This window comes from Rhodococcus sp. AB351, assembly GCF_049538275.1.
Taxonomy (GTDB): domain Bacteria; phylum Actinomycetota; class Actinomycetes; order Mycobacteriales; family Mycobacteriaceae; genus Rhodococcus.
Map to the genome: position 1 here is coordinate 113,395 of NZ_JBMVFW010000003.1, position 113,441 is coordinate 226,835.

Here is a 113,441-nt window from a genome sequence, read left to right on the forward strand (position 1 = left end):
GTGGTGGGGACGAAGGAGCGTTCTATTCCTACGTCTATCCGGGGCTCGACGGTTTCGACGATTCCCCGGTGCGGCCGGACGCCGCCCACTATTCCGCCGAGCTGGGGGAGTTCGTGTTGCCCTACGAGGCGGTGCGGACCGCGGCCGATCCCGATGCGGAACTGATGGACTTCCTGCACAGCACCTACGAGGCCGCTGCCCGCCTCGGTGCGTGGGATCGGGACGCTCTCGAGCGTCGGCCCGGCGACCGGTGACAGGTACCGTCACGAAACTTGTTGCAGCAGAGTTTAATTCGAGACCTTTTGAACTCCGGGATTGCTGAACGGGAGAGGGCAGGGATGACGCAGTACGAGTCGATCCGCGTCGAGACACGCGACCGGGTGACGACCGTGATCATGGCCCGTCCCGAGCGCCGGAACGCGGTCGACGGTCCGATGGCCGCCGAACTCGCCGACGCGTTCCGGACCTTCGACACCGACCCCGACGCCGATGTCGCAGTCCTCTTCGGAGAGGGCGGGAACTTCTGTGCGGGTGCGAATCTCGAGGCCATCGGCACCGAGGAGCAGAATGTCCTCGATGAGGGCGGCGACGGACCGATGGGACCGACACGCATGGCGCTGTCGAAACCGGTGATCGCGGCGGTGGAGGGCTACGCGGTGGCCGGCGGACTCGAACTGGCGATCTGGTGCGATCTGCGGGTGGCGTCCGCCGATGCGGTGTTCGGTGTCTTCTGCCGACGATGGGGCGTGCCGTTGATCGACGGCGGGACCGTTCGGCTGCCCCGCCTCATCGGCGAGAGCCGGGCCATGGACATGATCCTGACCGGCCGCCCGGTCGATGCCGCGGAAGCACTCGACTTCGGTCTGGCCAACCGCGTGGTCGAACCGGGAACCGCGCGCGAGGCCGCCGAAGACATGGCGCGGGAGATCGCCGGCTTCCCTCAGACGTGTATGCGCAACGATCGCCGGTCGGTCCGCGCCCAGTCCGGCCGTTCCGAATCGGAGGCGATCGCATTCGAGTTCACGGTCGGCATGGAGTCCCTCGAGAGCGATGCGGCCGGTGGGGCCGCCCGCTTCGCGTCCGGAGAGGGTCGGCACGGGTCGTTCTCCTGATCCCGATTTCCCGAGCGGAACGTCCCGCCGGCTACTTCGCTACCGGAAGCGTTACGAAACTCGGTGCGGCAGGGTTCAGTTCGAGGTGCTGTGGCCGCAGTCCGCTCTCGACCAGCATCGGGCCGAGCGGCAACGAGCGCGGGACGCTCGCGGCGTAGACGTCCACCCGGATGCGGTGGCCCGGTTGCAGCACCGCCTCGGTCGGCAGCGTGCTGATGTCGAGGGCCGTCGGTTGCCCCGGGACGATCGGCTGCCGGGACTCGAGGGTCAGCACCGGATGTGCCTGTGCGTAGTCGCCGTCGGCGGTGAACGTGCTCTTCGAATCCTCGATCGCCCGCAGCGACGAGACGAGGGAACCGGTGGTGAGCACGGTGGACCGTCCGTCCGGAGCCACGTCGTTCACGGAAACCGACCAGAATCCGTCGGTGGCGTCGAGGACGGTCTCGAGGTGCACGTTGACCGGTCCCGAGAGCACGGTCGGTTCGGTGACCGGCCCGCTGGTGAAGGTGAGGCCCTCGGCCTCGTTGAACCGGGCGTCCTTCGTGCATCCCGCGCCCAACAGCACCGCGATGCCGGCGGTGCCCTGTGCGGCCTCACGGGAACAGAAGCCGCGCAGTCCCGGGGCGACGGTGAGTCGTTGCGCGGTTTCGGGCGCCGACGTCGCGAGTGTGCCGTCGTGGAGAGCGTGCCCGGCCGTGCCGCTCGGAGCCGCCGACAGGAAGAGCTTCTCGTGGTCGACGGGGCTGCGTGGGAACTCGTCGTTCGTGACCCAACCGCCGCCCTGCTGCAGCAGGGTGACCGGGCCGTACTCGTCGATGCCGTTGTCGATGTCCTTGAGCCAGCGGTCGAACCAGGCGTGCTGGAGCGCCGTGATGTTCGGCGGATGTCCCGGGGTGCCGAATCCGGTACCGAGGATCGCGTGGTAGCCGTCGCCCATCACCAGTTGCTTGCGGCCGGGTTCGACGGGAATCCGGTTGTAGATGTCGGGCTCGCTGTTGGCGAAGATGTCGTGCCAGTTCCCGAACACGAAGGTGGGCACCTCGATCGACTCGAGTCGGGCCTGCCGTTCCTGGTAGAACGGGCCGTCCTGAGCGACCGCGAGGGCATCGGGGGAGACACCGTCGATGCTCGGCGCGGTGAGGACCTCGAAGAGTTCGGGGATCTTCGTGGCGGGGTCGGCGAGCCTGTCGCGCAACCACTGCGCGTCGAACCGGCCCTGGAGGAGGGCTTGCATATCGGGAACCCACTTGAGCCCGTTGACGAGCCCGAGCCAGGCGGGCATGAAGCCCACGCCCACGGCGCCGCCGGTGCCCACGATGTCGCGCAGCAGGTCGTTGCCGGGTTCGACGGCGAAGACCGCGTCGAGTGCCTCAGGTCGTAGGCCGGCGGCCTGGATCTGGTTGATCGCCGAATAGGACACGCCGGTCGTTCCGACGCGTCCGTTCGACCACGGTTGCTTCGCCGCCCAGTCGATGACCTCGACGGTGTCCTGCTGCTCGCGCGGACCGAGAACGTCCCACTGTCCGTGGGAGAAACCGGTGCCCCGCACGTCGACGATCACCTGCGTGTACCCGTTCTGCACGAGATCGCGGTTGAGTCCGAAGGCGCGGCCGAGTTGGGATGCCGGGGCGGCGAGTTCGGTGATGCCGTCGAAGGGGGCACCGAAGTTCAGGACGGATCCGAGTTCGTCCACGAGTGGGGCGAACTGCGGGTCCTCCATCGCCACCGACGCCAGCGTCGACAACAGTTTCGTGTACGGCGTGAGACCGAGGACGACCGGTGTGGGTTCGTCGATCGGCGTGCCGTCGGCGTGTGCGGGACGGAAGACGTTGGCGCGGAGCACCGTCCCGTCGCTCAGTGTGATGGGTACGTCCCACTCGACGGCGGTGTTCGGATAGGCGTCGGGGGCATCGACGAGGCTCTGCCAGGAGGCACCGGAGGCGCCACCGGTGGGATCGGCGGTCGCCGGTCCTGCGGATGTGATGGTGCAGGCGGCCAGTGCCGCCACGACGAATGCGACCGTACGTGATCTCACCGGGCCCCCATGCCTGCGGTAAACAGTTCCGCGCACGGTAACGCGAGCTCGGCGGATCCGTCAACGACCGTAGTCAGTCGGATCGGAACCGATGTTGTTGTCGTTGATCCCGGGAAGGATCGACAACAACATCGGTTCCGATCGTGGGAACTATCCGGACTCGGCCATCCAGAGTTCCTCGGGCAGGGGCGACCCCAGCGCGTACATCCGGACTCCGTGGATATCGGAACTGTGGATCACCGACGGTGCCGCCCGCACGTACCAGATGCCGACGTCGAGATCGGCGAGTCGTTGCTGGACAGTCGTGTAGGCCCCGACCCGCTCGTCCGGTGAGGTCGCCAGTCGGCCCGCCTCGAGGGCGGCATCCAGTTCGGGGTCGGCGATACCTGCGACATTTCCCGACGACCCCGAGTGGAACTGATGCCACAGCGTGGTGTGCGGCTCCTGCACGTCGGCCGACCAGATGGTCGCATCGAAATCACGCGCTGCATACCGCGGCATGAAGGCCGCGTAGTCGAGTACTTCGACGTCGACCTCGACGTTGTCATAGGCGGCGAGTTGCGCCTGAACCGTCTCCGCGACCGTTCGGATCTCGACGAGGGAGGTGGCCAGGAAGGTGAACTCCACCGGCTTGCCCTCGGCCGCGAGTTCGTCGAAGAGACGCTGCGCCTCCTCGGGATCGTGCTGCTGCAACGGTATGTCCGCGAAGAACGGCGACGACTCCTGGAACAGGGTGCCCGGCACTTCGCCGTTGCCTTCGAAGACCGCGCTGTTGATGCCGTCGAGTTGCACCGCGGCGGCCACGGCCTTTCGCGCTCGGACGTCGTCGAACGGTGCCCGTCGGGCGTTGAGGGCGATGTACTGCCCACCGCCTTCCGGGACGATCTGCGTCGGAAACCCGGCCTGCTCCGCCCGTGTCAACGCCGACCAGCTCGACTCCGCGACCAGATCCACTGCGCCACTGGCGAGCACGTTCGTGCGCTGGTTGACGTCGCTGACGGTGGTCAACGTGATGTTGTCCAGGTACGGCCGCGGTGCATCCCAGTAATCCGGATTCCGTTCGAGTTCCATACGATCCTGGCGTGTCCACTCGGTCAGGACGAAGGGACCGGCGCCGACAGGTTCGGCATTGAACGTCTCCGGACCCTTCGCGAGGGCGGTGGGGGAGGCGATCCAATTCAGGGAACTCGACGTGACCGCGTGCGCGAAGTGGGGATTCGGTGAGCGCATGGTGATCGTCAGGGTGGTCTCGTCCACGACTTCGGTCGACGCGATCTGTGATGCCTGTGCAAGCGCATTCGACGCGACGGTCGGGTCCCGGTGCCGGTTCCAGTTGAATGCCACCGCCTCCGAGTCGAGCGGAGTTCCGTCCGAGAAGACGAGATCCGGCCGGAGCGTCAACGTGAACGTGGCGCCGCCGTCGGGGGTCGAGAAGTCGGTGGCGAGTTTGTGTTCCACCTCGAGTGTCGCCGGGTCGTCGACCATCAGTGTTCCGAACAGCGCGTTGCCCAGCATCGACTGCCCGACCCAGTTGTTGGCGAGGACCGCCGGGTCGAGGCTGACCGGCTCGCGAACCTGGACGAGCCGCGCGGATCCGCCGACGACGGGGTCTCCGACGGGCTCGGCGGCGGCGGAGCCGGAGCCCGCACCGGAGCTGCCGCAGGCAGTGATGAGGAACAGCGCCGAGCACAAGGCGACAAGCGTGAGGTACGACGATCTCCGTCGATTCATAGGGGTCCTTCCTGTGATCCGAGAACCGAACAGCTCGCCGACGCCCATAGGGCCTCGCCGGGACAGATTTCCTCTCGGAATTACTACTCTCTTATTAAGAGAGTACTGTTCTCGTTATCGATTGGGAATGCGATCACGGAGGTGTCGATGCGAATCGGGCTCACGGGCGGAGCGTCGTCCACGGACAGGATCGTGAAGCAGGCACAGAAGGCGGAGGCCGAGGGATTCACGTCCCTGTGGTTCGCGAGCACCGTCGCGGGCGACCCGCTGGCGGCTCTCGCGGTGGCCGGTCGGGAGACCGGATCGATCGAGCTCGGCACCGCCGTGCTCCAGACCTACCCGTGCCACCCGCTGCTGCAAGCGAACCGCGCCGCGGCCGTCGCCGAGGCCATGGGCCGGCCGGGATTCACGCTCGGGCTGGGACCGTCGCACGAGCGACTGGTCCGGGACGTCTACGGACTGTCGTACGACACCCCGGGACAGAACACCGAGGAGTATATCCGGATCATCACTGCACTCCTGCGCGGTGAGGAGGTGGACTTCCGGGGCGAGGCATGGTCCACCCGCAGCGCGGGACGGATGGTCGCCGTCGCGCACGAGGTGCCCGTCCTGCTGTCCGCCATGTCGCCGCGGATGCTGCGGGTCGCGGGGGAGTACGCCGACGGGACGGTCCTGTGGATGGCGGCGCCGAAGGTGATCGAATCGCGGATCGCCCCTGCGATCCACGCGGCCGCCGCGCGGGCCGGCCGACCGGAGCCGCGCATCGTGGCGGGACTGCCCGTCGCAGTCCACGACGACGCGGACGCCGCGCGGGATGCGGTCGCCGCGACCGCCACGTCCTACGCGGGAATGCCCAGCTACCGGCGGGTCCTGGAGGAGGCGGGCGCGAGTACCCCGGCGGACATCGCCGTAGTCGGCGACGAGGAGTCGGTGCGCCGGCAGCTGCAGGGACTGCTCGATGCGGGTGTCACCGACGTCTGGGCGGCGATCGTCCCCGTCGGCGACGACCAGCGAGCCTCGCTCCGTCGCACCAGGGCTCTGCTGAGTGCGCTCACCACCGAACAGCAGCGACCCCGCCCATCCGCTCGCATTCCGGCCATCCGCTACGGAAATTCGCTGTAGCGGATGATGAATCGGCGAGCGGATGGGCGGGGTCGAAGGGAGAGCTCGGAATCAGGCGGCGGGACGCCCCTGATCGCGCAGGGCCGAGAGGGCGTCGATGCGCTCGACGGCCTCGGCGACGATGCGATCGATCAGCTCCTGGCAGCTCGGCAGGTCGTCGAGCATGCCGACGACCTGGCCCGAGGCGAGCACACCGGCTTCGGTGTTGCCCTCCACCAGGCCGGCCTTGAGGAGCATGGGGGTGTTGGCGGCCATGATGATCTGCTGCCAGGTGCGGTCGCTCGCCTTCTTCATGGCGAGGCCGTCCTTGACGATGGTCGACCACTTCATGCCCGTCATCGATTTGAACTTCGTCGCGTTCCGCGCGGCCGCGACCAGTCCCTTCGCGTAGCTCGACTTCTCGAGGCTGTTCACCAGGTCGGTGTTCAGGACGCGGTGCGGCATGCCGTCGACCTTGAGTGACACGGTGGTGTCCTGCAGGCCCCGCGAAAGGTACTGCTGCTTCACCGAATCCGGAACGGCGCTGTCGCTGGTGAGCAGGAATCGCGTACCCATCGCGATGCCGGCCGCGCCGTAGGACAGTGCGGCGGCCAGGCCGCGGCCGTCGAAGAAACCACCGGCGGCGACGACGGGGATGTCGACGGCGTCGAGGACGCTCGGCAGCAGCAGGGTCGTCGCGACGGGACCGGTGTGGCCACCGCCCTCGCCACCTTGCACGATCACCGCGTCGGCACCCCACGAGGCGACCTTCACGGCATGCTTGGCGGCACCGATCGACGGGATCACGACGATGCCGTGATCCTTCAGCTTGGCGATCAGCTCCTTCTTCGGTGCGAGCGCGAACGACGCGACCTTGACCTTCTCGCGGATCAGCAGGTCGATGCGCTCGCCGGCGTCCGAAGCGTCGGCGCGCATGTTCACACCGAACGGCTTGTCGGTGAGCGACTTCGTCTTTGCCACGGCCGCTTCGAGCTCGGGATAGGTCATCGTCGCCGACGCGAGGATGCCGAGGCCACCGGCGTTCGACGTCGCGGCGGTCAGCCGCGGGCCGGACACCCAGCCCATGCCCGTCTGAACGATGGGGTGCTCGATGCCCACGAGCTCCGTCAGTGCTGTGCGCAGGGTGCTCACAGCGCAACCTCACGGTCGCGGAGTCCCTTGGGGTCGATCACCTCTCGGATCAGACGCAGTTCCTCGGCGGTGGGTTCGCGGGTCACACCGGCCTCGTCGAGACCGGCGACCTCGAAGGACGTGTTCTCGGCGACGGTCTCGGCCTCGACACCCGGGTGCAACGAGAGCGCCCGGAAGCTGTGGCCGGGGCCGCCGAAGTCGAAGACACCGAGGTTGGTGACGACCCGCGCGATGTCCAGGAAGCGGTACGCCGGGTTCTCGGGATCGACCTTGTCGTATCCGACACCCGAGACGATGTCGACCGTGTCGACGAAGACACGCGAGGAATGCTTGCCGACCCAGTAGCTGGTCGCATGGTTGATCGTGTTGCCGGGAGCGCCGCGCACACCGAACATCTGACGCGTCGGCTGCTGGAGCGGACCGAAGGCCGACAGGTTCTGGTTGCCGTACCGGTCGATCTGGTTGGCGCCCATCACGACGTGGCGGCGACCCGACGCGACGACGTCGAACACCTTGCGGAACGGCATCCAGCCTTCGATCGGTGCCTTCGCGCCGAGGGCCGGGACGTCGGCGAGGATGAGTGCTTCACCGTCGGTGATCAACAGGTCGGGCTCGGTGGTGAGCTTGGCCAGGCGTGCGCCGATCTGCGGCAGTGTCGCCATCGGGCTCGCCATGATCTCGCCGGCACCCGAGAAGATGTCGGCGCATGCGATCGCGCAGTACTCGGCGCGGGTCACGGTCTCGGTGGTGGTCATGCCTGCTCCTGTGCGAACTTCTGGACTGCGGCCTGGTAGTCGTCCTCGCTGCCCGAGAGGAAGCGGTCGACGAATGCCTGCCACGCCTCGGGGTCCTTGGCGGACTCGGCGTAGTGGCGCTGGAACTTCTCGTCGCGGCCGTAGCTGTCGCCCGCGAGGGTGAAGTGCGCCCCGTTCGGCGCTTCGACGATCCCGTCGACCATCATGCGGTTGAGCAGGAGTTGCTGGAGCGGAACCTCTTTCACGAGCTGCTCGGTCTCGACGATCTTCTCGACCGAGACGTAGCGCCGCTCGGCGGCCATGCAGTAGAGGTCGTCGAAGTACGGGTCGACACCCTGGTAGCCGGCGTTGCCGTGCTTGTCGCCGATGTTGAGGTGCACGAACGCCGCGTCGAGGTTCAGCGCCGGCATGGCGATGAGGGTCTCGGTGCCGTCCGGGCCGGGATACGGCGAGGTGACGGTCTTCAGTTCGCCTTCCCAGAAGTCGACGACGGCCGAGCCCAGGCCTGCGCGGATGGGCAGGAACGGCAGGCGTGCCGCGGCGGCCTCCAGGCCGCACTTGATCATGCCCTCGTCCATCTCGCGGGCGACGATCTCGCCGCCCGTGCGGGCCTTGGCGAACCACGGATCGTAGAACGGTGCCGAGTCGAGCGAGACGAATCCGTAGTAGGCCTTCTTCACCTTGCCCGCCGAGCACAGCAGGCCCAGATCGGGGCCGCCGTAGGTGACGACGGTCAGATCCTTCACGTCCGAGCGGAGGATCGCCCGCACGAGGGCCATGGGCTTGCGGCGCGACCCCCAGCCACCGAGGCCGATGGTCATTCCGCTGCGCAGCTCGCCGACCACGTCGTCGAGCGACATTCTCTTGTCACGCATGGTGTTCCGAACTCCTGGTGGTGTGAGGCGTCAGCTGTTGCTGCGCGGCTTTCCTGTTGCGACGAACTCGTCGCGGTGCTCGTCGGCGATGCCGGCGAGATTCAGCTCGAAGGTGAAACCCTGCTCGAGGCGGTAGCTCGTCTTCACGTCGACGGGGTCGATGCGGTTGATGGCTTCCTTCGCACGGCGGATGACGCGGGTGTCCTTCGCGGCGATCATCTCGGCGACCTCGCGTGCGGTGGCGTCGAGTTCGCTGCGCGGCACGACCTTGTACGCCGAGCCGAAGTGCTCGAGCTGCTGCGCGGTGACGTTCTGCGCCGTGTAGTAGAGGGTGCGCATCATGTGCTGGGGGACGAGGCGCGCGAGATGTGTTGCGGCGCCGAGTGCACCGCGGTCGACCTCGGGCAGGCCGAAGACGGCGTCGTCGGAGGCGACGATGACGTCCGCGTTGCCGACGAGACCGATGCCGCCTCCGACACAGAAGCCGTTGACGGCGACGATCACAGGTACCTCGCAGTCGTAGACGGCGGCGAATGCGGCGGCGCACCCGTGGTTGGCGGCGATCAGGGCGTCGAACCCTTCGGTGGCCTGCATTTCCTTGATGTCCACACCCGCGTTGAAGCCTCTGCCCTCGGCGCGCAGGATCACCGCGTGGGTGTCGAGACTGCGCCCGGCCGTGGTCACGGCCTCGGCCAGGTCGAACCAGGCCTGTGAGGGGAGAGCGTTCACGGGCGGGAAGTCGACGGTGACCGTGGTGATACCGGCGCTGTCGGAGGTCGAGGTGATGCCCATGGCATGTTCCTAACGTCTGTACCGAACCAAGCGATTGCTTGGTAAGTTAGCACAGGATAGCCGCTTGACCCAGAGGGTCGTAAGGTCGCAGTACGACCGGAACATCGAGGAGAGAAGATGCCCGAAGCAGTAATCGTGTCCGCAGTACGGTCGCCGATCGGGCGAGCGCGCAAGGGCTCGCTCGCATCGATCCGCCCGGACGACCTGGCGACCCAGATGGTCGCCGCGGCGCTCGCCCAGGTCCCCGACCTCGATCCCACCGAGATCGACGACCTGATGCTCGGCTGCGGACAGCCCGCAGGACAGTCCGGCTTCAACATCGCCCGCGTGGTCGCGGTGCAGCTCGGCTACGACTTCCTGCCCGGGGTGACCGTCAACCGGTACTGCTCGTCGTCGCTGCAGACCACCCGCATGGCGCTGCACGCCATCAAGGCCGGTGAAGGCGACGTGTTCGTCTCTGCCGGTGTCGAGTCGGTGTCGAGTTTCGTGACCGGCAACGCCGACGGCCTGCCCGACACCAAGAACCCGCTGTTCGACGAGGCGCAGGCGCGCAGCGCGAAGCTCGCCGAGGGGGGCGTGGCGTGGACCGACCCGCGTAGCGAGGGATTGCTGCCGGATGTCTACGTCGCGATGGGACAGACCGCCGAGAACGTCGCCTCCCACACCGGGATCTCCCGGGAGGACCAGGATCGCTGGGGCGTGCGCTCGCACAACCTGGCGGAAGAGGCCATCAAGAGTGGCTTCTTCGAGCGGGAGATCACCCCGGTGACCCTCGCCGACGGCACGGTCGTCAGCACCGACGACGGTCCGCGCCCGGGCACCACCTACGAGGCGGTCAGTCAGCTCAAGCCGGTCTTCCGCCCGGACGGCACGGTGACCGCCGGCAACGCGTGCCCGCTCAACGACGGTGCGGCCGCTCTGGTGATCATGTCCGACACGAAGGCGAAGGAACTCGGGCTCACCCCGCTCGCGCGCATCGTCTCCACCGGTGTCTCGGGCCTGTCGCCGGAGATCATGGGCCTCGGACCGATCGACGCGACCCGCAAGGCGCTCGCCAACGCGAACATGGGCATCGACGACATCGACCTGTTCGAGATCAACGAGGCGTTCGCCGTGCAGGTGCTCGGCTCGGCGCGCGAGCTGAAGATCGACGAGGACAAGCTCAACGTCTCCGGTGGCGCAATCGCCCTCGGTCACCCCTTCGGCATGACCGGTGCCCGGATCACCACGACGCTCCTCAACAACCTGCGCACCCACGACAAGCAGTTCGGCGTCGAGACGATGTGCGTCGGCGGCGGTCAGGGCATGGCGATGGTGCTCGAACGCCTCAGCTGATGAAACCTACCCGGTGGGCCGGGCTCCGGCCCGGTCCACTCGGTGGCGGTCGCAAGAAGATGGGGCTACCAGTGGCCGTGGGTGTCGCGCCAGCCTTTGCGGATGATCTTCCCGGTGGCGTTGCGCGGCAACAGGGTGGACGTCAGCGTCCACTGCGTCGGCACCTTGAAGTAGGCGAGATGCTCGGAAGCGAAGGTGGTCAATTCCTCGACGGTGACCGTGGAGCCTTCGACGAGCACAACCACCGCCGCGACCTCCTGACCCCATTCCGGGTGGGGCACGCCGGTCACCATGCATTCGCGCACCGCGGGGTGCAGGGCGAGGACGCGTTCGACCTCCGACGGATAGACGTTCTCACCGTTCTGGTGGATGAGGTCGGCGCGCCGGCCCACCAGACGCAGACGGCCGTTCTCGACCACACCGAAATCGCCTGTGCGCAACCAGCGGTCGGGGGTGAGCGCCTCGGCGGTCGCCGCTTCGTCGTCCCAGTAGCCGAGCATGACGAAGGGGCTGCGTACACACACCTCGCCCACGCGGCCGTCGGGCAGCCACGCACCCGTCTGATCCCGGATCTCGAGGCTCACCGTGATGATCGGCGCACCCACCGTGCCGGGGAACTCCTCGAGTTCGGCGGCGGAGGCCACCGCGATCGACGTGCTGCACTCGGTGATGGTGTAGCTGTCGACCATGGCGTGCTTCCCGAACGGAAGCTCCTCGCGCAGGCGCTGTTTGAACTCCGGAGTCGACGGTTCCGACGACAGGGTGAACCGGCTCAGGGAGGTGAGGTCGTATCTGTCGAGATCCTCGTCCTCGAGCATCCGCGCCGCCATCGACGGCACGGCCATCCAGTGGGTGACCTGCTCCGCTTCGATGAGTTCGAGCACGGGCCGTACTCCGTACCATCCTTGATTCATCACCACGGCGCTGCCGGTCGCCAGCCGCGGCACGATCGTGTTGTTCAAGCTCGTGATGTGGAACAGAGACGACGTCAGCAGATACCGGGCGTCCGACGGCGCGGACCGGTCGTATGTGCCGCCGGTCCAGATCGTCGCGATCGCGTCGAGATACCGGTTGTAGTCGACGACCGCCAGCAGATTCCGCTGGGAGTGCAACGCCCCTTTGGGATCGCCACTCGTGCCGGAGGTGTACAGGAGAACGGCGGGATCGTCCTCGGCGACCCGCGGCGGCGGCGGCTGCGCGCCGTCGAATTCCGCGACCAGTCGAGGTAGATCCTCCTCGATCGACAACACCACGGTCTGCGCACGATCGATGCCGGCCACGGCCGCGGTACGCGGACCGTCGACGAACACCACCCGCGGACGCGCATGGCGGATACCGAACTCCAGCTCCGGTTGGACCCACCAGGCGTTCAATCCGACCGAGATCGCGCCGAGGGCCTGTGTCGCCCAGAACGCGGTGACCCCTTCGGGTCTGTTCGCCGACAGGATCGCCACGCGGTCGCCCGACCGTACCCCGTACCGCTCGTGCAAGGCTGCGGCGAGGGCATAGGACATGCGCGCGTTCTGGGCAAAGGTGATCCGGCGATCGGCGGTGACCAGGTACTCGCGGTCGCCCCAGACGAGGGACTGCGAGAGCAGATCCGCCACGGCGACGTCGCGTTTGCGCATGACGGGCATCTCGGTGCCCAGGACATCCTGCACGACGATCTCGAACTCGCCGCCCGGACCGGTGAGGCGCGATACCAGCTGATCGAGGAAATGGGAGGGATCGGACGGGATGGTCATCGCCTGTATCCCGCCGGTGTCCCTGCACGCTTCACGAACGTCCCCTCCTCCATCGAGTGCGTACCGCCAGAATCTCACGACGGGTCACCCCGACTTCGAATGTACCGGTGAGTGGGACGGGCGGTGACGGTCACCACCGCTCTCCTTAGCCTGTGACCTGGGCGTCTGTGAAAAGCGAGGTCCTGTCTCCGTCGGGCCGCCGCCCAGCGCCCCCATGAGAAAGGACCGAAGACGAATGACCGTAACGACGTCGACGCCCGCGCAGTGGCGAGGCCACGACCTGGGTGCCCGCACGATCGGCTACGACGAGCGGGACGCGATCCTGTACGCGCTCGCGGTGGGCGCCGGCGCGACGGACCTCGATCTCGTGTTCGAGGACCGACTGCGGGTGTTGCCGACGTTCGCCCTGACGCTGGCCCAGTGGGCACCGGATGCGCTCGGTGAGCTCGGTGCCTTCGACACGGCTACAGCGCTCCACGGTTCCCAGAGCCTCGAGGTGCTCGCACCGTTGCCGCGCTCCGGGGAGATCGCGATGTCGGCGCGCGTGGGTGAGGTCTGGGACAAGGGTCGGGCAGCGGTGTTCGAGGTCGTCGTCGAGAGCGAGTTCTTCGTCGCGACGTGGTCGTTGTTCGCACCGGGAGCGGGAGGTTTCGGCGGCGAGCGCGGACCGTCGGCGCCGGCTGCGCCGGAGGGGGAGGCCGACCTGGTCGGCACGCTCACCACCCACGCCGACCAGGCCGCGCTCTACCGGCTGACCGGCGACCGGCACCACATCCACATCGATCCCGAAGCCGCAGCGCGAATCGGACAGCCCCGCCCGATCCTGCACGGACTGTGCACGCTCGCCGCCGCGACGCTGCCCCTGGCCGACATGCTCGGAGCGCACCCGGCCGATCTGACGATGCTGTTCGGGCGGTTCGCGGCCCCCGTCTTCCCCGGCGATGCGGCACAGGTCCGCGCCTGGGGTGACGCAGCGGATGCCCGCTTCGACGTCGTCACGGAGACCGGCGCCGTTCTGTCCGGCGGTCGCGCCGCTTTCGCTTGATCGCCACAACCGTCTGGAGGAAAGACTTGGACACGTTCGCAGAAGTAGTGCGCGCTCGTCACGGTGACCCGAAGGTAGGGTTGCGTTTCGAGGACCAGCAGTGGACCTGGGGCGAGGTGGTCCAGGAAAGTGCCGATCGTGCCGCCGCGATCGTGGCGACCGTGCCCGCCCCGGCAGATCGGCAGCGTCATATCGGGATACTTCTCGAGAACGTCCCGGATTTCGTGTTCTGGATCGGTGCGGGCGCTCTGGCCGGGGCGGCCGTGGTGGGTATCAACGCCAGCCGTAGCGGTCCGGAGATCGCCCGGGACATCCGGCACGCGGATATCGACCTCGTGGTCACCGAGTCCCGCCTCGCCCATCTCCTCGAGGGCACCGACCACGGGTTGCCCGCCGACAGGATCTACGACATCGACGACGCGCGGTACGGGCAGTTCCTCGAGCCGTTCCGCGGCGCGGACCTGCCGGGGACCATCCCGTCCGCCGACGACATCGCGCTGCTGCTGTTCAGTTCCGGGTCCACCGGTGCCCCGAAGGCCGTCATCGTCGGTCAGGGACGATTCGCCCGACTCCTCGGGCCGCTGACCGAGCGTGTGCGCATGCGCGAGGATTCGGTGGCCTATCTGTGCATGCCGCTCTTCCACGGAAACGCGCTCATGCTCAACCTCGGCACGGCCATGCATGCCGGCGCGACCGTCTGTCTGATCCGGAAGTTCTCGGCGAGCAGATTCGCCCCCGACGTCCACCGTTACGGCGCCACCTTCGTCAATTATGTCGGACGCGCCCTGTCGTACATTCTGAGCCGGCCGGAGGACCCCCGTGACCGCGCGAGCACCCTCGAACTCGCGTTCGGCACCGAGGCGTCCGAAGCCGACGTGGCCCGCTTCTCCGAACGCTTCGGCTGCACGGTCGTCGAGGGTTACGGCATGAGCGAAGGTGTCTTCCGCATCAACCGCACCCCCGACACTCCGACCGGATCGCTCGGCGTCGCCGTCGGAGGCGTCGACGTCCGGATCCTCGACGAGGACACGGGGCAGGAGTGCCCTCGCGCCCGTTTCGACGAGACCGGTCGTCTCCTCAACAGTGACGCCGTCGGTCAGATCGTCGCGCGTGGTGCCGCTCATACCTTCGAGGGCTACTACAAGAATCCCGAGGCGATGGCCGACCGGGTCAAGGGCGACGATTTCTGGTCGGGGGACCTCGGGTACCGCGACGAGAACGGTTTCTTCTACTTCGCCGGAAGATCCTCCGACTGGCTTCGCGTAGACAGTGAGAACTTCTCCGCCACCCCGGTCGAGCGCATCATCCTGCGGGTGCCGGGCGTTCTGTCCGCCCCGGTCTTCGCCGTGCCCGATCCCACGACCGGGGATCAGGTCATGTGCGCCGTCGAACTCGAGCCCGGTGCGGAGTTCGATCCGGTGGTCTTCGGGGCGACCCTCGCCGAGCAGCCCGACATGGGTGACAAGTGGTGGCCGCGATTCGTGCGCGTCACCGACCGGATCCCGCTGACGGGGAGCAACAAGGTGAACAAGGCTCCGTTGCGGGCGGTCGCGTGGAACACCTCCGACACGGTCTACGTGCGTGTCGGACGGACCTCCGAGTACGTGCTGCTCGACGACGCGGAACGCGCACGCATCGAGAAGGAGTTCGTCGCCAACGGCCGGGCGGCCCTGATGCCGACCGCCGAGCCTGCCCCGGTTGCGTGATCGCGGCCCGGCGCGGTCTCAGGACGGCGGAAGGTCTCGACCAGTGAGATGTCCTCATCAGGGGTGATACCGATCACCTAGCGTTTCGGTCGTATCGCGACGGAATGCTCCAGCGGACTCCGCCGCCTGACCTCCTCAACGCTTCCCTCCCGAAAGGACGGACGACCGTGAGCATCGGCACTTCCGAACAATCCGAGATCCGCGAGATCGTCGCCGGGTCGGCTCCCGCTCGCTTCGCCCGAGGCTGGCACTGCCTCGGTCTGTCGAAGGATTTCAAGGACGGCAAGCCGCACTCGATCGAGGCCTTCGGGACCAAGCTCGTGGTGTGGGCCGACAGCAACGACGAGATCAAGATCCTCGACGCGTACTGCCGGCACATGGGTGGGGATCTCAGCCAGGGCACGGTCAAGGGCGACGAGATCGCTTGTCCGTTCCACGATTGGCGCTGGGGTGGAAACGGGCGCTGCAAGAACATCCCGTACGCGCGGCGCGTTCCTCCCATCGCCAAGACCCGTGCGTGGCATACCCTCGATCAGGACGGCATGCTCTTCGTGTGGCACGACCCTCAGGGGAACCCGCCGCCCGCCGACGTGACCATCCCGCGCATCGAAGGCGCGACGAGCGACGAGTGGACCGACTGGGTCTGGTACACCACCGAGGTCGACACCAACTGCCGGGAGATCATCGACAACATCGTCGACATGGCGCACTTCTTCTACGTGCACTACTCCTTCCCGGTCTACTTCAAGAACGTCTTCGAAGGCCAGGTGGCCAGCCAGTTCATGCGGGGCCAGGCCCGTGAGGACACCCGTCCGCACGCGGCAGGACAACCGAAGATGCTCGGAAGCCGCTCCGACGCAAGCTACTTCGGACCGTCCTTCATGATCGACGATCTCGTCTACCAGTACGAGGGTTACGACGTCGAGTCGGTCCTCATCAACTGCCACTACCCGGTCTCCCAGGACAAGTTCGTCCTGATGTACGGCATGATCGTCAAGAAGTCCGATCGCCTCGAAGGCGAGCAGGCCCTGCAGACCGCCCAGCAGTTCGGGAACTTCATCGCGAAGGGCTTCGAGCAGGACATCGAGATCTGGCGGAACAAGACCCGTATCGACAACCCGCTCCTGTGCGAGGAGGACGGCCCCGTCTACCAGCTGCGACGCTGGTACGAGCAGTTCTACGTCGACGTCGAGGACGTCGAGCCGGCGATGACCGACCGCTTCGAGTTCGAGATGGACACCACCCGCCCGGTGGCCGCCTGGATGAAGGAAGTCGAGGAGAACATCGCCCGCAAAGCCCTCGAAGAGCAGTCCACCCCTGCGGGCTAGGAGCGGAGAACATGCAGAACCGGATGGCGCCGTTGCGGTGCGGTGAATGCGCCGCGCAGGTGCTCGTGCAGAAGAACAGCTGGGAGCACACGTCCATCCAGTGGAACACCGACGCGCGCCGTCGTTGCCCCGTCGTCCGGGACGACGACGGGCGCGAGGGCCGCCCCGGTGCGCCCCGGATGTCGTGCTCGAACCTCGACGCCGCGATCGCGAAGGCGGCCGCCTCGGGTGTCATCGAGGTCTTCGACGACACCCCGATCCGAGCCCCCATCGTGCAGTGACCGTTCCCTCCCGACCTTCCGCTCCCGACTACTTCTCGAAGGACCGACGATGCCAGAATCCCTCGACCTCGATCGCTCGTACTACGGCCCGTGGGCTGTCATCGCCGGCGGCTCCGAAGGCGTCGGCGCCGCGTTCGCCGACGAATTGAGCCGCGCGGGTTTCGATCTCGTGCTCATCGCGCGTAAACCGGAACCACTGGAAGAGACGGCGGACAAGGCGCGGAGCAACGGCGTGCAGGTGCGCACTCTCGCGCTGGATCTGCTCGACGACGACGCCGTCGAGCAGATCCGCACGGCCACCCAGGACATCGAGGTCGGCCTGTTCATCTTCAACGCGGGCGCGAACAGTTACGGCCACGAGTTCGTCACCGGCGACCTCGACGGGTTCCGCGGCGTGATCGACCTCAACGTCCACCGGCAGATCGAGTTGTCGCACCTGTTCGGTGGGCCGATGAAGGAGCGTGGCCGCGGCGGCATCATGCTGCTCGGGTCGCTCTCCGGATACATGGGTGCCGAACACCAGAGCATCTACGCGGCATCGAAGGCGTTCAGCCGCGTCTTCGCCGAGAGCCTCTGGCTCGAACTCGCACCGCACGGTGTGCATGTGGTCGAACTCGTCCTCGGTGTCACCCGCACCCCGGCGATGGTGCGTGCGGGCCTCAACTTCGACATTCCGGGGATGCTCGTCGCCGAGCCGGAGGATGTCGCACGTGAAGGTCTCGAGCACCTGACCGACGGCCCCGTATGGGTCGCCGGCGGCAACTACGAGGCCGCGGTCAAGCGCAGCGGGTTCCCGAGGAACAAGCTCGTCGAGGGTGCAGCAGCAGCGATGCGGGCCCTGCTGAACCGCTGATCCGCGCGATCCCCACCTACTCGTCCCCGGGTGCCGTACGGCGCCCGGGGACGCCCCATTTCACGACGCTGCGTTGTACGCGGAGTGCATCCGTTCCCGCACGATCTCACCCGGACGGACGAAGGCCCCGCACCGCAAGAGGCGGTACGGGGCCTTCGGTTCGCTACGGCCGGTTCAGAAGTCGATGCGTACGTTCTTGCTCTTGGGCCTGGCCTGGCATGCGAGGACGTATCCGTTGGCGATGTCCTCCTCGTCGAGGATCGCCGACGGCGGGGTGTCCACCTCTCCTTCGACGACGGTGCACGCGCACGAGCCGCACTCGCCCTCTCGGCAGGAGTAGGGCACGTCCAGGCCCTTCGACAGCATGATGTCGACCAGGGTGGCGCTGCGCGGCCACACGAGGTCGTGTTCCTCGCCGTCGAGCTGCACGGTCACGGAGGCGGCGTCGGTGTCCGACTCGTCGATCTCCACGGCGGGTACGTCGGCGAACGGATCACCGGACAGAGAGGTGAAGACCTCGGCGTGGATCCGGTCCTTCGGGACGCCGGCCAGCAGCAGGCCTTCGCGGACGGTGTCCATGAACGGTCCGGGTCCGCACATGTATGCGCGGTGATCGGCGAAGGAGGAGATCAGGGTCGCGAGCTGCTGCGGGGACGGCAGGCCCTGCACGCTCTCGAGCCAGTGGACGACGGTGAGGGCGTCGGAGTGTCGTGCGGCGAGCTCACGGAGTTCTTCGGCGAAGATGACGGATTTCTCGTCGCGATTGCCGTAGACCACCACCACATTGCGGTTTCCGCTGTGCAGTGCCGACTTGAGGATCGACATCACGGGGGTGATCCCGCTTCCGCCGGCGAACAGGACGAGCTTCTCGGTGAGGTCGACCGGGGTGAAGACTCCTGCGGGAGGCAGCACCTCGATGCTCTGACCGGCGGCGACGTTGTCGCACAGCCAGTTCGAACCGTATCCGGCCGCGGTGCGCTTGACCGTGACCTTGAGGGGTTCGTCGGCGTGCGGTGAGCTCGCCAGGGAGTAGCACCGCGCAACGGAACCCGTCATGTCGCTCGGAATGCGCAGGGTGAGGAACTGTCCCGGTTTGTAGGTGAAGTCCGCTCGGCGGTCCTCGGGTACGTCGAACACCAGTGAAACGGCGTCGGCGGTTTCCTGGACGACTGCACTGACGGTCAGCACGATGGAGCGTGAACCGACCGGTGTCTCAACGGCTGTCATCACAGTGGGTTCCCTTCGATACGAAAACTTCTCGATCGGACCACGGTAGAACGACGCCGACGCCGACGCCCGTCTCCTCCCGGTAATCGGGACAGCCGGAGGAGACGGGCGTTCGGATCAGGCGGTGCGCGCGGTGCGCGGGATCAGCACGGTGATCCCGATGGTCACCACGGAAAGCGCGATGAGCATGCCGCCGACCATGTTGATCCCTGCGAGGGGGGTCGCAGCGAAGGCGAGCAGCATGGTCGCGATCGACGTTCCGACACCCTGGCCCGCGGTGCGCAGCACGGCGTTCGTGCCGGTCGTCTCGCTGGTGTTGTGCTCGGGCACGGACTCGACGATCAGGTTCGGAATCGCCGTGTAGGCGAAGGCGGTCGCGACCGACACCACGACGACCATGGCGGTCATGGCCACCACGGAGTGGTGAGCGGTGAGCATGACGACGACGCCGACGATGAACAGGGCGGTGCCGAGCAGCATCGAGGCGCGTGAACCCACTGCGGCGGAGATCCGGCCGCTCAGCGGGGTGCAGACGAATCCGAACAAAGAACCGATGAACGAGAGCCAACCCGCGTGTGTCGCGCTCAGGCCCAGGCCGAAGTCGCCGGTGGACGGCGTCTGCATGATGATCGGGATGATCATGGTGACCACGCCCAGCGGACCCGCCGCGATCGCGACGGTCGCCAGCATCGTGAGCGAGAACTTGCGGTCGGCGAACAGTCGCACGTTGATGATGGGGGAGGGGGTGCGCAGTTCCCACCGCACGAGCAGGACGAGGGCGGCGGCGCCACCCAGGATGAGACCGAGGGTGCGCGGGTCCGACCAGCCCCATGCCTGGGACTTGTTGACACCGAGCAGGATCGCGGCGACCGCACCGGCGAAGGTGACCGCGCCGATGTAATCGATCTTCTCGGAGGTCCCGGTGGGCCGACGCCACGGCAGGACGAACCAGACGAGCAGCAGAGCGAAGATCGCATATGCGGCTGCGACGACGAAGATCATGTGCCAGCTGGCGTTGTCGATCAGCAGACCGGCGACGAGCAGCGACGCGGAACCTGCTGCGACTGCGGAGCCGGAGATCAATGCGACGGCAACGGGGACGCGGGAGGCGGGAAGGTGCTCACGGGCCAGCCCGATGCACAGCGGCAGGATCGCGCCGGCCACACCTTGGATCGCGCGGCCGATGATGATGCTGGTGAGACTGTCGCCGACGGCGCTGACGATCGAGCCGAGCGCCGCGACGGCGAGCAGGACCATCAGGATGCGTTCCCGGCCGTACATGTCGCCGAGTCGTCCGCACACGGCGGCCGAGGCAGCCGAGACGAGGAGGAAGGCCGTCACCGCCCATCCGACCGTCGATGCGTCGCTGTCGAATTCGGTGATCAACGTCGGGATCGCGGCGAACATCATCGATGTTTCGAACGCGCTGATGATCTCGACGGCGATCAGGACCGACACGATCACCCATACCGGTTGCTGCCGGTCGAACCGGCTCCGCCCCTTCGGGGTTGCGGCTTCCGGCTGGGAGAGTTCATTGGCGTAGGAAGTCAAAGCACATTCCAGACTCTCGGCGGCCCGAGCGCGGGCCGTGTTTCCCTGCCCCACGAATGGGAGTGGCTCGGATCACTTGGTATCGCAGGTGAGAGCTGTCACGCTGTGCTATCTCGCTGAGCGAGAACGCCTTCGGGATGTCAGATCAGCGCGGCCTCGTGTACCGAGCGGTCGAACTCGGGGAGTTCCGCGCCGTTGCGGAGGGTTGTCGCGAGAGAGGGGTCGGCGAGATGCAGACGTCCGATGGCGATCAGATCGAACTCGTCGTCGCCCAGCCGTCGTTCGAGTTCGGGAACGTTGTTGCGCGCGGGCGCGCTGCCCTGGAGGCGGCTCTCCCGCAACGTCGTCGCGATTCCGACACTGCCCACGGCCATCGAATGTGCGCCGGTGACCTTCTTGGCCCAGCCCGCGAGGGTCAGGTCGCTGCCTTCGAATGCCGGAAGGTCGAAGCGGCGGATGCTCGCGTCGAACACGTCGACGCCGGCTTCCTTCAAGGGGGTGAGGACGGCCTTCAGTTCGTCGGGGGTGTGGGCGATCCGGGCCTCGTAGTTCTGCTGCTTGTGCTGCGAGAAACGGTAGAAGATCGGCAGGTCGTCGCCGATGCGCGAGCGGATGGCGGCGACCACCGTCGCGGGGAAGCGGGTGCGGCGCTCGAGGTCGCCGCCCCATTCGTCGTCGCGGAGGTTGGTGCCTTCCCAGAGGAACGCGTCGAGCAGGTAGCCGTGCCCTCCGTGGAGTGCGATGCCGTCGAACCCGGCTTCGGCGGCAGCGGCGGCTGCGTCGGCGTAGGCATCGACGACCTGTTCGATGTCCTCGGCGGTCATGGCTCGCGTGGGTGCGGAGGCTCGGGCGATGTAGTCCTCGCCGTAGGACGTCACGCCGAGCTCGCCCCAGATCCCGGACGGTCGCATGGGGACGAGGTCGGGGTCGACATCCGCGCTCATCGCGCCCCAGAGGGGGCCGACGTGCCAGAGCTGGGGAACGATGCGTCCGCCCTCGGCGTGGACCGCATCGACGACGCGACGCCAGCCTTCGAGAGCTGCTTCGCCGTACATGTGGGGCACGCGGGGGTTGTCGACTGCCGTCGGGTGCTCGATGGCGACGCCCTCGGTGACGATCAGGGCGGTGCCGCCCGCGGCGCGTCGCCGGTAGTACTCGACCACGTCCGGTCCGGGTACGCCACCCGGGGAGTGGGAGCGGGTCATCGGGGACATCACGATGCGGTTGCGGAGCTCGAGGGAGCGCACCGTCAGGGGGCGGAAGAGGGGGGACTCGGTTTCTGACATCTCGGTCTCGACTCTTTCGGCTCGGCGGGCGACGGGTGCAGGCAGATTCCGCCCACATCCGAGGTTGTACCCATCGCTCGGCCCGGGGGACAGGGACCTCCTGCTCAGTGAGACGTGTCGGCGGACGGTCGGTGAGGAAGACGCGGATCGCGCAATCGGCCCGGTCCGCTGATCGGGAATTGTGCAACAGGTCACTCGCCGAGTACTCTGGCATCCGCTCACAAGAATCAATTTCAGTTTTTCTCTCGTGGGTGATCGGATTCCGGAGAAAGGGTGGCGATGTCCGAGGCACAACGTACGCAGGTCTCCCAGGCACCGAAGCGCGAATTGCCTGCATCGATGGTCGAGAGAATGACCCTCATCCTCGATGCCTTCGACGATCTCTCATCGCGGCTCACCCTCGAGGAAGTCGCGTGCCGCACCCAGCTTCCGCGTTCGACGGTCCACCGCATCCTCGACCAGATGGTGCGACTCGACTGGATCGACCATGCGTCGTTCGGCTACTGCCTCGGTCGCCGCGCAAAGGCCATGGGAGAGGGCGACAACGGACACATCCGTGTCCGCGAGGCCGCGGCACCGCTCCTCCACGAACTGCACATGACCACCGGGATGGTCGCGCACCTGTCCGTGCTCGACGGGCCCGACTGTGTCTACCTCGACAAGATCGGCGGCCAGCTCGCCGCGACGCTGCCGTCGCGGGTCGGTGGACGTGTACCCGCCTACTCCACGGCGGGCGGGAAGGCGCTGCTCGCCGGACTCGAGCCGGAACAGGTCGATGCTCTCTACCCCGGCCCGCACCTGCCGCGTCGCACCGAGCGGACCATCGCCGACCTGTCGACCCTGCACCTCGAACTCAATCGCATCCGCCGTCGTCACGGCCTGGCGTTCGAGACCGGCGAGGCCACCACCGGTATGTCCTGTGTGGGCGCCGCGATCCGCAGCCCGGCATCGCCGGTCGCCGCGATCTCCCTGTGCGGCCCCACCCGTCCCGGCCACCTCGAGCGCATCGCACCCCTGGTCGCCGGCGCGGTTCGCGACATCTCGCACACGCTGTACCCGGAGCTGAGCGCACCTCGTCGCATTCGTGCCGCGCGGAACACTGCAGACTCGTGGTCTCCGCAGGTCATGGAGCAGATGCTCGCCACGCAGTCGGACGGCTGGATGTAACCTGCATACGCTCACCGGCCGCCGGCACGTCCGGAACATCCCGGTGATCGGGAGCGTCCGCGCGACGTGAGGGGAATCACTGGAAGCCTCGTCGGTATGACGACGGAATTCACTTTCGAGAACACGGCGCGGGAACTCGCGACCGACCGCGGCACCCTTCGCTACCACGAAGCCGGCACGGGCGAGCCGCTTCTGCTGCTCCACGGCTCCGGACCGGGCGTCACCGGCTGGCGGAACTACCGCGGTGTGCTCGCCGACCTCGCCGAGCACTTCCGGTGCCTCGTTCTGGAGTTTCCCGGCTTCGGAGTGAGCGACCCGTGCGAAGGACACCCGATGGCCATGGCGTCGGTGGCGGTCACCGATTTCCTCGACGGTCTCGGACTCGACCGCGTCTCGATCATCGGTAACTCGATGGGCGGCATCGTCGGAACGCAGTTCGCGATCGCGCACCCCGATCGGGTCGAAAAGCTCGTCACCATCGGGGGCGCGGGACGATCGGTCTTCGCGCCGTCGCCCGGCGAGGGCATCCGGCTGCTCATGGAGTTCACGGACGACCCCACCCGCGACAAACTCGTCCGCTGGTTGCGCTCCATGGTGTACGACCCGGCGATCGTCACCGAGGAGCTCATCGAGGAGAGGTGGGCACTGGCCACCGAACCGAAGACCCTCGAGATCGCTCGGCGCATGTACAGCACCGCAGCCTTCGCTGCCGGCGCGAAGGCCGCTGCCGCCTCCGACGCCACCCCGTACTGGGCTCAGCTTCACAAGATCACCGCACCGGTGCTGCTGACCTGGGGTCGCGACGATCGTGTCAGCCCCGTCGACATGGCGATGCTTCCCATGCGCGAGCTGCGCCGCGGCGAGCTGCATGTCTTCCCCAACTGCGGACACTGGACGATGATCGAGGCCCGCGAGGCATGGCTGTCGGCCGTCCTCGCCTTCCTCACCAGAGACGACTCGTAGACACCGGTCCGGGGACGGCCGACCGGTCGTCCCCGCCACAGCGGAAGGCTGTTCCCGCTCAGTGGAAGTGCTGCGATATCAGAGCCGTTCTCCTGAGACCGTAGGCGTCAACGGAAGCGACGCTCACCACGCCGTATCGCGGGCGTCACCCCTCACAGAGCTGGAGAGATCATGGGACAGGTGCTCGACTCCGTTTCGGAGTTCGCAGACGAGATCCGCGCGGACGGCGCCGAAGGCGACACGCTCATGCGTCTGACCGACCGCAGCGCCAAGAGACTTCGTGACGCCGGCGTCATCCGCCTCCTGCAGCCGAAGGAATTCGGGGGCCTCGAGGCACACCCACGCGAATTCGCGGAGACCGCCATGGCCATCGGTGCCATGGACGGCGCGACCGGCTGGGTCAGCGGCATCGTCGGTGTCCACCCCTGGGAGATGGCCTTCTTCGATCCGAAGGCCCAGGAGGAGGTGTGGGGTGAGAATCCCGACACCTGGATCGCTTCGCCCTACGCCCCGATGGGTGTCGCAACGCCCGTCGACGGCGGATACATCCTCAACGGTCGCTGGTCGTTCTCCTCGGGCACGGATCACTGCGATTGGGTCATGATCGGCGCCGCCGTCGGCGACAAGGACGGCAACCGGCTGAGCCCCCCGCAGAGCCTGCACGTGCTGCTGCCGCGATCGGACTACCGCATCGACCACGAGAGCTGGAACGTGGTCGGTCTGCGCGGCACCGGCTCGAAGGATCTGATCGTCGAGAACGCATTCCTTCCCGAGTACCGCACCCTGCGCGCCGAGCGCGTCATGGGTGGCGTGGCGTGGCAGGACGCCGGACGTGACGAGACGCTCTACAAGTTCCCGTTCTCGTGCATCTTCCCGCTGGGTATCACCTCGTCGCTCATCGGTATCGCCGAGGGTGCGCTGAACTGCTACATCGAGTCGCAGCGTGAGCGGGTCACGGTCTCCGGCACCGCGATCAAACAGGATCCGTACGTGCTCTCGGCTCTCGGTGGGGCCGCTGCGGAGATCGCTGCTTCGCGCGCCGCGATCCTCGACACCGTCGATCGGTTCTGGGACATGACGGAGAAGGGCATCGAGGTCACCTTCGAGCAGCGCGCGATCGGTCGGCGCACGCAGACCGCCGCCGCCTGGCGGGCCGTGGCAGCGGTCGACGAGATCTTCTCGCGTGCCGGTGGTGGCGCACTGCAGTTGAGCAACCCGCTGCAACGCTTCTGGCGCGACGCGCACGCCGGTCTGAGCCACGCCATCCACGTGCCCGGTTCGATCTTCCATGCCGCGACGCTCACCCAGCTCGGCGAAGAACCGCAGGGCATGATGCGGTCGATGATCTGACATCACATCCATTACGGCGAAGGAACATTCGGATATGACGGACATCCGGGGACTGGGTTATCTCAGGATCCAGACCACAGACATCGCACGGTGGCGCGAACTCGTCGTCGACGGACTCGGGATGGCGATCGGCGCCGGCCCCGAGGCCGACGGCCTGTACCTGCGCGTCGACGAGCGGCGGGCACGGGTGATCGTGCTGCCCGGTGAGGTCGACAAGGCACTCGCCGTCGGCTGGGAGGTGCGCGACGAGTTCGCGCTGCGTCGCGTGCGCGAAGCGGTCGAGAAGGCCGGCATCACCGTCGAGGTCCTCTCCGAGGAGGAGTCGACCTATCGCGACGCCGAGCAGGTCATCGCATTCGACGATCCGGGCGGCACCCGCACCGAGGTGTTCTTCGGTCCGGTGCTCGACCACAGCCCGGTCGTGACGCCCTTCGCCGGTGTCTTCCACACCGGCGAGGAGGGGCTCGGCCACGTCGTCCTACCCACCGCCGCGTTCGCGGAGTCCTACGAGTTCTACACTGAGGTACTCGGTTTCCTGCCGCGCGGAGCGACGCGGCTCGGTGGCCTGTCGGCACCGCCGCCTGTGCGACGCGTGCGGTTCCTAGGCGTCAACCGCCGTCACCACAGCCTCGCGTTGTGCCCGGCGCCGCCCACCGCCGAACCCGGTCTCGTGCACCTGATGCTCGAGGTCGACACCCTCGACGCGGTCGGTCAGGCCCTGGACCGGGTGAACAAGCTCGGGTTCTCGATTTCGTCGACGCTGGGCCGCCACACCAACGACAAGATGGTCTCGTTCTATGTCCGAGCTCCGGGCGGATGGGACATCGAGTTCGGCACGGAGGGGATGCTCGTCGACGAGACCTTCTACACCGCAGAGGAAATCACCGCGGACAGTTACTGGGGTCACGACTGGTCGGGTTCCGAACCGCTCGCGGCGTTCTCGCCTCCGGTGGGCTGATCGAGTTCGTTCACCCGGGTACTTTCCGGCGATGCCACGGCGTACGACGCCGTGGCATCGCCGCGTCGGCGGCCTGTTCGCTCGCCTGTCACTGTCGGCTACGACATGACCGCGCGGCTCGATCTCGAACCGGCATTCTTCGAGGCTCGAGGATTCCGTTCGGTGCGACGTGAGGCGATCACCGAGGAATCGGAGACCACTGGTGGATACGCGACAGCGCCGTGAAGTACAACCCTGCCTGCCACTACACGGGTACCCCATCGATGCGTTGTGCGCGCTCGTCCGTCAACACGGCCGGCGGCCGGGCGATATCGTGAACATCGAGGTCCGGCTCGATCCCGGCGCCTACAGTCGGCAGGTGTCACACACGCCGGCAAAGCGTATCGAACCCGACCGTCGTGCCACGATCCACGGAGCCTTCAACATCCCCGTGACTGGGGAGACGCTTTGGTTGCACACGGAGGCACAGGGGTCGGCGCGTGAACCCGGATATGCTGCGGGGGAGACGCACACACGACACGAGGAGTCCGATGACCGCCGACGACGTTCTGGGCGCGGTCCGCGAATTGACCCCGGGGATCGCCGATCGGGCCGCACGTGTCGACCAGTTCGGCCGCATTCCCGACGAGGCGATCCGCGATCTCGTCTCGGCCGGAGTGTTCCGCATGTTGCAGCCCCGCCGGTACGGCGGATGGGAGACCGAACCCGCACGCTTCTACGAAGTGGTGCGGACGATTTCGGAGGCGTGCGGTTCGACGGGGTGGATCGCCTCCATCGTCGGTGTCCACCCCTGGCATCTCGCTCTGTTCGACGATCGGGCGCAACGCGACGTGTGGGGGGAGGACGATTCCGTGCTCATCTCCTCGGCGTACGCCCCGGTCGGAAGACTCGTCCCCGTCGACGGTGGTGGTTACCGCCTGTCCGGAACGTGGATGTTCTCCTCCGGCTGCGGGTTCGCGTCGTGGGCGCTGCTGGGTGCGGTGATCGTCGGGTCGGAGGGGCGGCCCGTCGATTTCGTCACTGTTCTCGTTCCGAAGTGCGACTACGTGATTCGCGACGTGTGGAACGTCGTGGGATTACGGGGAACGAGCAGCAACGAGATCGTCGTCGACGACGTGTTCGTCCCCGACTACCGGGTCAAGAGCAACTACGAGACCTCGCAGCTGCGGGGTCCGGGCCGGAAGGTCAACACCGGTCCGCTCTATAGGCTTCCGTTCGCCGCCATGTTCACCACCACCGTCGCCGTGCCCATCGTGGGAGTGGTCGCCGGATGTTACGACGAGTATCTGTCGGCGATGCGCGAACGCGTGCGGCTGAGCCTGGGCGGGGGACGTTTCGTGGACGATCCGTTCGCGCAGGTCGCCGTGGGACGGGCAGCATCGGATATCGACGCGGCGACGCTCCAGCTCGACCGTAATATGCGTGAGCTGTGGAAGCTGGCGCGGGCGGGCGCGGAGATCCCGCTGCAACTGCGCTTGCGTACCCGGCGGGATCAGGTGCGGGCCACCGAGCGAGCGGTCGAGGCGATCGACCTGTTGTTCAAGACGGCCGGGGGGACGTCGTTGTTCCTCGGCGGTGTCATCGAACGTGCCTGGCGCGACGCACATGCCGGAAGCGTCCACGTCGCGAACGAACCCGAGCGGGCCTATGCCTTGTACGGACGGGACGCATTCGGGTTGCCGGTCGAGGACAATCTCATCTGATCTCCGTGCTCCCGGTGGGGACGCCGCGAGTGTTTCTGCCCGTTCTCCCGGCCACCGGGAATTCTTCACCGCCGAGGGGGAACGGCCTCTACGGTCCGAGGGGATCACTCCACCCTCTGCGGGATCGTGTGCCGCTCTCCGTTTTCGGAAGGACCTTCCATGAGCACTTCTCCGGTTCGCCCTGTCCCCGCCGGCGAGATCGAACGCTGGGATCTCGAAGCCGACGTCGTGGTCGCCGGTTTCGGTATCGCCGGTGTCTCCGCAGCGATCGGTGCGGCCGAGAGTGGCGCCGACGTACTGGTGCTCGAACGAACCGGTGGCGGTGGGGGAGCGGCGGCGCTGTCGGGCGGCATCGTCTACCTCGGCGGTGGCACACGACTGCAGAAGGCGTGCGGATTCGACGACACCCCCGAGCAGATGAAGACCTTTCTCGCCGCGGCCCTCGGTCCGGGTGTGGACGAGGACAAACTCGACGTCTACTGCGAGGGCAGCGTCGACCACTTCGAGTGGCTCGAAGCATGCGGCGTGCCCTACAAGGAAAGCTTCTGGTCCCAGCCCGGGTGGGAGTGCCCCGTGGACGACTCGCTCATGTACAGCGGTGGTGAGAACGCCGCGCCGTTCGCCACACTCGTCGACCCCGCTCCCCGTGGGCATCTCGCGCAGGTGCCGATGCCGCGCAACGGTGATCAGGCTGCCGGTCACGTGCTCATGACCACCCTGATCGCGAAGGCCGCCGATCTCGGCGTGCGTGTCGAATCCGATGTCCGGGTCCAGTGTCTCGTCGTCGACGAGACCGGACGCGTCGTAGGGATCGTCGCCACGAGGTTCGGTGCTCCGCTCACGGTACGTGCGCGCGGCGGTGTCGTACTCGCCACCGGGTCGTTCGCCTACAACGACGAGATGATGCAGGCGCACGCCCCACGGCTGTACAAGCGGCCTGCCGCGACCGTGGAGGAGCACGACGGTCGTGGAATCGCGATGGCTCAGGCACTCGGAGCGCGACTGGCGCATATGGACGCCTGTGAGGTCGCGTTCTTCTGCGACCCGCAACTGATCGCGCGAGGCATCCTGGTCAACGGCCGGGGGCAGCGTTACGTCACCGAGGACACCTATCCCGGGCGGATCGGCCAGCTCACCATGTACCAGAACGACAATCAGGCGTTCCTGGTCATCGACGAACAGGCCTACGAGGAAGGAATGGCCACACCGACCTCGAGTCCGCAACTCCGTCACCGGCCGACCTGGGTGTGTGAGACGGTGTCGGAACTCGAGTCCGAAATGGGTCTTCCCGCAGAAACTCTCGTCTCGACGGTGGAGCTCTACAATCGGCACGCCGAATCGGGGACGGATCCGGTCCTCGGAAAGAAGGCGGAGTGGGTGCGGCCCCTCCGATCGCCGATCGCCGCGATCGATCTGCGCGGCATGACCGGAGGTTTCACCCTGGGGGGACTGCAGACCTCGGTGGACTCGGAAGTTCTTCATGTGGACGGAGATCCGATTCCCGGTCTGTATGCGGCGGGCCGTTGTACGTCCGGTCTCTCGGCGTGGGGCTACTGCAGTGGCATCTCCCTCGGTGACGGTAGCTTCTTCGGCCGGCGCGCCGGAATGCGTGCGGCGGCGAAGTGAGTGGCACCGGAATGTCCCCTCGGATGCGATGAGCGGGGCATTCCGGATCCGAGTCCGGGAGGGCTCCGCATCTCGTGTCGTGCGAGCCTGCTGCGGGGGAATGCCGGGTTCGGCGACCCCAGCCGTGCGCCGGCTCTGCAATTCGCGCCGGAGGCCGGCGACCGGACCTCGGTGCCGGGTGGGCGGCCTGATCGGGTAGTCGAACACGCGAGGAGCGTTGTCGCCGTACACGGAAAGGGCGGACCTCCTCACTGCCCTCCGCACGCATTGTGTATGTTCGACGCCGCGAACAGGGGGGTATCGATGAACGAACACAGGGCTGGGCACGGTTGCCGGGGGCCGGCGGGGGCGGGCTGCCGCCGGGATTCCTCATCGTCTCCGGTGCGGACGTGTCCGGTCCGGCCCTCGACGACGGTGCTCGTCCTTCGGCGATCGACGGTTCGGCCGACCGGTTCGTAGGGGGCCGGTCCTCGGGCGAGGCCGACCGGCACGGAATTCGTCTCCGTGCCCGGGACGAAATATGTACCCGAACGAGGATCTGGTGTAGAACATTTCGGAAAGATGTAACTTATGTTCGAAAAGCACGTTCTCTTCATCGTGAAAGGGAGATCCGAGAAGTGGATCCGAGCCGAATACGTGCCCTGCAGATCGGCCGCTGGCGTCTCAAATACAGACTCGCGGCCGTGCTGTCGATTCCCCTCGTCGTCGCTGTCGCTCTCGGTGCCGTACGCGTCACGACTCAGCTCGACGAAGCGCAGCGGTCGGCCGCATTGTCCGAACAGACCGTTGTCGCCCCGGCACTGCTCGACTTCTCCACCGCTCTGATCAGCGTCGCTACCGCCACGAGCCTCGGATTCACCCCCAAGAACGCAACTTCGGACGATGTGACGCAGTCCATGGCCACGCTCAGGGAACTCGCCGCAGGAGCCGATCTCAACTCCGATGTCGCCGTAGAACTCGATGCGCTGCTCGCCGACGGCGACCAGCTCTACGCCGCGGTCATGAACTCCTCCCTCGGCGTCGACGAGCTCGGTCGCCGGACCACCGACTTCCTGGTGCGGTGCAAGAATCTCTTCCGGGACCTGTTCGACCTGTTCGAGAACCACGACGCTCTCGTCGACGCCACGAACCTGCTCGTGATGTGGGACGCGCAGCTCAACCTCCTCGACCAGATGGAGTCCTTCCGGCTGCTGTCCACCAACCCCGAGGCCGCCCGGCTCCTGGCGACCAACGCCATGAACACCGAAGAGTCGACGCTGCGACTCCTTCGAGGATCGGGGCTCGATACCGGGCAGATCGACGGGATGCTCGGCGATATCGAATCGCGCCGTAGACTGATCGAGAACTTCACGCCGAGCAGGCAATTCGGGGAAGACCTCCGCAACGCCATGATTTCGGCGTCCCAGCCTTATGCGGAGGGGATCGACAGCGCCAGCGCGCACATCATCGGGACGCTCGAAGAACTGGCGGACGAGACACGTACCGCGGCCACCCGCGACGCGCTCCTCGTCACGGCAGCACTCGTACTCGCCCTGCTCCTCGCGATAGCAGTCATCCGTTCCCTGTCGGTGCCCCTGGGGCGTCTACGGGACAACACTCTCGCAGCGGCGAACACCGAGCTTCCCGCCGCCATCGCGGCGGTCAAGGACGGGGCCGACATCGACTCCGTCCGTCTCGCTCCCGTCGGCACCGATACGGACGAGGAGATCGGCGAACTCTCCCGAGCGGTGGATTCGATGAACACGCAGGCGCTGCGTCTCGCCGGCGAGCAGGCCCACCTGAGGAAACAGGTGAACGTGATGCTCGAGACGCTGGCACGTCGCAACAAGACCCTCGTCGAACAGCAGCTCTCGCTGATCGAATCTCTCGAATACGAGGAGAAGGATCCCGCGCGGTTGCAGAGCATGTTCGCTCTCGATCATCTGGCGACGCGCATGCGGCGTACCGGCGAATCCCTGTTGGTTCTCGCGGGCACGCGCCCGCGTACTCGCAGCGGGCCCGCACCGCTCGGCGACGTGCTCCGCGGTGCGGTGTCCCAGGTGGAGAACTACCAGCGGGTGCAGATCGGGAACACCCCGCACGGATATCTCGTCGGTAAGGCGGTGAACGACGTGGTGCATCTGGTGGCCGAACTCGTCGACAACGCGCTGCGGGCTTCCCCGCCCAGCACTCCCGTCAGGTTCGAGTTCTCCTCCGCCGTGGAGGGTGGCCTGCTTCTCGATATCGCCGATCGCGGAATCGGTATTCCCCGAGATGCCATGGAGGAGATCAATATCCGTCTCGCGGCGGGTGAGAATGCCGATGTCGACGCCCCGCGGCAACTGGGATTGTTCGTGATCGGGCGTCTGGCGGCCCGCAACGGCATGAGCGTGCGTCTGAGGCCGACCTTCGACACCGAGACGAACGCCGGTGTCACGGCGTCGGTCTACTTCCCGGCCGCCCTCCTCAGCGAGGTGCACACGGTCCAGCCCACCGTGATGACGGAACGTCCCCGCCGGCTCAGGACCGAGGAACTTCCGTCCTTGGTGCCGTCGACGACGCCCGCCGGAGGTATTGCCCACGGAAAGCATCGTGGTTGACGTGTGACCGGAAGTGATGCCACCGCCGTCTCGACGGCGGTGGCATCACTCGTACCGCAGGTGTTCCGGTCTGCCGGTGGTCTCGGCCGGTCACCGAACCGTGCTCGCGCGGTACCCCCGGCTCACATCCCCCCGACGGACCCGTCGGGAAGATGCACTGCGGACCCGGTGGGCCGCGGCCACGGATGCCCCGTCAAGCGTTCGATGTCGTTGTTGAAGCGTTCGAGCCACCCTGCGAAGGTGGCGACCTCGTCCTCGGACCAATCGGTCAGCACGCGCTCGAGCGCGGCGACTCCGTGGGCGCGCTCGGCGGCGAGCTTCTCCTCGCCCGAGGAGGTGATCCGGAATTTGCGGGCCATCCCGCCGTCCGGGTCGGGGATACGTTCGACCAGCCCGGCGGCGGTCATCGCCGAGGTCTGCCGGTTGAGTGTCGAACTGTCCAGATCGAGTGCGTCGCTGAGTTGGCCGATCGACATCGGGCCCTGCATGCTGATGCGGCTGAGAACCGTATAGGCGCTGCGGTCGAGCGAATGCCTGCCGCGTTTGCGGCTGTTGATGTTCGCCAGGTGCCGGCCGAGCAGCATCGCTTCGAACTCGATCAAGTGGGTCGGCTTGGTCATCGAAAGTCTTTCGTGAAGAACGTCACCCGAGTAGGTCGCCACGTTGCGGCGTCATCAGTATGTACTGTACACATCGAATGCATGATGCGTCGAATATGCATCATGCATATTTCTTTTCTTTCAGGAGTTCTATGACAGACATATCCGAAAATACCCCGGTCCGTTCCGGGGCTCTCGTCGGTGTCCTCGCCTTCACCGGCATCATCGCGGCGCTCATGCAGACCCTGGTCGTGCCCTTGATCGTGGACCTGCCGACCATGGTGAACACCTCTGCCGCGAACGCGTCATGGGTGATCACCGTGACCTTGCTCGCCGGTGCCGTGGCGACTCCGGTCACCGGACGACTGGGCGACATGTACGGCAAACGCCGCATGATGCTCGTCTGCCTCGTGCCGGTGATCGCCGGTTCGATCGTGTGTGCGCTCTCGTCCACACTCGTGCCGATGGTGATCGGTCGCGGTCTGCAGGGAATCGGCGTAGGTCTGATCCCGTTGGGAATCAGCCTCCTTCGGGACGTACTGCCGTACGACCGTCTGCATTCGGCCGTGGCACTGATGAGTGCGTCCATGGGCGTCGGCGGCGCTCTCGGACTGCCTGCATCTGCCGCCGTTGCACAGTACGTGCATTGGCGGTTCCTGTTCTGGGGCGTGGCGGTGCTCGGTGCGGTGGCGCTGGGTGCGTTGTGGTGGGTTCTCCGCGATGTTCCCGTCCTGCAGTCCGGCGGACGCTTCGACGCGGTGGGAGCGGTCGGTCTGAGTGCGGCCCTCGTCTGTCTGTTGCTGGCGATCTCCAAGGGCGCCGACTGGGGCTGGTCGAGCACCCTCACGATCGGTTTCCTCGCCGCTGCCGTCCTGCTGCTCGTAGTGTGGGGATGGTGGGAGCTGCGGGTCCGCGATCCGTTGGTGGATCTGCGCGTCACCGCCCGCCGGCCCGTGCTGCTCACCAACAGTGCTTCGATCGTGGTGGGTTTCGCGATGTACGCCCAGTCGCTGATTCTCCCGCAGATCCTGCAGCTGCCGGAAGAGACCGGTCACGGACTGGGCCAGTCCATGATCATGATGGGTCTGTGCATGGCACCGGGTGGTCTGATGATGATGGCGGTCTCTCCCATCGGAGGAAAGCTCTCGGCTCACCGCGGTCCGAAGACCACGCTGCTGGTGGGCTGCCTGATCATCGCTCTGGGGTACACGGTGGGGCTGCTGTTGATGGGATCGGTCCTGGGCCTGGCGGTCGTCGCCGCGATCTGCAGCACGGGAGTCGGGTTCGCATACGGTGCGATGCCCGCCCTGATCATGGGGGAGGTCCCTGCCACGGATACGGCATCCGCCAACAGCGTGAACAGTCTCATGCGGTCGGTCGGCACGTCCTCCGCTTCCGCCGTCATCGGTGTCGTCCTCGCGCAGATGAGTGCGCCGTTCGCCGGTCATACCATTCCCACGGAGTCCGGCTTCCGGGTCGTCCTGCTGACGGGCGCAGGCGTCGCGCTTCTCGCGGCCGTCCTCACCGCCGCCGTTCCGCAGTCGCGCCGGGCCCGTCTCGCGAAGGTCGACGCCGATGCGACGTCCTCCGTGAGGGTGTGACGACGACTTCCTCCGCCCGCCGGTAGCGGCGGGCGGAGGAAGTATCGGCGGAGTTACCGCGCGTCGAGCCCGAACGCCCCGCGGTAGAACACCATCGGACTCTGGTCGCCGACGCACTCCAGTTCGGCGACACGTCCGATGACGACATCGTGGTCACCTGCCACGTGCACATCCTCGACCGAGGCGTGCACCCGCATGAGAACGCCGGGTAGCGACGGAGTGCCCCAGCGGGACAGATCCCAGTCGAGACCGTCGAACTTGAGGCCGCGGCCGGACCCGAAGCGAGCGCACAGATCGGTCTGGTTCTCGCCGAGGACGTTGACGGTGAACCAGCCGGTACGGCGCAACCGCGGCCATGCACGCCCACGGTGGTCGGCGCAGAACAGCACGAGGGGCGGCTCGAGCGAGACCGACGCGAACGACTGGCACGCGAAACCGGTGGGGCCGTCCTCGTCGAGACCGGTCACGACGGTGACTCCGCTGGCGAAACGTCCCATGGCACGTCGCATCTCGTCCGGGCCGGGAACGCCGAGTTCGAACGTCGCGTCCTGGGTCTGAATTCCGGTCTGCATGTGCCTCACTCCGATTCGCTCTGGTCGCGGCCTCCGGCGACGTCCTACGAATCGAGCGTATGGGTGACGCGCGCCACCCCGGAACGGCTTCTCGCTGAGTGGACATCCGGTCGCCGTGCCGTGTGCACGGGACGTGTGGGCCCTTCCATCCCACCGTTCGGGACCGCGAAAGATCCGCAATGCGACAATCTGGCCGGTGATGCGGTGCGGAAACGACGGGCCGTGATCGTGGAGAGGGGAACCGGTGCCCAGAATCGGCAAGGCGCGCGACGGGGCGGAGCCGACCTCCGCCGAGCAGCGGCGACGGCAGGTGCGGATCCTGGAGGCCGCGGCACGGCTGGGCTCCGAGCACGAACTCGCTCGCGTCCAGATGACGGAGATCGCACGGAACGCCGGGGTGGCGATCGGCACGCTGTACAGGTATTTCCCGTCGAAGACGCATCTGTTCGTGGCGTTGCTCCTCGATCGCCTCGAACTCGGCGCGGATCGGCTTCCCGCGCGGAAACCGGGGATGAACGCCCGGGATGCGATCACCGAGGTGCTGATCGAGATGACCCGGCGGTTCGTCGACCGGCCTCGCCTGGCGTCCGCGATGCTGTTGTCCAACAGCACCGCGCCGGCGAACGTGGTGCCCGACTCCGTGGAAGTGCGGCGAACGTTCCTCCGGATCCTGTTCGACAAGGCAGGACTCGACGACCCCACCGACGAGGATCGCAACACGCTGCGACTGTTGTCGATGTTGTGGTCCGGGCTGCTGGTGACATATCTCAACGGCGGAGCGACTCTCGCGGAGACCGAGGCGGATGTGCGGAGCAGTTGCGAGCTGCTGCTCGCCCATCTCGGGGATTAGGGAAGGGCTCCGGAAACGACACGAGTCCCGTTCCACCGTCGTGCGGGGAACGGGACTCGTGTGATCACGACCGGCCGGTTACCCGGCCGCCCCGATCGGGGGCGCGGTGTCGAGGGCGTCCCCGAGGGCCGCTGCGGTAGCTTCCGCTCCGCCGAAGGTGAACGCCAACTGCCGTCCCCACAGGAAGTAGCGGTGGATGGGGTAGTCGATGTCGGCGCCGATACCGCCGTGCAGGTGCTGGCCGGTCAGGCCGACTCGCACACCACCGCGCGATGCCCACCACTTGGCGACGAGCGCCGCGGACTCGGCTTCGTCCTCGCGCCCGACGTCGAGCAGCCATGCGGCCCGGCGCATCGTGAGCCGGATCGCTTCGGTGTCGAGGTAGGCATCGGCCGCGCGCAACGCAACGGCCTGATTCGTCGACAACGGCCGGCCGAACTGCACGCGCTCCGAGGTGTACACCGCCGTGGCCCGAAGCGTTTCCTCGCATACCCCGAGCTGAACGGCAGCCAGAGCGATGCGGATGCGGCGCCGCGTCCAGGCCGCGATCTCCGCACCGTCGCCGGGCAGGACATCCTCGGCTCCGATGTGTACGTCCGTGAACTGCACGGCTGCCTCGGCGCCGCGGCCGGTCACGGCCGCCGGGACGGCCTCGACGCCGGGCGCATCCACCGGTGCGATCACCACGGCGACCGAATCGTCGTCGCACCGAACGGGTACGACGACACCGGCGATGATGGGTGCCCACGGAACCGACGGGATCTGCCCGCTGATGACGAGGTCGTCACCCTTGCGGATTGCGGTCACGGTGGGGCTCGCCCCGGGAGTGTCGTCGAAGGCGCCGGTCAGTACGACGGAACCGTCGACGAGTCCCGGAAGGTAACGCCCCACCTGCGTTTCCGTGCCGAACTGCGCGAGCGGAAGAGCCGCGCCCGCCACGGTGGACCACACGGGGACGGGGGCGACGCGCCGGCCCTGCTGCTGCAGGATCGTCGTCAGTCCGAGCATGCCCATGCCGGCGCCACCCGAGGATTCGGGAAGAGCCAGTCCCAGAAGCCCGGAGTCGGCGAGTGCCTGCCACAGGGGAGCGTCGAAGCCGCCCTCCTTGCGCTCCACCTCGACCACACGCTCGACCTTGGCCAGGGAACCGAAGACCTGCGATGCCAGGTCCTCGACCGCGATCAGGTCGTCATCGAGCTCGAATTCCATGTCAGCTCCTCGTCTCGGCCGGCGTCTTCACGTCCGCCTGGGCCGTCCTGTCGGATTGCGTGCGGGTGGCCGCTGCATCGGGACGCCTGCGGGCGCCCAGGGTCATTCCGAGGTTCTTCGCGGCCACGATCTCGCGCATCACCTCGTTGCTGCCGCCGCCGAAGGTGTTGTTCTGGGCGCGTCGGCCCAGAGCTTCGACCCGGCCCTCGATCACCGCACCGGGGCTGCCGGGGCGCAGCAGTCCGCGGGCTCCGAGCACTTCCTGCAACATGCCGTAGGCCGCGACGACACCTTCGGTGCCGAAGACCTTCGCGGCAGCGGAATCACCGCCGCTGAGGGTGTTGGCGGCGATGTCGGACACCAGGCGCAGGTTGACGAGATCGGTCGCCGACAGCAGTGCGTAGACCTCGGCGAGGGTCGAGCGGACCCACGGCACGTCGAACAGCACACCGGGACCGAAAGGTTCCTGCTTGGCCCACGCGAGGACCTCGTCGTACATCTCGTTGGCGATGCCGCCGCGGGCTGCGAGTGCCACACGCTCGTGGTTGAGCTGACTGGTGATCAGGGTCCAGCCCTGATTCAGCTCACCGACCACATTGCTCAGCGGGACGCGGATGTTCTCGTAGTAGGTCACCGCCGTGCTGATACCACCGACGGTCTGGATCTCGGTGGCCGAGAAGCCCGGCGAGGAGGTCGGCACGAGCACGACCGAAATGCCCTTGTGGCGGGGAGCGTCCGGATCGGTACGCACGGCCAGCCAGACCCAGTCGGCGAAGATCGCGGAACTCGTGTACAGCTTGTTGCCGTCGATGACGAGTTCGTCGCCCTCGACGCGCGCCCGTGTCTGGAGTGCGGCGAGGTCGGTGCCGGCGCCGGGCTCGGTGTAGCCGATCGCGAACTTCAGTTCACCGGTCAGGATCTTGGGGAGGAAGAAATCCTTCTGTTCCTGGGTGCCGTACTTCATCAGCGCGGGGGCGACGGTGTTGAGCGTCACCAGCGATACCGGTGCGCCGGCGCGGATCGTCTCGTCGTAGAAGACGTAGAGCGCTTCGGGGTCCTCGCCGCGTCCGCCGTACTCTTCCGGCCATCCCAGGCCGAGCCAGCCGTCGGCGCCCATCTGCCGGTAGATCTTGTCGAAGACCGGCCCACCCTCGGTCTGGTCGACCAGGGCACGCCGATCCTCATCGTTGATGATGCGGGCGAAGTACTCTCGCAGTTCGGTGCGCAGCCGCCGTGACTTGTCGGACAGCTCGGGATGCATATGGTCTCCTGAGAAGTGTTCGGGGCCCGGGGTTACGGGCTTAACGGTCGGCCGAGAGGACGAGCGCGCTGTGCGGCACCGGTGATCCGCCCGTGACCAGCACGTTGTCGAGAGTCTTGGTGGGCTGGTTCACGGAGGTGCCGCGGATGAGCCGGACACCCTCGGCGATGCCGTTCACGCCGTGGATGTAGCCTTCGCCGAGCTGCCCGCCATGGGTGTTGATCGGCAGGCGGCCGTCGACCTCGAGGTTGCCTTCGGCGATGAAGTCCTTGGCCTCGCCGCGGCCGCAGAAGCCGTACTCCTCGAGTTGGAGCAGCACCATCGGGGTGAAGGCGTCGTACAGGATCGCGGCGTCTATACCTTCGGGACCGAAGCCGGCCTGTGCCCACATCTGCCGGGCGACGAGTTCGACCTCGGGCATCGCGTCGATGTCGTCGCGGTAGTAGCTGCTCATCGAGATCTGCTGAGGACCGACGCCCTGCGCCGCGGCGGTGATGATCGCCGGAGGATGCGGAAGATCTCGGGCGCGTTCGGCGCTCACGATGACCAGTGCCTGGCCGCCGTCGCTCTCCTGGCAGCAGTCCAGCAGGCGCAGCGGGTCGGCGAGCATCCGGGAGTTCTGGTGGTCGTCGATGGTGATGGGCCGCTCGTAGAACCAGGCCTTGGGGTTGTTCGCCGCGTGCTTGCGCGAGAGCACCGAGATCTGCCCGAAGTCCGCACTGGTCGCCCCGTACTTGTGCATGTAGGTGCGTGCCAGGAAGGCTTCCTGCTGAGCGGGAGTGAGCAGACCGTAGGGGTTGATCCAGTTCCGGTATTCCTGGTCGGTGTTCGAGTTGTACGCGAACGGCGGCGGACCGGCACCGAAACGGTGGCCCGAGCGCTCGTTGAACGCGCGATAGACGACCACGACATCGGCCACACCACTGGAAACGGCGAGTGCAGCCTGCTGCACGGGTGCGCAGGCGCCGCCACCGCCGTGCGGGATGCGGCTGAAGAACTTGAGTTCGGGGATGCCGAGCGCGCGGGCGACGGCGATCTCCGGGTTGGTCTCCATGGTGAACAGCGCGAAGCCGTCGACCTCTTCGACACCGATCTGCGCGTCCTCGAGAGCGGCGAGGACCGACTCGCACGCGAGCTGCCATTCGCTGCGGCCGGAATTCTTGGAGAACTCCGTGGCTCCGATGCCGGCGATAGCAGCGGCTCCGGAGAAGCCCTTGACGGTCATCGTGTCTTCCTCTCGTAGGGCTCCACCACGACCTCGGCGGTGACGTGGACGCCTCTGCTGTTGCGGCCCTGCACCTTCAGGGTGACGGTCGCGCCCTCGACGGCGGTCACCTCACCGTTCATGTGCATGGGGTCGCCGGGGAAACAGGGCACGCCCAGACGCAGCGACGCGCGGCGTACACGCGCCGACGGTCCGGTCCAGTCGGTGACGTACCGGTCGACGAATCCGTTGGTGGCGTTGATGCTCATGAACACGTCCGGGGTACCGCGTCCGAGTGCGGCATCCGGATCGTGGTGCACGTCCTCGAAATCCTGTGATGCGATCGCGGTGGCCACGATGGTCGTGCGATCGATCGGCAGGACGAGTTCGGGAAGTTCCTGTCCGACAGTGCATTCGGCGAGGTTCATGCTTGTCCTCCGGGCTTGCGCAGCTGGGGCAGGATCTCACCGTGCGCGTGCTCGGAGAATCCCACCTCGAGTTCCATGCCGATCTCGAGCGTGTCGTGGTCGACACCCGCGATGTCGGCGACGATGCGGATGCCTTCCTCGAGGTCGATCAGTCCGACGGCGAGCGGGTACTCGAAGGCCGGATCCTGGGGGTGGTGGATGACGGTCCAGCTGTGGAGCGTTCCGCGACGCGAGGATTCGACCGTCTTCCATTCGAACGAACGGCAGGCGGGGCAGGCCGGGCCCGGCGGGTGGCGCAGAGTGTCGCACTCGTTGCACTGCTGGATCTCGAGTCGGCCCTCACGGACGGCGTCGAACCAGAACTGGTTGTCCTGGGTGATGGTGAGCCGGGGGACGGCGGTCATCGCGTCTCCTTGTCGGTGTTCGGGTTGAACCGGAGCATCCGGAATCGTTCCTCGGCGACGAGTTCGCCGTTCTGGTCCTCGTAGCGCTTGTACAGGGTGAAGAATCGCCCGTCGCCGAGACCCGTTCGCTTGACTCCGGATACGGATTCGATCGTGTAGTGGGCGGTGATGTGGTCGCCCGGGACGATTTCGCGGTGGTAGTCCTGCTCGACGTTCGTCGCGACGACCGAGGTGAAGCCCTCGCGGTCCAGGTCGGCGAGCATCCGGGAGTACGCGAAATCCTCCACGACGCCCTCGGTGCGCTTGCGCTGGACCTCGCGCCAGCGACGGTAGCCGGCCATGATCCAGGTCGAGATCATCGCGGGCGGGCAGACGATCGACTCGCGTCCGGTCTCGCGAGCGGCCTCGGCGTCGACGTAGATCGGATTGAAGTCGTCGTGGGCCTCGACCCAGTTCCGGATCATGGCGTCGTTGACGACGTATCGGGCCACACGGGGCGGTTCGGCCACCTGCCCGACGTATTTCTCGTAGTCCTGCTCGACGGTCTGCATGGCCCAGTCACTCCTCTTCGACACGCGCGTTCGTCGTCACGCTAAGTGGGGCCGACAAGCAAGTTCCCGTGATTCCCACTGAGCAGGAGCAGCGGCGGAGGACGAGGGGGAGCAGTACCAAACCAAGCGATTGCTTGGTAAGTTGTCAACGCGAGACCCGCGCATCCTGCGGGGTGAACGACGTGGAGGCAGCGAATGGATCTGGGACTCGACGGCGCGGTCGTGCTCGTCACCGGGGGAATACGAGGAGTCGGTGCGGGCATCACCAGGGTGTTCCTGCGCGCCGGAGCGACCGTCGTGACATGCGCACGCAACGAACCCGAACAGCCTGTCGAAGTGGACGGGCGGACCGCGGAGTTCCTGAAGTGCGACGTTCGCGACGCCGATCAGGTCGGCACGTTGATCGAGACCATCGTGGAGCGTCACGGTCGGCTCGACGCCGTGGTGAACAACGCCGGCGGGTCGCCGTACGCACTGGCGGCCGATGCCAGCCCGAAGTTCCACGCCAAGATCGTGGAACTGAACCTGCTGTCCCCGCTGCTGGTCGCGCAGGCTGCCAACGCGGTGATGCAGAAGCAGGACACCGGCGGCTCGATCGTCAACATCTCGAGCGTGAGCGGATCGCGCCCCTCGCCGGGAACCGCGGCCTACGGTGCGGCCAAGGCGGGCGTCGACAGTCTCGCACAGTCGCTCGCCGTCGAGTGGGCACCGAAGGTACGGGTGAACTCGGTGGTGGTCGGGCTCGTCGAAACCGAACAGTCGCATCTGTTCTACGGCGACAAGGCAGGCGTCGCCGCAGTCGGCGAGACCGTTCCGCTGGGGCGGCTGGCCCAACCCGAGGACATCGGCCACTGCGCCGCATTCCTGGCCTCTCCGCTGTCGGCCTACGTCAGCGGATCGACATTGACCGTCCATGGCGGCGGTGAACGCCCTGCCTACATGGCAGCGGCCGAAACGAAGGAGACGAAGTGAGTGGACTGCTGGACGGGCGCGTCGTCATCGTGACCGGCGCCGGGCGAGGACTGGGCCGTGCCCACGCCCTCGCCTTCGCCGCGGAGGGTGCGAAGGTCGTCGTCAACGACATCGGTGTCGGCAGCGACGGTTCGGCCACGGGTGAGTCGCCCGGCGAGCTGGTCGTCGAGGAGATCCGCGCGGCCGGGGGAGAAGCCGTCGTCAACGGCGACGACGTCGCCGACTGGGCCGGCGCCGAGAACCTCGTCAAGACCGCCCTCGACAACTTCGGCCGACTCGACGTGCTCGTCAACAACGCCGGATTCCTGCGCGACCGCATGCTCGCCAACATGAGCGAGGAGGAGTGGGACGCTGTCATCCGCGTGCACCTCAAGGGGCACTTCGCGCCGATGCGTCACGCCATGAGCTACTGGCGCGCCGAGTCCAAGGCCGGCAATCCCGTCGACGCCCGCATCATCAACACCAGCTCGGGCGCCGGACTGATGGGTAGCATCGGTCAGGGCAACTACGCCGCGGCCAAGGCCGGCATCGCGACGCTCACGATCCAGGCCGCAGCCGAATTCGGCCGCTACGGGGTGACCGTCAACGCGATCGCGCCCTCGGCGCGCACCCGCATGACCGTCGGTGCCGGTGGCGCGATGGCCGAGATGATGGCCGCGCCCGAAGAGGGTTTCGACGCCATGGCGCCGGAGAACGTCTCGCCGCTCGTCGTATGGCTCGGCAGTGCCGAAGCGAAGGACGTGACCGGGCGCGTGTTCGAGGCCGAAGGTGGCAAGGTGTCGCTGGCCGACGGATGGCGCCACGGTGAGGCGATCGACAAGGGCGACCGCTGGGATCCGAAGGAACTCGGTCCCGTCGTCGAGAAGCTGATCGCAGCGTCGCAGCCGCCGACGCCGGTCTACGGAGCGTGATGTCCTCGTGCGCGTTTCCGGTGGTCGCCACCGGAAACGCGCACGGGCAGCCGATCTAGGCGGGCGTGCGGATGATGAGGGTGGAGCCGGGGAAGTAGGCGGCGAGTTCGGAGCGCGCCTGCTTGAGCGTGGCGGTGCCGTAACCCTGCTTGCGGAACTCGGGATGCACCCAGATCCGCACGTCGACCTCGTTGCCGGTCAGCTCACCGAACGCGAAGCCGATTGCCTTCGGCTCGTCGCCCGAAAGATCCTCGGCCACAAGCCACATCCCGGACTCGTCGTCCATCAGCTCGGCGCCGCGCTGCCGCTCGGACTCGACCAGCTCGTCGCTGTCCGCGCCCAGCTGGTCGGCGCAGCGGACCTTGAACAGCGCCGTGTCGGCCGCGCTGTGGGAGATAGGACGCAGCCGGAAATGCGCGCCGGTCGCGTACGGACGCGCCGCCGTCGTCCACTGCAGCACCGCATCGAGATCGTCGAGTTCCTCGCGGATCTTCTTGCGCTCCGCCTGGGTGAGGCGGCGGAACGGAAGATTCAGCACGGCCTCCGCGCAGAACTCGTCGGTGTCGAGCAGCGAAGCGAGTTTCGCGACCGCGTCGCCCCGGTCCTTGCTCTCGACGATCACGTCGAGCACCTCGTGGCGTCGTTCGAGCGCCCGGAGCAGCGCGGCCGCGATCTCCCGCCGGTCGAGCACTTTGTCGTGATTGGTGGTTGCCATCGTGCGACATCCCTTCGTCGAGAACCTGGACGTACGAGACTCAGTATTCCCGCACGGGACCGTCCCGGCGAACCGTGCCGGCCGGGACGCTCACTCGCACACGACGACGGGAATCACACGGTCGGTCCATGACTGGTACTTGTCGAAGTCCGGGTACATCGCGGTGAGCATCGGCCAATACCGCGCCCGCTCCTCCTCGTTCGCGACCCGCGCGTGCATCGTCCGCACCCGCGACTTGATCTGGACGGTCACCTCGGGGTTCGCCTGGATGTTCCGGAACCACAAGGGATGCTTGGGAAGTCCCCCCTGTGACGCCACCAGCACCACCTTGTCGCCGTCTTCGAGGAACAGCAGGGGAGCCGTCCGGGGCTGCCCGGTCTTCCGTCCGGTCGTGGTCACCAGACACACGGGAACTCCCCGCGGGAACGCGCTTCCGACTCGCCACTTGCCCCCTATGCGCCCGCCCGTGGCCCGGTAAGCCGCGACGTTCAAGCGCGACCCCCATTTGATGATCGACGTCGTGGCGTTGGACCGGAGTCCTTTCGGGGCGTTCTCGGTACCCAACTCAGATCCGTTCGATGATCGTGCCCGTGGCCAAGGCTCCGCCCGCGCACATCGAGATCAGCGCGGTCGACGCGTCGCGGCGCTCGAGTTCGTGCAGCGCGGTGGTGATCAGGCGCGAGCCCGTGGAACCGACGGGATGGCCGAGCGCGATGGCACCGCCGTTGACGTTGACCTTGTCCATGTCCGGTCCGTGCACCTGGGCCCAGGACAGCAGTACCGACGCAAAGGCCTCGTTGACCTCGAACAGGTCGAGATCGCCGATGCTCATGCCGGCCTTCTCGAGAACCTTCGCGGTGGCCTGGACGGGGCCGTCGAGGTGGAACTCGGGTTCGGCGCCGACGAGTGCCTGCGCGACGATCCGCGCCCGCGGCTTCAGTCCGAGTGCCTTCGCCCGGTCGGAGTCCATGAGCAGCACGGCGGCGGCTCCGTCGGAGATCTGCGACGAGGTGCCGGCGGTGTGGATGCCGCCCTCGAGCACGGGCTTCAGCTTCGCCAGCGACTCGGCCGACGTCTCGCGCAGACCCTGGTCGCGGGTGACGGTCGCCTTCTCGCCGGTGCGGTTGCCCTCCTTGTCGACGACGGGTGCGACGACCGGCAGCACCTCGCGGTCGAACCGGCCCTCGTCCCAGGCCTGCTTCGCGAGCTGCTGCGAGCGCACGCCGAGGGCGTCGACATCCTCGCGGGTGATGCCGCGGCGCCGCGCGATGCGTTCGGCGGCCTCGAACTGATTGGGCATGTCGATGTTCCAGGACTCCGGCCGGCGCGGGCCCGCCTGGTCGCCGACGTTGGCGCCGAGGGGCACCTGGGTCATCGCCTCGATACCGCACGCGATGCCCACGTCGATGGCGCCGGTGGCGATGAGGCCTGCGATGAGGTGGTTGGCCTGCTGCGCCGATCCGCACTGGGCGTCGATGGTGGTCGCACCGACCTGCCAGGGCAGGCCCGCGTTGAGCCACGCGGTGCGGGTGATGTTGTTGGACTGGGCGCCCGCCTGGGTGACGCAGCCACCGATGACCTGTTCGACGAGCTCGGCGTCGATGCCGGCGCGTTCGACGAGTCCGGCCTGGACGGCGCCCAGGATCTCGGCAGCGTGCAGGCCCGCGAGCCATCCACCCCGCTTGCCGATCGGGGTCCGTGCGGCCTCGACGATGACTGGTGTGCCCACTTCGGGCTCCTTTCTCCTACGTTCTTCGCAAAATAGAACAGGTTTCTCCGAGAGGCAACAGAACTTGATTATCACACGGGACGTGCGGATCTCTTGGTCGCACGGCGCACCTGTGTTTGAATGGTTCTAGAACGTGTTACAAATCACGCGAGCGGTACTCGCCAGGGCAGGAGAGATATCAGTGGCGCAGCCGAACATCCCCGAAGACATCGACTTCACCGATCCCGATCTGTACGCAGACCGTATGCCGTTCGAAGAGTTCGCGGAACTGCGCAAGACGGCACCGGTGTGGTGGAACAAGAAGTCTCCCGACGTCGGTGGTTTCCACGACGAGGGTTTCTGGGTTGTCTCCCGGCACGAGGAGGTCCGTGAGGTCTCCCGCCGGAGCGACGTGTTCTCCAACTGGGAGAACACTGCGATTCCGCGGTTCAACGACGACATTCCGCGCGAGGCCATCGAACTGCAGCGCCACGTCCTGCTCAACAAGGACGCCCCCGAGCACACCAAGCTGCGCAAACTCGTCGCCCGAGGCTTCACGCCCCGTGCGATCAACGGCCTGCGCGACGAGCTCGACCGTCGCTCCAAGATGATCGTCCAGGAGGCCTGCCAGGCCGGTCAGGGTGACTTCGTCACGCAGATCGCCGCGGAACTGCCGCTGCAGGCGATCGCCGATCTCATCGGCGTCCCGCAGGAGGACCGCGCGAAGATCTTCGAGTGGTCCAACCAGATGACGGGCTACGACGACCCGGACAACACCGCCGATCCGGCGGCCGCCTCCATGGAGGTGCTGGGCTACGCCTACCAGATGGCCGCCGCCCGCAAGGAGAACCCGGCCGACGACATCGTCACCACCCTCATCGAGGCCGACATCGACGGCGACGAGCTGGCTCCCGAGGAGTTCGGCTTCTTCTTCATCGTCCTCGCGGTGGCTGGCAACGAGACCACCCGCAACGCCATCACCCACGGCATGGCGGCCTTCCTCGACAACCCCGAGCAGTGGGAGATCTTCAAGCGCGACCGGCCGAAGACCGCCGCCGACGAGATCATCCGCTGGGCCACCCCGGTCACCTCGTTTCAGCGCACGGCGCTCGAGGACACCGAGCTCGGCGGACAGACGATCCGCAAGGGCGAGCGCGTGGTCATGCTGTACGCCTCGGCCAACAACGACGAAGAGGTGTTCGAGAACCCCCGCGAGTTCGATATTCTCCGGGATCCCAACCCGCACCTCGCCTTCGGTGGCACCGGTGCGCACTACTGCCTCGGCGCGAACCTCGCCCGCATGGAGATCGACCTGATCTTCAACGCCATCGCCGATCACATCCCCGACATCACCAAGATCGGCGACCCGCACCGTCTGCGGTCGGGCTGGCTCAACGGCATCAAGGAGTTCCAGGTCGACTACAAGACCTCGGGTGGGTGCCCGGTCCAGCACTGACCGAACCGAACACCGACCGAACCGAACATCGAGGTCCCCGGCCACCCCTGCGCGCCGGGGACCTCGCACATCCCGTGTCGTCTACCGGGCCTCGGACCTGCGGGCGATCCACCACATCGCGGCCCCCGTCGCGAGCACACCGGCTACCGATACACCGGTCGTCAGAACCGTCCACGAGTCCGGCGCCCACCCGGACGGGGAACCGGTGAGAGGCGTGTAGGCGGTCCATCCGAATCGGGTGAGCAGAGGCAACGCCATCACGGCGGGCAGCGAGAAGGAGGCGGCGGTGACCGCGCTCGTCGACGGTAGTGCCGCGCTGATCGTGTACGCGGCTGCCACCGGAAGAACGAAGAGGGTCGCCAGGAGGTGGACGTTGTCCCAGGGCGTACGAGTGAAGATCGCCGTGATCGTGACGAACGCGAGCACGCCCACTCCGGCCATCGGCATCGGCGCGCGACGGCCCAGCCACGCGCCGACGGCGGCGAGCACGACCATCACGGCCGGCAGGAACCATCCGCCGGGTATCCACGAGGGAGCGGTACCCGCGGCGACGGCCACGGCGAAGGCGGCGAGCAGGACCGATCCGATTCTCTCGCGCAGCCACAGGGCAGCACCGATCACAAGTGGGACAGCGACGATGCCCCACAGCCATCGTCCGTTCCCGCCGGGATTCGCATCCGGAGACCACACGGCACTGTGAAGAGACCGATACAGCACGACGGCAACGAGCGGTAGGCCGATACCGACCACCGTTTCCCTCACATCCCATCGTCGTTCGTCGACCGAAGCGGGAGCACCGGCACGCATCACGAGAGCCGCTGTTGCCACCGCGATGACAGTCGCCGAGAGAACCGTCCACACCGCGTTGGCGGGCTGCGCCGACACCTCGAGGTACACGGCGCTTCCGGGCGAGGAGGCCGCGAACTCCCGGTATTCCGCGATGGGTTCTGCGGTGAGCAGCGCGGCGACGACGCCACCGGTCATCACCGCGGGGAGTCGGGTGCCCGCGATTCGGGCGCAGCAGACGACGAGGGCACCGAGCACCAGGCCTGCACCGACCGCCGAGACGTACATGTCGAACCGCCACGCACCCGGCATGGCGACAACCGCCACGAGTGCGGCTCCGGCCACGACGGTGACGAGCGCGCCCACCCGGTGGCGTAACCACAGCGTGATCAACACGGTGACCAGCGCTCCCGTGGCAGACGCGGTGATACCCGAAGTCTCCACGGCACCGAATCCGAACCCGGTATCGAGTGGATAGGTGTCGACGCTCGGCGCGGCGAGGACGGTTCCGGCGGTGAAACTGCCGACGGCTGCGAGCGCGTAGAGAATCCAGGAGAGCACCCCCTACCTTCTCCGAGCGGTCACCGGGACGCGACGCCGACACGCCGGACGGCGACGCGGTCAGGTCAGGCGGCGAAGATCCTCGGAGGTGTCGACGTCTCCGGGGTCGCCGAGCCCGGTGCAGTCGAGACGCTGCACGCGGTCACGATTGCGGGTGAGGAAGGACCGCGCGCCCTCGTCGCCGGTGGCCTCCTCGGCGGCAGTGAACGCGTCGGCGAGGTCGAACACCACCGGGTGACCGGGACGATCCTCGAAGACGGGGAGCGTGACCGTGCCCGGCCGGTGCTCAGCCAGGACGTGGCGCACCAGATCGGCCGTGATGCCGGGAAAGTCGACGACGGTGAGCGCGACCCGGTCGTGGGTGCGCGCCGCGTCCACCCCGCGGCGCAGGGAGGTCGACATGCCGTCGGACCAGTCGGGATTGTGCACCGCCGTGGCGCCGGCCGGACAGGCTGCGGCGACCTCGTCGCCGAACGCACCGACCACCACCACGACCTCGTCGCAACCACCGCCGAGCAGCGCATCGACGACGGTATGCAGCAGAGGACGGCCACGGTGGGGGAGCAACGCCTTCGCGCGTCCACCCAACCGCGAGCCGTCCCCTGCTGCGAGAACGATTCCGGCGGTCGGCATACCGCCGATGCTACGAGACCGGTCGCAGAGTCTTCATCGCGCGATCCACTTCCCAGAACGCACGCAGCGACACGATCTTCCCGCCGCCGTCGACCCGGTAGACGAACACGCCCTCCGCGTCGATGAGATTGCCCGCCATCGTCGTGCGGATCGTGCCGATGTTGACGCATTCGTCGCCGCACACCAGCACGTCGTCGACGAGGAACTCGAGCTTGTCGGTGTTCGCGATGGTCATGTCGTAGAACTTCGCGATCGCCTCGTGCCCGTGGTGTCCTTTGCCCTCGGGATCGAAACCGGACGGGCCGACGGGATCTTCGACGCACGCATCCTCGGCGAACAGCGCGAGCCACTCGTCCTTGCGTTTCCCGCTCGCCGCCGTCTGCGACGCCCGGGCCGCCACGCGCGCCGGATGTTCCTCGCTCATGCCGCGTCCTTTCCGTGGATGTACTTGTCGGCGAACTTCCGTAGCGATTCCTGCTTCGCCTCGAGCGGCGAGTCGAATCCGTGCCCGTCGAAGATCCACGGCACCACGATGATGTCGGTGACCCCGGCGTCGGCGAGTTCGGCATAACCGGAGCTGCCGAACCTGTCGACGCACACGGCCTGGATCTCGAACGGCTCGTCGCTGCGGCCGTACTCGGCACGCAACTCGCGCAGGCGCGTGATGACCTCGACGAGATCGTCGTACTTGATCATCGCCGACGTCCAACCATCCCCGACCCGGGCCGCGCGCCGCAGCGCCACATCGGTGTGCCCACCGACGTAGAACGGCACCGGCTCGGTGGGGGCGGGGCTCATCTGGAGCCGGTCGAAATCGTAGAACTCGCCGTGGTGCTCGACCATGCCACCGCCGAGGATCAGCTTCAGCACGTCGATCATCTCGTCCACGCGCTTGCCGCGCTTGGCGTACGGGACGCCGCACCACTCGAATTCCTCCGGCGCCCATCCGATCCCGACACCGAGACCGAACCGGTTGCCGGTGAGATTGGCGACCGAACCGACCTGCCGGGCCAGCAACACCGGATTGCGCGAGCCGAGTTTGAGCACCTGCGTGTAGAACCGGATCGTCGACGTGGCGGCCGCCATGGACGCCGCGGCGATGAGCGGATCGACCCACGGGGTGTCGGGTGTCCACATCCGCGAACCGTCGGGGGTGTACGGATAGTCGACCGTCTGCTTCTCCATGTAGAACAGGGAGTCGGGCAGGGCGATCGACGTGTATCCGCACTTCTCGGCGGTCTGCGCGATGCCGGTGAGCTGGTCGAGCGGGGTCATCGCGACCCCGACGGTGAACGAGACCATGCCCGCCTCCTAGTTCGTGGGCCGGTCGGAGCCCACGACCCACATCGAGAAGTACTGCGAGCCACCACCGTAGGCGTGGCCGAGCGCCTTGCGGGCACCGTCCACCTGGTGGTCTCCCGCCTTGCCCATCACCTGGATCGCGGCCTCGGCGAAGCGGATCATGCCCGACGCACCGATCGGGTTGGAGCAGAGCACGCCGCCGGACATGTTGATCGGCAACTGGCCGCCGATGGCCGTCTCGCCGGCCTCGGTGAGCTTCCAGCCCGAACCCTCGGGGGTGAAGCCGAGATTCTCGAGCCACATCGGCTCGAACCACGAGAACGGCACGTAGATCTCGGCGCAGTCGATCTCGGTGAGCGGATCGGTGATACCGGCCTGCTTCCACAGCGCCGCGGCGGCGACCCGGCCGGCCTCCGGATTGACCTGGTCGCGACCGGCATAGGTGGTCGGTTCGGTGCGCATCGCGGTGGCGTGGATCCAGGCCACCTTGCGGCCCGACTGCTCGGCGGCCTTCGCGGTGTCCTCGTCGCCGAGCACGACTGCGCACGCACCGTCGGACGACGGGCACGTCTCGTCGTACCGGATCGGGTCCCACAGCATCTGCGAGGCCTGCACCTTCTCCAGGGTGATCTCGGGCTGCTTCAGATGGGCGTACGGATTCTTGGCGCCGTTGAGACGGTCCTTGACCGCGACCATCGCTCCGATGTGCTCGGGCGCGCCGGACCGGCGGATGTACGAACGGACGTGCGGCGCGAAGTAGCCGCCCGCACCGGCACCGACCGGCATGGTGAACGGGACCGGTGTGGACAGCGCCCACATCGCGTTCGACTCGGACTGCTTCTCCCAGGCCACCGCGAGCACCCGGCGGTGCACACCGGCCTGTACGAGGCTTGCCGCGACGTTCGCCGTCGAGCCCCCGACGGACCCGGCGGTGTGCACGCGCAGCATCGGCTTGCCCGTGGCGCCGATGGCGTCGACCATCGACAGTTCGGGCATCATGACGCCCTCGAACAGGTCGGGGGCCTTGCCGATCACGACGGCGTCGATGTCGTCCCAGCCCACCTGGGCGTCTGCCATGGCTCGGTCGATCGCCTCGCGGACGAGGCCGGACATCGACACGTCGTGCCGCTTGGCGACGTAGTGGGTCTGCCCGGTTCCGAGGACAGCTGCGGGTTGCTTCGCCATCAGTTGCGTCCCTCCAGAACGGCTACCAGATTCTGTTGCAGCACAGCACCGCTCGTCGCATGCGCGAGTGCACGTCCGGCCGTGCCGTCCATGATCGCCTGCGCTGCGTAACCGATGCGCTCGAGACCGCCGGAGAACATCGGGTTGCCCGTCAGCGGTCCGCCGGACGGGTTGATCGTCGTCGAATCGTCCAGGCCGATCGCCTCGCGGAGGATGAGCTCCTGATGCGTGAACGGCGCGTGCAGTTCGGCGACGTCGAAGGCGGTGTCGCCACCGGTGACCGCCTGCGCGGCAGCCCGTGCGGAGGCCGACACCGTGAGGTCGAGCGAGCCGAAGTTCGGTGAGTCGGTGCGATGTTCGATCCCGGTGATCCACGCGGGGTTCTCGCACAGCTCGCGGGCCCGGTCGCCGCTCGCGAGGACGATCGCGGCGGCACCGTCGGTGACCGGAGCGCAGTCGTGCTTGCGCAGCGGATCGGCGATGTACGGCTGCGAGAGCAGGTCCTCGATGTCGAGATCACCCGAGAGCTGGGCCTTCGGGTTGTTCTTCGCGGCCGCGCGGCTGCGCACCGCGACCTCGGCCATCTCGCGGTCGGTCCACTTGCCGGAGTCGAGACCCATGCGGGCCTGCAGGCCGGCGAGTGAGACGGAGTCGACGCCGAGCGGTGCCACGAGGTACGGATCGAGCTGCAGGGAGAGGGTGCGCCGCAGGGTGCCGGCCGAGGACTTGCCGAAGCCGTAGACGAGGGCGGTGTCGACCTCACCGGTGATGAGCTTGACCCACGCCTCGTAGAGCGCCCAGGCCGCGTCCATCTCGACATGCGACTCGTTGATGGGCGGGACCGCACCGATCGCGTCGATCGCCGAGATGAACGAGAACGCGCGTCCGGCAAGGTAATCGGAGGAACCCGAGCACCAGAATCCGATGTCGGACTTGGTGATGCCGAGCTTGTCGTACAGCTCCTGGAAGCACGGGACGAGCATCTCGACGCCGTTGGTGGTGCCGAACGTCTCGCGCACGTGCGGAGCATGTGCGAAGCCGACGACTGCAATGTCTGTCATGGTGTCCGCTGCTCCTAGAGGTGGTGTTTGAAGGTGTCGTAGTCGGCGTCGGGTTCACCGGTGGGCCGGAAGTACTCGATGTTGCGTAGCGTGTGGTCCCACTCCTCGCGCGGACGCCACTTGGCCTCGACGCGCATGCCCATCCGCACCTCGGAGGCGTCGCACTCGAGGATCAGGTGCAGGAAGGGGATGTCGGCGCCGTCGAGCAGCACGTAGGCGGCGACGTAGGGCGGCTTGATCTGCTGGCCCATGAACGGGACGTTGACGATGCAGAAGGTGGTGACGATGCCCTTGTCGGAGACCTCCACCGGTTCCTTGGTGGGCACGCCGTCGGTCGGGCTCGCACCGCGCGGCGGCACGTAGACCTTGCCGCCCGGCCCGGTGCGACCACCGATGATCTTGCCTTCCTTCAGTCCTCGCAGGTACCAGGACTCCTCGGGGGAGGCCGAATGGCGGTAGTGCAGGTCGACGGGGGTGGTGATCATGGTGACCGGTTCGCCGTCGCCCGCATCCACGGTGAGGGTCGACTCGCCGGGTTCGAACGCCTCGATGTCGTGGATGTCGCCGGTGCGCTCGGCGGCCCAGCGCACCCGCACGCGCAGACCCGTCGCGATCTCGTCCGCGGACGCGACGTCGACCGCGTGCAGCAGCGTCGTGTCGGCTCCGTCGAGACGGATCAGCGCCCACGCGAACGGCCGGTCGAACGGCTGTCCGGGCAACGGCTCGGCGTTCCACGTCCAGCTCACCACGGTGCCGGTCTGTCCGACCTCGACGAAATCGGTGAGCGGTTCATGGGTGGCCGCGTCGAATTCGGGGGGCGGGACGAGGACCCGTCCGTCGGATCCGCGCGCGCCGAGAATGCGGCCGTCGCGCAGTCCGGTGACGAAGGCTCCGACGGTCGGTCCGGTGGATCGCGTGTAGTCGAACTTCAGATTCAGCGGTGCGCTCAGCGGTGGCTCGGCAACCGCGCTCTTTCCCAGGCTCACAATTTCGAGTAGAACAGGTTCTAGTGTTGCTGGCAAGAGCGGCGCGCGAACTGCACCTCGCCGCGATTCGTCCGACAGGAAAGGCGTCCAATGAGACTGGGACTGCAACTCGGTTACTGGGGTGCTCAGCCACCCCCGAACGCACCGGAACTCGTTGCTGCGGCCGAGGCCGAAGGATTCGACGCCGTCTTCGCCGCCGAATCGTGGGGGTCCGATGCGTTCACTCCGCTCGCGTGGTGGGGCTCGTCCACCGAGCGGGTGCGGCTCGGCACGTCCGTCGTGCAGATCTCTGCGCGCACACCGACGAGTTGCGCGATGCACGCGCTCACACTCGATCACCTCTCGGGTGGCCGGCACATCCTCGGCCTCGGCGTCTCGGGGCCGCAGGTGGTGGAGGGCTGGTACGGGCAGCCGTTCGCGAAGCCCCTCGCGCGCACCCGCGAGTACGTCGACGTGATCCGCAAGGTGCTCGCGCGCGAAGAACCGGTGACCAGCGACGGACCGCACTTCCCGCTGCCCTATGCGGGCGCCGGCTCCACCGGGCTCGGCAAACCGCTCAAGCCCATCACGCATCCCTTGCGGTCGGACATCCCGATCTGGATCGGTGCCGAAGGCCCGAAGAACGTCGCGCTCACCGCCGAGATCGCCGACGGCTGGCTCGCGATCTACTACACCCCGCGGCTGGCGTCGATGTACGACGAGTGGCTCGACGAGGGGTTCGCCCGGCCGGGTGCCCGGCGCACCCGCGAGGACTTCGAGATCGCCGCGACCTGCCAGGTGGTCGTCACCGACGACCGTGCGGCGACCATCGCGGCGATGAAACCGGTGACGGCGCTGTACGTCGGGGGAATGGGCGCGCCCGAGTTGAACTTCCACGCGCAGGTCTACCGGCGGATGGGGTACGACGCCGTGGTCGAGGAGGTGACCGCGCTGTTCCGTGCCGGTCGCAAGGACGAGGCGGCCGCCGTGATCCCGGACGAGATGATCACCGAGACGATGATCGTCGGCGACGTCGACGAGGTGCGCGAAGGTGTGAAGCGGTGGGAGGAGGCCGGCGTGACGATGCTGCTGGTCGGTTGTCGCGACGTCGATCAGGTTCGCACGATCGCCGACGTGGTGCTCCGTTAGACCGTGGTGTTGCGCTGAGCGCGACAACGGGCGGAAACCGTTCCGTGAGGACGGTTTCCGCCCGCCGCGTGCGGACGTCAGGAGGCGTAGGCCGCCTTCAGCTTGCCCTTCACCAGCTTGCCCGTGGGGGTGCGGGGCAGTTCGTCGACGAAGTCCACCGACCGCGGCACCTTGAAGTGGGCGACCCGTTCGCGCACGTATGCGATGAGCTCGTCGGCGAGATCGGGTGATGCGGTGGCACCGGACGACACCTGCACGACGGCCTTGACCTCCTCGCCCATCTCCGGATGCGGCACGCCGATCACGGCGACGTCCTCGACGGCCGGATGCAGGGCGAGGACGTTCTCGATCTCCTGCGGATAGATGTTCACCCTGCCGGAGATGATCGTGAACGACTTGCGGTCGGTCAGATACAGGTAACCGTCCTCGTCGAGATAACCGAGGTCGCCGACCGTGGTCCAGGTGGGGTGCTCGGGATGCTGCGACGCCGCGGTCTTCTCGGGATCGTTGTGGTACGAGAACGGAACCTTCTCGTACTCGAGATAGATCGTCCCCACCTCGCCGGCCGGAAGTTCGCGCCCTTCCTCGTCGCAGATGTGCGCGGGCCCGAGCACACTCTTACCGACCGAACCCGGGTGTTCGAGCCATTCCTGACTGTTGATGAACGTGATCCCGTTGGCCTCGGTGGAGCTGTAGTACTCGTAGATCACCGGTCCGAGCCAGTCGATCATCGCCCGCTTGACCTCCGGCGGGCACGGCGCGGCGGCGTGAACGAGCACGCGCAGACTCGACAGGTCGTGGCGGGCGCGGATTTCGTCGTCGAGCTTGAGCATGCGCACGAACATCGTCGGCACCATCTGCCCGGCGGTGATCTTGTGCTCCTCGATGTGCCGGAGTGCGGTCTCGGCGTCGAACTTCTCGGCGAGGACCACCGTGCCGCCGAGCGCGTGGATCGCCCCACCCCAGCGCAGAGGCGCTGCGTGATAGATCGGGGCGGGGGAGTAGTAGACGTCGGAGTCGGTGAGGCCGAAGAGGAACTGCGCCACCGTCACCAGCGGCTCACCGGGTTCGTCGACGCGACGTTCCGGGAGATCCGGCTGGATTCCCTTGGGGAAGCCCGTGGTTCCGGACGAGTACAGCATGATGGCGCCGCACGGCTCCTCGTCGAGCCGTGGACCGGCCGCGGCGAGGGCGTCCTCGTACGACTCGAAACCGCGCACGGCGCCGCCGAACGCGAGTCGCGCGGAACCGATCGTGACCTTCTCGCCGACCTGCTCGGAGAGATCGCCCAGTGTGGCCGACACGATCAGGGCCTTGGCGCCGCTGTCCTCGACGATGTACGCCACCTCGCCGGCGGTGAGATGACTGTTGACCGCCGTGATGTACAACCCGGACCGCATTGCGGCCCAGAATACCTCGAAGGCCTCCGGCAGGTTCTCGGTGAGGAGGGCGACGACGTCGCCGGAGCGGAGCCCGGCATCGTGCAGCACTCGGGCGAGCGCTGCCGACCGGTCGTCGAGTTCGCGGTAGGTCAGGCTCCGGCCGCTGTCGGCCAGGACGACGGCGAGCTTGTCCGGGGCGGTGCGGGCGTGGACTCCTGGATACATGGGCTCCTCATTACCTCGGCGAACGCTGTGGCCTTGTGTTGTGGGTCACAGCAGGCAATGTAGCAGAGCTAATGACATGACTGTGACCGCGCTCTCACGGATGGGAGCGCGGTCCACAGCGGCGCAGGTCAGGAGCCGGTGAACTTCGGGGCACGCTTCTCGGCGAATGCCCGCGGACCCTCTTTGGCGTCTGCGCTCTTGAAGACGGCGGCACCGAGCTCGGCGTCGATCCGGAATGCCTCCTCCTCGTGCAGACCTTCCGAGTTGCGGATGGTCCGGAGGATGGCCTGCACCGCGACCGGGCCGTTGTTCGCGATCGTCTCGGCGATCTCGAGGGCCTTGTCGAGTGCGGTGCCGTCAGGGACGACGTAACCGATGAGCCCGATCTCCTTGGCCTCGGCGGCCTTGATGTGGCGGCCGGTGAGCAGGATGTCGGCGGCGATCGTGTACGGGATCTGCCGGACGAGACGCACGGCGGATCCGCCGAGCGGGAACAGTCCCCACTTCGCCTCGGAGACACCGAATTTCGCGCTCTCGCCGGCGACACGGATGTCGGTGCCCTGCAGGATCTCGGTGCCGCCGGCGATGGCGGCGCCCTCGACGGCCGCGATCAGCGGCTTCGTCAGGCGGCGACCCTTCAGCAACGCCGGCAGGCGCGACAGGTCCCACCCACCCCCGTTGCCATTCCCGTCGCTCCGCTCGCCCTGCTCGAACTTGTCTCCGGGAGGCGCTGCATTCATGGCCTTGAGATCGGCACCCGCGCAGAACGCGCCACCGGCGCCGGTGAGGATCGCGACGCGGATCTCGGGATCGTTGTCGACGCGGTCCCACGTCTCGTTCATGATCGCCATCATCTCGCCGGACAGCGCATTTCGTGCTTCGGGCCGATTGAGCGTGACGATCAGGACGTGGCCGCGTTGCTCGACGAGGCAGTGCGGTTCGCGGGACGAGATGTCCGAATCGGCTGCGCCGGGGGCTTCGGTAGCGGACACTGGCAGGACTCCTCGCGGTGTTGTGAACTGGATCATATTCGGGTCTTGTCAGAAACGGTAACACGTTCTACTTTTGTCGGCGTGGCCCTAAACATCGCAGACCTCGTCGAACACGCAATCGACCTCGTTCCCGAGCGCGTCGCGCTGGCCTCGGACGGACGTGAGGTCACCTACGCACAGCTGGAGGAACGAGCCAACCGACTTGCTCATTACCTGCGCGAACAAGGAGTGAAGCCGGGTGACAAGGTCGGCATCTACTCCCGGAACACCATCGAGGCCGTAGAGGCGATGATCGCGGTCTTCAAGATCCGCGCCATCATGATCAACGTCAACTACCGCTATGTCGAGAACGAGTTGCAGTACATCTTCGACAACTCCGACATGGTGGCCCTCATCCACGAACGCCGGTACTCCGACAAGGTGGCGAACGTCCTCCCGAGCACACCGCTGGTGAAGACCGTCGTGGTGGTCGAGGACGGCACCGACGTCGACTTCTCGGCCTACGGCGGCGTCGAATACGAAGCGGCACTGGCGCAGAGCTCGCCGGAACGCGACTTCGAAGACCGTAGCGCCGACGACATCTACATCCTCTACACCGGTGGCACCACCGGCCACCCCAAGGGCGTGATGTGGCGTCACGAGGACGTCTGGCGCGTCCTCGGTGGCGGCATCAACTTCATGACCGGCGAGTGGGTCAAGGACGAATGGCAGCTGGCGAAGGAGGGCGCCGAGAATCCCGGTCTCGTGCGCTATCCCATCCCGCCGATGATCCACGGTGGCGCCCAGTGGGCGCTGTTCCAGTCGCTGTTCAGCGGCGGCAAGGTCATCATGCACCCCGAGTTCTCGGGCCACGAGGTGTGGCGCATCATCGACGACCACAAGGTCAACGTCATCTTCATCACCGGCGACGCGATGGCCCGCCCCATGCTCGACGCACTCGAGGAGGGCAACCCGAAGACCGGTCAGCCCTACGACCTCTCGACGCTGTTCGCCATGGCGTCGAGCGCCGCTCTGTTCTCCCCGTCCATCAAGGATCGTTTCCTCGACCTGCTGCCCGGCAAGGTCATCACCGACTCCATCGGTTCGTCCGAGACCGGCTTCGGCGGCATCGGTATCGCCGAGAAGGGCAAGACCCTCGGTGGCGGCCCCACGGTGAAGATCGACGAGTCGACCACCGTCCTCGACGACGACGGCAACCCGATCGAACCGGGTTCCGGCAAGGTCGGCATGGTCGCGCGCACCGGCAACATCCCGCTCGGCTACTACAAGGACGAGGCCAAGACCAAGGCGACCTTCCGCGAGTACAACGGGATCCGCTACTCGATCCCCGGCGACTACGCACGCGTCGAGGCCGACGGCACCGTCACGATGCTCGGCCGCGGTTCGGTCTCGATCAACAGCGGCGGCGAGAAGGTCTACCCCGAGGAGGTCGAGGGCGCACTCAAGCAGCACCCGGCGGTCTTCGACGCCCTGGTGGTCGGTGTGCCGGACGAGCGCTTCGGCGAGCGGGTCTCCGCCGTCGTCGCCCTGCGCGAGGGCGAGCAGACGACGCTCGACGAACTCATGTCGACGGCACGGTCGAAGATCGCAGGGTACAAGGTGCCGCGCGCGGTGTGGTTCGTCGACGAGATCAAGCGGTCGCCGGCCGGCAAGCCCGACTACCGGTGGGCCAAGGACCAGACCGGATTGCGTCCGGCCGACGAGGTCTACAACAACGGCGACGGCAACGGCGCCGCGGCGACGGGATAGAAGGACACATGCAGACCGGCCTCAGCAAGAAGTTCGGTATCGAGTATCCGATCTTCGGATTCACGCCCTCCGAACACGTCGCGGCGGCGATCAGCCGCGCGGGCGGACTCGGCGTCCTCGGGTGCGTGCGGTTCAACGACCCGGAGGAACTCGATGCCGTCCTGACGTGGATGGACGAGAACACCGACGGTAAGCCGTACGGCGTCGACATCGTGATGCCCGCCAAGGTGCCCACCGAGGGCACCGCAGTGGACCTCGACAAACTGATCCCCGCCGAGCACCGTGCCTTCGTCAATCGCACGCTCGACGAACTCGGTGTGCCGCCGCTGTCCGACGACGTCGGCGAGGCGAGCGGTGTTCTGGGCTGGCTGCATTCGGTCGCGCGCTCGCACGTCGACGTCGCCCTCGCCCACCGGCCCGCCCTGATCGCCAACGCACTGGGATCGCCGCCGAAGGACGTCATCGACCTCGCGCACGAGAAGGGGGTGCCGGTCGCGGCACTCGCGGGTGCGGTCGAGCACGCGAAGCGGCACGTCGAGAACGGTGTCGACATCGTGATCGCGCAGGGCTACGAGGCCGGCGGGCACACCGGTGAGATCGCGTCGATGGTGCTGTGGCCCGAAATCGTCGATGCACTCGGCGATTCCGCGGCAGTGCTTGCCGCCGGCGGTGTGGGATCGGGACGGCAGGTCGCGGCGGCGCTGGCCCTCGGCGCCTCCGGTGTGTGGATGGGTTCGTACTGGCTCACCACCTCGGAGTACAAGCTCGGAGCGGCCGCGCACGGCCCCTCGTCGATCCAGCGCGCGTTGCTCGGAGCGAGCTCGTCCGACACCGTGCGGTCGCGGATCTACTCGGGCAAGCCCGCGCGTCTGCTCAAGACCAAGTGGACGGAGGCGTGGTCGAAACCCGATGCGCCCGAACCGCTGCCGATGCCGCTACAGAACATCCTCGTGAGCGAGGCGCACCAGCGCATGTCGGCGGCCGACGACCCCGAGGCCGTCGCGATGCCGGTCGGGCAGGTGGTGGGGCGGATGAACGAGATCCGTCCCGTCGCGGAGATCATGGCCGAACTCGTCCGGGGCTACGACGAGGCGGTCGATCGGCTGAACGAGGCGCGCTAGACAGGACCACGGTGGCGGGGTGGCAGGTGCCCGGGGTGGAGTTATCCACCCCGGGCATCGTCTGCTCGGGAGCGGCGCCGGAGAAGGGCCAGGGCCGAGAGGGATCAGCGGCGGACCAGGATCTTCAACAGCTCTTGGATCTGCGTGGCCGTGGGGGAGGGCAGGCTGTCGCGGCCGTAGAGGAAGCCGATGCCCGCGTAGACGAGGGTGCCGGCACGCAGCTCCGCTTCTTCCTCGTCGAAACCCAGTTCGAGGAAACAGTTTCGGACGATGGCCATGATGCGCTGGTCGAGTGCGCGGACCGACTCGGCGACCTGCGGATCGCTGCGCGCCCATTCGCGCACCGCGACCTCGGCCTCCCAGGCGCGTTCGTCGACGAGCATCGCACCCATGTGGGCGAGCCGTTCGTCGACGGGCAGTTCTTCGAGGTTCGTCAGGCCGCGCGCGGCGTCGTTGTCCTGCGAGGTGTAGCGGGTGGCGATGGCCTTCATCAGGTCGTCGATGTCGGAGAAGTGCCAGTAGAAGCTACCTTTGGTGACTCCGAGTTCGTCGCACAGGCGCGAGATCTTCACGGCGCTGCGTCCTTCGGAGACCAGCAGGCGCAGACCCGCCTCGGTCCAGTCGTCGAGGGACAGCCGTGGTCGTCTGCCCGACCGGCGACCACTCCTCGCCGGTTGCTCTGCCACGGATGGTCACCTCGTCTCGATCGGATCCGAAATCGAGACTACATGCCCGAACCGGGCAGTGCCGTGAGGACGGCATCGCGTGCCGAGCCGTCGTGGGGGAGTGCCCAATGGTGAACGCATGGTGACGGATCCGGCCCGGGAAGCGTGACCACGGTCGAGGTGGGCAGCGCCCCGTTCTCGGGTGGGACGACGAGTCCGTCGCAGCGGGAGACGATGTCGGTGTAGTCGATCCCGGCCGTGGGCACGCCGCGTGAGTGCAGGTTGCGTAGGAGATCCGATCCGGCGATGATCTCGCGGCATCCGGCACACAGGGGGCCGACGAGCGGCTTCTCGAGGGCGAGGACCGCGTCGTAGGTGCCGAGGTCGCGGCTGATCTGCTCGGCGGCGGCCAGTCCGGCGATCTCCGTGCCGTGCCACATCGCACCGAGCGTGGTCAGCGACCGGACCCGATCGTTGCCGTGATCCTGCAGGTATCGCTGGGTGACGAGGGAACCGGCGCCGTGCGCCACGACGTCGACCGTGCACTGCGATCGCTGCCCGCACAGCTCGTCCAGAGCGTAGGCCAGGTCGCGTGCGCCCGCGTCGACGCCCCGCAGGCCGGCGAGGGGGACCGGGACATCGGTGCCCGCCGGTTCGCCCCAGGTGACGGGGACGGTGCAGAAGCCGGCTCCGGTGAGGTCGGCGCGCAGATCGGACCACACGTCCGGAGTGCTCGCGAGGTCGTGGACGAGCGCCACGGCAGCGTCTGCGCCGGAGCACGGCGCAGGGCTCGGATCGGCCGCTGCGGGCGCCGGAGCCACCGCGCCGAGGGTGAGAACAGCGACCGCCGAAACCATCGCCGAGCAGGGGGATCGAGTCATCTGCACTCCTCTGTGCGCACTATTGACCAAACCATACCGTATGGTACTGTGGCGGCGGTCACGATGACTGTCCGCATCGACTCCCGATCCGGAACACAGAAAGCCGCGTCATGCAGAGACTCACCCGTAGAACCCTTCTCGCCGGGCTCGCCGCAGGAACCGGTGCGGTGCTTCTCGGTGGCCGAGCGTTCGCGGACGGGCCGGACATCTCCCGCCCCCTGTTGTTCCACTCCCCACGACTCGAACCCTTCGTCGACGGCCTGCCCGTCCTGCCGCGTCTGGACTCGTCGTCCTACCGGATCGACGCCGTCAGCACGATGCACAGCTTCCACCGCGACCTTCCGCCCGGTCCCGCTCTCGCCTACGGCGACAACACCTACGGCGGAACGACTCTCGTGGCGCACCGTGGGCAGGAGACGTCGATCGAGTACCGCAACCGCATCGACGCGCATCCCTTCGCCGTCGACTTCGACACCTCGCTGCACGGTCTGAGCGAACGCGACCGCACCGACGTCCCCACCTCGATGCACCTGCACGGTGGGGTCACGCCTCCGGAATTCGACGGCAACCCCGAGCAGATCTCCCGGCCCGGACAGGGATTCACGTACCGCTTCCCGAACCGTCAGGACGCGACGACGCTGTGGTACCACGACCACGCCATGGCCGTCACCCGACTGAACGCCTACGCGGGACTGGCCGGCATGTATCTGCTCCGCGACGACTACGACACCGGACTGCCCGGCAACCCGCTGGGCCTGCCCACCGGCGAGTTCGAACTCGATCTGGTGCTGCAGGAGAAGATCGTCAACGGCGACGGTTCGCAGAGCATCCGTTCCACCCCGATCGTCCCGCAGGGTCGCTGGGAGGGCGGCGCCGTCGGCGACGTCGGCGTCGTCAACGGCAGGATCTGGCCCGAGGCCCGGGTCGCGCGAGGGCTCTACCGGGTCCGGCTGCTCAACGCGGCGTCGTTCAGCATCTGGGACCTGCACTTCTCCAACGGCATGCCGTTCTGGGTGATCGGCATGGAAGGTGGCCTGCTCGACGCGCCCGTCCCTACGACCCGCGTGCGACTGTCGCCCGGCGAACGCGTGGACCTGCTCGTCGACTTCGCGCAGCTCGACGCGGACGCCACCGTCGAATTGCGCAACTCCGAACCCGCCGCACCGCAGGCCGCGCAGATCGGTGCCGTGCTCATGCCGCTGTTCATGCGCTTCCGAGCCGAATCCGGCCGCGGGTTCACCGGTCCGGTCCCGGACCGCCTGCGCGGCGGCCCCGGTCTTCCACCCGCGGTCGGGCCGATCCCGGTGCCGCAGAACGTACGGAACGTATCGCTGAGCCAGCCCTCGGAGGTGCGGATCCCGCCGTCGATCATGTCGCTGAACAACCTGATGTACCACAGCACCGACATCGAGATGCCGCGTCAGGGCACCGTCGAGCAGTGGAACATCGTCAACGCGACGCCCGACCCGCACCCGATCCACCTGCACCTGGTGCACTTCCGCGTTCTGGGACGGCAGGCGATCGACACCCTCGCGATGTGTGCGCGGCAGCCGCAACCGCCCATCGGACTCAAGTGGACGCCCGATCCCGACCCGTACGTCGTCGAACCGATGCGGGGACCGGAGCCGTGGGAGACCGGCTACAAGGACACGGTCATCTGCGATCCGAACTCGGTGACCCGCATCGTCGCGTACTTCCCGACGGCCGACGAACTCGGCTTCGACCCCGACGCGACGTTCTCGCGCGCGGTCCACACCTTCGATCCGCACCGCGCCGGCCACGGCAAACACGGTGACCACGCCGACCACGGCGACACTGCCGGCGGCGACCTGCAGGGATATGTGTGGCACTGCCACATCCTCGACCACGAAGACCACGACATGATGCTCAAATACCGGACGGTGACATGACTTCCACCAGTTCCACCACGACCCGAGACCACTTCCAGCGCATCCCGTACGAACCGGCGAACGACGGTCGCGTCGAGATGCACTCCGGGCTCAGCCGCCACTACCCGACGCTGCACGGCAACCTCGTCGCGCAACCCGGGTACTCGAAGGACGTCGGTGTGGTCATGTGCCACCCGGCCTCGAACTTCCTGAGCCACTTCCTGCTCCGCGCCTTCGCCGAAGCAGGCGTCCCCGCAATGGGACTCAACACCCGCTACTCGTCCAACGAACCGGCACTCATCATGGAGCGGGCCGCCTTCGACCTCGGCACCGGAGTGCGGTGGATGACCGACGAACTCGGCTTCGAGAAGGTCGTACTCCTCGGGTTCAGCGGTGGCGGGTCGCTCGCGTCGTTCTACCAGTCGCAGGCGCAGAACCCGACCGTGACGACCACACCCGCGGGCGACCCGGCACCGTTCGCCGAGGCGAACCTGCGACCGGCCGACGCCCTGATGCTCGTCGGCGCGCACCCCGGCCGGGCACGGGTTCTCCGGCACTGGATCGACGGCGCGGTCACCGACGAATCCGACCCCTACGCCACCGATCCCGATCTCGACCTCTACGCCCCCGGGCGCACAGCACCACTCGATTCCGAATGGGTGCAGAGGTACCGCGACGCGCAGCTCGCCCGCATGCGCCGCATCGACGCGTGGGCGCTCGAGCAACTCGCCGACCTCGAACGCACCGGCGCCTCCGATCGCGGCTTCGTCGTGCACCGCACCGTCGCGGATCCGCGCTTCGTCGACCTGAGCCTCGACCCGAGCGACCGCGCACTCGGCTCCATGTACGGAGATCCGAAGGCGGCCAACACCGCCGCCGGTGGACTGGCCCGCTTCGTCACGGTGCGCAGCTGGCTCAGCACGTGGAGCGTCGACCACACCCACGCCGACGCACTCACCGACCTCCGCAACGTCACCACCCCGACGATGGTGATGAGCCTGCTCGGAGACCAGGCGGCCTTCGCCGAGGATTCCCGGCTGATGTACGACGCGCTGGCGGGCAGCCACAACGAACTGATCGAGATGCGGAACCTCAACCACTATCTCGTGGATCAACCGGACGGTCTCTCCGACGTCGTCGGACGACTGGTCGCGTGGATCCGCCGAACGGTACTCGAGGAGGTATCGGCATGACCCGAACACTCGCCGGTCCCGGACGCACCGCACAGGACCGATGCCCGAGCGCATTCCCCTACTGGCAGGCGCTGGAGAAGCCCGGGGTGAAGCGCACCCGCAGCCTCGTCCGACGGTTCACCGGCTTCGACTTCCTGCCCACCGACGAACAGGCCCGGGCCCTGTGCAACGACCTGTTCAGCGGCGACCCCACGGCGGAGCGCTTCGTCGACGAGGTCTACCACGGTGAACTCGGGCCGAAGAAGACCCGCGAGATGCTCGACAAGGCCCTCGTCGACGGCATCGACTCGATCGACGACGTGCCCGACGCGATGAAGGCCCTGTTCGAGGAGTTCGAGACCGTGCCCGACTGGGTGCAGCCCGAACTCGTCGAGCAGGGTGCCGCGATCTGGCGTCGCTGGGGCACGATGCTGTTCAGCTTCGCGGGCGCCGAGACCCTCGAGATCTACACCGAGGCAGCCGTCGCGACACCGCTGTCGCTCGCCGGAGGTTATGCCGGCGACAACGCTCTGCGACGTTTCCTCGAGACCTGCCGGTTCTGGATCGACGTATCCGAACCCGGCGCGCTGCTCGCCCCGGGTTCGAAAGGGCGGGCCACCGCGCTGAAGGTCCGCGTGATGCACGTGTCCGTGCGCTCACGCGTCGCGAAACACCCCGAATGGGACATCGCCAAGTGGGGACTGCCGATCAGCCAGACCTACATGCTGCTCACCCTCATCGCCGGCAGCCTCACCCCGGGTCTGGCCCTGTGGACCCTCGGCTACCACACCACCCCGCGAGAGATCCGCGCGCTCATCCACTTCCAGAAGTACATGGGCTACCTGCTCGGGGTGCGTATGCAGTGGTACCCCGAAACCATCGCCGACAGCATCCGCGCGCTCATGAGCACCGTGATCTCCCGCTCGTACGACTCGGGTGAGCACGGCAAGGAACTCATCGAGTCCTACCCGCAGGCGTTCGCCCCGCGCGACGGGCACCGCGGCCTGAAGAGACTGCGGGAGCACTACAACTTCCGCATCAACTCGGTGTACTCGGCGATGTTCATGGGGCCGGGCACCCGACGCAAGTACTCGATGCCGAAAGTGCTTCCCTGGATGATCATCCCGATCGTCCGCTTCCCGCTCATCACCGCGATGGAACTCACCCGGCGGTTCGTCCCCGGCGCGGCCGGCGTGCACGAGAAGATCATGTGCGCCCATCGCGAGAACTGGTACCGCGCCCAGATGGAAGGGCGCGAAGCACAATTCGACGCCAGCGGAGCACTCCGTCGCTGATCGGCCCGGACAGTCCCGCCCCACTAGACCTCGTACGGAGAGAACTCGATGACCCTGCACATCGTCGAAGCATGGAACGGCCCCGGACGCCGCGACGGTGAGATCACCGCCGTGGAGGCCGCCGACAACGGTGCCCACCCGTCCACCGACAAGCACGCCTTCGAACACTGGTACTTCGACGCCCATCTCGACGACGGACGGATCGTCGTGGCGATGATCCAGACCCGGGAACTGGTGCACCGCAAGCCCGGTGTGGAGATCCACGTCTACAGCGCGGACGGCAAGCGACGCGAAGCGAGCCGGTCGTACACCGACGCCGACCTCTCGGTGTCCACCGAACGGTGCGACGTGCGCGTCGGTGAGAGCTTCGCGAAGCTGACCGGCGAGGAGGACGGGCTGCCCGTCTACCGCGTGTCGGTGTCCGAAGGCGACCTCGCCTTCGACCTGACCTTCACCGCGGAGGTCCCGCCGTGGATGCCCGGTCGCGGCCGGACCAGCTACAACGAACGCGAATTCTTTGCGTGGGTCGTCGGCGCGCCGCGAGCGCGAGTCGCGGGGACGGTGACGGTGGACGGGAAGTCCACCGAGGTCACCGGTCGCGGCTACCACGACCACAACTGGGGCGTCGGCGACATGAAGCGCCTCATCGAGAAGTGGTACTGGGGCCGGCTGTACACCGAGGACTTCACCCTCGTCTACGCCATGGTGCACACCCAGAAGAAGTACGGATCGCACTGGTCGCAGCCGGTGATGGTCGCGCAGGGGCGCGAGGTGGTCCTCAGCAACGGCGAGGTGGAACTGACGGAGGGGCCGATCGTGCACAACGCGGTCGCCGACCGCACCTACCCGGCGTGGATCCGCCTCCGCATCCCGGGCTCGCTCGACGTCAAGCTCACCGTCCGCGAGATCGTGCACGCCCACAACCTGCTCGAGGACGTTCCACTCGCGTCGAGCAGGTTGCTCAAGCCTCTCGTCAACCGGCTCGTCGGTCATCCCGGTTACTTCCGCTTCCGGTCGGATTTCACGATGACGGTGACCGTCGACGGAACCGATCACGAGCGTTCGGGTTCGACGCTGCACGAGATGGTCGCGTTGACATGAGCGAGCGCGCGGACGTCGGTGTGGAGCCCGGCTTCGCGGGCATCGAGTATCTGCACGGCTTCGGCAACGAGCACCACAGCGAGGCCGTTCCGGGTGTGCTTCCGTGGGGACAGAATTCGCCCCAGCGGGTCGCGTACGGGCTCTACGCCGAACAACACTCGGCCACCGCGTTCACCGAGCCCCGCGAGATCAACCGCCGCACATGGACGTACCGGATCATGCCGTCCGCCGCGCACGGTCCCTTCGAGCGGATCGACGACGCCGGCTGGGTGTCGGCACCCGACACCGGGGGAGTGCTCACCCCGAACCGGTTGCGATGGGATCCGCAGCCGGAACCGGCGCCGGGCACGGACTTCCTCGACGGCGTGACGACCTACGCCGTCAACGGGGACGTGCGGTCCCGCACCGGCGTCGCCGTCCATCTGTACGCGGCGTCGCAGTCGATGACCGACCGTTACTTCGTCGATGCCGACGGAGAACTGCTGTTCGTCCCGCAGGACGGCGCGCTGCTGCTGTGCACCGAACTGGGACGGCTGCTCGTCGAACCCGGTGAGATCGCGGTGATCGGACGAGGTCTGCGGTTCCGCGTGGATCTGGTGGGGGAGAAGGCGACCGGTTACCTGCTCGAGAACTACGGTGCCGCCCTGGCCCTGCCGGAACTCGGCCCCATCGGCGCGAACGGTCTCGCCCACGCCCGCGACTTCCTGTACCCGACGGCCTGGTACGAGGACCGTTCGGGCACGGTGCAACTCGTGCAGAAGTTCGGTGGGCACCTGTGGGCCACCGAACTCGACCACTCGCCCCTCGACGTCGTCGCCTGGCACGGCACGCACGGTGCCTACAAATACGATCTCGGTCGCTTCAACGCGATGACCACGGCCGGCTGGGACCATCCCGATCCGTCGATCTTCACCGTGCTCACCTCTCCCACCCCGATTCCGGGGCAGGCCAACGTCGACTTCTGTGTCTTCCCCGACCGCTGGGTGGTCGGAGAGCACACCTTCCGGCCGCCACACTTCCATCGCAACGTCATGACCGAGTTCATGGGACTCGTTCGTGGACAGCACGACTCGAAGGCGGAAGGATTCGTTCCCGGTGGCGCCTCGCTCCACAACCAATGGGGCGCCCACGGGCCCGACGTCGAGACCTTCGACCTCGCGACGTCGGCCGAACTGAAGCCGGTCAAGCTCGTGAACACCCTGTCGTTCATGTTCGAGACGAGACTGGCCCTGTCCGTCACCGACGCGGCCCACCGCGCAGCGCATCGTCAGCCGAACTACGACTCCTCGTGGTCCGGCCTCACCCGACGCTTCACCCCACCTTCTCCCCAGGAGTTGTGATGACCGAACTGTCCACCCCCGCACCCGTCGTCGTACCCGACCCGCAGCTGCGGATCGGCGGCCGGGCCGTGCCCGCCCGTTCGGGTGCCCACTTCTCGTCGATCAACCCGGCGACGGAAGAGGTCGTCGCCGAGGTCGCGGCCGGTGGCGCCGCCGACGTCGACGCGGCCGTCCTCGCCGCGCGCGACACCTTCGACTCCGGTGCCTGGTCGCGGATGGCCGGTGCCGAACGCGGCCGGATCCTCTCCCGCGCCGCCGACCTCATCGAGCAGCACGCCCCCGAACTGTCGGCGCTCGAGACCGCAGAGATGGGCAAGCTCTACGCCGACACCGTCGCGGGGGACATCCCCGCCGCTGCGGCGTCGTTCCGGCACTACGCCGGCTGGGCCGACAAGATCGCCGGTGAGGCGATGATCCTGCCCGACGTGGGTCCGCAGCACCGCTTCGGATTCACCCTGCGCCAGCCGCTCGGCGTGGTCGGTGCGATCACCCCGTGGAACAACCCGACGGTCGTCGCGGCCTGGAAGATCGCCCCGGCCCTGGCCGCCGGATGCTCGGTGGTCGTCAAGCCCGCCGAGGACGCCTCGCTGTCGACCCTGAAGCTCGCCGACCTGCTCGCCGAGGCGGGGGTGCCGGACGGCGCGTTCAACGTCGTGCCCGGTCTCGGCCCCGAAGCCGGTGCGGCGCTGGCCGCCCACGAGCGCATCGACAAGATCACCTTCACCGGCAGTCCGGCCGTCGGCAAGACCATCACCTCGCTCGCCGGCGAGAAGTTCCGCAAGGTGACCCTCGAACTCGGCGGCAAGGCCCCGCAGTTGATCTTCCCCGATGCCGACCTCGAGGCGTCGCTGCCGTGGATCGCGATGGGCAACTTCTACCACCAGGGTCAGGTGTGCGCGGCGGGCACGCGTGTGATCGTGCACGAGTCGATCGCCGATCAGGTCGTCGAAGGACTCGTCGAGTTCGCGCGCGGCGCGGTGATCGGTGATCCCTTCGACGCGTCGACGACGCAGGGCACCATCGTCAACCGCAAGCAGCTCGACCGCATCCTCGGCTACATCGAGAAGGGCCGCAGCGAAGGTGCTCAGCTGCTGACCGGCGGCTCGCGGGTGGGGGAGCGCGGTTTCTTCGTCGAGCCGACCGTCTTCCGCGGCACCAACGACCTCACCATCGCGCGCGAGGAGATCTTCGGCCCCGTCGCCACGGTCATCACCTTCAGGACCACCGAGGAGGCCGTGCAGCTGGCGAACGCCACGAAGTACGGTCTCAACGCGTTCATCTTCAGTCAGAACCTGTCGACCGTGCACAGCGTGATCCCGCAGTTGCGCGTGGGCACGGTGTGGGTCAACGGCTGGGGTGTGCCCGATCCGGCACTACCCTGGGGTGGACGTGACGCGAGCGGCATCGGGCGTGAACTGGGCCGCAGCGGGCTCGAAGCGTTCACCGAGGAGAAGACGGTTCACCTCGGTTACTGACCAGAGGACGGAAGAGGCAGTGACACAAGCCGAGTCGACACAAGACGGGTCGCAGGCAGCCGCGTCGCAGGCAGCGGGAGCGCTGGCGGACATCAGGGTGCTCGAACTGGGAACCCTGATCGCCGGCCCGTATGCAGGACGTCTGCTCGGCGACATGGGTGCCGACGTCATCAAGATCGAGGATCCGAAGCGTCCCGACCCGCTCCGCACCTGGGGACAGGGCGAGCGGGACGGGCACCGCTACTTCTGGACGGTGCACGCGCGCAACAAGCGCTGCGTCACCCTCGATCTGCGGGCACCCGACGGACAGGAGTTGTTCCGGCGTCTCGTCGCCGAGTCCGACGTGGTGGTCGAGAACTTCCGTCCCGGCACGCTCGAGAAGTGGGGACTCGGTTACGACGTGCTCTCCGAGATCAATCCGGGCATCGTGCTGGCCCGGGTCTCCGGCTACGGGCAGACCGGTCCCAAGGCCGGGCAGGCCGGCTACGCGTCCGTGGCCGAGGCGGAGAGCGGCCTGCGGCACCTGAACGGCTATCCCGGCCAGGCACCCCCGCGACTCGCGCTCTCCCTCGGCGACTCCCTCGCCGGGATGTTCGCCGTGCAGGGCATCCTCGCCGCGCTTCTCGGCCGTGAACGGACCGGACGCGGGCAGATCGTCGACGTGGCGCTCACCGAGGCGTGCCTGGCCATCCAGGAATCGGTGATCCCCGACTACGACGTCGCGGGCGTCGTCCGCGGCCCGTCCGGCACCCGCCTCGAGGGCATCGCCCCGTCGAACCTGTACCGGACGTCCGACGACATGTGGATCGTCATCGCCGCCAACCAGGACACGGTCTTCCGTCGCCTGTGCGCGGCGATGGAACGCCCCGAGCTCGCCGACGACCCGCGCTTCGCCGATCACCTCGCGCGCGGCGTGAACCAGGACGAGCTCGACGCCCTCATCGGTGAGTGGGCGGCGACGTGGACGCTCGACGACCTGCTGGCGCACCTGTCGTCGTCGGGTGTGGTGTCCGGTCCGGTGAACACGGTCGCGGAGGTCGTTGCCGATCCGCAGTTCCAGGCGCGCGACATGATCGTCCCGCATCACGACGAGCGCACCGGCGCAGACGTGCTCGGCCCCGGTGTGGTGCCGACGCTCACCGGGACGCCGGGTTCGGTGCGTCGCGCCGGCCCGCCCGTCGCGGGATACGACAATGCGGCGGTCTACGGCGAGATCCTCGGACTGAGCGACATCGAGCAGAAGGAACTCCGCGAGCGCGGAGTTATCTGAGGTGCGCAACGCGAGGTGAAGGCTCGCAACGTCGGCAGTCACTGCTGATGTTGCGAGCCTTCGTCCGTTGTTGCGTGCCTTCCGCACAGACCCATCTGGCACTAAGGTAGAACGTGTTCCAGTCTTGCGCCTTTCTATCGAGGAGTGCCGAATGCACACGCCCATCTGCGACGAACTCGGCATCGAGTTCCCGATCTTCGCGTTCACCCACTGCCGCGACGTCGTCGTCGCCGTCGCCAAGGCCGGCGGCTTCGGTGTCCTCGGCGCCGTCGGGTTCACGCCGGAAGAGCTCGAAATCGAGCTGAACTGGATCGACGAGCATATCGGCGACCGCCCGTACGGCGTCGACATCGTCATCCCCAACAAGTATGAAGGCATGGACGCGAACCTCTCCGCCGAGGAACTCACGAAGATGCTGCAGTCGATGGTGCCGCAGGAGACCCTCGAATTCGGTCGCAAGATCCTCACCGACCACGGCGTCCCGCTGCCCGAAGGCGACGATAACGCGTTGCAGCTTCTCGGCTGGACCGAGGCCACCGCGACCCCGCAGGTGGAGGTGGCGCTGCAGCATCCGAAGGTCACGCTCATCGCCAACGCACTCGGCACCCCACCGGCCGACATGATCGAGCACATCCACAAGGCCGGGCGCAAGGTCGCGGCGCTGTGCGGTTCGCCGAAGCAGGCCCGCAAGCACGCCGACGCCGGTGTCGACATCATCATCGCCCAGGGTGGCGAAGGCGGTGGGCACTGCGGTGAGGTCGGCTCGATCGTGCTGTGGCCGCAGGTCGTCAAGGAGGTCGCACCGGTGCCGGTGCTGGCCGCCGGCGGTATCGGCAGCGGCCAGCAGATCGCCGCGGCGCTCGCGCTCGGCGCCCAGGGTGCGTGGACCGGTTCGCAGTGGCTCATGGTCGAGGAGGCCGAGAACACCCCGGTGCAGCAGGAGGCCTACATCAAGGCGAGCAGCCGCGACACCGTCCGCAGCCGGTCGTTCACCGGCAAGCCCTGCCGCATGCTCCGCAACGACTGGACCGAGGCGTGGGAGCAGGAGGGCAACCCGAAGCCCCTCGGAATGCCGTTGCAGTACATGGTGTCCGGTATGGCCGTCGCCGCCACCCACAAGTACCCCGACGAGTCGGTCGACGTCGCGTTCAACCCTGTCGGTCAGGTCGTCGGGCAGTTCACGAAGGTCGACAAGACCTCCGCCGTCATCGAACGCTGGGTGCAGGAGTACCTCGAGGCGACCGGCACGCTGGAGAAGCTGAACGAGGCCGCGAGCGTCTGATCCGTTCGGATTCGTCTCACGGGGAGGGACGAGGGTGCTCGAGGTTCGGTCCGGGTGCGATCCGGATCGGACCTCGAGCCGTCTCCACGTCCACCGGTTCTCCCTTCTGCGTGATCACCACGTGTTCACTGCGTTCGAGTTCGGCGGCCACCGAGCGGGCGGTGTCCATCAGGTCGCGCCACGCTTCCCCGCCGGCGACCCGCGCGGCGTCGCTCGGGCAGATGGTCGACGGATCCCGTTCCCGGAGCAGCGCGCAGATCGTGGCCGCGAGCCGTTCGCGGGCCGCGTCGTCGTCGAGCGGGTCCCACCACGGATGCCCGCGTTCACCGAGCGCGACCTTGGCGTCCTGGACACGATGTCGCGCGGCGTCACCCTCGCTCTTCACGAGACGACGGGCCCGCATCAGCTCCGCCACCAGCTGTTTCCGCAGAGGTTCGGGAATCGCGGGATCGGTGGCACGCCAGCGCCGCCCCTTCACCACCACATATCTGCCGTCGGGCGTGCGTTCCGCCTCGCCGGATGACCCGTCGGTGTCCATCGGCCCCGCCCGTCGCTCAGTTCGGCGGCGACAGAAGCCCTTCCAGACTCGTCGCCGAATAACCACCGTCGCGGCACAACTGTACCGTGGGGGCGCGGCGCCCCGGGTACTCGATGCACGGCATGTTCCGTGCTCCGCGCACCGCGATGGGGGAGTCCGCCGGCAGCTTGCAGTACAGGTCGGGCGGGGTGTCGGGCACGTCGAACTCGGTGGGTGAGCGCCGCTGTTCCGGCGGCAGGAAGCCGGTGATGCACGGTGGCGGGTCGTTGAAGGTCGCCGTGAAGTAGGTGTTCTGCGACGGGTTGTCGACATTGGGCAGACCCGCCGACTGGGTCGACGCCATGATCGACGGGAACAGCACCAGCATCTGTTCGAGCGACGGCCGGTACACCGCGGCGACCTGCTCGACGGTGACGAGATTGGCGAGCAGCAGGGGCAGGGTCGGTTCGGCCTCCTCGAACAGTGCCTGCACCTGTGCGGCGGCGGGGGCCGTCACGCCGAGGAGTGTGCGCACGTCGCTGTCGGAGTCGCGCAGCTGCGCGGTGGTGCCCGCCAGGGAGGACGCCCAGCGGGCGATCGCATCCGACGACGCGACCTGCGTGTCGAGCAACGGGCCGACCTGATCGATCAGCGCCGCGGTGATGTCCGCGTTCGCAGCGGCCTCGGCGCTCACCGCCGCACCGGCCTCGACGAGGATCCGCAGGGCGTCGCCGGAATCGGCCACCGCTGTGTGGGTCTCGTCGAGCAGCAGGGCGAGGCGGTCGGGACCCACGGACTGCAGCGTGGCGTCGAGCTGGTCGAGTGCACCGCCGATCGGTTCTGGCACGGAGATGCGATCGCGGGGAACGATCGAGCCCGCGGTCAGATACGGGCCGTCCTCGCCGTCGGGCAGGAACTCGACGTACTGCTCGCCGATTGCCGACATGCTGCGGATCTGCGCCGCCGCATCGGCCGGCACCGGAACATCCGAGTCGAGTGACAGGACCGCCTCGGCGCCGCTCGTGGTCATGGTCAGCGACGTCACCCGGCCGATCTCGATGCCGCGGTAGGTGACGTTCGCCGAGGGATACAGGCCACCGGCGTCGGTGAGGTCGAGACGCACCTCGTAGCGCCCCACCCCGAGCAGGGCGGGCACTTCGACGATGAACAGCGCGACGATCAGCACCGCCGCGATCCCGACCGAGAAGAACACCGCCAGTTTGCGGCGCAGCACCGCGGCCGGGCTCATCGGGTCGGCTCCGACACGGGCGGGACGAGCAGTGACACCAGATCCGGTACGGGTCGCCCGCCACCGGTGAGTGCGTTCTCGAAGGGCGTGCCGAGCAGCAGTGCGTTCTCGAGGGTCGGCAGGGTGAGGTCGAGGATGACCGTGCCGTTCGCGTAGTCGCCGCGCACCGCGTTGCGGTAGGTGTCGATGGGGAACGGGAAGGTCAGCAGGTAGCGCAGCGACTCGGTGAGCGAGTCGCCCGCCGACGCGAGCGAGGCCAGCACCGGTTCGAGATCACGCAGATTCGCGACGACGTCGTCGCCGCTCGCCTCGACGACCTCGTTCGCGACGCGCCCGAACTGCCCGAGGGCGTCGGCGGCGCGGGTCAGGTCGTCGCGCTGGGTGGACAGCACCTCCATGGCGGGCGCGAGATCGTCCGTCGCCGCGGCGATCTCGGTGTTGTGCTCGGCGACCTCGACGGCGAGTGCGTCGAGCGATTCCATCGCGCTCACGATCTGCTCCTTCTGACCGTCCAGCCCGGCGAGCACCGCGTCGAGACGGGTGAGCAGGGCCCGCACCGACTCCTGCCGCCCGTCCATCGCCCGGTTGAGTTCGCGGGTGATCTCCTGGGCCTGGGCGAGACCACCGCCGCTGAGCACCAGCGACAGCGACGACAAGGTCTGCTCGGTGGTGGGGAACGCACCCGCCCGTTCGAGGGGGATGACGTCGCCGTCCCCGAGCCGGCCGCGGGCGGGTTCGGCGAGCGGGGGAGAGAGTTCGACGTGGGCGGACCCGAGCAGGCTCGTCTGCCCGATCTTCGCGACGGTGTTCTCCGGGAGCACTGTGCTGCCGTCGACCATCACCGTCACGAGCGCATGTCCGTCGCCGAGCCGCAGGTCGGCGACCCGTCCGACGGTGACGTCGCCGACGCGGACCCGCGAATTGCGTTCGAGGGTCGTGACGTCGGACATCTCGATGGTCACGGCGAAGGCGTCGTCGCCGCGACCGTGCGTGCCGGGAAGCGGCAGGCTGTTCAGGCCGCGCCACTCGCACCCGGCGGTCAGCGCCAGGCAGGCGAGGACACCGATCGTGCGCAGGACTCGTGTTCTCACGGCGCCCCCGGGGAGAGCAGGTCGGCCAGCGAGGTCGGCGACGGTGCACCGGGCGCCGGCATCAACTCGGGCTCGGTGTAGACGAGCTGGTCGGGCAGCGCGCCCACGCCGCGCGTCGGATTGATGCGCACGGGCGGGTAGTCCATCGCGAGCAGCGGCAGGATCGGGCCGAGATACTGCACGCACAACTCGGACGCGGTGTGCGCGTCGACCTGCTCGGCCGCGGCGAGCGCGGAGCACACGAACTGGGCGGGATTGGCGAAGTTGGTCAGCGACAACGCCGAGACCACCGTGTTGTGCGCGGGCTGGTAGATGCCCTGCAGGTTCGACAACGCCGTCGGTGCGACGTGCAGTACCTGCGCGATCCCGTCACGCTGTGCCGCCAGGGTCTCGGTCAGTGCGGCCGTGCGATCGACGGTCGTGTCGACGCGCTCGCGGTTGTCGCGGACGAACCGCTCGACGTCGACGAGGACGGCGTCGAGTCCCGCCAGGGCGGCGCCCATGTCGTCGCGGTTGGCGTCGAGGATCTCGGTGACGGACGCGAGCCGGTCGTGGAACGAGACGATCTGATCGCCACTCATCGACAGCGCCTCGACGAACACCTGCAGGTTGCCGAGGGTGCCGAACAGGTCGTGCCGGCCGTCGGAGATCGTGCGCATCGCCATCGCGAGTTGCTGCAGGCTGTCGCGCAGGGCGGGACCGTGTCCCTCGGCGTTGGCGGCCGCGACGTCGAGGACCTCACCGAGCGCGCCCTGCGGGTCGGTGTCGTCGGGCCCGAGTTCGGTCGTGAGCCGCGTCAGTTGTTCGGTGATCTCGTCCCATTCGACCGGGACCGCGGTGCGTTCGACGGGAATCGTTGCTCCCACCGGGAGTTCGGGTCCTCCCGTGTGCGGTGGGGTGAGCTGGACGAAGCGGGCCGAGACCAGGGTGGGGGCGACGATCGCGGCCTGCGCGTCGGCGGGGATGCGGCGGTCGGAGTCGACGTCGAAGCGTACGAGCACGCGATCGCCGCGCGGCTCGATCTTCGTCACGCGTCCCACCTCGACACCCATGATGCGCACGTCGTCGCCGACGTACAGGCCACGGCTCGAGGTGAATTCGGCCGTGTACTCGTCGGCCGACCGCCACGGAGCGACGGTGAACGACACCACCGCGACGACGGCGAGAAGCAGGATCGGGACACCCCACGAGATCAGGGGACGCAGTCGCGTCACGGTGTACCTCCCGGCGGCGTGATGCCGGCGTTCTCGAGCGCGGCGGTCAGGGCCGGCTCGATGATCTGCATGGGCAACAGGTTCTGGATGTACGAGTTGAAGAACGGGCCGGACGCGACGGCCTCGCCGAGTTCGGTCGCGTACGGGCCCAGCCGCTCGATGGCCAGGGCGATGTCGTCGCGGTTGCGTTCGAGGATCCCGAGGACGGCGTTCAGCTTGCCGAGGGTGGGTTCGAGTTGTGCCTCGTTGTCGGCGACGAGATTCGAGATCTGGATCGACAGCGCATCGACGTTCGCGAACAGGGTCTCGAGAGCGGCTCGGCGACGGTGCAGTTCGCCGAGGATGCGGTCGGCATCGACGATCAGGGCATCGATCGCGTCGCTGCGCTCGGCGAGGACCTCGGTGACCTGTTCGGCGTGCGCGAGCAGCGCCCGCAGGGATTCGTCCCGCGACGCGACGGTCTCGGACAGTCGCCGCACACCGTCGAGCGCCGCACCGACGTCGTCGGGCGTCTCGCGCAGGGTGTCGGACAGCACTTCCATCGACTCGCGCAGTTGCTCGGTGTCGATCGCCGCGGCGGTGTCGGTGAGATCGCCGAGGGCGTCGGTCAACTGATAGGGCGCGACGGTGCGGTCGAGGTCGATGGTGGCGCCGTCCTCGAGTCGTCCCGGACCGGCGGGACGCACGCGCAGGTTCCGTGCCCCGAGCGCGGTGGCGGTGGCGATCTCGACGGTGGTGTCGGTGCCCAGGACCACCGCCCCGTCGACCGTGAACGTGACGGCCACGGCGTCGTGGTCGATGTCGATGTCGGTCACCCGCCCGGCGTCCTTGCCCGCGACCTGCACGGTGTCGCCGGTGTTCAGACCGCCGGCGTCGACGAATCTCGCCCGGTAGGTCGTGCCGCCGTCGAGGAACGGCAGGGAGCGGATGTTCAGGGCGCCGAGCACGAGCACGACGAGCACGATCGTGCCGACGACGCCGACACGCACGGGATTCATCTCGCGGAACTGGGTCATGCCGGAGCGCACCTGCCCGTCGTCTGCCCGAACAGCGGTGAGGTGACCTTGTTCCCGGACAGGTCGTTGATCTCGATGAGCATGCCGCACAGGTAGTAGTTGAAGAATCCGCCGTAGGCGCCGAGTCGCGTGAGGGCCTTGTAGGCGTCGGGGAGTTCGGTCGTCAGTTGCTCGACGGTCTCGCTGCGCGAGTCGACCTGCGCGGCGACGTTGCCGGTCTCGCGGATCGTGCCGGCGAGCGAGGTGCGGGACTGCGCGAGCAGATCGGTGAGCGACCCGCCGATCGCATCGATGTGGGTGACGGCGTCGCCGACGAGCGTGGCATCCTGCGCGAGTCGCGCGGCCACCTCGTGGGCACGCACCAGTGCGGTGTCGAAGGTGTCACGGTGCGCGGCGAGATTCGCGAGCACCGAGTCGAGGTTCGTGATCACCTGTCCGACGAGCACGTCGCGGTCGGCGATGTGGGAGGTCAGCGAGGCCGCCTGGGCGAGGACGGATTCGACGGTGCCGCCCTGGCCCTGCAGCACGGTGATGAGATCGGCCGACAAGCGGTTGACCTGTTCGGGTTCGAGCGCGCGGAACAGCGGTGTGAAGCTGCCGATGAGCACGTCGAGATCGAGTGCCGGCCGGGTCCGGTCGGTGCCGATCGTCTCGCCCGCCGCCATGTGCGTGGGATCACCGGCGCCGTCGGACAATTCGAGATAGCGGTCGCCGACGAGGTTGAGATAGCGCACGGTGGCGATGCTCGCGCGGGTCGGGGTGTACGACGAGTCGACCTCGAAGGTCACGTCGATGCGGTTGTTCTCGCCGAACTCCACGGCGGTGACCCTGCCGACCTCGACCCCGGAGACGCGGACGAACTGGCCCTCCTCGAGACCGGAGACGTCGTCGAAGACCGCGTGGTAGCGCGTGTGTTCACCGAACCGGACCTGGCCGAAGACGACGAACAGTCCGGCCAGGATCAGAATCATGACGAGGGCGTAGATGCCCGCGGCGATCGCGGTGCGTGTCATCCGGCCCCTCCGGTGAGCAGTTCGAACAGCGAGTCGGGGACGAAGACCGGCGAGGTGTTCCCGGCCTCGAACGGATTGGCGCCGGTGTTCGCCACGACGTACGGGGCGGGGGTCTCGTCGGCCGTCACGATCGGCAGGGGACCGCAGCGTGGCCCGCCCGTGGCCTCGACCACCGGAAGATTGCGCGGATATTCGTACGGGTCGGTGCCGAGCAGGAAGGTCGACTTCAGCATCATCGACGAGCCGTTGCCGCCCGAGGCCGGTTCGGCGAGCTGCCGGGCACGGTCGGCGCCCTGCAGGAAACAGGGGAGCACCGGTGAGTACTCCTCGAGGAGGGAGGCCGTCGGGCGCAGCAGGTCGAGCACGTCGACGATCTGCTCGCTGTTCGGCTCGACCACGCGGCGACCGGCGTCGCCCATACCGATCGCGGCGAGCAGGACGCGGTCGAGGTCGTCGGCGCGGTCGACGAGGGTCGTGCCGGTGACGGCGAGATTGTCGAACGACGCCACGATCCCGTCGGTGGCTCCGGTGTAGATGTCGGCGGTCGTCTCGACGGCGGCGAGATCGCGTCGCAGTGTCTCTGTGCGTGGTTCGATCCGGGTGAGGACGGCGTCGGTGTCGACGAGCGCGCGGCCGAGCGACTCGCCCTGTCCGCGCAACGCCGACGACAGCGCACCGAGCGTGCGGTTCAGCTTCGCCGGATCGACCGCCTGCAGGACGTCGGACAGCGACTCGAAGACGGTGTTCGTCTCCACGGTCACGTTCGACGCGCGCAGCACCGTGCCCTCGGCCAGTCCGACCGGGCCGGGTGACGGCGGGTCGGTGAGAGTGACGTACTTGGCGCCGAAGACCGTCGTGGCGCGGATGTCGGCGCCGGGGTCGGCGGGCAGCCGGGCGGCGGCGTCCGGATCCAGGCGCAGTTCGATCACCGCGCCGGACGGCGTCTGCTGCACCGTGGTGACGCTGCCGACGTGTACACCGTGCGCCTTGACCATGGCGCCGTCCTCGAGCATCAGACCGGAGCGGCCGCTCTCGACGGTCACCTTCACGCCGGGCGTGAACGAGCCGCGGAAGCCGTGGTAGACGAACACGAGAACGAGCGCGGAGACGACGACGAAGCAGATCGCAGCGACCTTCGGCAACCAGGTGGGCACGCTCCTCACCCCGCCAGATGCAGCTGGCGGCTGCTGCCATAGAGGACCAGGGAGATCAGCAGGGTCACCGTCACCACCGCGATGAGCGACATCCGCACCGCGCGACCCGTCGCGACCCCGACACCGGACGGCCCGCCCGTGGCGGTGTAGCCGTAGTAGCTGTGCACGGTCATGACGACCACGGCCATGGTGATCGCCTGCCCGAACGACCACAGCACGTCGGTCGGGCGCAGGAAGGTCGCGAAATAGTGGTCGTAGACGCCGGGCGACTGGCCGAGCACCACGACGGTCGCGATGCGGCTCGACAGGAACGACGCCAGCACCGACAGCGAGTACAGGGGCACGACGGCGATCAGGCCCGCCAGGATGCGTGTGCCGACGAGATACGGCACCGACTTGATGGCCATGACCTCGAGCGCGTCGATCTCCTCGCTGATCCGCATCGCGCCGAGTTGCGCGGTGGTGCCGGCGCCGATGGTCGCGGCGAGACCGACACCGGCCGTCACGGGTGCGACGACCCGGACGTTGACATAGGCGGACAGGAAGCCGGTGAGCGCTTCGACACCGATGTTGCCGAGCGAGGTGAAGCCCTGCACGGCGACGGTCGCGCCGGCGAACAGGGTGAGGAAACCCATGATGGCGACGCTGCCGCCCACCATCGCGAGCACGCCGGTGCCGAGGCCGATCTCCGAGACCACGCGCAGGGTCTCGCGCGGATAGTGCCGGGCCGCCCGCACCGTCGAGAACAACGCGCCGACGAGGAAGACGACCTGGCGTCCCAGGGTGTCGATGCTGCGTGAGATCCCGTGGCCGAGGCGGCGCACCACCTGCGCAGTCCGCCCGGTGGCCGCCCCCGTGACACTCATCGGCTCATCACCACGCTCATCGCGTTCACCGACCCATCACCGCGATCCCGATCGAGGTGAGCAGCATGTTGGCGAGGAACAACGCGACGAACGCGAAGACCACCGTCTCGTTGACGGCCTCGCCGACGCTCTTCGGGCCGCCGCTGACGGAAAGTCCGCGATGGCACGCGATCAGTCCCGCGAGCAGACCGAAGACCGCCGCTTTGATCTCCGACAGCAGCAGCTCACCGGGACCGACGAGCAGCGTGACCCCCGCGGCGTACGCGCCGGGATCGACGTTCTGGAGTGTCACCGAGAAGAAGAACCCGCCGATCAGGCCGATCGCGCACACCGCCCCGTTGAGCGTGACCGCGACGGCGGTCGACGCCAGTGCACGGGGCAGCACGAGCCGGGCGGCGGGGTCGATGCCGAGCCCCTCGAGTGCGGCGATCTCGTCGCGGATGGTGCGGGAGCCGAGGTCGGCGGCGATCGCGGTGGCGCCGGCCCCGGCGACCACCAGCACCGTCACGAGCGGGCCGATCTGCGTGATGGCGCCGAGCCCGGCACCCGCTCCGCTCAGGTCGCCGGCACCGATCTCGAGCAGCAGCGAATTGAGCGTGAACACGACGAGGACGGTGAACGGGACGGACATCAGGATCGTGGGCAGGAGCGACACCCGGGCGATGAACCAGAACTGGGTGAGGAATTCGCGCCATTGGAAGCGGGAGCGGAACAGGGCGGTGAACGCGTCGAGGGACAGCGCATAGAAACCGCCGAGTGCGTGTGCGGTCGCGCGTGGCACCGATCCCATGAATCCTCGCTTCTTCCACGGTCGCATCGACGAAACCGCGTCCCGACCTCTCGGGTGCGCCGTACATACCCCAGGGTATGTAGAGCGGCAAGGGAGCGATCCCGGGTCTCGGGACGACGCTATCGCGCAGGAGTGCCGACGGAGGCGGGTTCGAGAAGGTGCACCAGTTCGTCTGACAACAGCCGGAATTCGGAATCGCCACGTTCCCGAAGCCACACCGGATCGCTGCAGGACCAGCGTTCGGCGGCCAGGGAACGGGTCAGGACCTTGAAGGTCGCGGTGCGGGGGAACTCGCTGCAGACACGGATCAGACCGGGCATCTGCTTGGGGCCGAGATCGGTCTGCGCATCGAGGAAACGCGCGAACGCGACCGGATCGAAGTCGGAGCCTGCCGCAGGGATCACCGCGGCCATCACCCGGTCGCCGACGTTGCGGTCGGGCACCCCGTACACCGCGACCTGAGCGAAACCCTCGTACCGCATCAGGATGCGCTCGATGGGTGCCGCACCGAGATTCTCACCGTCCACCCGGAGCCAGCCCGAGCTGCGTCCGGCGAAGTAGACGAAGCCGTTCTCGTCCCGGTAGGCGAGGTCGCCGCTGTGATAGCGCCCGTCGCGGAGGCGTTCGGCATCGGCCTCGGGGTTGTTGTAGTAGCCGTCGAACAGACCGGCACCGCGCACGTTGACGAGCTCGCCCGTCGCGGTGTCGGCGTTGGTGATCCTGCCGTTCGCGTCGAACACCGCCGGAGGGCAGCGTCGCCCCGTCTCGGGATCGAGGATCTCGATGCCCTCGGGAAGCCGGCCGAGGGCGCCGGCCGGGGCGTCGGGTGCCGACGCGATCGCGATGCCGCCCTCGGTCGAGCCGAACCCGTCGACCACCCGCGCGCCGAAGCGCCGCGTGAACTCGGCGACGTCGGCGGCCGACGCCTCGTTGCCGTACACGATGCGCAGCGGGTTGTCGTGGTCGTCGGGCTGCTCGGGAGTCGCCACCACATACGACAGCGGCTTGCCGACGTAGTTCGCGAAGGTCACGCCGTAGCGGCGGACGTCGGGAAGGAAACCCGACGCCGAGAACCGGCGACGCAGAGCGATGCTGCCGCGCGCGGCCAGTCCGATCGCCCAGCCGGCGATCATCGCGTTGGAGTGGAACAGCGGCATCGACACGTACACGGTGTCGTCGGGGCCGAGGCCGAACCGCGTGGCGAGCATCGTCGCGGGATCGGTGAACTTGCGGTGCGTGCACCGCACGGCCTTCGGATCGCCGCTCGTGCCCGACGTGAAGATCAGCATGAACAGGTCGTCGGGGGAATGCGCGGCAGTCTCCACGACCGTGTCGGCGAACGGGGCGAGCATCGCCGTCCACTCGGGGGAGTCGACGTCGATCACCCGCACGTCGCCGAGATCCACACCGTCGAGCAGGGACGCGTGTGCCGCCTCGGTGAACACGACCCGGCAATCGGCGAGCGCGATGTCGCGGGCGAGCGCCGCACCGCGCCGGGTCGTGTTCAGGCCCACCACCACCGAACCGGAGAAGGCCGCGGCGCCGAGCAGCAACGAGAACTCCGGGACGTTGTCCATGAGGATCCCGATGTGCTTCGGTGCTGGGCCGTCGAGCAGGTCGCGCAACAGTGCGGCGCGTCGCCGGGACTGCGCGACGTGTTCGCGCCACGACAGTTCGGTCTCCTCGAAGCGCAGGCCTCGATCGTCGACGTCGGCGAGTCGTTCGAGCAGTTCGGTGACGGTGAGGGCGGTCATGCGATCAGGCCGGGACGTCGGCGAGTTCGCGTCCGAGCGCGCGCAACTGGTCGGTGGCGGAGCCGAGCAGGAACTCGTGGTGCTTGGCCGCGAGGAAGTAGCGGTGCACCGGGTGGTCCTCGTCGAGCCCGACACCGCCGTGCACGTGCACGGTCGTGTGCGCGACACGGTGTCCCGCATCGGCCGCCCAGAAGGCCGCGGTGCGCAGGGCGTCGTCGTGACGCTCACCCGAGGCCATGCGGAAAGCGGCCTGCCACAAGGTCAGTCGCACCGCCTTGACGTCGATGTAGGCGTCGGCGAGTCGCTGGGAGACGGCCTGGAAACTGCCGATCGGGCGGTCGAACTGGACGCGTTCGCGCGCGTACTGCGCGGTGAGCTCGAGCGCCTGTTCGAGGACGCCGCACTGGTAGGCGGCGGAGCCGAGCAGGCTGCGGTCGCGCAACCACGTCGCCACGGCGAGGCCGTCGGTGCCGAGGACACGGTCGGCCGGGAGCGCGACCTGCTCGAGGGTGACGATGCCGCGACTGTCGAAGTCGGTGGTCTGCTGGCGGGTGATCGAGACACCCGGATCGTCGGGTCGCACGAGGAACACCGCCACCGAGTCGCCGACGGTGGCCGGGACGAGGAAACCGTCGGCGACCGGCGCGGCGTCGACGACGATCTTCACGCCGTCGAGCACGTGCCCGTCGCCCGTGGCCTGCGCCCGGGTCGCGGGGGCCGTGGGGTCGGGGTTCAGTTCCTCGGCGAGCGCGGCGGAGAGGATCTGCTCGCCGGTCGCCGCGGGGCGTCCCCACTCGGCCTGCTGCTCGGCGGTGCCGAACTCCGCGATCGCCGACGCGCACGCGGCGATCGAGCCGATGTACGGAACGGCGGCGACGCCGCGGCCGAGTTCGCGCAGGATGCTCGCCTGCTCGAGCGGCCCGTACCCGTCTCCGCCCAGCGACTCGGGAAGAGCGGCGCCGAGCACGCCCGACGATGCGAGCGTGTCCCACAGGGTGCGGTCGAGGCGGTCCTCGGAGGCATCGAGTGTGCGCAGGTGCTCGTTGGTGACGATGTCCGCGACGATGCTGCGGGTCAGTTCTGCGAGATCCTGCTGGGCCTCGGTAAGGGTGAAGTCCACGGTGCGCGTCCTTTTCTAACGCTTGGCGGGCGGCTGGCCGAGAGCGGTCATCGCGATGATGTCGCGCTGGACCTCGTTGGTGCCGCCACCGAAGGTGAGGATGAGGGAACTGCGGTGCATGCGTTCGATCCGGCCGCGGAGCAGTGCGCCGGCCGAGTTCTGCCGTACCGTCGCCGCGGGTCCGAGGACCTCCATGAGCAACCGGTAGGCCTCGGTCGCGAATTCGGTTCCGAACACTTTGTTGGCCGAGGCGGCCTCCGGGCCGAGCGGGGTCGTGCCGGCGCTCGAGGCGATGTCCCAGTTCATCAGCTGCAGGTATTCGGCCTTGGCATGGACGCGTGCCAGGTTGATCTGCACCCATTCCTGGTCGATCACCCGTCGCCCGTCGGGCAGATGCGTCTCCTGCGCCCAGCGCCGGACCTCGGTCAGCGCGGTGCGCACGGGACCGGCGGAGGTGAGCGCGACCCGCTCGTGGTTGAGCTGGTTGGTGATGAGCGCCCAGCCGCCGTCGACCTCGCCGACGAGCGCGGATGCCGGGACGCGCACGTCCTGGTAGTAGGTGGCGCTCGTGTCGGGGCCGGCCATGGTGTGCACGGGGGTGTACGAGAAGCCGGGAGCGTCGGTCGGCACGATGAAGACGCTGATCCCCTTGTGCTTCTTGACATCCGGGTTGGTGCGCGCGGCGAGCCAGACGTAGTCGGCGTAGGCGATCAGGCTCGTCCACATCTTCTGCCCGTTGATGACCCACTCGTCGCCGTCGCGCACCGCGGTGGTGCGCAGGGAGGCGAGGTCGGTGCCGGCGCCGGGTTCGGAATAACCGATCGAGAAGTGCAGTTCGCCCGCGGAGATGCGGGGGAGGAAGAATTCCTTCTGCTCGTCCGTGCCGTAGTGCATGATCGTCGGCGCGACCGAGTCGATGGTGAGGAACGGGACGGGCGCGCCGGCGATGGCCGCCTCGTCGGTGAAAATCAATTGGTCCATCGCGGAACGGTTCTGGCCGCCGTACTCCTCGGGCCACCCGAGGGTGAGCCAGCCGTCCTTGCCCATCTGCTGCACGACATCGCGGTACACGTTGCCGGAGCCGTACTCCCCGGTCGTGGCCGCGAGCGCCTCGCGGCGCTCGGGTGTCATGATCTGTGCGAAATAGGCCCGCAATTCCTCGCGGAGGGCTTGTTGCCCGGGGGTGTAGGAGATGTCCACGAACGCTCCGTTTCGTCGCTGCGTGTCCCCGCGAATCGTCTCTGTGGGATCATCGCGAATCATTGCACAGAATTGGAACGCGTTCTAGTCTGGACCCGATCGGTCGGCGCGAATGTGAAGCGAGGTCCCGGAATGGATGTCAAGGTCGACTTCGACCGCTGTGAAGCGAACGGCGTGTGTGTCGGGCTGGCGCCCGACGTCTTCGATCTCAACGACGACGACGAGCTGATCGTCACGCATCCCGTACCCGAGGGTAGCGAGGACGCCGTCCGCGAGGCCGTCGCCCAGTGCCCGCGTGCGGCGCTCGCCGAGGCGTGAGCGCCGGACGGTGACCGGCCCCGGCCCTTGTCAGGAAAAATAACAAGTTCTACATTTTCGGTGCCCCCGGGTCCTGGTGGGGAGAGTACCGGCGTACGGCCGGCAATCGGCCCGAATCTTGAGGAGTACGTGGATGAGTGCGGACGCCAACGGTGGCGTGGAGAACGACGATCGGGTGTCTCTCGAAGGACGGGTCGCCGTCGTCACGGGAGCCGGAGCGGGTCTCGGACGTGCCGAGGCGCTCGCGCTCGCGCGGGCCGGAGCATCGGTGGTGGTCAACGATCTCGTGGAGAACGACGCGGTGGAGGACACCCTCGCGCGGATCCGCGATCTCGGTGCCGAGGCGGAGTTCGTGCCCGGCAGCGTCGCCGAGCGTGAGACGGCCGATGCGATGCTCGCCGCGGCGCAGGGCAAGTTCGGCGGTCTCGACATCGTCGTCAACAATGCGGGCATCACGCGGGATCGGATGCTGCCCAACATGTCCGATGACGAATGGGACTCGGTGGTCGCCGTGCACCTGCGCGGTCACTTCCTACTCTCCCGCAATGCCGCGGCCTACTGGCGCGACCGGTCGAAGCAGGAGGGTGGACCGGTCTACGGGCGCCTGGTCAACACGTCCTCGGAGGCCGGTCTGCTCGGTCCGCCCGGGCAGCCCAACTACGGCGCCGCCAAGGCCGGCATCACCGCACTCACCCTCTCGGCCGCTCGTGGTCTCGAGCGGTACGGGGTCCGGGCGAACGTGATCTGCCCCCGCGCGCGCACGTCGATGACCGAAGCGGTCTTCGGCGACGCGCCGGACGACGGCATCGATCCGCTCTCGCCCGACCACGTCGCGAATCTGGTCGCCTATCTCGCCTCCCCGGCGGCCGATCGCGTCAACGGGCAGGTCTTCATCGTCTACGGACCCATGGTGGCCCTGATGGCCGCACCGGTCGTCGAACAGCGTTTCGATGCCGCCGGGCAGTGGACCCCCGCCGCGCTCGCCGACGAGCTCGGCGGTTACTTCGCCGATCGTGACCCGGGCCGGACGTTCTCGGCCTCGGCGGCACTCGATCTCTAGTTCCGGCCCCCTGCTGTTCCCGCTCGGGGACAGCAGGGGTCCGTGTCTTCGCCCCCGGGCCGGATCCTGCAACCACGGGTGACGGACACCGGGGATTCCGGTAGCGTAACGCCCACTCGGGCTGTTTCTCCGGCTCTCGCCAGGCCTCGTATTTCTGCCTGGTACGTGTTCTAGTTTTGTTTCGTCGTCACGACCCGCTCGCGAGTGTGACGACCTCCTGTGGCGACGTGGTCGAGCTCGGTTCCTGCGTCGGAAATCTCAGCGAAACCCCAGTGTAAACCCACTTATGAGCGTGTCGATGCGCGTCGGTCGACGCCCGTGTGTCTGTTCGGACGGAAATGGATCGAGATGCCCCTCGGCGGATCTTTGACAGGTGAACACGTTCTAGTTACTATGACCCGGGTCACAGCACACGCCATCGATCGGCCGCGCGCCGACGACGTGAGGATCGAAGGGGGCACACGATGGTAGACCTCCTCGAGGTCCCCTTACGGGCCGTCGGCGGACTGTTCGCCATGACCGGCGAGACCGCCCGGGCGGCCTTCCGTCGCCCCTTCCAACGGCGCGAGTTCATCGACCAGGCATGGTTCGTCGCCCGCGTCTCACTCGTGCCCACCGTGCTCGTCGCGGTGCCGTTCACGGTCCTGGTGAGCTTCACCCTCAACATCCTGCTCCGGGAGATCGGCGCGGCCGACCTCAGTGGAGCGGGCGCGGCCCTCGGCGCGGTGACGCAGGTCGGTCCCATGGTCACCGTGCTCATCGTCGCCGGCGCCGGTGCCACCGCGATCTGCGCCGATCTCGCGGCGCGCACCATCCGCGAGGAGATCGACGCGATGCGTGTGCTCGGCATCGATCCGATCCAGCGTCTCGTCGTGCCCCGGGTGCTCGCGTCCACCGTCGTCGCCCTGCTGCTCAACGGTCTCGTGTGCACGATCGGCATCCTCGGCGGGTTCGCCTTCTCGGTCTTCCTCCAGGACGTCAACCCCGGCGCGTTCATCAACGGCATCACCCTGCTCACCGGCTTCGGAGAACTGATGATCTCCCAGGTCAAGGCGGGGCTGTTCGGCATGATCGCGGGGCTGGTCGCGTCCTATCTCGGTCTCAATGTCAAAGGTGGAGCGAAAAGTGTCGGCGACGCCGTCAACCAGACGGTCGTGTTCGCGTTCATGGCGCTGTTCGTGGTCAACCTCCTCGTCACGGCCGTCGGCATCAAGCTGACCGCGGGATGAGGGGAGCGGAGATTTCATGGCAGTGATGTCCTGGCGCTTCCCCCGTGCGGTTCGGCGCATGTCACGTGCGTCGTCCACGGTGGACCGAGTGGGGGAGCAGGCGCTGTTCTTCGGGCGCGCCCTCGCGACGGTCCCCCGGGCGCTGATGCACTACCCCAAGGAGACGGTCCGTCTGGTCGCCGAAATCAGCATGGGCACCGGCGCACTCGCCGTCATCGGTGGCACCGTCGTGATCGTCGGGTTCCTGACGCTCTTCACCGGCGGCATCATCGCCGTGCAGGGCTTCAGCTCCCTCGGCAACATCGGCGTCGAAGCGCTCACCGGTTTCTTCGCGGCCTTCATCAACGTGCGTATCGCGGCCCCGACGATCGCCGGTATCGGACTGGCGGCCACCATCGGCGCCGGCTCCACCGCCCAGCTCGGCGCCATGCGTGTCTCCGAGGAGATCGACGCGCTCGAGACCATGGCGATCCCGTCCATTCCGTATCTGGTGTCCACGCGCGTGCTCGCCGGGATGATCGCGATCGTCCCGCTGTACTCGCTCGCCGTGATCGCCTCGTTCGTCGCCAGTCGTTTCGCGACGGTGGTGCTCTACGGCCAGTCGGCCGGCGTGTACGACCACTACTTCACGACCTTCCTGATACCCACCGACATCCTGTGGTCGTTCGTCCAGGCCATCGTGATGGCGATCGCCGTGATGCTCATCCACACCTACTACGGCTTCACCGCAGGTGGCGGCCCCGTCGGTGTGGGTGTCGCGGTCGGCAACGCGGTGCGGGCCTCGCTCGTCGCGGTCGTCACCGTCACCCTGCTCATCTCGCTCGCCGTCTACGGCGCGACCGGCAACTTCAACCTGTCGGGATAGGGCGCGCGACATGGACACTCCTTCGTGGAAGAAGAAGCTCGCCGCCTTCGGTCTCGTGGGCGGCCTCGCCGCGATCGTCGCGGTGGCACTGACGATGTTCGCCGGTGGGTTCACCTCGACGGTCCCGCTCACCGTCACCTCACCCCGCTCCGGTCTGGTGATGGAGCCCGACGCCAAGGTGAAGATGCGCGGCGTCGAGGTGGGCCGCGTGGCGTCGATCGAGCACACACCCGCCGGCGCGGTCCTGCATCTCGACATGCAACCCGGGCAGATGCAACTCATTCCGTCGAACGCGCGGGTGGCGATCGAATCCACCACCGTCTTCGGTGCCAAGTTCGTCGACATCGTCGTCCCCGACGATCCGTCCTCCGTGCCGATGCAGGAAGGCGCCGTGATCGCGGCCGACAACGTCACCGTCGAGTTCAACACCGTCTTCGAGCACCTGTCCGACGTGCTCGCCCAGATCCAGCCCGAGAAGCTCAACGCCACCCTCGGAGCGTTGTCGGAGGCGCTCAACGGACGCGGCGACGCCCTCGGCGCCGCCCTGTCCGAGGCCGATGCGTATCTCGCCGAGATGAATCCGTCGCTGCCGCAACTGCAGGCCGATCTCGTCTCGGCCGCGCAGGTCACCGACGTCTACGCCGACACGGCACCCGACCTCATGACCACGATCGGCAACGCCACCGACGTCGGAAACACCGTCGTCGACGAACAACAGCAGCTCGACCTGCTGCTCATGAACCTCACCGGTCTCGCGAACACCGGACGGGACGTCCTGGGGGAGAACGAAGCACAGTTGACCACCGCACTCGACAGTCTGAGCCACACCACCGGTCTGCTCGGTGAGTACTCGCCCGAACTGACCTGCTTCATCGTCGGCCTCAACGACGCCCGGGTGGCGTTCGAGCCGATGGCCGGCACCGGCGAGTACGCGGCCCTGACCCTGAGCACGAGCTTCATGGGTGGTGCCACGCCGTACAACGACGCCCAGGATCTGCCCGTGGTCGGCGCGAGCGGCGGACCGAACTGCTGGGGCCTGCCGAACTTCGACCCGCGCCGCGACGGTCACGCGCCGTTCGTCGTGACGAACACCGGTGAAACGCCCTACAAGCCCGCAACGGAGGCCTGGATCCGCTACCCGACGATCTTCCAGTACCTGTTCGGCGACCATCTCGCAGGCGGGCGGTGACGATGAGAGCGACCACCGTCAAGTTCCTGATCTTCGCCATCACGATGGCATTGATCTTCGCCGGGCTCGCCGTCGTGTTCAGCCAGGCGCGGTTCACCGGCACCGAGAACTACCGGGCCACCTTCACGGACGTCTCCGGTCTCGGTACCGGCGACAAGGTCCGCATCGCCGGGGTGCAGGTCGGCTCCGTGAAGAAGGTCGACATCGGCCCCGACAACACCGCCGAGATCGAGTTCGACGTGGACGCGAAGCACACGCTGTTCACCAGTACCCGCGCCACCGTGCGGTACGAGAACCTCGTCGGCGACCGGTATCTCGAACTGCTCGAAGGCGCCGGCAGCGTCGACGTCCTGCCCGCCGGTGGCAGCATCCCGATCGAGCAGACCGAACCGGCCCTCGACCTCGACCTGCTCCTCGGCGGGTTCAAGCCGCTGCTGCAGGGCCTCGACGCGCAGCAGGTCAACGACCTCTCCGGAGCACTCTTGCAGGTCTTCCAGGGTCAGGGCGACACGCTCGTGTCGCTGCTGGGGAACACCAACTCGTTCACCAACTCCCTCGCCGACCGCGACCAGCTGATCGGCGACGTCATCGACAACCTCAACGCCGTCCTCGGCACGATCGACGATCACGATCGCGAGTTCGAGAACACCATCGAACAACTGCACACCCTGGTGGGCGGGCTGTCCGCCGACCGTGATCCCATCGGCGCGTCGATCCCGCAGATCGCTACCGGCACTGCGGATCTCGCCGCACTGCTGCAGAACAACCGGCCCGACCTGCAGACGGTCATCGCCGAGACGAACCGCACCATGACCCAGCTCGACCTCGGCAAGGACGACATCAACCGCACGCTCGAACGCCTGCCCTCCGATTACAAGAAACTCATCCGCGTGGGTGCATACGGAAACTTCTTCCAATTCTTTCTCTGTGCCAATACTTTCAAGTTCTCCGGACCGGACGGCACCACCATCCGGTACACCACGGCGAACCACGACACGGGAAGGTGTGCGAAGGTCGAATGAGTGCACCTCGTGACCCCAACTACATCCGGACGGGCATCATCGGCCTGGCCGTGTCCGCCGCGATCGTGCTCGCCGGTCTGCAGTACGACCAGCTGCACTTCCTCTCCGGTGGCCTGAGCTACTCGGCCCGTTTCCAGGACGCCGGTGGCCTCGTCCCCGGCGACGACGTCATGCTCGCCGGCGTGAACGTCGGCGACGTCACCGACGTGCGGCTCGACGATCAGGCCGTGCTGGTCACCTTCCGTATCCGCGACGGTATCGGGCTCGGCGACACCACCGGTGCCGACATCAAGACCAACACCGTTCTCGGTCGGAAGTCCCTGGCGCTGCGCCCCGGTGGCGACGGCGTGATGCGCCCGGGCTCGGTGATCGCGCTCGAACGCACCAACTCGCCGTACTCGCTGACCGACGCTCTCGGCGACCTCACGACCTCGGTCTCCGAACTCGACACCGACCGGATCAACGAGTCGCTCGACGCGTTGTCGCAGTCGCTCGAGAACACCCCGCCCGAGATCCAGGGCGCATTGGAGGGCATGACCCGCCTGTCGCAGTCGATCAACGCCCGCGACGAATCGCTGGACCAGTTGCTCGAACGCGCCGAGGGCGTGACGAGCATCCTCGCCGAGCGCAGCGACCAGGTCAACGCGCTCATCGTCGACGCGAATGCGCTGTTCGGCGAACTGAGTCTGCGCCGCGACGCCATCACCGAACTGATCGCGAACATCTCGTCCGTCTCGCGTCAGCTCACCGGCCTCGTGCAGGACAACCAGGCGCAGATGGCACCGACGCTCGAGAAGCTCAACCTCGTGACGGCCAACCTGCAGGCGAACAAGGAGAACATCGCCGGCGCACTCGACGGTCTGGGCCCGTACATCAGCGCACTCGGCGAATCCGTCGCCAGCGGACCGTTCTTCAACGCCTATGTGTCCAACATCCTGCCGGCACCGTGGTGGAAGGCCGTGGTGGACAGCCAGGTCGCACCCGATCTCCTCCCCGAGGATCTGCAGGACGTGATCCCGGACGAACCCCCGACGATCAAGAGGGACGGCGAATGAGTACCGATACCGCCGCAACGACCCGGCGGCGCCCACCCTGGCTGATGGCGGCGATCATCGGTGCCGTCGTCGTGCTCGGCGCCCTCGCCGTGTTCGTCCTGCCGGACCTCGGCAAGCGCACCATCCACGCCGAATTCGCTTCCACCAGCGGCCTGTACGAGGGCGACGACGTGCGGGTGCTCGGAGTGTCGGTGGGACGCATCAGCGACATCGAACCCCGCGACGACCTCGTGCGCGTGACGATGCAGGTCGACAGCGGCGTCGAGATCCCGTCCGACGCAAAGGCCGTCGTCATCGCGCAGAGCCTCGTCTCGGCGCGTTTCGTCCAGCTCACCCCGGTCTACTCGGGTGGTCCGACGATCGAGGACGGCACGACGATCCCGATGCAGCGCACGGCCTCTCCGGTCGAATGGGACCAGATCAAGACCGAACTGATGCGGCTGTCCGAAGCGCTCGGACCCGAGGAACTCGATCCGCAGGGATCCCTCGGCCGGTTCATCGACACCGCCGCCGACAATCTCGAGGGCAACGGGCAGACCGTGCGTGCGGCCCTGCGCGAGTTGTCGGACACCATGCGCACGCTCTCCGAGGGGCGCACCGACCTGTTCTCGACGATCCGCAACCTGCAGACCTTCGTATCGGTCCTCTCGTCGAGCAACGAGCAGATCGTGCAGTTCGGCGGTCGACTCGCGTCGGTCTCGGACGTGCTCGCGCAGAGCTCCGACCAGCTCGGGGTCTCGTTGTCCGAGTTGAACATCGCCGTCGGCGACGTGCAGCGGTTCGTGCAGGACAACCGGGCCGGTCTCACCGAATCGGTGCAGCGACTGGCCGACGCGACCGAGGTGCTCGCCCGCAAGCGACCCGAGATCGAGCGGGTACTGCACTCGGGCCCGACCTCCCTCGCGAACTTCTACAACATCTACAAGCCGGCGCAGGGTTCGCTCACGGGCGCACTCGCGATCAACAACCTCGCCAACCCCGTCGAGTGGATGTGCGGGTCGGTCGCGGCCGCCGCCAACGCGACCTCCGAGCGCAGCGAGGAACTGTGCCGCCAGCAGCTCGGACCGGTGCTGTCGTCCATCAACGCCAACTACCTTCCGCTGCTGGTCAACCCGCTGGCCGGTGTGCAGGCCTTCGACGGTGACATCGTCTACACCGAACCCTGGCTCGAAGGGGCGTCGGAAGGACGCGGCACCGCACCCGGTCCGTCGCTGTCGGAAGCGGCGTCGCCGCTCGACGGGATCCTCGGCGGCCTGCCGTCGCTGCAGGTCCCGCAGGATCTCGGTTCCCTGCTGCAGCCGGGAGGAGGACGATGACCGGCCGATCGATGTTCCGCCGCCTCGGTGTCGCGGTCACCGCCGTCGCGGTGGGCACGACACTCACCGCGTGCGAGTGGGGTGGACTCAACTCGATTCCCATGCCCGGCACCGCCGGCCGCGGAGAAGGCGCCTACCGGGTGCAGATCGAGATGCCCAACGTGACGACCCTGACCCAGAACTCGCCCGTGCGAGTCGACGACGTCACCGTCGGGTCGATCTCGGGGATCGAACTCGACGGCTGGCACGCGCTCGTGACGGTCTCGCTCGACGAAGGCGTGATCGTTCCGGCCAACTCGCTCGCGCGGATCGGTCAGACGAGCCTGCTCGGATCGCAGCACCTCGAACTGATCCCGCCCGTCGGCGAACCCCCGGAGGGCCGCCTCGAGGACGGCGACGTCATCCCACTCGAACGCGCCGGTGCGTATCCGACCACCGAACAGACGCTCTCGTCGTTGTCGGTGGTGCTCAACGGTGGTGGACTCGCGCAGATCAACGACATCACCACCGAGCTGAACGCGGCGCTCGTCGGCCGGGAGGACTCGATCCGGAACCTGCTCCCGCGCCTGGACGAACTGGTCTCCACTCTCGATACGCAGCGCGGTGACATCATCGCCGCGCTGGAGGGCATGGACCGTCTGGCGGCGACCGTGAACGACCAGAACGCGACACTCGTCCGGGCTCTCGAGGAACTGCCGCCCGCGATCGAGGTGCTGGCCGACCAGCGATCGAACCTCACGGCCGCGATGAGTTCGCTCGGCGAGCTGAGCACCGTGGCCAGCCGGGTCGTGGAGACCTCGAACGACGACCTGAAGGCGAACCTCGAGGGGCTCGCACCGACGTTGAAGGCGCTGGCCGATTCGGGCAGTGCCCTGACCGAGGTGCTCGGTGTGCTGCTCACCTATCCCTTCCCGCAGGCGGGCATCAACAACATCATCCGCGGCGACTACGCCAACCTCGCGATGACGATCGACCTCAGTCTCGAACGTCTCGACCTGAACTTCCTGTCCGGGACGCCGCTCGCGGGACGTCTCGCGGGTCCGGAGGGGATCCTCGGCCGCGACGCGGGACTCGCTGCGCAGGCGACCGATCCGTTCCGTGCACCGCTCGAACCGCCACCGCCGCCACCGCCCGGTCCCGAAGGGAAACTGACGATCCCCGGCATCGGTGAGATCACCATTCCCGGCCTTCCCCTGGGGGTGCCCGCACCATGATGCTCACGCGGTTCGTCCGCATCCAGCTCACGATCTTCGCGATCCTCACGGTCGTCGGACTCGTCGTGATGTCGCTGATGTACGTGCGGCTGCCCGCCCTGTTCGGGGTCGGGCGGTACGAGGTGGTCGTCGAACTCCAGTCGACCGGCGGCCTGTACCCGCATTCGAACGTCACCTACCGCGGCAACACCGTCGGCACCGTCCGGAGCGTCTCGCTGTCGCCGGTGGGCGTCGAGGCGAAGTTGTCCATCGACAGCGACGCGAAGATCCCCGCCGACGTCGACGCGGCCGTGCGCAGCGTGTCGGCGGTCGGCGAACAGTACGTCGATCTCGTGCCCCGGGCCGACGGCTCGGGCGGCGAACGTCTGGCCGACGGCGACGTGATCCCGGTCGACCGCACGACGGTGCCTCAGGAGGTCGGTGCCCTGCTCGACCAGGCCGACGTGCTGCTCGCCTCGATCGGCGACACGCGACTGCAGACGGTGGTCGACGAGGCGTTCGACGCGTTCAACGGCTCCGGACCCGAACTGCAGGAACTGATCGACTCGACGCGCCTGTTCGTGCAGGAGGCCTCGGCGAACAGCGCCGAGACACGGCAGTTGATCGATCAGATCGGTCCGCTGCTCGACACGCAGGTGGTCACGAGCGACGCCATCCGGTCGTGGACACGCGACATGGTGACCTTCACCGATCGTCTGCGCGAGAGCGATCCCGACCTGCGGGCCCTGCTCGACGTCGGGCCGGGAGCCGCTGCCGAAGCCGAATCGTTGCTGCAGGACCTGAAACCGACGCTGCCGCTGCTGCTCGCGAATCTGGTGAGCGTCGGCGAGGTGGGCGTCATCTACAACGCCGGCATCGAGCAGATCCTGGTGCTGTACCCGCCGATGACGACGGCCCTGATCACCGCGGCCGGCGACGGCCCACCGGAGGACGGTGCCGTGGTGGACTTCCATCTGCAGCTGCACGATCCGCCGCCGTGCCTGGCCGGTTTCGTGCCGCCGGAACAGTGGCGCAGCCCGGCCGACACGTCCATGGTCGACACCCCGGGCGACGTCTTCTGCCAACTGCCGCAGGACTATCCGAATGCGATCCGCGGTGCCCGGAACCTGCCGTGCATGGAGTACCCGGGCCGTCGCGCACCGACGCCCGACATGTGCCGCACCGGGTACAGCCCCACCTACTCGGACAATCCGTGGACCGGGCCGCCCACGCCGGTGGCCTCGGAGAATGTCGCACCCACACCCGCCTCCTACGGCGGGGGAGACGACACGGCTCCCGCCGGGGTCGCGGCGCGACGGATCGATCCGCAGACCGGGACGTACATTGGTCCCGACGGCACCGTGTACACGCACGCCGATCTCGGTGGAGATCGGAGCTTGGAGAGTTACATGAAGGCGCAGCAGGGCTGATGGCAGACGAGATCGACATGAAGACGAAGCCGAGATGGGCCAAGCCGGTCGCGATCATCGCGTCCGTGCTGGTGATCGCACTCGTGGCGGTCGGGGCCTGGCTCATCGTCGACCGGCAGTCCGCGAACGAACGCGACGAGCGTCGGGAGGCGTACCTGCAGGCCGCGCGGCAGACGGTGCTCAACCTGACCACCATCAACGCCGACACCGCCGACGCCGACGTCGCGCGTCTGCTCGAAGGCGCGACGGGTGATTTCAAGGCCGAGTTCGAGGGCCGCGAAGGACCTTTCGTGGAGGTCGTGCAGCAGGCCGGTGTCGACACCACCGGTGAGGTCCTCGAGGCGGGGATCCAGAACGAGGACGGCACGTGCGCGTCGTCGCTCGTCGCCTCCCGCGCGATGGTGAGCAACGCCGACCAGACCGAACCCGAAGCGCGCGACTTCCGTCTGCGGGTGACGATCTGCGACGAGAACGGCAGATTGTTGGCGTCGAAGGTGGAGTTCGTGCCGTGACCGACGAGAAGGACGATCGCGTGACGCTCGACAAGACCGACGAAGCCGTGTCCGGCACTGTGTCCGACAAGACCGAGGAGACGGGCGGATCCACCGCCGCCGCCGAGACCTCGGCCGCCGCCGCCTCGGTCCCGGACGCGACTTCGGATCCGAAGGCCTCGTACCTGCCGCACATCGCGATCGGATTGTCGATCGTGGCACTGGTTTTCGCGGTCCTGGTGGGGTGGCTCGCCTACGGCACCGTCCAGCAGTCCGCCGCCGAGACGGCGCGGACCGACGCGCGGGTCGCTGCGGAGGAACAGGCGGTCGCGATGCTCGCCTACACCCACGATCAGGTGGACGCGCAGACCGAGGCCGCTGCGGAAGGCCTCACCGGCGACTTCCGCGACGAGTACACGAATCTGATGAAGAACATCATCGCGCCGGGCGCCAAGGAGAAGGCGATCAGCGTGCAGGTGAGCGTGCAGGCGTCGTCGGTGGTCTCCGCCGACGCCGACAGCGCCGTGACCCTGCTGTTCCTCAACCAGATCACGACGAGTTCGGAGAACCCCGAAGCGGTGAGCAGCGGCAGCCGGGTGCGCGTCGAACTCGAAAAGCAGGACGGGCGTTGGCTCGTCAGCCGGCTGACGCCGATCTAGGAGGGGGCCGTCAGGTGGGGTCGGGTTCGCCGGCCTCACCCGGCGCGATCAGCGCGCGCCCGGCGGCATTGGTGTTGGCGAGAGTGTCGAGGAACGAACGGGCCCAGCGGTCCACATCGTGCGTGAGCACCTGACGGCGCAGCGCACGCATCCTCTTGCGGCCGTCCTCGCGCGGCACCTCGATCGCGGCCTGGATCTTGTCCTTGACGTCCTCGAGGTCGTGCGGGTTGCACTGGAACGACTGCCGCAGTTCGGCTGCGGCACCGGTGAACTCGCTGAGCACCAACGCGCCGCCGAGATCGCTGCGGCACGCGATGTACTCCTTGGCGACGAGATTCATACCGTCGCGCAAGGGGGTCACGAGCATGACGTCGGCCGCGACGAAGAACGCGATGAGCTCGTCGCGGGGGACCGGCCGGTGGATGTAGTGCACCACCGGACGCCCCACCTCGGCGTACTCGCCGTTGATGCGGCTGACCGTCCGCTCGATCTCGCCGCGCATGTGGACGTAGGAATCGACGCGTTCCCGGCTCGGGGTCGCGAGCTGCACCATCACGGTGTCCTTCGGGTCCATGCGACCCTCGGCGAGGAGTTCGTGCACCGCGTCGAGCCGCACGTCGATGCCCTTGGTGTAGTCGAGCCGGTCGACGCCGAGCAGGATCTTCTTCGGGTTGCCGAGTTCCTTGCGCAACGCCTTGGCACGATCGCGGATCGCCTTGCTGCGTGACTGCTGGTCGAGCCGGCCCGATTCGATGGAGATGGGGAAGGCACCGACACGCACCGAGCGGAAGCCGACCTGGACCACGCCGAGCTTCGACCGGATACCGATGTTGCCGCGGGAGGTCTGGGCCCCTGCCAGGCGGCGGGCGAGATACAGGAAGTTCTGGGCACCACCGGGGAGGTGGAAGCCGATGAGATCGGCGCCGAGGAGACCCTCGACGATCTCGGTGCGCCACGGCAGTTGCATGAACAGCTCGATCGGCGGGAACGGGATGTGCAGGAAGAAGCCGATCGTCAGATCGGGGCGGAGCATCCGCAGCATCTTCGGCACCAGCTGGAGCTGGTAGTCCTGGATCCAGACGGTCGCGCCCTCCGCGGCGGCCTTCGCGGTCTCCTCCGCGAAGCGGCGGTTGATCTCGACGTAGGAGTTCCACCATTCGCGCCGGTACTCCGGGCGCACGATCACGTCGTGGTAGAGCGGCCACAGCGTGGCGTTGGAGAACCCCTCGTAGTAGTCGGCGATGTCCTCGGTGCTCAACCGCACCGAGTGCAGGGTCAGACCGTCCTCGACGATGACGCCGGACTCGGCGTCGGCCACACCGGCCCAGCCGACCCAGGCGCCGTTGTTCGAACGCAGGATCGGCTCGAGCGCGGTGACGAGGCCGCCCGGACTGCGCTTCCAGCGGGTGGTGCCGTCGGGAAGCCGTTCGAGGTCGACCGGCAGGCGATTGGCGACGACCACGAAGTCCGACCCGGCGTGCGAGTCGTGGTTCCCCGCTGCGTCCGCTTCGCCTGCTGTCACGTTGTGGTCCTCTTTCGGGGCCGGTGCCGTCGCCGGCCCGGCAGGGTGGGTGCCGTCACCGGCCCGGCAGGGTGGGTGCCGTCACCGGCACCGTGGTGGGTGTCGTGCTCGTCAGTGCTTGTCGCTGGGACCGATGCCGAGCATCGACAGCAGCATGCGGCACTCGTCCGCATTCTCTGCGTAGGCGGCGACGACTCGCTGCGCCTGTCGTGCGGTTTCGTCGGCGACGGGTTCGAGATCCTCGTCGGCGATGTCGTTCGCGGTGGTCGGGTCCGCGGCCATGATGTCCTCCCGGGGTCGCTGCTCTGTGCGAGCACGCATCGTCCTTCGACTCTAGGAGAATCGGACAGCTCGCCGCCACCCGCCTTCCGAGGTCGGTCCTGGCACGGTCCTGCACGTCTACGTCGCGGTACCGTAGGACGGTCGTGCTGTAGGTACACCGTGTGTGTTTCCGGTGCGCGACGTCACGGCGCCGACCCGCGGCGCACAACCGCGCTCTCGTCGAGGAAGGTATTCATGCCCATTGCCACCGTGAACGGCATCCCGCTGAACTACCAGGTCAAGGGAACGGGCGATCTCGTCGTCCTCATCATGGGAACGGGTAGTCCGGGGCGCGTGTGGGATCTGCACCAGGTGCCCGCGCTCGTGAAGGCCGGCTACCGGGTCGCCACCTTCGACAACCGCGGCATCGCACCGTCGGGCGAGAGCCTCGGCGGCATGACCATCGACGACCTGGTGAAGGACACCGCCGGCCTGATCGAACTGCTCGGCGGTCCCGCCTACGTGATCGGCACGTCGATGGGTGCGCGTGTCGCGCAGGAGTTGACGCTCGCCCGTCCCGAGCTCGTCCGCAAGGCCGTCTTCCTGGCCGGCCACGCCCGCATGGACCAGTTCCAGCTGACGCTCACCGAGGGGGAGCGCCAGCTCTACGACAGCGGCGTCGAACTGCCACCGAAGTACCAGGCCGCCGTCACGGCGGTGATGAATCTGTCGCCGGCCTCGCTGGCCGACGAGCACACCGCCCGCGACTGGCTGGACGTCTTCGAGTTCAGCGGCGGAAAGGTGTCGGCGGGCGTGCGCGCGCAGCTCGGCATGGACCGGGAGTTCGATCGGCGCGCGGCCTACCGGGGCATCACCGTGCCGTGCCTGGCCGTCGGATTCGCCGACGACCGGATGATCCCGGCCTATCTGTCGCGCGAGGTCGCGGACGCCATTCCGGGTGCGCGCTACGAGGAGATCCCGGACGCCGGGCACTACGGCTATCTCGAGCGGCCCGAGGCGGTCAACAAGATCCTGGTGGACTTCCTGGCTTCGTAGGGGAGTCCCCTGGCAGGGGAAATCGGCAGGCGGGCGCGGTGGAATCAGTCACGATCCACCGCGCCCGTCGTCTGCGAAATGCGACGAAGGTCCCTGTGATCCGGGAGATCGTGACGTCCCGCGGACCGTCGGGCACTGGTACGCTCACCGAACAAAGGTTAGCCTGAGCTACCTTCGAGTCTCGTACGAACCGATCACGGGCCCCTCCGGCCCCCCTAGTACGGAAGTTGAGTGATGACCGACCGTTCCAGCCTTGTCGCCGATGACGCGGGGAGGTCGGAGGGCAACTCGCAAGGAGACGTCTTCGACCTCGTCGGTATCGGTTTCGGCCCCTCGAACCTGGCGCTCGCGATCGCTGTCGAGGAGCACAACACCGACAACCCCTCCTCGGCGATCCGGGCACGATTCTTCGAACGTCAGTCGGCCTTCGCCTGGCACCCGGGCATGCTGCTCGAGGGCGCCACGATGCAGATCGCGTTCCCCAAGGATCTGGTCACCTTCCGTAACCCCACGAGCTCGTACAGCTTCTTCTCCTACCTGCACGACCGTGGCCGTCTCGTGGACTTCGTCAACCACCAGACGTTCTTCCCCACGCGTCACGAGTTCCAGGACTACCTGCAGTGGGCGGCCACGCGCGTCGACGCCGACGTCCGCTACGGAACCGAGGTCGTCTCGGTCGAGACCGTCCGCAACCACAACGGGATCGCCGACCTGTTCGCCGTGCGGACCGCCGACGGCGCCGTCGTGTACGCGCACAGCGTCGTGGTCGGAGTCGGACTGCGTGCCCGGCTCCCGAAGTGGGCGGTCGCGTCTGCCCGCTGCTTCCACAACCACCACTTCCTCTTCCACATCGAGGACATGCCGGAGCCGCAGCACCAGCGCTTCGTGGTGGTCGGCGCAGGGCAGAGCGCTGCCGAGGTCGTGCAGTACCTGCACACGCACTACCCGCAGGCCGAGGTCCACAACGTCTTCAACCGCTTCGGGTACAGCCCCGCCGACGACAGCCCGTACGCGAACCGCATCTTCGACCCGCAGGTCGTCGACGAGCTGCACGCGGCCCCACTGTCCGAGCGTGAGCGGCTGCTCGCCCTGCACCGCAGCACCAACTACTCGGTCGTCTCGCCCGAACTCATCGAGGCGCTCTACGCGACCGAGTACCGCGAACGGGTGAGCGGTCGTCGCCGGCTGTTCATGCGTCGTGCCTCGGAGGTCGTATCGGCGCTCGAGAGCGACGCAGGAGTCACCGTCGAGATCCGCGACAATCTCGAAGGCGACACCGAGACCCTCCAGTGCGACGCGGTGGTCCTCGCGACCGGCTTCGAGCCCGCGCCCCTCGCACCGCTGCTGGGCGATCTCGCGCCCGAGACGCCGGTCCTGTCCGTCGCCCGCGACTACCGTCTGCCGCTGCCGGAGAACGTCACGGCCGACGTCTACCTGCAGGGCGGAACCGAGAAGACACACGGTCTGACCGCGTCGTTGCTGTCCAACGCAGCGATCCGCGCGGGTGAGATCCTCACCTCGATCGTCGAACGCCGAGAGCTCCGTCTGCCCGGAGCCGGGGGAGGAATCGACGAGCTTGGTAGGATATCGGACCATCACACCTACGCAACAAGTGAGGCGAGATGAGCACGAATCCATTTGACGACGAAGACGGCCGCTTCTACGTCCTCATCAACGATGAGGAGCAGTACTCGCTGTGGCCGACCTTCGCCGAGGTTCCGCAGGGGTGGCGGGTGGTATTCGGCGAAGAGTCGCGCGCCGCTTGCGTCGAGTACGTCGAGCAGAATTGGACCGATATGCGTCCGAAGAGCCTTCGCGACGCAATGGAAGCCGACGAGAAGGCCCGCCAGGGCAGCTGAACGCTTCCGTCAGATCCGCCGAGAGTCACGCCCGCGCCGAAAGCGCAGCGTGGCTCTCGTCGTCTGTACGGACGATCCCGACTCCCTGCTCGACGACCCGTGTGAATCGACGGGTATCGGGCCCGTGGCCAGCGGACCCGACGCGATCGGGCCCGTGGGTATCGGGCCGGTCGCGATCGGTCCCGTCGCGATGGGGCCCGTCCCGGGAGCTGTGGGTATCGGGCCGGTGTGCGCTGTGGGAACCGGGCCGGTGTGCAGCGATCCCATCGGGATGGGACCGGTGGCGGGGCCGGGCGCCGGGCGCCACACCGGGCGGTTCTTGTCGAGCCGGATCCGGGGGATCCGCCGCAGCTGCGGGCGACGCAACGCGCCGACGCGCAGGACACCGCGCGGATTGCGGGTGCGGCGGGCCAGCCACTCACCGAGCGTGACACCCGCGGCGAGCGCGCATCCGATACCGAACGCCGAAAACAGCGCCGTCATGCCGGTGGCCATCTGATTCCGGAGCATCGCGTACAGGCCGCGATAGAGGGCGAGACCGGGCAGCAGCGGCGTGATGCCGGCGACCGCGACGACCAGCGGGGGCGTGAGCGCACGGCGGGCCATCAGACCACCGGCGAAACCGATGACGGTCGCGGCCAGCGCCGACGAGATGATCGGGCCGAGCGACAACCCGAGCGCGAGCTGGTAGCCGAGGCTGCCGGTGGCGCCGGCGAACGCGGCGACCGTGAGGGCCCGACGTTCGGCGTAGCAGGCGAGGGCGTAGAACAACGCCGCGGCGGCACCGGCGAGGATCTTCGTCGGCAGCTGTGTGAGGTCGGGGAGTGCCTCGTAACTGATGAGGGGGAGTTCGGCGCCGAATACCGACGCGACCCGCAGGGTCGTCGCGACGCCCGCGATGATGCCGCCCGTCATCATCAGCACTTCGAAGAAACGCGCCGACGCCGTGATGGGGGCACCGGTGATGGCGTCCTGCACCGAACCCACGAGCGACAGACCGGACAGCAGCACCGTCACGCCGGCCGCGATGATCAGTCCCGGCGACACTTCGATCCCGATGGTCTCCCGTATCCCGTACAACGTGATCGCCGGGGCCGTCGCGACGATGCCGCCCACCAGATGCTGGAAGAAGAACGGCAACCCGGCCGCGTTGAGTTTGCGGTTGACGCGGTCGATCACGAACGTCGAACCGAAGGCGACGAGCGCGACCAGCGCGTCGCCGCCGAGGAGCACGGAGATCGAGGCGGCCATCGCCGACCACGCGACCGTCGCCACCCAGCGGTTGTACGGATGCGCCTTGGTGGTGATGGCGAGCAGTTCCTCGTGCGCCTGCGCCGGGGAGATCGCGTCGCGGCGGATGCGTCGGGTCAGACGGTCGACGGCCGCGAGTCGCGTGAAGTCCATCGAGCGGTAGTGCACCACCCGCATCGTGCTCGACGGCGGCATCGTCGGTCCGCGATAGGCCGACAGCACGATCGAGTTGTAGGTGACGTCGACGTCGCACTGCGCCAGGCCGTAGGTGGCGGCGACGAACCGCACCTGCTCGGCGGTGTCGATCGCACCGGTACCCGAGGCGAGCAGGACCTCACCGACACGCACGGCGACGTCGAGGGCCTCGGCGACCACCGCATCGTCGGTCAGATCGATCGGCTGGAGTGGCGCCGGAGCCTCGGTGACCGCGTCGATGGTCGCGCGGCGGGTACCGAGAAGTCGATCGAGGAATTCGTCGAAGCGGCTCACCGTCCGCGGCCTCCGGTACGGCTGGGGGAAACGGGGAGGGTGGGCATGCAATCCACCGTAACGAAGGCGGGTGGGTGCGCGCCGGGAGTGTGACGCGCTATATGATGGCGTCGCTCACGCGTCGTCCGCGACCGTCGAGTTCTGTGCCTCCTTAGCTCAGTGGTAGAGCACTCGCCTTGTAAGCGAGCGGTCGTCAGTTCAATCCTGACAGGGGGCTCCGGTAGGGCCCGTCGCGTACAGCGTGCGGGCCTGTTTCATCCGGTGCTGCTGTGAACCGCTGCGAAGACCACGAACACGGCGAACAGTGCCGCAGCGCCCAGGCAGGCACCGGCCAGGGCCTCACGGTGATTCGTGGCCGTGCCCTTGTCGGCACGTTCGAGACCGATCCATCCGCACACCACCGCGACCAGCCCGACAGGGATCGCGACGAAGTCTCCGATGACGGGGACGAATGCGAAGACGAGGGCGACGATCCCCGCGATCAGTGCCGCATTCCCGGTGCCGTTGTGCAGAACAGGGGGAGCAGGAGGAACAGGCAGGTCGTCGTGCATGAGTTCCTCCGCTCACGGGGCTGTGTCCGGTTGTCGATCCGGAGATCTCAGGCCTCGAACAGCGGCCGACCCCAATAGTCTTCCCCCACCGTTCCGGGTGGGCATGCGAACACGGCCGATCCGACGTGCTGGATGTACTCGTTGAGGCCGTCGTGCCGGGCGAGTCCGAGCTGCATCGGTACGAACTGTTCGAGCGGGTTGCGGCAGAAGGCGATGAAGAACAGTCCGGCGTCGAGATGACCGAATCCGTCGGATCCGTCGGTGAAGTTGTAACCGCGCCGCAGGATCCGGATGCCACCGAGATGCTGAGCGGACGCGAGCCGCACGTGGGCGGTGGTGGGAACGAACGGGCCGTCCGGGCCGCTCGACTCGAGATCGAGTTCGTCGAATTCGTTCGTCCTGCCGAGCGGCGCCCCTTCCCGCTTGTCGCGTCCGATGACCGCTTCCTGTTCGTTCAGCACCGTGCGGTCCCACTGTTCGATGAGCATGCGGATGCGCCGTGCCACCAGATAGGTGCCGCCTGCGAGCCACGGCCGGTCGTCGCCGGATGCCACCCACACCGACTCGGTGAGCGCCTGGGGATCCTCCGCCTTGAGGTTGTTGGTGCCGTCCTTGAATCCGAACAGGTTGCGGGGTGTGGTCTGTAACGTCGAAGTCGAGGAGGTGCGACCGAATCCCAGTTGCGACCAGCGCACCGATGCCGTGCCGAAGGCGACCCGCGCGAGGTTGCGGATCGCGTGGACCGCGACCTGCGGATCGTCGGCGCAGGCCTGGATGGCGATGTCGCCGCCGCTGCGGGCCGGATCGAGGTTGTCGGCGGGAAAGTGCGGCAGATCCACCAGCGCGGCGGGCCTGAGGTCGGCGAGGCCGAAGCGGTCGTCGAACAACGACGGTCCGAAACCGATGGTGAGGGTCAACCGGGAGGCCGCAAGGTCCAGTGCTTCACCGGTGTCGCTCGGCGGTCGGTATCCGCCGTCGCCGGTCGCGCCGTTCTCGGTGGCTTCGAGGCCGGCAGTCATGCGTTCGGCCATCGCGGTCCACGTCGTCAGCAACGCGATCAGTTCGTTGCGGTCGCGGGTGGTCACATCGAAGGTGACGAAGTGCATGCGATCCTGCGCGGGAGTGATGATCCCGGCCTGATGTTCGCCGCGGAACGGGACCACGGCGTCGGCGGCGGCGTCCTCGGAGGAGGGCGCGGTGACACGACCGACCACTGCCCCGGTACCGGCGAGAACCACCCCCGCACCCGCGGTGCCGAGCAACCGACGTCGCGAGATGCCTGAGGGGGAGTCCGGTCGGGTCATAGTCCTGCGGCTTCCGCCACAACCCCTTGCACCTTGCTGACCTCGGCGGACAAGGCATCGATCAGTCGCGACAGTTCCTGGCGCTCCGGTTCGGGGACGGTGTCGTACGAGACGAAGCCTTCACCCTCTCGATACCGGGCCAGCGCTGCGTCGAGGTCCGCGAACCGGGCGTCGATGGCAGCACCGAGCGCCGGGTCCTGTTCGTCGAGGATCGGACGCAGTGCCGCGACCGCGGCCTGCGAACCGTCGACGTTCGCCTGGAAGTCGTACAGATCGGTGTGCGAGAAGATGTCCTCCTCACCGGTGATCTTCGACGTGGAGATCTCGTCGAGCAGCCCCTGCGCGTCGCCCGCGATGCGGGTCGGGTCGATGACGTAGTCCTCCGCGTTCACCAGACCTGCCAGCTCGGCGACGTCGGCGACGAGCCGGTCGGAGATCGCGCCGGTGTCGGGTTGCGGACCGGTCACCCACAGGTCCTTCTCGAGACGGTGGAAGCCCGTCCATTCCTGCCCCGGCTCGAGGTCGGCCTCACGCAGGTCCAGGCGCGGATCCAGGTCGCCGAAGCTCTCGGCCTCGGGTTCGATCCGTTCGAAGTAGGTGCGGGAGAGCGGGAACAGCCGCTTCGCCTCGGCGATGTCGTTCGCGCGGACCGCTGCCACGAACTCACCGGTGGTGACGACCAGCGCGTCGGTCTGGCTCCTGATGTAGCGGCGGTAGCCGTCCGCTGCCTCCGCGAGTTTCCCGTCGGCGTCCGTCGCCGCCTGCGAGTCGCCGGTCACGGTGAACGGTCGGCGAATACCGTCGCCCACCATGCCCGGCCGGCACGACAATTCGTAGTCGCCGGGTTCGGGGATGTTCACGATGAGTTGCCGGGTCAACCCCGGACCGATGTTCTCCACTTCGCCCAGTGCCCGGTCACCGGCCGCGAAGACGTAGAACTCGGTGACCTTCGAACCGTTGTTGGTGACGGCGAACGTCGAATGCCCCGTGACCCCCTCGGCGGCGGATACCTCGCAGGACGAGTCCGTCGCGGTGACCGACACGGCGTCCGTGTCGGAGGTCGCCTTCTCGGTGCACCCCGCAAGGGCGAACGGAAGGACGGCGGCCGTAGCGAGGAAGCAGGTGGTTCGGCGCATCTACGGAACCTTTCGAAGGCGGGATCGTGAGGTCGGGGCGGGATCACGTGGCGGCGGGTTGCTGCACCGATCGCGCATGCCGGTCGGCGGGGACGGGCCGGAGGAAGAGGAACAGGACGACCACCAGATAGGTGAGCCAGACGGCGAACTGGAGGACCGTCGGATCCGGGCGCAGGTTGAGGATGCCGCCGAGAACCGTGCCGTACCAACTGCCGGAATCGTAGTGATCGGAGACATCGAAGAGGGTCGCCGTGGCGCCCGGTAGTACACCGCCGATCTGCAGGGCCCGCACCCCGTATCCGAGAATTCCCGCAGCCACGACCACCAGACAGATCCCGGTGAGCTTGAAGAACTTCGCCATGTCGATCCGGACCGCACCGACGTAGAGCAGGACGGACAGCACGACGGCGAGTGCGATGCCGAGCAACAGGCCGACGAGTGGCCACGGGCTCCCTGCGGTGTTCTCGGCGTATCCGACCATGAGCAGTGCCGTCTCGAGGCCCTCCCGGCCGACGGCGAAGAACGCGAGGGACAGGACGGCGGAGGGCCCCACGATCAGGGCCTTCTCCATCCCGGACCGCAGTTCGCCGGAGATCGAGCGAGCAGCCGTACGCATCCACAGCACCATCACGGTGACGATGACGACCGCTACGAGGGAGGCGATTCCGGCGGCGATCTCCGCGGCGAGACCGTCGAGGGTGCTGGTACCGAGATGGATGATCAGGAACGTCGCGGCCACCATCGCGATTGCGCCCCCGACACCGCACCACACCCATTTGAGTGCGTCGCGGCGCTCCGCCCGGACGAGGAAGGCGACGAGGATGGTCACGACGATGCCGGCTTCGAGACCTTCGCGCAGGCCGATCAGGCCGGAGCCGGCCAGCTGGGTGGCGACGGAGGGCGCATCGGCGGCGAGCAGCGTCATGAACGCACCTACTCAGGTAAGGCGAACCTTCGATTCTGGAACGCCAACATACACCTGGAAGATGCTGCTGCGGGAGGGGCTTTCGGCCATCGCTTCACGGGAGGTGTCGGCGCTCGGGCGGAGTGCGGTTCGCCCTGCGTTGCGACAGGTCGATCACCGGCGCGATCGTGCGCGGCGCCTCGTGGAGGTCGCGGGCCGCGGCGACGCGGCCGAATACGAGGGCGACCACCGGGGATGCCGTGAACCATCCGAGCAGCGGCCAACCGATCCATGTCATATCCGGAGAACGGTTCGGGCGCACGGAGCGTTAACGGATCCGGTGCAGTTCACCCGGTGGTTCACCCCTCGCATGTCACTGCAGGGGCGTGTGAATACGGAAGTGACGAAATGGAGCGGATATCAGGACTTCGAGGATTCGAATGCGTCCATATCGACGAATATCAGCCGTCCGTCGTCGAGCGCCACGGCCCAGCGGCGTACGGGCGCCCAGTCGCGACCCAGCTTGTCGCCCACGGCTTCCTGTGCAGGACCGAAGTCCTCGACGATCGTGCCGGGGCATGCCTTGTCTCCCGCGACGCCCGCGCGTACGACGACCTTCGAGCCCACAGCGGGCTTCGGGGGAGTATTCGACGATCCGGCCATAACTCGAATCATGCCATCAGTGGAAAGAAATGACCGGGCAAACACGGATTATCCGCATCGGGAGAATGCGGAGATTCGGGCGGAATATCCCTTTTGCGTGATTATTTCCTCGGGAAACGACTTCGCCCACGCCGGGTCGGCGTGGGCGAAGAGGTTCTCGAATCGGAGAAACAACGGTCGGTCAGCGCAGTGCGAGTTTCTCGCGCGCCTGATCGACGAACTCGGAATCGACCATGAGGTCGTAGCGGGAGGCCTCGATGCTCTTCCTCGAGACGAAGTCGCGGCGTCCCCCGGTGCTCCAGTGGGTGAAGAAGCCGAGTGATCCGCCCCATACCGCGCCGAAGACGACAGCGGCGAGGATCACGGTGGCCATGCCGGTCGCCGGCAGGAGCAGTGCCAGGAGCAGGCCGAAGAGCAGGCCCGTCCAGACGCCTGCGGCGGCGCCGCGGAGGGCGGCCCTGCCGTTGGTCATGCGGCCTTCGATGTGTTCGACGGTGGTGACTCCCTGGCCGACGACCCGCAGGTACTCGACGGGAAAACCTTCGTCGGACAGGTGGTCGATGGCCCGCTCGACGGCGTCGTAGGTGCGGTAGCTCTCGAGGACGGTTTCGGATTCGGCGAGGTGCCCGGGTGTCGGTGCGTAGATATCTGTCATGCGTTCCCCTTCGTCGACGATTGGAACGATACGCTCATCGTAGCGTATCGTTTCGTAGTGTTTGATTCGGGGTCGCCTCTTCGGGGAGACTCGGGAATCCTGCGGGTGTATGCCCGCGCGAGGAGGATGTAGACATGGTCGGCGAGGTCGAGACGGAGTCCGTGGCCCTGACGCCGCGGCGTCCCGTCAAGGAGCGTGCCGGGACCGACGCACGCATCGTGAAGGCCGCGCTCGAGATCCTGCGCCTTCACGGACCCAACCGCGTCACCGTCGAGGCGGTCGCGGCACTGTCGGGCGTCGCGAAGACGACGATCTACCGGCGCTACGCGAACCGCGAGGAGATCCTCGACGCGGCGTTGCACTCGCAGGTCGCCTCACCGTGCGTTCCCGACGGGCTGTGCGTCTACGACCGCGTCAAATGGACCCTCGAGCTGATCCGCCGGGGACTGTCGAACGAGGTGGGCATGGGCAGTGTCAGCGCACTGCTCACCGACCAGGAACCCGGATTCACCGAGTCGATCCGCGAGATCATCAACGCCCGCAGCGAGGTCGTCGCCGACGTGCTCCGCACCGCGATCGACTCGGGCGCGATCCGCAAGGACATCGACGTCGACACCGCCGTCTCGATGCTCGTCGGCGCGTATCTCGGCGCCTACCTGCGTCACGGCGAGGTGGGGGAGTCGTGGGCGGACGAGGTCGTCCACATCGTCTGTCCCGAACTGGAACCGGACACGAAGGGGCAGCGATCGTAGGTCGGCCGCCGCGGGTCGATCGGCCGTAGGCTCGACCCCGTGACCGAGTCGAGTCGATGCGTGGTGGCGGTCGTGGGATCGCTGAACCTCGACCTGACGGTCGTCGTGGCACGTGCTCCCGAAGAGGGCGAGACGGTACTCGGCCGGCATCTGCGCACCTATCCGGGAGGCAAGGGCGCGAACCAGGCCATCGGTGCGGCACGCCTGGCTCCCACCGCCATCGTCGGCGCCGTGGGCAGCGATCACGCCGCCGACGTGCTGCGCGGCGTGCAGCAGAGGGCCGGCGTCGACACATCCCATCTGCGCACCACACCGGGCCCGACCGGCCGGGCCGTCATCGTCGTCTCCGACGACGGAGAGAACCGCATCGTCGTCGTACCCGAGGCCAATTCACTGCTGAAGGCCGAGGACGTGACCGCCGCACTCGATGCCCTCGATCCCGCGGTGGTGCTCACCCAGCTCGAACTGCTCCCCGCCGTGACCTGGGCCGCCGCCCGGTGGGCGCGCGATCACGACCGCCGGTTCGTGCTCAATCCGAGCCCGGTCGTCGACCTGGACGAATACGTCCTCGCCGGCGCCGATCCGCTCGTGCTCAACGAACAGGAAGCCCTGCACTACGCGGGTCTTCCCGCGGGGACCCCCTTCGACGAGATCGTGACCCGCCTGCTCGAACAGGTGCGCACCGTGGTGATCACCCGGGGCGGGGAGGACGTCGTGGTCGGAACCGAGGACGCGATCGAACACCTGCGGGTCCCGCAGGTCGACGTCGTCGACACCACGGGGGCGGGCGACCACTTCGCCGGCACGCTCGCTGCGCTGCTCGGCACGGGGGAGGACCTGTTCGCGGCAGCGCGCCGGGCCTCGGCCGACGCCGCCCGGCTGGTTGCATCCCGCCGCGCCGATCGCTGAGACGGCGGTAGCGGGAACCGCGTCAGGGCGGCGGAAGCAGCTCGCCCTTGCCGCTGCGCAACCAGCGGCCGGGAAGCCGGCCGGCGAGGTCGCCGAGCGGACCGACGGCCCCGCGCAGCAGCTCGACCGTCTCCTGCAACATGTCGATGCTCGCGTTCATCTGCGAGATGCCGGGCGTGAGATGCGCGAGTGTCTCCGAGAGCGAGACGATCTGATCGAGCGGACCGCCCTCGGCGAGCAGTCGTTCGAGGGCACCCCGCTCGGAGAGCAGGACGTCGAGCACGCCGCCCTGGGCGAGAGCCCGCTCGACGACCCCACCGGGCCGGATCGCGACATCGACGATGCCGCCCGGCGCGGTGAGCCGTTCCACCGCACCGTCCTGGGCGAGCAGCCGCTCGAGCGGGCCGTCGTGCGCGGTGAGGCGATCGAGCAGACCCTCTTCGGACACGAGGCGGTCGAGGGCGCCGTCGTCGGCGAGGATCCGGTCGAGCGGACCGCCCGGTGCGGTGAGCCGGTCGACGGGCCCGCCCGGTTCGAGCAACCGATCGAGCAGGCCACCCGGCTCGGTGAGTCGATCCACCGGCCCACCCGGCGCGAGCAGCCGGTCGAGGGGACCACCGGGACGCAGCGCGTGACCGAGTCCGCGGTCCTCCGACGTGAGCCTCGAGATCTGCTGCAGCAGGCCCACCGAGCTGCGGGTGTCGGGCAGGCCGACCGCGCCGAGCGCGGAGTAGGTGGTGGGCGACACCGCGACCCGCACGGTGCCGACGACCGTTTCGGCGACGCTCAGGGCGGCCTCGGCGGCGGTCAGACCCACACGCACCGGCATCACGAGTACGGACCCGAGGTTCATGGAACCGACTGTAACGGTCAGTGTCCGAGAACGTCAGTGTCGGAGAACGTCAGTGTCCGAGAAGGTCAGTGCACGAGTTTGAGACCGACGACGCACAGCACGATGCCCGTGATGAGTGCGATCTTCAGCAGGGAGGCGGCCTCGGTGCCGGTGACCATCGCATATCCGACCGTGAGGGCGGCGCCGATACCCACCCAGACGGCATAGGACGTCCCGACCGGCAGCGTGCGCAGGGCGTAGGCGAGTCCGGCCATGCTCAGGACGAGAGCGACGACGAACACCAGTGTCGGTGTGAGCCGGCTGAAACCGGCGGATCTGCCGAGGGCTGTGGCCCACACGGCTTCGAGGACACCGGAGAGGACGAGAACGATCCAGGCCATGACGTACAACGCTCCTGCACCGTCTTGTCGCTGGCCGGGTACGGTGCGCTCGTCCGGGAGGCCGACCGGCGGCCACCTCCGTCGAGGTTAGGAATTCCGGGCGAGTATTGGCAAATTGCTCAGGACACGCGCAGCAGCTGTGATTCCTGCGCAATCACGGTGCACGAGCATCCGCCGTCCAGTTCGGTGCAGTCGAGAACGAGGGTGTGCCGCACGATCTCGAAGTCGACGCAGTCGGGTTCGGTGCAGGCGACCGGCGCGCCGGCGTGGATCACGAGGGTGCCGTGGCAGTGGTCGAGATCGTGGTTGCACTGTGAGCACGTCATGCACCACTTGATAGCACTGTCGTCGGACAGGTTCTCCGACGCGGGTCGTCGTGCCGTCCGGTTCGTCCGGTGCGCGGGCCCCGACGTCCCACGACTATCGTGAGCACGCGCAACAACCAGGTATTGCCGACTCGGGGAGGAGTCACACATGGGGATCACGGACGTGGTCGGGAAGGCCGCGCGGAACGCGTGGTCGTTGTTCGTCGCCGACGGAATCGCGCCGCCCCATCACACTCCCTCGGTGGTCGTCGGGGACGGTCGCCACCGCACGCTGCGTCGCTTCGGCCCGGAGAACGCCGGTCCGCCGGTGCTGCTCGTGACCCCGCTCGCCGCCTCGCCCACCTGCTTCGACCTGATGCCCGGCCAGAGTCTCGTCGAGCACCTCCTCGAGCTCGGCCGCAGCGTCTTCCTCGTCGAATACGGCGAGATGACCTCCGACGACCGCGACCTCGGACTCGAGTTCTGGATCGACGAGGTCATCCCCGAAGCGATCGCCCGCACGTCCGAACTGTGCGGGAACCGCGAGGTGGACGTCGTGGCATGGAGCATCGGCGGCACGCTCGCGATGCTCACCGCCGCGGCACATCCCGACCTGCCGATGCGGTCGCTGACGGCCTTCGGCAGTCCGCTCGACTACTCCGCGATCCCGCTGATGGCGCTGCCCCGGCTCGTCGGCCGGTTCGTCGCCGAGCCCGCACTCGGCCTGCTCGACGCCGTTTTCGGCGGAGTGCCCGCACCCGTCGTCCGCACGGCCTACCGCCTCACCGCGATCGAACGCGAGATCCAGCGTCCGTGGTTCGTCGCGACGCACCTCGCCGACGCAGAGACGCTCGCGCGGATGGAACGCGTCGACCGGTTCCAGGACGAGATCCACGGCTACGCCGGACGCGTGTTCCACCAGCTCGCGACGAACGTGACGGTCGACAACCAACTCGCCACCGGACGACTGCACCTCGGCGACCGGGTCGTCGACCTCGCCGACGTCACGGTCCCGGTGCTCGCGTTCGGCGGCGAGGACGACGTGCTCGCCCCGATCCCGGCTGTCGAGCCCGTCACGAGGCTGCTCGTCGGCACGCAGGTGCGCTTCGTCCGCGTCCCGGGAACGCACCTCGGCATGCTCACCGGCAGCGCCGCGCGCGACACCTCGTGGGTCGAACTGGACGCCTTCCTCCGCGAACCCACGAACAGCAACGCGCCGGCCGCCACGCTTCCCGTCGAACAGGAAGTCGTGACGACCGGCGCGTGAGTGCGGGCCGGTGAGTGCTACCGGCTAGTGCGTTCCGGTGGTCTCGGGGACCGACGCCTCCACCGCATCCGGCTCGGGCTCCGGGGCCCGCCGGACGAACAGCGAGCCGACGACGGCGATCACCGCGATCACCGCGCCCCATGTGAAGGCGCCGTGGATACCGTCCGCGAGGGCACCGGCGGGATCGCCGGCGCTCTCGGCGCTCTCGGCGCCCGCGACGGTCGTGCGGGTCAGCACCGTGATGAACAGCGCCGTACCGGCCGCGCCGGCGACCTGCTGCATCGTGCTGACGATGGCACTGCCGTGGGAGTACAGCCGTCGCGGCAGCGCCCCGA

Annotated in this window: 107 protein-coding genes, 1 tRNA gene, 1 pseudogene and 1 riboswitch (2 of these 110 only partly in view); of the genes and pseudogenes, 51 read left to right on the top strand and 58 right to left on the bottom strand. The window is 67.7% G+C overall.

From position 1 onward, the window contains the following. Nucleotides 1–254 carry the final stretch of a DUF5996 family protein gene (locus ACPCXD_RS09145; protein WP_423659285.1) on the top strand. Its footprint begins 679 nt before the window's first position, so only the last 254 of its 933 coding nucleotides appear in the window; its start codon lies off the left edge, out of view; its stop codon occupies nt 252–254. 84 nt (nt 255–338) lie between these two features. Then, the gene (locus tag ACPCXD_RS09150; protein WP_088897579.1) at nt 339–1,112 is read left to right on the top strand and encodes a crotonase/enoyl-CoA hydratase family protein; all 774 of its coding nucleotides are present in this window, start codon (nt 339–341) and stop codon (nt 1,110–1,112) included. A 31-nt stretch (nt 1,113–1,143) separates the two neighbouring features. Here ACPCXD_RS09150 and ACPCXD_RS09155 read toward each other — a convergent pair whose 3' ends face one another. Together ACPCXD_RS09155 and ACPCXD_RS09160 are read right to left on the bottom strand one after the other, a co-directional pair. Beyond that, the gene (locus ACPCXD_RS09155; RefSeq protein WP_423659288.1) at nt 1,144–3,147 is read right to left on the bottom strand and encodes a CocE/NonD family hydrolase; all 2,004 of its coding nucleotides are present in this window, start codon (nt 3,145–3,147) and stop codon (nt 1,144–1,146) included. A 150-nt stretch (nt 3,148–3,297) separates the two neighbouring features. Next, entirely contained in the window at nt 3,298–4,878 is a 1,581-nt protein-coding gene (locus tag ACPCXD_RS09160; RefSeq protein WP_423659290.1) for an ABC transporter substrate-binding protein, read from the bottom strand. Nucleotides 4,879–5,025: 147 nt separating this feature from the next. Between ACPCXD_RS09160 and ACPCXD_RS09165 the strand changes: the two genes are divergently transcribed. Then, the gene (locus tag ACPCXD_RS09165; protein ID WP_423659292.1) at nt 5,026–6,000 is read left to right on the top strand and encodes a TIGR03564 family F420-dependent LLM class oxidoreductase; all 975 of its coding nucleotides are present in this window, start codon (nt 5,026–5,028) and stop codon (nt 5,998–6,000) included. Between the two features lie 51 nt (nt 6,001–6,051). Here ACPCXD_RS09165 and ipdC read toward each other — a convergent pair whose 3' ends face one another. From ipdC to echA20, 4 genes are read right to left on the bottom strand one after another with little or no spacing between them, the layout of a single operon-like run. After that, nucleotides 6,052–7,131 (bottom strand): (3aS,4S,5R,7aS)-5-hydroxy-7a-methyl-1-oxo-octahydro-1H-indene-4-carboxyl-CoA dehydrogenase, encoded by a 1,080-nt coding sequence (gene ipdC, locus ACPCXD_RS09170; RefSeq protein ID WP_088897578.1) that lies wholly within the window; start codon nt 7,129–7,131, stop codon nt 6,052–6,054. Then, nucleotides 7,128–7,886: a cholesterol ring-cleaving hydrolase subunit IpdB gene (gene ipdB, locus ACPCXD_RS09175; protein ID WP_088897577.1), complete on the bottom strand. Its 759-nt coding sequence runs from the start codon at nt 7,884–7,886 to the stop codon at nt 7,128–7,130. Before ipdB ends, ipdC begins: the two co-directional genes overlap by 4 nt. Continuing rightward, on the bottom strand, nt 7,883–8,761 hold the full coding sequence (ipdA, locus tag ACPCXD_RS09180; protein WP_183070638.1) for a cholesterol ring-cleaving hydrolase subunit IpdA: 879 nt from the start codon (nt 8,759–8,761) through the stop codon (nt 7,883–7,885). Before ipdA ends, ipdB begins: the two co-directional genes overlap by 4 nt. Before the next feature lie 30 nt (nt 8,762–8,791). After that, entirely contained in the window at nt 8,792–9,553 is a 762-nt protein-coding gene (gene echA20, locus ACPCXD_RS09185) for a (7aS)-7a-methyl-1,5-dioxo-2,3,5,6,7,7a-hexahydro-1H-indene-carboxyl-CoA hydrolase (protein WP_423659296.1), read from the bottom strand. Nucleotides 9,554–9,670: 117 nt separating this feature from the next. Between echA20 and ACPCXD_RS09190 the strand changes: the two genes are divergently transcribed. Then, on the top strand, nt 9,671–10,888 hold the full coding sequence (locus ACPCXD_RS09190; protein ID WP_085469433.1) for an acetyl-CoA C-acetyltransferase: 1,218 nt from the start codon (nt 9,671–9,673) through the stop codon (nt 10,886–10,888). 65 nt (nt 10,889–10,953) lie between these two features. Here ACPCXD_RS09190 and casG read toward each other — a convergent pair whose 3' ends face one another. Further along, complete coding sequence (casG, locus tag ACPCXD_RS09195; RefSeq protein ID WP_085469432.1) at nt 10,954–12,633, bottom strand: steroid-24-oyl-CoA synthetase; 1,680 nt, start codon at nt 12,631–12,633, stop codon at nt 10,954–10,956. Between the two features lie 235 nt (nt 12,634–12,868). Here casG and ACPCXD_RS09200 point away from each other — a divergent pair, with 235 nt between their 5' ends. The 5 genes from ACPCXD_RS09200 to ACPCXD_RS09220 all read left to right on the top strand — a co-directional run bounded on the left by ACPCXD_RS09200 (nt 12,869) and on the right by ACPCXD_RS09220 (nt 17,846). Further along, nucleotides 12,869–13,678, top strand: a complete 810-nt coding sequence (locus tag ACPCXD_RS09200; RefSeq protein WP_160877744.1) for a MaoC/PaaZ C-terminal domain-containing protein — start codon at nt 12,869–12,871, stop codon at nt 13,676–13,678. Nucleotides 13,679–13,758: 80 nt separating this feature from the next. Then, nucleotides 13,759–15,384: an AMP-binding protein gene (locus ACPCXD_RS09205; RefSeq protein WP_423659299.1), complete on the top strand. Its 1,626-nt coding sequence runs from the start codon at nt 13,759–13,761 to the stop codon at nt 15,382–15,384. A gap of 167 nt (nt 15,385–15,551) precedes the next feature. Continuing rightward, nucleotides 15,552–16,712 carry a 3-ketosteroid-9-alpha-monooxygenase, oxygenase component gene (locus ACPCXD_RS09210; RefSeq protein ID WP_160877748.1) on the top strand — a complete coding sequence of 387 codons (1,161 nt, stop codon included), beginning with the start codon at nt 15,552–15,554 and terminating at the stop codon, nt 16,710–16,712. An 11-nt stretch (nt 16,713–16,723) separates the two neighbouring features. Continuing rightward, nucleotides 16,724–16,993 (top strand): hypothetical protein, encoded by a 270-nt coding sequence (locus tag ACPCXD_RS09215; RefSeq protein ID WP_120281345.1) that lies wholly within the window; start codon nt 16,724–16,726, stop codon nt 16,991–16,993. A 49-nt stretch (nt 16,994–17,042) separates the two neighbouring features. After that, nucleotides 17,043–17,846: an SDR family NAD(P)-dependent oxidoreductase gene (locus tag ACPCXD_RS09220; RefSeq protein ID WP_120281346.1), complete on the top strand. Its 804-nt coding sequence runs from the start codon at nt 17,043–17,045 to the stop codon at nt 17,844–17,846. A gap of 174 nt (nt 17,847–18,020) precedes the next feature. Here ACPCXD_RS09220 and ACPCXD_RS09225 read toward each other — a convergent pair whose 3' ends face one another. The 3 genes from ACPCXD_RS09225 to ACPCXD_RS09235 form a co-directional block, all read right to left on the bottom strand. After that, nucleotides 18,021–19,073, bottom strand: a complete 1,053-nt coding sequence (locus ACPCXD_RS09225; RefSeq protein WP_160877750.1) for a ferredoxin--NADP reductase — start codon at nt 19,071–19,073, stop codon at nt 18,021–18,023. Nucleotides 19,074–19,190: 117 nt separating this feature from the next. Further along, nucleotides 19,191–20,537, bottom strand: coding sequence for an MFS transporter (locus ACPCXD_RS09230; protein WP_120281348.1), 1,347 nt, complete (start codon nt 20,535–20,537; stop codon nt 19,191–19,193). Between the two features lie 227 nt (nt 20,538–20,764). Next, nucleotides 20,765–21,910: an oxidoreductase gene (locus tag ACPCXD_RS09235; RefSeq protein WP_160877752.1), complete on the bottom strand. Its 1,146-nt coding sequence runs from the start codon at nt 21,908–21,910 to the stop codon at nt 20,765–20,767. A 279-nt stretch (nt 21,911–22,189) separates the two neighbouring features. On the opposite strand from ACPCXD_RS09235, the gene ACPCXD_RS09240 reads away from it, so the two are divergent. The 7 genes from ACPCXD_RS09240 (at nt 22,190) to ACPCXD_RS09270 (ending at nt 32,256) form a co-directional block, all read left to right on the top strand. Then, nucleotides 22,190–23,077, top strand: a complete 888-nt coding sequence (locus tag ACPCXD_RS09240; protein ID WP_160877754.1) for an IclR family transcriptional regulator domain-containing protein — start codon at nt 22,190–22,192, stop codon at nt 23,075–23,077. 96 nt (nt 23,078–23,173) lie between these two features. Continuing rightward, nucleotides 23,174–24,040, top strand: coding sequence for an alpha/beta fold hydrolase (locus tag ACPCXD_RS09245; protein ID WP_423659303.1), 867 nt, complete (start codon nt 23,174–23,176; stop codon nt 24,038–24,040). A 171-nt stretch (nt 24,041–24,211) separates the two neighbouring features. After that, nucleotides 24,212–25,390 (top strand): acyl-CoA dehydrogenase family protein, encoded by a 1,179-nt coding sequence (locus ACPCXD_RS09250; RefSeq protein WP_106200680.1) that lies wholly within the window; start codon nt 24,212–24,214, stop codon nt 25,388–25,390. 34 nt (nt 25,391–25,424) lie between these two features. Continuing rightward, nucleotides 25,425–26,348, top strand: a complete 924-nt coding sequence (gene bphC, locus ACPCXD_RS09255; RefSeq protein WP_423659306.1) for a biphenyl-2,3-diol 1,2-dioxygenase — start codon at nt 25,425–25,427, stop codon at nt 26,346–26,348. Nucleotides 26,349–26,878: 530 nt separating this feature from the next. Next, nucleotides 26,879–28,051 (top strand): 3-hydroxy-9,10-secoandrosta-1,3,5(10)-triene-9,17-dione monooxygenase oxygenase subunit, encoded by a 1,173-nt coding sequence (gene hsaA / locus ACPCXD_RS09260; protein WP_106200678.1) that lies wholly within the window; start codon nt 26,879–26,881, stop codon nt 28,049–28,051. Between the two features lie 159 nt (nt 28,052–28,210). Continuing rightward, a complete protein-coding gene (locus tag ACPCXD_RS09265) occupies nt 28,211–29,677 on the top strand; it encodes an FAD-dependent oxidoreductase (RefSeq protein ID WP_229566963.1) in 1,467 nt (488 codons plus the stop codon). A gap of 683 nt (nt 29,678–30,360) precedes the next feature. Continuing rightward, complete coding sequence (locus ACPCXD_RS09270) at nt 30,361–32,256, top strand: sensor histidine kinase (RefSeq protein ID WP_423659309.1); 1,896 nt, start codon at nt 30,361–30,363, stop codon at nt 32,254–32,256. Between the two features lie 122 nt (nt 32,257–32,378). Here the strand turns inward: ACPCXD_RS09270 and ACPCXD_RS09275 are convergent, their stop codons facing one another. After that, complete coding sequence (locus ACPCXD_RS09275; protein WP_160873683.1) at nt 32,379–32,876, bottom strand: MarR family winged helix-turn-helix transcriptional regulator; 498 nt, start codon at nt 32,874–32,876, stop codon at nt 32,379–32,381. Between the two features lie 131 nt (nt 32,877–33,007). Here ACPCXD_RS09275 and ACPCXD_RS09280 point away from each other — a divergent pair, with 131 nt between their 5' ends. Continuing rightward, a complete protein-coding gene (locus ACPCXD_RS09280; protein WP_423659311.1) occupies nt 33,008–34,456 on the top strand; it encodes an MFS transporter in 1,449 nt (482 codons plus the stop codon). A gap of 53 nt (nt 34,457–34,509) precedes the next feature. Here ACPCXD_RS09280 and ACPCXD_RS09285 read toward each other — a convergent pair whose 3' ends face one another. Beyond that, nucleotides 34,510–35,028 (bottom strand): flavin reductase family protein, encoded by a 519-nt coding sequence (locus tag ACPCXD_RS09285; RefSeq protein WP_016931869.1) that lies wholly within the window; start codon nt 35,026–35,028, stop codon nt 34,510–34,512. Between the two features lie 244 nt (nt 35,029–35,272). Between ACPCXD_RS09285 and ACPCXD_RS09290 the strand changes: the two genes are divergently transcribed. Continuing rightward, nucleotides 35,273–35,878 (top strand): TetR/AcrR family transcriptional regulator, encoded by a 606-nt coding sequence (locus tag ACPCXD_RS09290; protein WP_226950059.1) that lies wholly within the window; start codon nt 35,273–35,275, stop codon nt 35,876–35,878. 78 nt (nt 35,879–35,956) lie between these two features. Here ACPCXD_RS09290 and ACPCXD_RS09295 read toward each other — a convergent pair whose 3' ends face one another. The 6 genes from ACPCXD_RS09295 to ACPCXD_RS09320 are packed head-to-tail and all read right to left on the bottom strand — an operon-like array spanning nt 35,957 to nt 40,935. Continuing rightward, complete coding sequence (locus ACPCXD_RS09295; protein ID WP_016931871.1) at nt 35,957–37,087, bottom strand: acyl-CoA dehydrogenase family protein; 1,131 nt, start codon at nt 37,085–37,087, stop codon at nt 35,957–35,959. 1 nt (nt 37,088) lies between these two features. After that, nucleotides 37,089–38,348 (bottom strand): acyl-CoA dehydrogenase family protein, encoded by a 1,260-nt coding sequence (locus tag ACPCXD_RS09300; RefSeq protein WP_106200675.1) that lies wholly within the window; start codon nt 38,346–38,348, stop codon nt 37,089–37,091. Nucleotides 38,349–38,388: 40 nt separating this feature from the next. Then, nucleotides 38,389–39,573, bottom strand: coding sequence for a lipid-transfer protein (locus ACPCXD_RS09305; RefSeq protein ID WP_160873685.1), 1,185 nt, complete (start codon nt 39,571–39,573; stop codon nt 38,389–38,391). Continuing rightward, nucleotides 39,570–39,980 (bottom strand): hotdog family protein, encoded by a 411-nt coding sequence (locus ACPCXD_RS09310; RefSeq protein WP_064063463.1) that lies wholly within the window; start codon nt 39,978–39,980, stop codon nt 39,570–39,572. The genes ACPCXD_RS09305 and ACPCXD_RS09310 overlap by 4 nt, the downstream gene beginning before the upstream one ends. Then, entirely contained in the window at nt 39,977–40,384 is a 408-nt protein-coding gene (locus tag ACPCXD_RS09315) for a Zn-ribbon domain-containing OB-fold protein (protein WP_016931875.1), read from the bottom strand. The genes ACPCXD_RS09310 and ACPCXD_RS09315 overlap by 4 nt, the downstream gene beginning before the upstream one ends. Next, a complete protein-coding gene (locus ACPCXD_RS09320) occupies nt 40,381–40,935 on the bottom strand; it encodes an FAS1-like dehydratase domain-containing protein (RefSeq protein WP_060653721.1) in 555 nt (184 codons plus the stop codon). The genes ACPCXD_RS09315 and ACPCXD_RS09320 overlap by 4 nt, the downstream gene beginning before the upstream one ends. A gap of 195 nt (nt 40,936–41,130) precedes the next feature. On the opposite strand from ACPCXD_RS09320, the gene ACPCXD_RS09325 reads away from it, so the two are divergent. Continuing rightward, the gene (locus ACPCXD_RS09325) at nt 41,131–41,907 is read left to right on the top strand and encodes an SDR family oxidoreductase (protein ID WP_088897560.1); all 777 of its coding nucleotides are present in this window, start codon (nt 41,131–41,133) and stop codon (nt 41,905–41,907) included. Beyond that, nucleotides 41,904–42,818 (top strand): SDR family oxidoreductase, encoded by a 915-nt coding sequence (locus ACPCXD_RS09330; RefSeq protein WP_106200672.1) that lies wholly within the window; start codon nt 41,904–41,906, stop codon nt 42,816–42,818. The genes ACPCXD_RS09325 and ACPCXD_RS09330 overlap by 4 nt, the downstream gene beginning before the upstream one ends. Before the next feature lie 55 nt (nt 42,819–42,873). Here ACPCXD_RS09330 and ACPCXD_RS09335 read toward each other — a convergent pair whose 3' ends face one another. From ACPCXD_RS09335 to ACPCXD_RS09345, 3 genes are all read right to left on the bottom strand, one after another. After that, nucleotides 42,874–43,533, bottom strand: coding sequence for a GNAT family N-acetyltransferase (locus ACPCXD_RS09335; protein ID WP_106200671.1), 660 nt, complete (start codon nt 43,531–43,533; stop codon nt 42,874–42,876). A 90-nt stretch (nt 43,534–43,623) separates the two neighbouring features. Continuing rightward, entirely contained in the window at nt 43,624–44,097 is a 474-nt protein-coding gene (locus ACPCXD_RS09340) for a nitroreductase family deazaflavin-dependent oxidoreductase (protein WP_106200670.1), read from the bottom strand. A 1-nt stretch (nt 44,098) separates the two neighbouring features. After that, nucleotides 44,099–45,262 carry a steroid 3-ketoacyl-CoA thiolase gene (locus ACPCXD_RS09345; RefSeq protein ID WP_006551920.1) on the bottom strand — a complete coding sequence of 388 codons (1,164 nt, stop codon included), beginning with the start codon at nt 45,260–45,262 and terminating at the stop codon, nt 44,099–44,101. Between the two features lie 181 nt (nt 45,263–45,443). Here ACPCXD_RS09345 and ACPCXD_RS09350 point away from each other — a divergent pair, with 181 nt between their 5' ends. Next, a complete protein-coding gene (locus ACPCXD_RS09350) occupies nt 45,444–46,697 on the top strand; it encodes a cytochrome P450 (RefSeq protein ID WP_016694670.1) in 1,254 nt (417 codons plus the stop codon). A gap of 81 nt (nt 46,698–46,778) precedes the next feature. Here ACPCXD_RS09350 and ACPCXD_RS09355 read toward each other — a convergent pair whose 3' ends face one another. From ACPCXD_RS09355 to ACPCXD_RS09385, 7 genes are read right to left on the bottom strand one after another with little or no spacing between them, the layout of a single operon-like run. Then, on the bottom strand, nt 46,779–48,044 hold the full coding sequence (locus tag ACPCXD_RS09355; protein WP_229566966.1) for a hypothetical protein: 1,266 nt from the start codon (nt 48,042–48,044) through the stop codon (nt 46,779–46,781). Between the two features lie 60 nt (nt 48,045–48,104). After that, nucleotides 48,105–48,677, bottom strand: coding sequence for a nucleotidyltransferase family protein (locus ACPCXD_RS09360; RefSeq protein ID WP_229566967.1), 573 nt, complete (start codon nt 48,675–48,677; stop codon nt 48,105–48,107). Between the two features lie 10 nt (nt 48,678–48,687). After that, nucleotides 48,688–49,101 carry a nuclear transport factor 2 family protein gene (locus ACPCXD_RS09365; RefSeq protein WP_229566968.1) on the bottom strand — a complete coding sequence of 138 codons (414 nt, stop codon included), beginning with the start codon at nt 49,099–49,101 and terminating at the stop codon, nt 48,688–48,690. Continuing rightward, nucleotides 49,098–49,979 carry a TIGR03619 family F420-dependent LLM class oxidoreductase gene (locus ACPCXD_RS09370; RefSeq protein ID WP_229566969.1) on the bottom strand — a complete coding sequence of 294 codons (882 nt, stop codon included), beginning with the start codon at nt 49,977–49,979 and terminating at the stop codon, nt 49,098–49,100. Before ACPCXD_RS09370 ends, ACPCXD_RS09365 begins: the two co-directional genes overlap by 4 nt. Nucleotides 49,980–49,988: 9 nt before the next feature. Beyond that, nucleotides 49,989–51,164, bottom strand: coding sequence for a thiolase family protein (locus ACPCXD_RS09375; protein WP_120281367.1), 1,176 nt, complete (start codon nt 51,162–51,164; stop codon nt 49,989–49,991). Then, a complete protein-coding gene (locus tag ACPCXD_RS09380) occupies nt 51,164–52,225 on the bottom strand; it encodes a thiolase family protein (RefSeq protein ID WP_060653743.1) in 1,062 nt (353 codons plus the stop codon). Before ACPCXD_RS09380 ends, ACPCXD_RS09375 begins: the two co-directional genes overlap by 1 nt. Before the next feature lie 14 nt (nt 52,226–52,239). Next, on the bottom strand, nt 52,240–53,211 hold the full coding sequence (locus tag ACPCXD_RS09385; RefSeq protein WP_160873693.1) for a Zn-ribbon domain-containing OB-fold protein: 972 nt from the start codon (nt 53,209–53,211) through the stop codon (nt 52,240–52,242). Between the two features lie 90 nt (nt 53,212–53,301). Here ACPCXD_RS09385 and ACPCXD_RS09390 point away from each other — a divergent pair, with 90 nt between their 5' ends. After that, on the top strand, nt 53,302–54,339 hold the full coding sequence (locus ACPCXD_RS09390; protein ID WP_160873694.1) for an LLM class F420-dependent oxidoreductase: 1,038 nt from the start codon (nt 53,302–53,304) through the stop codon (nt 54,337–54,339). A 77-nt stretch (nt 54,340–54,416) separates the two neighbouring features. Here ACPCXD_RS09390 and ACPCXD_RS09395 read toward each other — a convergent pair whose 3' ends face one another. Together ACPCXD_RS09395 and ACPCXD_RS09400 are read right to left on the bottom strand one after the other, a co-directional pair. Next, nucleotides 54,417–55,946, bottom strand: coding sequence for an AMP-binding protein (locus ACPCXD_RS09395; RefSeq protein ID WP_423659321.1), 1,530 nt, complete (start codon nt 55,944–55,946; stop codon nt 54,417–54,419). 128 nt (nt 55,947–56,074) lie between these two features. Beyond that, complete coding sequence (locus tag ACPCXD_RS09400) at nt 56,075–56,974, bottom strand: crotonase/enoyl-CoA hydratase family protein (RefSeq protein ID WP_229566971.1); 900 nt, start codon at nt 56,972–56,974, stop codon at nt 56,075–56,077. Between the two features lie 45 nt (nt 56,975–57,019). On the opposite strand from ACPCXD_RS09400, the gene ACPCXD_RS09405 reads away from it, so the two are divergent. Together ACPCXD_RS09405 and ACPCXD_RS09410 are read left to right on the top strand one after the other, a co-directional pair. Next, nucleotides 57,020–58,687, top strand: coding sequence for an acyl-CoA synthetase (locus ACPCXD_RS09405; RefSeq protein ID WP_160873697.1), 1,668 nt, complete (start codon nt 57,020–57,022; stop codon nt 58,685–58,687). 8 nt (nt 58,688–58,695) lie between these two features. Further along, nucleotides 58,696–59,808, top strand: a complete 1,113-nt coding sequence (locus tag ACPCXD_RS09410) for an NAD(P)H-dependent flavin oxidoreductase (protein ID WP_160873698.1) — start codon at nt 58,696–58,698, stop codon at nt 59,806–59,808. A 104-nt stretch (nt 59,809–59,912) separates the two neighbouring features. Here ACPCXD_RS09410 and ACPCXD_RS09415 read toward each other — a convergent pair whose 3' ends face one another. Next, nucleotides 59,913–60,494 carry a TetR/AcrR family transcriptional regulator gene (locus ACPCXD_RS09415; protein WP_229566973.1) on the bottom strand — a complete coding sequence of 194 codons (582 nt, stop codon included), beginning with the start codon at nt 60,492–60,494 and terminating at the stop codon, nt 59,913–59,915. A gap of 38 nt (nt 60,495–60,532) precedes the next feature. Beyond that, entirely contained in the window at nt 60,533–61,354 is an 822-nt protein-coding gene (locus ACPCXD_RS09420; protein ID WP_423659324.1) for an esterase/lipase family protein, read from the bottom strand. A gap of 110 nt (nt 61,355–61,464) precedes the next feature. Between ACPCXD_RS09420 and ACPCXD_RS09425 the strand changes: the two genes are divergently transcribed. The 8 genes from ACPCXD_RS09425 to ACPCXD_RS09460 all read left to right on the top strand — a co-directional run bounded on the left by ACPCXD_RS09425 (nt 61,465) and on the right by ACPCXD_RS09460 (nt 72,178). Further along, on the top strand, nt 61,465–63,264 hold the full coding sequence (locus ACPCXD_RS09425) for a multicopper oxidase family protein (RefSeq protein WP_229566975.1): 1,800 nt from the start codon (nt 61,465–61,467) through the stop codon (nt 63,262–63,264). Continuing rightward, nucleotides 63,261–64,436 (top strand): alpha/beta hydrolase family protein, encoded by a 1,176-nt coding sequence (locus tag ACPCXD_RS09430; RefSeq protein ID WP_160873700.1) that lies wholly within the window; start codon nt 63,261–63,263, stop codon nt 64,434–64,436. The genes ACPCXD_RS09425 and ACPCXD_RS09430 overlap by 4 nt, the downstream gene beginning before the upstream one ends. After that, entirely contained in the window at nt 64,433–65,710 is a 1,278-nt protein-coding gene (locus ACPCXD_RS09435) for an oxygenase MpaB family protein (protein WP_160873701.1), read from the top strand. The genes ACPCXD_RS09430 and ACPCXD_RS09435 overlap by 4 nt, the downstream gene beginning before the upstream one ends. 48 nt (nt 65,711–65,758) lie before the next feature. After that, entirely contained in the window at nt 65,759–66,811 is a 1,053-nt protein-coding gene (locus tag ACPCXD_RS09440; protein WP_423659327.1) for a lipocalin-like domain-containing protein, read from the top strand. Further along, a complete protein-coding gene (gene hmgA, locus ACPCXD_RS09445) occupies nt 66,808–68,151 on the top strand; it encodes a homogentisate 1,2-dioxygenase (RefSeq protein ID WP_423659329.1) in 1,344 nt (447 codons plus the stop codon). The genes ACPCXD_RS09440 and hmgA overlap by 4 nt, the downstream gene beginning before the upstream one ends. Then, nucleotides 68,151–69,626 carry an aldehyde dehydrogenase family protein gene (locus tag ACPCXD_RS09450; protein WP_423659331.1) on the top strand — a complete coding sequence of 492 codons (1,476 nt, stop codon included), beginning with the start codon at nt 68,151–68,153 and terminating at the stop codon, nt 69,624–69,626. The genes hmgA and ACPCXD_RS09450 overlap by 1 nt, the downstream gene beginning before the upstream one ends. A 19-nt stretch (nt 69,627–69,645) precedes the next feature. Beyond that, nucleotides 69,646–70,896, top strand: a complete 1,251-nt coding sequence (locus ACPCXD_RS09455; RefSeq protein ID WP_258259554.1) for a CaiB/BaiF CoA transferase family protein — start codon at nt 69,646–69,648, stop codon at nt 70,894–70,896. Between the two features lie 151 nt (nt 70,897–71,047). Continuing rightward, nucleotides 71,048–72,178, top strand: a complete 1,131-nt coding sequence (locus ACPCXD_RS09460) for a nitronate monooxygenase (RefSeq protein ID WP_120281380.1) — start codon at nt 71,048–71,050, stop codon at nt 72,176–72,178. Nucleotides 72,179–72,194: 16 nt separating this feature from the next. On the opposite strand, the gene ACPCXD_RS09465 is transcribed toward ACPCXD_RS09460, so the two are convergent. From ACPCXD_RS09465 to ACPCXD_RS09520, 12 genes are all read right to left on the bottom strand, one after another. Then, nucleotides 72,195–72,716: a DUF3253 domain-containing protein gene (locus ACPCXD_RS09465; RefSeq protein WP_160873705.1), complete on the bottom strand. Its 522-nt coding sequence runs from the start codon at nt 72,714–72,716 to the stop codon at nt 72,195–72,197. Between the two features lie 16 nt (nt 72,717–72,732). Next, on the bottom strand, nt 72,733–73,944 hold the full coding sequence (locus ACPCXD_RS09470; RefSeq protein WP_160873706.1) for an MCE family protein: 1,212 nt from the start codon (nt 73,942–73,944) through the stop codon (nt 72,733–72,735). Continuing rightward, nucleotides 73,941–75,035: an MCE family protein gene (locus ACPCXD_RS09475; protein ID WP_423659334.1), complete on the bottom strand. Its 1,095-nt coding sequence runs from the start codon at nt 75,033–75,035 to the stop codon at nt 73,941–73,943. Before ACPCXD_RS09475 ends, ACPCXD_RS09470 begins: the two co-directional genes overlap by 4 nt. Beyond that, on the bottom strand, nt 75,032–76,249 hold the full coding sequence (locus ACPCXD_RS09480; RefSeq protein ID WP_423659336.1) for an MCE family protein: 1,218 nt from the start codon (nt 76,247–76,249) through the stop codon (nt 75,032–75,034). Before ACPCXD_RS09480 ends, ACPCXD_RS09475 begins: the two co-directional genes overlap by 4 nt. After that, nucleotides 76,246–77,265, bottom strand: coding sequence for an MCE family protein (locus ACPCXD_RS09485; RefSeq protein ID WP_229566991.1), 1,020 nt, complete (start codon nt 77,263–77,265; stop codon nt 76,246–76,248). The genes ACPCXD_RS09480 and ACPCXD_RS09485 overlap by 4 nt, the downstream gene beginning before the upstream one ends. Further along, nucleotides 77,262–78,278 carry an MCE family protein gene (locus ACPCXD_RS09490; protein WP_229566993.1) on the bottom strand — a complete coding sequence of 339 codons (1,017 nt, stop codon included), beginning with the start codon at nt 78,276–78,278 and terminating at the stop codon, nt 77,262–77,264. Before ACPCXD_RS09490 ends, ACPCXD_RS09485 begins: the two co-directional genes overlap by 4 nt. Beyond that, complete coding sequence (locus tag ACPCXD_RS09495; protein ID WP_423659339.1) at nt 78,275–79,432, bottom strand: MCE family protein; 1,158 nt, start codon at nt 79,430–79,432, stop codon at nt 78,275–78,277. The genes ACPCXD_RS09490 and ACPCXD_RS09495 overlap by 4 nt, the downstream gene beginning before the upstream one ends. Before the next feature lie 5 nt (nt 79,433–79,437). Continuing rightward, complete coding sequence (locus tag ACPCXD_RS09500) at nt 79,438–80,298, bottom strand: MlaE family ABC transporter permease (protein ID WP_229566996.1); 861 nt, start codon at nt 80,296–80,298, stop codon at nt 79,438–79,440. Nucleotides 80,299–80,323: 25 nt separating this feature from the next. After that, on the bottom strand, nt 80,324–81,088 hold the full coding sequence (locus ACPCXD_RS09505; RefSeq protein WP_106200651.1) for an MlaE family ABC transporter permease: 765 nt from the start codon (nt 81,086–81,088) through the stop codon (nt 80,324–80,326). A gap of 119 nt (nt 81,089–81,207) precedes the next feature. Next, nucleotides 81,208–82,842, bottom strand: a complete 1,635-nt coding sequence (locus ACPCXD_RS09510) for a long-chain-fatty-acid--CoA ligase (protein ID WP_085469385.1) — start codon at nt 82,840–82,842, stop codon at nt 81,208–81,210. Nucleotides 82,843–82,846: 4 nt separating this feature from the next. After that, nucleotides 82,847–83,962 carry an acyl-CoA dehydrogenase family protein gene (locus ACPCXD_RS09515; RefSeq protein ID WP_423659342.1) on the bottom strand — a complete coding sequence of 372 codons (1,116 nt, stop codon included), beginning with the start codon at nt 83,960–83,962 and terminating at the stop codon, nt 82,847–82,849. Nucleotides 83,963–83,977: 15 nt separating this feature from the next. Then, nucleotides 83,978–85,162, bottom strand: a complete 1,185-nt coding sequence (locus tag ACPCXD_RS09520; protein ID WP_106200648.1) for an acyl-CoA dehydrogenase family protein — start codon at nt 85,160–85,162, stop codon at nt 83,978–83,980. 132 nt (nt 85,163–85,294) lie between these two features. On the opposite strand from ACPCXD_RS09520, the gene ACPCXD_RS09525 reads away from it, so the two are divergent. The 12 genes from ACPCXD_RS09525 (at nt 85,295) to ACPCXD_RS09580 (ending at nt 96,989) form a co-directional block, all read left to right on the top strand. Further along, nucleotides 85,295–85,480 carry a ferredoxin gene (locus tag ACPCXD_RS09525; RefSeq protein WP_016692405.1) on the top strand — a complete coding sequence of 62 codons (186 nt, stop codon included), beginning with the start codon at nt 85,295–85,297 and terminating at the stop codon, nt 85,478–85,480. A 133-nt stretch (nt 85,481–85,613) separates the two neighbouring features. Further along, nucleotides 85,614–86,540, top strand: coding sequence for a 3-oxoacyl-ACP reductase (locus tag ACPCXD_RS09530; RefSeq protein ID WP_016692406.1), 927 nt, complete (start codon nt 85,614–85,616; stop codon nt 86,538–86,540). Between the two features lie 464 nt (nt 86,541–87,004). After that, the gene (locus ACPCXD_RS09535) at nt 87,005–87,769 is read left to right on the top strand and encodes an MlaE family ABC transporter permease (RefSeq protein WP_006551898.1); all 765 of its coding nucleotides are present in this window, start codon (nt 87,005–87,007) and stop codon (nt 87,767–87,769) included. A gap of 16 nt (nt 87,770–87,785) precedes the next feature. Continuing rightward, entirely contained in the window at nt 87,786–88,634 is an 849-nt protein-coding gene (locus tag ACPCXD_RS09540) for an MlaE family ABC transporter permease (protein WP_026061170.1), read from the top strand. 10 nt (nt 88,635–88,644) lie between these two features. After that, a complete protein-coding gene (locus ACPCXD_RS09545; protein WP_016692408.1) occupies nt 88,645–89,823 on the top strand; it encodes an MCE family protein in 1,179 nt (392 codons plus the stop codon). 2 nt (nt 89,824–89,825) lie between these two features. Next, entirely contained in the window at nt 89,826–90,845 is a 1,020-nt protein-coding gene (locus ACPCXD_RS09550; protein ID WP_033096865.1) for an MCE family protein, read from the top strand. Further along, nucleotides 90,842–91,900: an MCE family protein gene (locus ACPCXD_RS09555; RefSeq protein ID WP_033096864.1), complete on the top strand. Its 1,059-nt coding sequence runs from the start codon at nt 90,842–90,844 to the stop codon at nt 91,898–91,900. The genes ACPCXD_RS09550 and ACPCXD_RS09555 overlap by 4 nt, the downstream gene beginning before the upstream one ends. Continuing rightward, nucleotides 91,897–93,216 (top strand): MCE family protein, encoded by a 1,320-nt coding sequence (locus ACPCXD_RS09560; protein WP_229566999.1) that lies wholly within the window; start codon nt 91,897–91,899, stop codon nt 93,214–93,216. The genes ACPCXD_RS09555 and ACPCXD_RS09560 overlap by 4 nt, the downstream gene beginning before the upstream one ends. Continuing rightward, nucleotides 93,213–94,430 carry an MCE family protein gene (locus ACPCXD_RS09565; RefSeq protein ID WP_016692412.1) on the top strand — a complete coding sequence of 406 codons (1,218 nt, stop codon included), beginning with the start codon at nt 93,213–93,215 and terminating at the stop codon, nt 94,428–94,430. Before ACPCXD_RS09560 ends, ACPCXD_RS09565 begins: the two co-directional genes overlap by 4 nt. Beyond that, the gene (locus tag ACPCXD_RS09570; protein ID WP_059382464.1) at nt 94,427–95,839 is read left to right on the top strand and encodes an MCE family protein; all 1,413 of its coding nucleotides are present in this window, start codon (nt 94,427–94,429) and stop codon (nt 95,837–95,839) included. Before ACPCXD_RS09565 ends, ACPCXD_RS09570 begins: the two co-directional genes overlap by 4 nt. Next, nucleotides 95,839–96,351 carry an Rv1363c family protein gene (locus tag ACPCXD_RS09575; RefSeq protein ID WP_064851526.1) on the top strand — a complete coding sequence of 171 codons (513 nt, stop codon included), beginning with the start codon at nt 95,839–95,841 and terminating at the stop codon, nt 96,349–96,351. The genes ACPCXD_RS09570 and ACPCXD_RS09575 overlap by 1 nt, the downstream gene beginning before the upstream one ends. Continuing rightward, nucleotides 96,348–96,989: an Rv1363c family protein gene (locus tag ACPCXD_RS09580; RefSeq protein WP_039585845.1), complete on the top strand. Its 642-nt coding sequence runs from the start codon at nt 96,348–96,350 to the stop codon at nt 96,987–96,989. The genes ACPCXD_RS09575 and ACPCXD_RS09580 overlap by 4 nt, the downstream gene beginning before the upstream one ends. 10 nt (nt 96,990–96,999) lie before the next feature. Here ACPCXD_RS09580 and ACPCXD_RS09585 read toward each other — a convergent pair whose 3' ends face one another. Next, nucleotides 97,000–98,511: an alpha,alpha-trehalose-phosphate synthase (UDP-forming) gene (locus ACPCXD_RS09585; protein ID WP_016692416.1), complete on the bottom strand. Its 1,512-nt coding sequence runs from the start codon at nt 98,509–98,511 to the stop codon at nt 97,000–97,002. A 111-nt stretch (nt 98,512–98,622) separates the two neighbouring features. Then, nucleotides 98,623–98,832 carry a hypothetical protein gene (locus tag ACPCXD_RS09590; RefSeq protein ID WP_016692417.1) on the bottom strand — a complete coding sequence of 70 codons (210 nt, stop codon included), beginning with the start codon at nt 98,830–98,832 and terminating at the stop codon, nt 98,623–98,625. Between the two features lie 195 nt (nt 98,833–99,027). Between ACPCXD_RS09590 and ACPCXD_RS09595 the strand changes: the two genes are divergently transcribed. The 3 genes from ACPCXD_RS09595 (at nt 99,028) to ACPCXD_RS09605 (ending at nt 101,687) form a co-directional block, all read left to right on the top strand. Beyond that, nucleotides 99,028–99,828 (top strand): alpha/beta fold hydrolase, encoded by an 801-nt coding sequence (locus ACPCXD_RS09595; RefSeq protein WP_016692418.1) that lies wholly within the window; start codon nt 99,028–99,030, stop codon nt 99,826–99,828. Nucleotides 99,829–100,062: 234 nt separating this feature from the next. After that, a complete protein-coding gene (locus tag ACPCXD_RS09600) occupies nt 100,063–101,454 on the top strand; it encodes a lysine N(6)-hydroxylase/L-ornithine N(5)-oxygenase family protein (protein WP_145692987.1) in 1,392 nt (463 codons plus the stop codon). Then, nucleotides 101,451–101,687, top strand: a complete 237-nt coding sequence (locus ACPCXD_RS09605; RefSeq protein WP_006551884.1) for an MbtH family protein — start codon at nt 101,451–101,453, stop codon at nt 101,685–101,687. Before ACPCXD_RS09600 ends, ACPCXD_RS09605 begins: the two co-directional genes overlap by 4 nt. A 342-nt stretch (nt 101,688–102,029) precedes the next feature. Here ACPCXD_RS09605 and ACPCXD_RS09610 read toward each other — a convergent pair. Then, nucleotides 102,030–103,427: pseudogene (locus ACPCXD_RS09610) on the bottom strand (threonine/serine exporter family protein); the annotation flags it as partial. Nucleotides 103,428–103,572: 145 nt separating this feature from the next. On the opposite strand from ACPCXD_RS09610, the gene ACPCXD_RS09615 reads away from it, so the two are divergent. Continuing rightward, nucleotides 103,573–103,644, top strand: a tRNA-Thr gene (locus ACPCXD_RS09615). Nucleotides 103,645–103,681: 37 nt separating this feature from the next. Here the strand turns inward: ACPCXD_RS09615 and ACPCXD_RS09620 are convergent. The 7 genes from ACPCXD_RS09620 to ACPCXD_RS09650 all read right to left on the bottom strand — a co-directional run bounded on the left by ACPCXD_RS09620 (nt 103,682) and on the right by ACPCXD_RS09650 (nt 108,640). Next, nucleotides 103,682–103,978 (bottom strand): FHIPEP family type III secretion protein, encoded by a 297-nt coding sequence (locus ACPCXD_RS09620; protein WP_145692988.1) that lies wholly within the window; start codon nt 103,976–103,978, stop codon nt 103,682–103,684. Between the two features lie 47 nt (nt 103,979–104,025). Further along, the gene (gene efeB / locus ACPCXD_RS09625; RefSeq protein ID WP_229567002.1) at nt 104,026–105,282 is read right to left on the bottom strand and encodes an iron uptake transporter deferrochelatase/peroxidase subunit; all 1,257 of its coding nucleotides are present in this window, start codon (nt 105,280–105,282) and stop codon (nt 104,026–104,028) included. Further along, a complete protein-coding gene (gene efeO / locus ACPCXD_RS09630; protein ID WP_088897526.1) occupies nt 105,279–106,418 on the bottom strand; it encodes an iron uptake system protein EfeO in 1,140 nt (379 codons plus the stop codon). Before efeO ends, efeB begins: the two co-directional genes overlap by 4 nt. A gap of 43 nt (nt 106,419–106,461) precedes the next feature. Beyond that, entirely contained in the window at nt 106,462–107,343 is an 882-nt protein-coding gene (gene efeU, locus ACPCXD_RS09635; protein WP_088897525.1) for an iron uptake transporter permease EfeU, read from the bottom strand. 94 nt (nt 107,344–107,437) lie between these two features. Then, nucleotides 107,438–107,620: a hypothetical protein gene (locus ACPCXD_RS09640; RefSeq protein ID WP_145692991.1), complete on the bottom strand. Its 183-nt coding sequence runs from the start codon at nt 107,618–107,620 to the stop codon at nt 107,438–107,440. Nucleotides 107,621–107,742: 122 nt separating this feature from the next. Continuing rightward, complete coding sequence (locus ACPCXD_RS09645; protein ID WP_026061175.1) at nt 107,743–107,985, bottom strand: hypothetical protein; 243 nt, start codon at nt 107,983–107,985, stop codon at nt 107,743–107,745. A gap of 181 nt (nt 107,986–108,166) precedes the next feature. Next, nucleotides 108,167–108,640, bottom strand: coding sequence for a general stress protein (locus ACPCXD_RS09650; RefSeq protein ID WP_088897523.1), 474 nt, complete (start codon nt 108,638–108,640; stop codon nt 108,167–108,169). A gap of 134 nt (nt 108,641–108,774) precedes the next feature. On the opposite strand from ACPCXD_RS09650, the gene ACPCXD_RS09655 reads away from it, so the two are divergent. Together ACPCXD_RS09655 and ACPCXD_RS09660 are read left to right on the top strand one after the other, a co-directional pair. Then, nucleotides 108,775–109,392 (top strand): TetR/AcrR family transcriptional regulator, encoded by a 618-nt coding sequence (locus tag ACPCXD_RS09655; RefSeq protein ID WP_016694819.1) that lies wholly within the window; start codon nt 108,775–108,777, stop codon nt 109,390–109,392. A gap of 39 nt (nt 109,393–109,431) precedes the next feature. After that, nucleotides 109,432–110,301, top strand: coding sequence for a ribokinase (locus tag ACPCXD_RS09660; protein ID WP_088897522.1), 870 nt, complete (start codon nt 109,432–109,434; stop codon nt 110,299–110,301). Nucleotides 110,302–110,323: 22 nt separating this feature from the next. On the opposite strand, the gene ACPCXD_RS09665 is transcribed toward ACPCXD_RS09660, so the two are convergent. The 3 genes from ACPCXD_RS09665 to ACPCXD_RS09675 form a co-directional block, all read right to left on the bottom strand. Beyond that, nucleotides 110,324–111,154, bottom strand: a complete 831-nt coding sequence (locus tag ACPCXD_RS09665) for an ABC transporter (protein WP_088897521.1) — start codon at nt 111,152–111,154, stop codon at nt 110,324–110,326. Between the two features lie 65 nt (nt 111,155–111,219). Then, nucleotides 111,220–111,534 carry a DMT family transporter gene (locus ACPCXD_RS09670; protein ID WP_026061704.1) on the bottom strand — a complete coding sequence of 105 codons (315 nt, stop codon included), beginning with the start codon at nt 111,532–111,534 and terminating at the stop codon, nt 111,220–111,222. Nucleotides 111,535–111,547: 13 nt separating this feature from the next. Continuing rightward, nucleotides 111,548–111,613: riboswitch (guanidine-III (ykkC-III) riboswitch) on the bottom strand. A 40-nt stretch (nt 111,614–111,653) separates the two neighbouring features. After that, nucleotides 111,654–111,860: a hypothetical protein gene (locus ACPCXD_RS09675; RefSeq protein WP_145692993.1), complete on the bottom strand. Its 207-nt coding sequence runs from the start codon at nt 111,858–111,860 to the stop codon at nt 111,654–111,656. 148 nt (nt 111,861–112,008) lie between these two features. Here ACPCXD_RS09675 and ACPCXD_RS09680 point away from each other — a divergent pair, with 148 nt between their 5' ends. Next, nucleotides 112,009–113,106, top strand: a complete 1,098-nt coding sequence (locus ACPCXD_RS09680; RefSeq protein ID WP_423659353.1) for a polyhydroxyalkanoate synthase family protein — start codon at nt 112,009–112,011, stop codon at nt 113,104–113,106. A 24-nt stretch (nt 113,107–113,130) separates the two neighbouring features. On the opposite strand, the gene ACPCXD_RS09685 is transcribed toward ACPCXD_RS09680, so the two are convergent. Beyond that, nucleotides 113,131–113,441, bottom strand: the 3' portion of a protein-coding gene (locus tag ACPCXD_RS09685) for an MDR family MFS transporter (protein ID WP_423659354.1). It continues 1,198 nt past the right edge of the window; the window shows 311 of its 1,509 coding nt (coding positions 1,199–1,509); the start codon falls outside the window, past its right edge; it ends in the stop codon at nt 113,131–113,133.

Excerpts from the sequence above, each read along its gene's own strand:
- ACPCXD_RS09240 (WP_160877754.1), top strand. The coding sequence starts at position 22,190 with ATGTCCGAGGCACAACGTACGCAGGTCTCCCAGGCACCGAAGCGCGAA.
- ACPCXD_RS09575 (WP_064851526.1), top strand. The coding sequence starts at position 95,839 with ATGGCAGACGAGATCGACATGAAGACGAAGCCGAGATGGGCCAAGCCG.
- ACPCXD_RS09560 (WP_229566999.1), top strand. The coding sequence starts at position 91,897 with ATGAGTACCGATACCGCCGCAACGACCCGGCGGCGCCCACCCTGGCTG.
- ACPCXD_RS09510 (WP_085469385.1), bottom strand. The coding sequence starts at position 82,842 with ATGACCGCCCTCACCGTCACCGAACTGCTCGAACGACTCGCCGACGTC.
- ACPCXD_RS09390 (WP_160873694.1), top strand. The coding sequence starts at position 53,302 with ATGAGACTGGGACTGCAACTCGGTTACTGGGGTGCTCAGCCACCCCCG.
- ACPCXD_RS09250 (WP_106200680.1), top strand. The coding sequence starts at position 24,212 with ATGGGACAGGTGCTCGACTCCGTTTCGGAGTTCGCAGACGAGATCCGC.
- ACPCXD_RS09540 (WP_026061170.1), top strand. The coding sequence starts at position 87,786 with ATGGCAGTGATGTCCTGGCGCTTCCCCCGTGCGGTTCGGCGCATGTCA.
- ACPCXD_RS09600 (WP_145692987.1), top strand. The coding sequence starts at position 100,063 with ATGACCGACCGTTCCAGCCTTGTCGCCGATGACGCGGGGAGGTCGGAG.
- ACPCXD_RS09420 (WP_423659324.1), bottom strand. The coding sequence starts at position 61,354 with ATGACTCGATCCCCCTGCTCGGCGATGGTTTCGGCGGTCGCTGTTCTC.
- efeB (WP_229567002.1), bottom strand. The coding sequence starts at position 105,282 with ATGACCCGACCGGACTCCCCCTCAGGCATCTCGCGACGTCGGTTGCTC.
- ACPCXD_RS09620 (WP_145692988.1), bottom strand. The coding sequence starts at position 103,978 with ATGCACGACGACCTGCCTGTTCCTCCTGCTCCCCCTGTTCTGCACAAC.
- ACPCXD_RS09465 (WP_160873705.1), bottom strand. The coding sequence starts at position 72,716 with ATGGACACCGACGGGTCATCCGGCGAGGCGGAACGCACGCCCGACGGC.
- efeU (WP_088897525.1), bottom strand. The coding sequence starts at position 107,343 with ATGACGCTGCTCGCCGCCGATGCGCCCTCCGTCGCCACCCAGCTGGCC.
- bphC (WP_423659306.1), top strand. The coding sequence starts at position 25,425 with ATGACGGACATCCGGGGACTGGGTTATCTCAGGATCCAGACCACAGAC.
- ACPCXD_RS09595 (WP_016692418.1), top strand. The coding sequence starts at position 99,028 with ATGCCCATTGCCACCGTGAACGGCATCCCGCTGAACTACCAGGTCAAG.
- ACPCXD_RS09565 (WP_016692412.1), top strand. The coding sequence starts at position 93,213 with ATGACCGGCCGATCGATGTTCCGCCGCCTCGGTGTCGCGGTCACCGCC.
- ACPCXD_RS09160 (WP_423659290.1), bottom strand. The coding sequence starts at position 4,878 with ATGAATCGACGGAGATCGTCGTACCTCACGCTTGTCGCCTTGTGCTCG.
- ACPCXD_RS09450 (WP_423659331.1), top strand. The coding sequence starts at position 68,151 with ATGACCGAACTGTCCACCCCCGCACCCGTCGTCGTACCCGACCCGCAG.
- ACPCXD_RS09680 (WP_423659353.1), top strand. The coding sequence starts at position 112,009 with ATGGGGATCACGGACGTGGTCGGGAAGGCCGCGCGGAACGCGTGGTCG.
- ACPCXD_RS09310 (WP_064063463.1), bottom strand. The coding sequence starts at position 39,980 with ATGAACCTCGCCGAATGCACTGTCGGACAGGAACTTCCCGAACTCGTC.
- efeO (WP_088897526.1), bottom strand. The coding sequence starts at position 106,418 with ATGCGCCGAACCACCTGCTTCCTCGCTACGGCCGCCGTCCTTCCGTTC.
- ACPCXD_RS09440 (WP_423659327.1), top strand. The coding sequence starts at position 65,759 with ATGACCCTGCACATCGTCGAAGCATGGAACGGCCCCGGACGCCGCGAC.
- ACPCXD_RS09425 (WP_229566975.1), top strand. The coding sequence starts at position 61,465 with ATGCAGAGACTCACCCGTAGAACCCTTCTCGCCGGGCTCGCCGCAGGA.
- ACPCXD_RS09335 (WP_106200671.1), bottom strand. The coding sequence starts at position 43,533 with ATGGCAACCACCAATCACGACAAAGTGCTCGACCGGCGGGAGATCGCG.
- ACPCXD_RS09490 (WP_229566993.1), bottom strand. The coding sequence starts at position 78,278 with ATGACACGCACCGCGATCGCCGCGGGCATCTACGCCCTCGTCATGATT.
- ACPCXD_RS09650 (WP_088897523.1), bottom strand. The coding sequence starts at position 108,640 with ATGACAGATATCTACGCACCGACACCCGGGCACCTCGCCGAATCCGAA.
- ACPCXD_RS09285 (WP_016931869.1), bottom strand. The coding sequence starts at position 35,028 with ATGCAGACCGGAATTCAGACCCAGGACGCGACGTTCGAACTCGGCGTT.
- ACPCXD_RS09315 (WP_016931875.1), bottom strand. The coding sequence starts at position 40,384 with ATGACCGCCGTCCCCCGGCTCACCATCACCCAGGACAACCAGTTCTGG.
- ACPCXD_RS09165 (WP_423659292.1), top strand. The coding sequence starts at position 5,026 with ATGCGAATCGGGCTCACGGGCGGAGCGTCGTCCACGGACAGGATCGTG.
- ipdA (WP_183070638.1), bottom strand. The coding sequence starts at position 8,761 with ATGCGTGACAAGAGAATGTCGCTCGACGACGTGGTCGGCGAGCTGCGC.
- ACPCXD_RS09435 (WP_160873701.1), top strand. The coding sequence starts at position 64,433 with ATGACCCGAACACTCGCCGGTCCCGGACGCACCGCACAGGACCGATGC.
- ACPCXD_RS09505 (WP_106200651.1), bottom strand. The coding sequence starts at position 81,088 with ATGGGATCGGTGCCACGCGCGACCGCACACGCACTCGGCGGTTTCTAT.
- ACPCXD_RS09430 (WP_160873700.1), top strand. The coding sequence starts at position 63,261 with ATGACTTCCACCAGTTCCACCACGACCCGAGACCACTTCCAGCGCATC.
- ACPCXD_RS09640 (WP_145692991.1), bottom strand. The coding sequence starts at position 107,620 with ATGACATGGATCGGTTGGCCGCTGCTCGGATGGTTCACGGCATCCCCG.
- hmgA (WP_423659329.1), top strand. The coding sequence starts at position 66,808 with ATGAGCGAGCGCGCGGACGTCGGTGTGGAGCCCGGCTTCGCGGGCATC.
- ACPCXD_RS09215 (WP_120281345.1), top strand. The coding sequence starts at position 16,724 with ATGCAGAACCGGATGGCGCCGTTGCGGTGCGGTGAATGCGCCGCGCAG.
- ACPCXD_RS09555 (WP_033096864.1), top strand. The coding sequence starts at position 90,842 with ATGAGTGCACCTCGTGACCCCAACTACATCCGGACGGGCATCATCGGC.
- ACPCXD_RS09380 (WP_060653743.1), bottom strand. The coding sequence starts at position 52,225 with ATGACAGACATTGCAGTCGTCGGCTTCGCACATGCTCCGCACGTGCGC.
- ACPCXD_RS09190 (WP_085469433.1), top strand. The coding sequence starts at position 9,671 with ATGCCCGAAGCAGTAATCGTGTCCGCAGTACGGTCGCCGATCGGGCGA.
- ACPCXD_RS09545 (WP_016692408.1), top strand. The coding sequence starts at position 88,645 with ATGGACACTCCTTCGTGGAAGAAGAAGCTCGCCGCCTTCGGTCTCGTG.
- ACPCXD_RS09375 (WP_120281367.1), bottom strand. The coding sequence starts at position 51,164 with ATGGCGAAGCAACCCGCAGCTGTCCTCGGAACCGGGCAGACCCACTAC.
- ACPCXD_RS09470 (WP_160873706.1), bottom strand. The coding sequence starts at position 73,944 with ATGAGCCCGGCCGCGGTGCTGCGCCGCAAACTGGCGGTGTTCTTCTCG.
- ACPCXD_RS09645 (WP_026061175.1), bottom strand. The coding sequence starts at position 107,985 with ATGGCCGGATCGTCGAATACTCCCCCGAAGCCCGCTGTGGGCTCGAAG.
- ACPCXD_RS09265 (WP_229566963.1), top strand. The coding sequence starts at position 28,211 with ATGAGCACTTCTCCGGTTCGCCCTGTCCCCGCCGGCGAGATCGAACGC.
- ACPCXD_RS09275 (WP_160873683.1), bottom strand. The coding sequence starts at position 32,876 with ATGACCAAGCCGACCCACTTGATCGAGTTCGAAGCGATGCTGCTCGGC.
- ACPCXD_RS09370 (WP_229566969.1), bottom strand. The coding sequence starts at position 49,979 with ATGGTCTCGTTCACCGTCGGGGTCGCGATGACCCCGCTCGACCAGCTC.
- ACPCXD_RS09675 (WP_145692993.1), bottom strand. The coding sequence starts at position 111,860 with ATGACGTGCTCACAGTGCAACCACGATCTCGACCACTGCCACGGCACC.
- ACPCXD_RS09590 (WP_016692417.1), bottom strand. The coding sequence starts at position 98,832 with ATGCGTGCTCGCACAGAGCAGCGACCCCGGGAGGACATCATGGCCGCG.
- ACPCXD_RS09360 (WP_229566967.1), bottom strand. The coding sequence starts at position 48,677 with ATGCCGACCGCCGGAATCGTTCTCGCAGCAGGGGACGGCTCGCGGTTG.
- ACPCXD_RS09485 (WP_229566991.1), bottom strand. The coding sequence starts at position 77,265 with ATGACCCAGTTCCGCGAGATGAATCCCGTGCGTGTCGGCGTCGTCGGC.
- casG (WP_085469432.1), bottom strand. The coding sequence starts at position 12,633 with ATGACCATCCCGTCCGATCCCTCCCATTTCCTCGATCAGCTGGTATCG.
- ACPCXD_RS09320 (WP_060653721.1), bottom strand. The coding sequence starts at position 40,935 with ATGCAGACCGTCGAGCAGGACTACGAGAAATACGTCGGGCAGGTGGCC.
- ACPCXD_RS09525 (WP_016692405.1), top strand. The coding sequence starts at position 85,295 with ATGGATGTCAAGGTCGACTTCGACCGCTGTGAAGCGAACGGCGTGTGT.
- ACPCXD_RS09535 (WP_006551898.1), top strand. The coding sequence starts at position 87,005 with ATGGTAGACCTCCTCGAGGTCCCCTTACGGGCCGTCGGCGGACTGTTC.
- hsaA (WP_106200678.1), top strand. The coding sequence starts at position 26,879 with ATGACCGCCGACGACGTTCTGGGCGCGGTCCGCGAATTGACCCCGGGG.
- ACPCXD_RS09550 (WP_033096865.1), top strand. The coding sequence starts at position 89,826 with ATGAGAGCGACCACCGTCAAGTTCCTGATCTTCGCCATCACGATGGCA.
- ACPCXD_RS09325 (WP_088897560.1), top strand. The coding sequence starts at position 41,131 with ATGGATCTGGGACTCGACGGCGCGGTCGTGCTCGTCACCGGGGGAATA.
- ACPCXD_RS09670 (WP_026061704.1), bottom strand. The coding sequence starts at position 111,534 with ATGGCCTGGATCGTTCTCGTCCTCTCCGGTGTCCTCGAAGCCGTGTGG.
- ACPCXD_RS09295 (WP_016931871.1), bottom strand. The coding sequence starts at position 37,087 with ATGGAATTCGAGCTCGATGACGACCTGATCGCGGTCGAGGACCTGGCA.
- ACPCXD_RS09225 (WP_160877750.1), bottom strand. The coding sequence starts at position 19,073 with ATGACAGCCGTTGAGACACCGGTCGGTTCACGCTCCATCGTGCTGACC.
- ACPCXD_RS09410 (WP_160873698.1), top strand. The coding sequence starts at position 58,696 with ATGCAGACCGGCCTCAGCAAGAAGTTCGGTATCGAGTATCCGATCTTC.
- ACPCXD_RS09460 (WP_120281380.1), top strand. The coding sequence starts at position 71,048 with ATGCACACGCCCATCTGCGACGAACTCGGCATCGAGTTCCCGATCTTC.
- ACPCXD_RS09220 (WP_120281346.1), top strand. The coding sequence starts at position 17,043 with ATGCCAGAATCCCTCGACCTCGATCGCTCGTACTACGGCCCGTGGGCT.
- ACPCXD_RS09305 (WP_160873685.1), bottom strand. The coding sequence starts at position 39,573 with ATGACCGTCAAGGGCTTCTCCGGAGCCGCTGCTATCGCCGGCATCGGA.
- ACPCXD_RS09395 (WP_423659321.1), bottom strand. The coding sequence starts at position 55,946 with ATGTATCCAGGAGTCCACGCCCGCACCGCCCCGGACAAGCTCGCCGTC.
- ACPCXD_RS09300 (WP_106200675.1), bottom strand. The coding sequence starts at position 38,348 with ATGCATCCCGAGCTGTCCGACAAGTCACGGCGGCTGCGCACCGAACTG.
- ACPCXD_RS09570 (WP_059382464.1), top strand. The coding sequence starts at position 94,427 with ATGATGCTCACGCGGTTCGTCCGCATCCAGCTCACGATCTTCGCGATC.
- ACPCXD_RS09655 (WP_016694819.1), top strand. The coding sequence starts at position 108,775 with ATGGTCGGCGAGGTCGAGACGGAGTCCGTGGCCCTGACGCCGCGGCGT.
- ACPCXD_RS09245 (WP_423659303.1), top strand. The coding sequence starts at position 23,174 with ATGACGACGGAATTCACTTTCGAGAACACGGCGCGGGAACTCGCGACC.
- ACPCXD_RS09200 (WP_160877744.1), top strand. The coding sequence starts at position 12,869 with ATGACCGTAACGACGTCGACGCCCGCGCAGTGGCGAGGCCACGACCTG.
- ACPCXD_RS09500 (WP_229566996.1), bottom strand. The coding sequence starts at position 80,298 with ATGAGTGTCACGGGGGCGGCCACCGGGCGGACTGCGCAGGTGGTGCGC.
- ACPCXD_RS09530 (WP_016692406.1), top strand. The coding sequence starts at position 85,614 with ATGAGTGCGGACGCCAACGGTGGCGTGGAGAACGACGATCGGGTGTCT.
- ACPCXD_RS09400 (WP_229566971.1), bottom strand. The coding sequence starts at position 56,974 with ATGATCCAGTTCACAACACCGCGAGGAGTCCTGCCAGTGTCCGCTACC.
- ACPCXD_RS09605 (WP_006551884.1), top strand. The coding sequence starts at position 101,451 with ATGAGCACGAATCCATTTGACGACGAAGACGGCCGCTTCTACGTCCTC.
- ACPCXD_RS09280 (WP_423659311.1), top strand. The coding sequence starts at position 33,008 with ATGACAGACATATCCGAAAATACCCCGGTCCGTTCCGGGGCTCTCGTC.
- ipdB (WP_088897577.1), bottom strand. The coding sequence starts at position 7,886 with ATGACCACCACCGAGACCGTGACCCGCGCCGAGTACTGCGCGATCGCA.
- ACPCXD_RS09665 (WP_088897521.1), bottom strand. The coding sequence starts at position 111,154 with ATGAACCTCGGGTCCGTACTCGTGATGCCGGTGCGTGTGGGTCTGACC.
- ACPCXD_RS09150 (WP_088897579.1), top strand. The coding sequence starts at position 339 with ATGACGCAGTACGAGTCGATCCGCGTCGAGACACGCGACCGGGTGACG.
- ACPCXD_RS09235 (WP_160877752.1), bottom strand. The coding sequence starts at position 21,910 with ATGTCAGAAACCGAGTCCCCCCTCTTCCGCCCCCTGACGGTGCGCTCC.
- ACPCXD_RS09365 (WP_229566968.1), bottom strand. The coding sequence starts at position 49,101 with ATGAGCGAGGAACATCCGGCGCGCGTGGCGGCCCGGGCGTCGCAGACG.
- echA20 (WP_423659296.1), bottom strand. The coding sequence starts at position 9,553 with ATGGGCATCACCTCGACCTCCGACAGCGCCGGTATCACCACGGTCACC.